Origin of the sequence: Enterobacter sp. 01-M-03-SI-ECC, assembly GCF_047530215.1 — a bacterium.
Classification (GTDB): Bacteria; Pseudomonadota; Gammaproteobacteria; order Enterobacterales; family Enterobacteriaceae; genus Enterobacter; species Enterobacter chengduensis.
Map to the genome: position 1 here is coordinate 1 of NZ_JBLKDA010000024.1, position 81,710 is coordinate 81,710.

Annotated in this window: 75 protein-coding genes, 6 tRNA genes and 1 rRNA gene; 21 read left to right on the plus strand and 61 right to left on the minus strand. The window is 57.0% G+C overall.

Going from position 1 to position 81,710, the window contains the following annotated elements; translation table 11 throughout:
- Positions 1 to 222: hypothetical protein (locus ACMWKK_RS19235; RefSeq protein WP_406542915.1), on the plus strand; the 222-nt coding region annotated here is incomplete at its 5' end.
- Between the two features lie 70 nt (positions 223 to 292).
- Here the strand turns inward: ACMWKK_RS19235 and hemG are convergent.
- Genes hemG through pepQ form a run of 4 tightly spaced genes read right to left on the minus strand, consistent with a single transcriptional unit; the run spans position 293 to position 4,286 of the window.
- Positions 293 to 838, minus strand: coding sequence for a menaquinone-dependent protoporphyrinogen IX dehydrogenase (gene hemG / locus ACMWKK_RS19240; RefSeq protein ID WP_045330210.1), 546 nt, complete (start codon positions 836 to 838; stop codon positions 293 to 295).
- A gap of 10 nt (positions 839 to 848) precedes the next feature.
- Positions 849 to 2,300, minus strand: coding sequence for a Trk system potassium transporter TrkH (trkH, locus tag ACMWKK_RS19245; RefSeq protein WP_032644767.1), 1,452 nt, complete (start codon positions 2,298 to 2,300; stop codon positions 849 to 851).
- A gap of 40 nt (positions 2,301 to 2,340) precedes the next feature.
- Positions 2,341 to 2,955 (minus strand): IMPACT family protein, encoded by a 615-nt coding sequence (locus tag ACMWKK_RS19250; RefSeq protein ID WP_112781707.1) that lies wholly within the window; start codon positions 2,953 to 2,955, stop codon positions 2,341 to 2,343.
- Positions 2,955 to 4,286, minus strand: coding sequence for a Xaa-Pro dipeptidase (pepQ, locus tag ACMWKK_RS19255; RefSeq protein ID WP_047716467.1), 1,332 nt, complete (start codon positions 4,284 to 4,286; stop codon positions 2,955 to 2,957). The genes ACMWKK_RS19250 and pepQ overlap by 1 nt, the downstream gene beginning before the upstream one ends.
- Before the next feature lie 188 nt (positions 4,287 to 4,474).
- Between pepQ and fadB the strand changes: the two genes are divergently transcribed.
- Both fadB and fadA read left to right on the plus strand, forming a co-directional pair.
- On the plus strand, positions 4,475 to 6,664 hold the full coding sequence (fadB, locus tag ACMWKK_RS19260; RefSeq protein ID WP_112781706.1) for a fatty acid oxidation complex subunit alpha FadB: 2,190 nt from the start codon (positions 4,475 to 4,477) through the stop codon (positions 6,662 to 6,664).
- 9 nt (positions 6,665 to 6,673) lie between these two features.
- Positions 6,674 to 7,837 (plus strand): acetyl-CoA C-acyltransferase FadA, encoded by a 1,164-nt coding sequence (fadA, locus tag ACMWKK_RS19265; protein ID WP_008501515.1) that lies wholly within the window; start codon positions 6,674 to 6,676, stop codon positions 7,835 to 7,837.
- Positions 7,838 to 7,998: 161 nt separating this feature from the next.
- Here the strand turns inward: fadA and fre are convergent, their stop codons facing one another.
- Entirely contained in the window at positions 7,999 to 8,700 is a 702-nt protein-coding gene (gene fre / locus ACMWKK_RS19270) for an NAD(P)H-flavin reductase (protein ID WP_008501516.1), read from the minus strand.
- A 42-nt stretch (positions 8,701 to 8,742) separates the two neighbouring features.
- Positions 8,743 to 10,233 (minus strand): 4-hydroxy-3-polyprenylbenzoate decarboxylase, encoded by a 1,491-nt coding sequence (gene ubiD / locus ACMWKK_RS19275; protein ID WP_181663682.1) that lies wholly within the window; start codon positions 10,231 to 10,233, stop codon positions 8,743 to 8,745.
- 173 nt (positions 10,234 to 10,406) lie between these two features.
- On the opposite strand from ubiD, the gene rfaH reads away from it, so the two are divergent.
- Entirely contained in the window at positions 10,407 to 10,898 is a 492-nt protein-coding gene (gene rfaH, locus ACMWKK_RS19280; RefSeq protein ID WP_032644774.1) for a transcription/translation regulatory transformer protein RfaH, read from the plus strand.
- Here rfaH and tatD read toward each other — a convergent pair.
- From tatD to udp, 9 genes are all read right to left on the minus strand, one after another.
- A complete protein-coding gene (tatD, locus tag ACMWKK_RS19285; protein WP_112781705.1) occupies positions 10,895 to 11,677 on the minus strand; it encodes a 3'-5' ssDNA/RNA exonuclease TatD in 783 nt (260 codons plus the stop codon). The genes rfaH and tatD overlap by 4 nt on opposite strands.
- Positions 11,678 to 11,718: 41 nt before the next feature.
- Positions 11,719 to 12,489, minus strand: a complete 771-nt coding sequence (tatC, locus tag ACMWKK_RS19290; protein WP_045330224.1) for a Sec-independent protein translocase subunit TatC — start codon at positions 12,487 to 12,489, stop codon at positions 11,719 to 11,721.
- A 2-nt stretch (positions 12,490 to 12,491) separates the two neighbouring features.
- On the minus strand, positions 12,492 to 13,034 hold the full coding sequence (gene tatB / locus ACMWKK_RS19295; RefSeq protein ID WP_112781704.1) for a Sec-independent protein translocase protein TatB: 543 nt from the start codon (positions 13,032 to 13,034) through the stop codon (positions 12,492 to 12,494).
- Positions 13,035 to 13,037: 3 nt separating this feature from the next.
- Positions 13,038 to 13,292: a Sec-independent protein translocase subunit TatA gene (gene tatA, locus ACMWKK_RS19300; RefSeq protein ID WP_024908000.1), complete on the minus strand. Its 255-nt coding sequence runs from the start codon at positions 13,290 to 13,292 to the stop codon at positions 13,038 to 13,040.
- Between the two features lie 76 nt (positions 13,293 to 13,368).
- Positions 13,369 to 15,009 (minus strand): ubiquinone biosynthesis regulatory protein kinase UbiB, encoded by a 1,641-nt coding sequence (ubiB, locus tag ACMWKK_RS19305; RefSeq protein WP_045330231.1) that lies wholly within the window; start codon positions 15,007 to 15,009, stop codon positions 13,369 to 13,371.
- Positions 15,006 to 15,611, minus strand: a complete 606-nt coding sequence (ubiJ, locus tag ACMWKK_RS19310) for a ubiquinone biosynthesis protein UbiJ (protein ID WP_112781703.1) — start codon at positions 15,609 to 15,611, stop codon at positions 15,006 to 15,008. Before ubiJ ends, ubiB begins: the two co-directional genes overlap by 4 nt.
- A gap of 13 nt (positions 15,612 to 15,624) precedes the next feature.
- The gene (gene ubiE, locus ACMWKK_RS19315; RefSeq protein ID WP_045330237.1) at positions 15,625 to 16,380 is read right to left on the minus strand and encodes a bifunctional demethylmenaquinone methyltransferase/2-methoxy-6-polyprenyl-1,4-benzoquinol methylase UbiE; all 756 of its coding nucleotides are present in this window, start codon (positions 16,378 to 16,380) and stop codon (positions 15,625 to 15,627) included.
- 66 nt (positions 16,381 to 16,446) lie between these two features.
- Complete coding sequence (gene rmuC, locus ACMWKK_RS19320; protein WP_112781702.1) at positions 16,447 to 17,904, minus strand: DNA recombination protein RmuC; 1,458 nt, start codon at positions 17,902 to 17,904, stop codon at positions 16,447 to 16,449.
- Positions 17,905 to 18,043: 139 nt separating this feature from the next.
- Positions 18,044 to 18,805: a uridine phosphorylase gene (udp, locus tag ACMWKK_RS19325; RefSeq protein WP_003860792.1), complete on the minus strand. Its 762-nt coding sequence runs from the start codon at positions 18,803 to 18,805 to the stop codon at positions 18,044 to 18,046.
- Between the two features lie 255 nt (positions 18,806 to 19,060).
- Here udp and ACMWKK_RS19330 point away from each other — a divergent pair, with 255 nt between their 5' ends.
- Positions 19,061 to 19,867 carry a dienelactone hydrolase family protein gene (locus ACMWKK_RS19330; RefSeq protein WP_045330242.1) on the plus strand — a complete coding sequence of 269 codons (807 nt, stop codon included), beginning with the start codon at positions 19,061 to 19,063 and terminating at the stop codon, positions 19,865 to 19,867.
- A gap of 81 nt (positions 19,868 to 19,948) precedes the next feature.
- Here ACMWKK_RS19330 and metE read toward each other — a convergent pair whose 3' ends face one another.
- Entirely contained in the window at positions 19,949 to 22,210 is a 2,262-nt protein-coding gene (gene metE, locus ACMWKK_RS19335; protein ID WP_112781701.1) for a 5-methyltetrahydropteroyltriglutamate--homocysteine S-methyltransferase, read from the minus strand.
- Between the two features lie 115 nt (positions 22,211 to 22,325).
- Between metE and metR the strand changes: the two genes are divergently transcribed.
- Positions 22,326 to 23,279 (plus strand): HTH-type transcriptional regulator MetR, encoded by a 954-nt coding sequence (metR, locus tag ACMWKK_RS19340; protein WP_112781700.1) that lies wholly within the window; start codon positions 22,326 to 22,328, stop codon positions 23,277 to 23,279.
- Here metR and ACMWKK_RS19345 read toward each other — a convergent pair.
- The 3 genes from ACMWKK_RS19345 to pldB all read right to left on the minus strand — a co-directional run bounded on the left by ACMWKK_RS19345 (position 23,167) and on the right by pldB (position 25,973).
- Positions 23,167 to 24,066, minus strand: a complete 900-nt coding sequence (locus ACMWKK_RS19345; protein WP_112781699.1) for a carboxylate/amino acid/amine transporter — start codon at positions 24,064 to 24,066, stop codon at positions 23,167 to 23,169. The genes metR and ACMWKK_RS19345 overlap by 113 nt on opposite strands.
- A gap of 82 nt (positions 24,067 to 24,148) precedes the next feature.
- On the minus strand, positions 24,149 to 24,949 hold the full coding sequence (gene yigL / locus ACMWKK_RS19350) for a sugar/pyridoxal phosphate phosphatase YigL (protein WP_021242854.1): 801 nt from the start codon (positions 24,947 to 24,949) through the stop codon (positions 24,149 to 24,151).
- A 31-nt stretch (positions 24,950 to 24,980) separates the two neighbouring features.
- On the minus strand, positions 24,981 to 25,973 hold the full coding sequence (gene pldB / locus ACMWKK_RS19355; protein ID WP_045330252.1) for a lysophospholipase L2: 993 nt from the start codon (positions 25,971 to 25,973) through the stop codon (positions 24,981 to 24,983).
- Between the two features lie 109 nt (positions 25,974 to 26,082).
- Here pldB and rhtB point away from each other — a divergent pair, with 109 nt between their 5' ends.
- Entirely contained in the window at positions 26,083 to 26,703 is a 621-nt protein-coding gene (rhtB, locus tag ACMWKK_RS19360; RefSeq protein ID WP_008501533.1) for a homoserine/homoserine lactone efflux protein, read from the plus strand.
- On the opposite strand, the gene rhtC is transcribed toward rhtB, so the two are convergent.
- From rhtC to pldA, 3 genes are all read right to left on the minus strand, one after another.
- Complete coding sequence (rhtC, locus tag ACMWKK_RS19365) at positions 26,700 to 27,320, minus strand: threonine export protein RhtC (protein WP_032644787.1); 621 nt, start codon at positions 27,318 to 27,320, stop codon at positions 26,700 to 26,702. The two genes, rhtB and rhtC, sit on opposite strands and share 4 nt — an antisense overlap.
- 61 nt (positions 27,321 to 27,381) lie before the next feature.
- A complete protein-coding gene (recQ, locus tag ACMWKK_RS19370) occupies positions 27,382 to 29,211 on the minus strand; it encodes an ATP-dependent DNA helicase RecQ (RefSeq protein ID WP_045330254.1) in 1,830 nt (609 codons plus the stop codon).
- Positions 29,212 to 29,301: 90 nt separating this feature from the next.
- Positions 29,302 to 30,171 (minus strand): phospholipase A, encoded by an 870-nt coding sequence (gene pldA / locus ACMWKK_RS19375; RefSeq protein ID WP_045330257.1) that lies wholly within the window; start codon positions 30,169 to 30,171, stop codon positions 29,302 to 29,304.
- Positions 30,172 to 30,334: 163 nt separating this feature from the next.
- On the opposite strand from pldA, the gene yigI reads away from it, so the two are divergent.
- Positions 30,335 to 30,802 (plus strand): acyl-CoA thioesterase YigI, encoded by a 468-nt coding sequence (gene yigI / locus ACMWKK_RS19380; RefSeq protein ID WP_045330259.1) that lies wholly within the window; start codon positions 30,335 to 30,337, stop codon positions 30,800 to 30,802.
- A gap of 51 nt (positions 30,803 to 30,853) precedes the next feature.
- Positions 30,854 to 31,750, plus strand: coding sequence for an EamA family transporter RarD (gene rarD / locus ACMWKK_RS19385; RefSeq protein WP_023309622.1), 897 nt, complete (start codon positions 30,854 to 30,856; stop codon positions 31,748 to 31,750).
- A gap of 84 nt (positions 31,751 to 31,834) precedes the next feature.
- On the opposite strand, the gene corA is transcribed toward rarD, so the two are convergent.
- The 8 genes from corA to lptM form a co-directional block, all read right to left on the minus strand.
- Positions 31,835 to 32,785 carry a magnesium/cobalt transporter CorA gene (corA, locus tag ACMWKK_RS19390; protein WP_008501540.1) on the minus strand — a complete coding sequence of 317 codons (951 nt, stop codon included), beginning with the start codon at positions 32,783 to 32,785 and terminating at the stop codon, positions 31,835 to 31,837.
- 150 nt (positions 32,786 to 32,935) lie between these two features.
- Positions 32,936 to 32,992, minus strand: coding sequence for a YsgD/CorL family protein (ysgD, locus tag ACMWKK_RS19395; RefSeq protein ID WP_212743980.1), 57 nt, complete (start codon positions 32,990 to 32,992; stop codon positions 32,936 to 32,938).
- Positions 32,993 to 33,141: 149 nt separating this feature from the next.
- Complete coding sequence (uvrD, locus tag ACMWKK_RS19400) at positions 33,142 to 35,304, minus strand: DNA helicase II (protein WP_028014791.1); 2,163 nt, start codon at positions 35,302 to 35,304, stop codon at positions 33,142 to 33,144.
- Between the two features lie 107 nt (positions 35,305 to 35,411).
- A complete protein-coding gene (yigB, locus tag ACMWKK_RS19405) occupies positions 35,412 to 36,128 on the minus strand; it encodes a 5-amino-6-(5-phospho-D-ribitylamino)uracil phosphatase YigB (protein ID WP_112781697.1) in 717 nt (238 codons plus the stop codon).
- On the minus strand, positions 36,128 to 37,030 hold the full coding sequence (gene xerC / locus ACMWKK_RS19410; protein WP_045330271.1) for a tyrosine recombinase XerC: 903 nt from the start codon (positions 37,028 to 37,030) through the stop codon (positions 36,128 to 36,130). The genes yigB and xerC overlap by 1 nt, the downstream gene beginning before the upstream one ends.
- Positions 37,027 to 37,734 (minus strand): DUF484 domain-containing protein, encoded by a 708-nt coding sequence (locus ACMWKK_RS19415; RefSeq protein ID WP_045330274.1) that lies wholly within the window; start codon positions 37,732 to 37,734, stop codon positions 37,027 to 37,029. The genes xerC and ACMWKK_RS19415 overlap by 4 nt, the downstream gene beginning before the upstream one ends.
- On the minus strand, positions 37,731 to 38,555 hold the full coding sequence (gene dapF, locus ACMWKK_RS19420) for a diaminopimelate epimerase (protein WP_008501545.1): 825 nt from the start codon (positions 38,553 to 38,555) through the stop codon (positions 37,731 to 37,733). The genes ACMWKK_RS19415 and dapF overlap by 4 nt, the downstream gene beginning before the upstream one ends.
- A 35-nt stretch (positions 38,556 to 38,590) precedes the next feature.
- Positions 38,591 to 38,794 (minus strand): LPS translocon maturation chaperone LptM, encoded by a 204-nt coding sequence (gene lptM / locus ACMWKK_RS19425; RefSeq protein WP_032646076.1) that lies wholly within the window; start codon positions 38,792 to 38,794, stop codon positions 38,591 to 38,593.
- Positions 38,795 to 38,929: 135 nt separating this feature from the next.
- On the opposite strand from lptM, the gene cyaY reads away from it, so the two are divergent.
- A complete protein-coding gene (gene cyaY, locus ACMWKK_RS19430; RefSeq protein ID WP_032644796.1) occupies positions 38,930 to 39,250 on the plus strand; it encodes an iron donor protein CyaY in 321 nt (106 codons plus the stop codon).
- Between the two features lie 232 nt (positions 39,251 to 39,482).
- Here cyaY and cyaA read toward each other — a convergent pair whose 3' ends face one another.
- A complete protein-coding gene (gene cyaA, locus ACMWKK_RS19435) occupies positions 39,483 to 42,023 on the minus strand; it encodes a class I adenylate cyclase (RefSeq protein ID WP_032644797.1) in 2,541 nt (846 codons plus the stop codon).
- A gap of 350 nt (positions 42,024 to 42,373) precedes the next feature.
- On the opposite strand from cyaA, the gene hemC reads away from it, so the two are divergent.
- The 5 genes from hemC to ACMWKK_RS19460 all read left to right on the plus strand — a co-directional run bounded on the left by hemC (position 42,374) and on the right by ACMWKK_RS19460 (position 47,855).
- Positions 42,374 to 43,315 carry a hydroxymethylbilane synthase gene (hemC, locus tag ACMWKK_RS19440; RefSeq protein WP_139156921.1) on the plus strand — a complete coding sequence of 314 codons (942 nt, stop codon included), beginning with the start codon at positions 42,374 to 42,376 and terminating at the stop codon, positions 43,313 to 43,315.
- Positions 43,312 to 44,052, plus strand: a complete 741-nt coding sequence (gene hemD / locus ACMWKK_RS19445) for a uroporphyrinogen-III synthase (RefSeq protein WP_112781695.1) — start codon at positions 43,312 to 43,314, stop codon at positions 44,050 to 44,052. The genes hemC and hemD overlap by 4 nt, the downstream gene beginning before the upstream one ends.
- A gap of 20 nt (positions 44,053 to 44,072) precedes the next feature.
- On the plus strand, positions 44,073 to 45,269 hold the full coding sequence (gene hemX, locus ACMWKK_RS19450; protein WP_112781694.1) for a uroporphyrinogen-III C-methyltransferase: 1,197 nt from the start codon (positions 44,073 to 44,075) through the stop codon (positions 45,267 to 45,269).
- A gap of 2 nt (positions 45,270 to 45,271) precedes the next feature.
- Entirely contained in the window at positions 45,272 to 46,471 is a 1,200-nt protein-coding gene (gene hemY, locus ACMWKK_RS19455) for a protoheme IX biogenesis protein HemY (protein ID WP_112781693.1), read from the plus strand.
- Positions 46,472 to 46,643: 172 nt separating this feature from the next.
- Positions 46,644 to 47,855, plus strand: coding sequence for an MFS transporter (locus ACMWKK_RS19460; protein WP_112781692.1), 1,212 nt, complete (start codon positions 46,644 to 46,646; stop codon positions 47,853 to 47,855).
- Positions 47,856 to 48,361: 506 nt separating this feature from the next.
- Here the strand turns inward: ACMWKK_RS19460 and ACMWKK_RS19465 are convergent.
- From ACMWKK_RS19465 to trxA, 17 genes are all read right to left on the minus strand, one after another.
- Positions 48,362 to 48,438, minus strand: a tRNA-Pro gene (locus ACMWKK_RS19465).
- Positions 48,439 to 48,484: 46 nt separating this feature from the next.
- Positions 48,485 to 48,570 (minus strand) — tRNA-Leu (locus ACMWKK_RS19470).
- Positions 48,571 to 48,592: 22 nt separating this feature from the next.
- Positions 48,593 to 48,668 (minus strand) — tRNA-His (locus ACMWKK_RS19475).
- Positions 48,669 to 48,732: 64 nt separating this feature from the next.
- Positions 48,733 to 48,809: transfer RNA gene (locus ACMWKK_RS19480), tRNA-Arg, on the minus strand.
- A gap of 102 nt (positions 48,810 to 48,911) precedes the next feature.
- Positions 48,912 to 50,297 (minus strand): bifunctional threonine/serine APC transporter ThrP, encoded by a 1,386-nt coding sequence (gene thrP, locus ACMWKK_RS19485; RefSeq protein WP_045330294.1) that lies wholly within the window; start codon positions 50,295 to 50,297, stop codon positions 48,912 to 48,914.
- Between the two features lie 197 nt (positions 50,298 to 50,494).
- Positions 50,495 to 51,235, minus strand: coding sequence for a lipopolysaccharide N-acetylmannosaminouronosyltransferase (gene wecG, locus ACMWKK_RS19490; RefSeq protein ID WP_112781691.1), 741 nt, complete (start codon positions 51,233 to 51,235; stop codon positions 50,495 to 50,497).
- Between the two features lie 12 nt (positions 51,236 to 51,247).
- On the minus strand, positions 51,248 to 52,600 hold the full coding sequence (wzyE, locus tag ACMWKK_RS19495; protein ID WP_112781690.1) for an ECA oligosaccharide polymerase: 1,353 nt from the start codon (positions 52,598 to 52,600) through the stop codon (positions 51,248 to 51,250).
- Positions 52,597 to 53,676, minus strand: a complete 1,080-nt coding sequence (locus ACMWKK_RS19500) for a TDP-N-acetylfucosamine:lipid II N-acetylfucosaminyltransferase (RefSeq protein WP_112781689.1) — start codon at positions 53,674 to 53,676, stop codon at positions 52,597 to 52,599. The genes wzyE and ACMWKK_RS19500 overlap by 4 nt, the downstream gene beginning before the upstream one ends.
- The gene (gene wzxE / locus ACMWKK_RS19505; RefSeq protein ID WP_045330304.1) at positions 53,673 to 54,923 is read right to left on the minus strand and encodes a lipid III flippase WzxE; all 1,251 of its coding nucleotides are present in this window, start codon (positions 54,921 to 54,923) and stop codon (positions 53,673 to 53,675) included. The genes ACMWKK_RS19500 and wzxE overlap by 4 nt, the downstream gene beginning before the upstream one ends.
- 1 nt (position 54,924) lies before the next feature.
- Positions 54,925 to 56,055 (minus strand): dTDP-4-amino-4,6-dideoxygalactose transaminase, encoded by a 1,131-nt coding sequence (rffA, locus tag ACMWKK_RS19510; RefSeq protein ID WP_112781688.1) that lies wholly within the window; start codon positions 56,053 to 56,055, stop codon positions 54,925 to 54,927.
- A gap of 4 nt (positions 56,056 to 56,059) precedes the next feature.
- Entirely contained in the window at positions 56,060 to 56,737 is a 678-nt protein-coding gene (gene rffC / locus ACMWKK_RS19515; protein WP_112781687.1) for a dTDP-4-amino-4,6-dideoxy-D-galactose acyltransferase, read from the minus strand.
- Positions 56,734 to 57,996 (minus strand): UDP-N-acetyl-D-mannosamine dehydrogenase, encoded by a 1,263-nt coding sequence (gene wecC, locus ACMWKK_RS19520; protein ID WP_112781686.1) that lies wholly within the window; start codon positions 57,994 to 57,996, stop codon positions 56,734 to 56,736. The genes rffC and wecC overlap by 4 nt, the downstream gene beginning before the upstream one ends.
- Entirely contained in the window at positions 57,993 to 59,123 is a 1,131-nt protein-coding gene (gene wecB / locus ACMWKK_RS19525) for a non-hydrolyzing UDP-N-acetylglucosamine 2-epimerase (RefSeq protein WP_112781685.1), read from the minus strand. The genes wecC and wecB overlap by 4 nt, the downstream gene beginning before the upstream one ends.
- A gap of 56 nt (positions 59,124 to 59,179) precedes the next feature.
- A complete protein-coding gene (gene wzzE / locus ACMWKK_RS19530) occupies positions 59,180 to 60,226 on the minus strand; it encodes an ECA polysaccharide chain length modulation protein (protein WP_112781684.1) in 1,047 nt (348 codons plus the stop codon).
- 13 nt (positions 60,227 to 60,239) lie between these two features.
- Entirely contained in the window at positions 60,240 to 61,343 is a 1,104-nt protein-coding gene (gene wecA, locus ACMWKK_RS19535) for a UDP-N-acetylglucosamine--undecaprenyl-phosphate N-acetylglucosaminephosphotransferase (protein WP_112781683.1), read from the minus strand.
- 242 nt (positions 61,344 to 61,585) lie between these two features.
- A complete protein-coding gene (rho, locus tag ACMWKK_RS19540; protein WP_008501566.1) occupies positions 61,586 to 62,845 on the minus strand; it encodes a transcription termination factor Rho in 1,260 nt (419 codons plus the stop codon).
- Positions 62,846 to 63,191: 346 nt separating this feature from the next.
- Positions 63,192 to 63,521, minus strand: a complete 330-nt coding sequence (gene trxA, locus ACMWKK_RS19545) for a thioredoxin TrxA (RefSeq protein WP_006179218.1) — start codon at positions 63,519 to 63,521, stop codon at positions 63,192 to 63,194.
- Positions 63,522 to 63,665: 144 nt separating this feature from the next.
- On the opposite strand from trxA, the gene rhlB reads away from it, so the two are divergent.
- Positions 63,666 to 64,934: an ATP-dependent RNA helicase RhlB gene (gene rhlB / locus ACMWKK_RS19550; RefSeq protein ID WP_045330327.1), complete on the plus strand. Its 1,269-nt coding sequence runs from the start codon at positions 63,666 to 63,668 to the stop codon at positions 64,932 to 64,934.
- Positions 64,935 to 64,940: 6 nt separating this feature from the next.
- Positions 64,941 to 66,425 carry a guanosine-5'-triphosphate,3'-diphosphate diphosphatase gene (gene gppA / locus ACMWKK_RS19555; RefSeq protein WP_048994057.1) on the plus strand — a complete coding sequence of 495 codons (1,485 nt, stop codon included), beginning with the start codon at positions 64,941 to 64,943 and terminating at the stop codon, positions 66,423 to 66,425.
- 56 nt (positions 66,426 to 66,481) lie between these two features.
- Here the strand turns inward: gppA and rep are convergent, their stop codons facing one another.
- Positions 66,482 to 68,506 (minus strand): DNA helicase Rep, encoded by a 2,025-nt coding sequence (rep, locus tag ACMWKK_RS19560; protein WP_028014817.1) that lies wholly within the window; start codon positions 68,504 to 68,506, stop codon positions 66,482 to 66,484.
- Positions 68,507 to 68,591: 85 nt separating this feature from the next.
- Between rep and ppiC the strand changes: the two genes are divergently transcribed.
- Positions 68,592 to 68,873, plus strand: coding sequence for a peptidylprolyl isomerase PpiC (gene ppiC, locus ACMWKK_RS19565; RefSeq protein WP_008501570.1), 282 nt, complete (start codon positions 68,592 to 68,594; stop codon positions 68,871 to 68,873).
- Between the two features lie 86 nt (positions 68,874 to 68,959).
- On the opposite strand, the gene ilvC is transcribed toward ppiC, so the two are convergent.
- A complete protein-coding gene (gene ilvC / locus ACMWKK_RS19570) occupies positions 68,960 to 70,435 on the minus strand; it encodes a ketol-acid reductoisomerase (RefSeq protein ID WP_112781682.1) in 1,476 nt (491 codons plus the stop codon).
- 150 nt (positions 70,436 to 70,585) lie between these two features.
- On the opposite strand from ilvC, the gene ilvY reads away from it, so the two are divergent.
- Positions 70,586 to 71,476, plus strand: coding sequence for an HTH-type transcriptional activator IlvY (ilvY, locus tag ACMWKK_RS19575; RefSeq protein ID WP_112781681.1), 891 nt, complete (start codon positions 70,586 to 70,588; stop codon positions 71,474 to 71,476).
- 38 nt (positions 71,477 to 71,514) lie between these two features.
- Here ilvY and ilvA read toward each other — a convergent pair whose 3' ends face one another.
- The 7 genes from ilvA to ilvL all read right to left on the minus strand — a co-directional run bounded on the left by ilvA (position 71,515) and on the right by ilvL (position 78,065).
- Positions 71,515 to 73,059, minus strand: coding sequence for a threonine ammonia-lyase, biosynthetic (gene ilvA / locus ACMWKK_RS19580; protein ID WP_088475394.1), 1,545 nt, complete (start codon positions 73,057 to 73,059; stop codon positions 71,515 to 71,517).
- A 2-nt stretch (positions 73,060 to 73,061) separates the two neighbouring features.
- Positions 73,062 to 74,912: a dihydroxy-acid dehydratase gene (gene ilvD / locus ACMWKK_RS19585; RefSeq protein ID WP_112781680.1), complete on the minus strand. Its 1,851-nt coding sequence runs from the start codon at positions 74,910 to 74,912 to the stop codon at positions 73,062 to 73,064.
- Positions 74,913 to 74,972: 60 nt separating this feature from the next.
- Entirely contained in the window at positions 74,973 to 75,902 is a 930-nt protein-coding gene (gene ilvE / locus ACMWKK_RS19590) for a branched-chain-amino-acid transaminase (RefSeq protein WP_112781679.1), read from the minus strand.
- An 18-nt stretch (positions 75,903 to 75,920) separates the two neighbouring features.
- Positions 75,921 to 76,184 (minus strand): acetolactate synthase 2 small subunit, encoded by a 264-nt coding sequence (ilvM, locus tag ACMWKK_RS19595; protein WP_003860184.1) that lies wholly within the window; start codon positions 76,182 to 76,184, stop codon positions 75,921 to 75,923.
- Entirely contained in the window at positions 76,181 to 77,827 is a 1,647-nt protein-coding gene (ilvG, locus tag ACMWKK_RS19600) for an acetolactate synthase 2 catalytic subunit (protein ID WP_112781678.1), read from the minus strand. The genes ilvM and ilvG overlap by 4 nt, the downstream gene beginning before the upstream one ends.
- A 2-nt stretch (positions 77,828 to 77,829) precedes the next feature.
- A complete protein-coding gene (gene ilvX, locus ACMWKK_RS19605) occupies positions 77,830 to 77,880 on the minus strand; it encodes a peptide IlvX (protein WP_166792073.1) in 51 nt (16 codons plus the stop codon).
- A gap of 86 nt (positions 77,881 to 77,966) precedes the next feature.
- Positions 77,967 to 78,065, minus strand: coding sequence for an ilv operon leader peptide (gene ilvL / locus ACMWKK_RS19610; RefSeq protein ID WP_001311244.1), 99 nt, complete (start codon positions 78,063 to 78,065; stop codon positions 77,967 to 77,969).
- A 341-nt stretch (positions 78,066 to 78,406) separates the two neighbouring features.
- Here ilvL and ACMWKK_RS19615 point away from each other — a divergent pair, with 341 nt between their 5' ends.
- Positions 78,407 to 79,927 (plus strand): YifB family Mg chelatase-like AAA ATPase, encoded by a 1,521-nt coding sequence (locus ACMWKK_RS19615; RefSeq protein WP_112781677.1) that lies wholly within the window; start codon positions 78,407 to 78,409, stop codon positions 79,925 to 79,927.
- 29 nt (positions 79,928 to 79,956) lie between these two features.
- On the opposite strand, the gene ACMWKK_RS19620 is transcribed toward ACMWKK_RS19615, so the two are convergent.
- Entirely contained in the window at positions 79,957 to 80,295 is a 339-nt protein-coding gene (locus ACMWKK_RS19620) for a DUF413 domain-containing protein (RefSeq protein WP_023309658.1), read from the minus strand.
- Between the two features lie 118 nt (positions 80,296 to 80,413).
- Here ACMWKK_RS19620 and hdfR point away from each other — a divergent pair, with 118 nt between their 5' ends.
- Positions 80,414 to 81,235 (plus strand): HTH-type transcriptional regulator HdfR, encoded by an 822-nt coding sequence (gene hdfR / locus ACMWKK_RS19625; RefSeq protein WP_112781676.1) that lies wholly within the window; start codon positions 80,414 to 80,416, stop codon positions 81,233 to 81,235.
- A 97-nt stretch (positions 81,236 to 81,332) separates the two neighbouring features.
- On the opposite strand, the gene ACMWKK_RS19630 is transcribed toward hdfR, so the two are convergent.
- The 3 genes from ACMWKK_RS19630 to rrf form a co-directional block, all read right to left on the minus strand.
- Positions 81,333 to 81,408: transfer RNA gene (locus ACMWKK_RS19630), tRNA-Trp, on the minus strand.
- Positions 81,409 to 81,461: 53 nt separating this feature from the next.
- Positions 81,462 to 81,538, minus strand: a tRNA-Asp gene (locus ACMWKK_RS19635).
- A gap of 56 nt (positions 81,539 to 81,594) precedes the next feature.
- Positions 81,595 to 81,710: ribosomal RNA gene (gene rrf, locus ACMWKK_RS19640) — 5S ribosomal RNA — on the minus strand.

Here is an 81,710-nt window from a genome sequence, read left to right on the forward strand (position 1 = left end):
ATTCATTTTTCGTCTTGCGACGTTAAGAATCCATGTCACTTTGAGTGCCCACACAGATTGTCTGATAAATTGTTAAAGAGCAGTGCCGCTTCGCTTTTCGCAGCGGCGCGGGGTGTGCATATTACGCTTTCCCGCTTCAGAGTCAAGCGTTTATTTTCGCTTTTCTCTGCTGACCCGGCGGCTTGCGTGCCGTTGTTCCGTGTCAGTGGAGGCGCATTATAGGGAGTTATTCTGACGTGACAAGCACAAAATACAAAAAACTTTTCGTTCGCTCACTTTTCAAACTTAACGCTTATTTATGTCGCGAATCGCCCGTTAAATGTGCGATTTCCCGCGCAAAACTGGCCACCTGCGACCAGTCGGTATAAACCACTTCTTTACGCGTGTCGGTTTCTCCCCCCGTCATCTTCATAATGAGGCGGATCATAAAGCGGTCATACCAGCGGTAACGAGGGTAACGCAGCGCGCCAGCAAAGACGGCGCACAGATCCGGCTGCCACGGCGAGCTGAGTAAAAACTTGCGCGTGTAGCTGTTGGTCTGCGGCGTGCGCTTCTCGGCTTTACGCGCGACGAGATTGACCGAGTAGAACGCGCCGGGCAATGCGTTGAGCTTCGCCGTGTGCTTTTTCACAAAGCGATCCAGCGCCGGGTGGAAATGCCCATAGCGAATAGATGCGCCAATCACCACGCGATCGTAATCCTGCCAGGCAATCTGCTCCGCACGGTTCAGGTTTACCACATCCGAATAGATCCCCAGCTCTTTAAGTTCAGATGCCAGGTAAGCGGCAATCTCGCGCGTTTGCCCGTCTCGCGTGGAGAAAAGAATCAGTGTTTTCATCAACGGCTCCTTACTCGCGCCAGAATGTAGGGGTGAACAGCACCAACAGCGTAAAGACCTCAAGGCGGCCAAACAGCATATTGGCGATGAGGATCCATTTCGCGACCGGGTTCATACTGGCAAAGTTATCCGCCACCACGCCCAGGCCAGGCCCGAGGTTATTCAATGTTGCGACCACGGACGCAAAGGCGGAGAAATCATCGACTCCCGTCGCGATAATCGCCAGCATACTGACGATAAAGACCAGCGCATAGGCTGAGAAGAAACCCCATACCGCTTCGAGGATACGTTCCGGCAGCGCGCGGTTCCCCAGCTTAATGCTGTAGACCGCGTTCGGGTGGACCAGGCGCTTCAGCTCTCGGTTTCCCTGCTTAAACAGCAGCAAAATACGAATGACCTTCAGGCCCCCGCCCGTCGACCCCGCACAGCCCCCGATAAACGCAGAGCATAAAAGCAGCACCGGCAGGAACAGCGGCCAGCGCGCGATGCTGTCCGTGGTAAACCCGGCGGTCGTCGCCATCGACACCACCTGGAAGAAGGCCTGGTTTAGCGTCGTCAGCGCAGAGTTATAGACATCATGGAACCACAGCACCAGGGTACAGATGACAACCAGCGTCAGCTGGACGCCAATGAACATGCGGAACTCTGGGTCGCGCCAGTACACCTTCAGGCTGCGCCCGCTCAGTAAAGAGAAGTGCAGGCCGTAGTTACAGCCGGAGATCAGCAGGAAAATGGCAATAATGGTGTTAATGGTTGGGCTATCGAAGTAGCCGACGCTGGCATCGTGAGTGGAGAACCCACCAATCGCAATCGTCGCGAAGCTGTGTCCGATAGCGTCGAAAGCGGGCATCCCGGCGAACCACAGCGCCAGCGCACAGGCCACCGTCAGTAAGACATAGATAAGCCACAGGGTTTTCGCAGTCTCGGCAATACGCGGCCGCATCTTGTTGTCCTTCAGCGGCCCGGGCATTTCAGCGCGATAAAGCTGCATGCCGCCCACGCCCAGAATAGGCAGGATGGCCACCGCGAGGACGATGATCCCCATCCCCCCGAACCACTGCAGCATCTGGCGATAAAAGAGAATGGCGTGCGGGAGCGAATCCAGCCCCACCAGCGTCGTCGCTCCGGTCGTCGTTAAGCCGGAGAATGATTCAAAAAAGGCATCCGTGATGCTCAGGTTAGGCTGTTCCGCGAAGATAAACGGCAGCGAACCCACGCTCCCCAGCACCGTCCAGAACAGAACCACAATCAGAAATCCTTCGCGAGATTTCAGCTCACCTTTCTGACGACGATTCGGCCACCACAGCAGGGAGCCAATCGCCAGCGCGACAAAGAAGGTCTGGGTAAATGCCCGCCCCGCGCCGTCCCGGTAGATAAGCGCCACCAGTCCAGGGAGAATCATCGTCCCGGAAAAAAGTATGACCAGCAGTCCAACGATTCGGGTTATGGCACGAAAATGCATCTCTGCCGCTTCCTTTGGTATTCAAAAAGTGAGGTGGGGATTATTCTTCAATCGGCAGCAATTGCAACGAACCACGACTAAAATCAGCCAGTTTTGCTGAAAAAGCAGCCAGTTCCGCCAGTGGAAGCGCCACGCGTAATTGCACCATCGCCTGATATTCACTGTGCGCGATGACACCGTTAAACTGCCTCAGCAGCGCCTCGATGCCGGACAGCTGGGCGTAATCGCATAATAAAGTATATTCGGTAAGCGGCGTTTTGCGGGCAGTGACCAGCATATTAAGCGCCTGCTGCACGCCCCCGCCATAGGCTCTAACCAGCCCACCGGTCCCTAACAAAATGCCGCCGTAGTAGCGCACCACCACGGCGGTAATTTCGCCCACGCCGCTGCCCATCAGCTGCGAGAGCATGGGCTTACCGGCCGTGCCCGCCGGTTCACCGTCGTCGGAAAATCCAAGCTGCTGCGAATCGTCCGGCGGCCCTGCGACCCACGCCACGCAGTGGTGACGGGCGTCAGGATGCTCAGCCCGGACGGACTCAACGAACGCCTTTGCCGCCTCTACGCCGTCGGTGTGCGCCAGCAGCGTAATAAAGCGGCTTTTCTTGATTTCCTCAACAAAGGTGACCGGTTCAGCCGGTATCAGCCAGCTTTCCATCAGGCCAGCTTCAGGTCTCGCGTCATGTTCTCGATACCGTTCTCGTGAATCACGACGTTATCTTCGATGCGAATACCGCCAAACGGCTTCAGCGCGTCAATCTTTTCCCAGTTGAAGTGCTTGCTGAACTGGCCCTCACGCCACGGCGCCAGCAGGGATTCGATGAAGTAGATCCCCGGTTCAATCGTCAGCACCATACGCGGCTCCAGAATACGGGTGCAGCGCAGGTAAGGATATTTAGACGGTGCCGCCAGGTGCGTACCGGTATCATCCTGCATAAAGCCCGCGACGTCGTGAACCTGCAGGCCCAGCGGGTGACCAATGCCGTGCGGCATGAATGGCCCGGTCAGATCGTTCTCGACCATCGCCTCTTCGCTCATGTCTTTCACAATCTGATGCTTACGCAGCAGTTTGGCGATGCGCTGATGGAACTGGATGTGGTAATCCACATAGCTGGTTCCCGCCTTCATGGTGCCAATCAGCGCCAGCTGTTCATCGTTCACGTCTTTGATCAGCTGTGCGAAATCGGTATCCGCGTTAGCTGCCCAGGTACGGGTCAGATCGGCCGCGTAGCCGTTGTACTCGGCGCCCGCGTCAAGCAGGAAGCTGCGCATCTCAGACGGCACATGGTGATCCAGTTTGGTGTAATGCAGTACGGAAGCATGCTCGTTTAACGCAACAATATTGCTGTACGGCACGTCGGTATCGCGATGGCCGGTGGCGGTCAGGTACGCCTGGTTGATATCGAACTCGCTCATACCTGACTGGAACGCTTCATGCGCCGCACGGTGACCGTTCACCGCGGTCTTTTGCGCTTCACGCATGCAGTAAAGTTCGTAGTCGGTTTTATATGCGCGGTAGTAGTGGAGGAAATCCAGCACCCCTTTCGGGTTCAGCTTGTCTGCCGCAATATCCAGGCCTAATGCACGCTCCGGCACAGGGCCAATATAGGCGATGTTGCCACGCGCAGCAGGCAACTGGCCGCCAATGCCGTCCGCTTTAGGCAGCGCAATCACCTCAATCTCTTCCGTCCAGAAAGTGGTCGGCAGCGGTTCAACGTTGTGCCAGTAATCAACCGGCAGGTAGAACCACAGTTTCGGCTTGTTCACGCCATCCACCAGCAGCCAGCAGTTAGGAACCTGCGTCACCGGCACCCAGGCCTTAAACTGCGGGTTCACCTTAAACGGATAAGCGTGGTCATCCAGAAAGGTATTCATCAGCTCGCCGGAGTGGATCAGCAGCGCATCCAGCTTAAAGCGGGCCAGTACATCGCGGGTACGTTCCTGTAGGGTAACGATATGATTTTTATAAAGCGAAGCCAGTGAGTCCATCATTATTCCTTTGTTTTTTGACCTCAAGTCATCGCATCTTAGCACACCTCACTCCACCTGCGTGATTTCCACCGACCGTGATCAATGCAGCATTTTCTTAATGAGTAATTTGCATTTTATTAACATAAATCCCACACTCCGATTCATCTGGTATGACCAGATCCAATTGCTGGATTCAGGAGACTGACATGCTCTACAAAGGCGACACCCTGTACCTCAACTGGCTGGAAGATGGCATTGCCGAACTGGTGTTCGATGCCCCCGGCTCAGTGAACAAGCTCGATACCGCGACGGTGGCCAGTCTTGGCCAGGCGCTCGACGTTCTTGAAAAACAAACTGAATTGAAAGGGCTGCTGCTGCGCTCGAACAAAGCGGCCTTTATTGTCGGTGCTGATATCACCGAGTTCCTTTCGCTTTTCCTGGTTCCGGAAGAACAGCTGAGCCAGTGGCTACACTTTGCCAACAGCGTCTTTAATCGTCTGGAAGACCTGCCTGTTCCAACAATCTCTGCCGTAAACGGCTACGCGCTGGGCGGCGGCTGCGAATGCGTGCTGGCGACCGACTACCGTCTGGCGACGCCGGACCTGCGCATCGGCCTGCCGGAAACCAAGCTGGGCATCATGCCGGGCTTTGGCGGCTCCGTACGTATGCCGCGTATGCTGGGTGCCGACAGCGCGCTGGAAATCATCGCCGCGGGTAAAGATGTCGGCGCAGAACAGGCGCTGAAAATTGGCCTGGTCGACGGCGTTGTCAAACCCGAGAAGCTTGTTGAAGGCGCGCTCGCCATTCTGCGTCAGGCTGTTAACGGCGATCTCGACTGGAAAGCCAAACGCCAGCCGAAGCTGGAGCCGTTAAAACTCAGCAAAATTGAAGCCACCATGAGCTTCACCATCGCTAAAGGCATGGTGATGCAGACGGCGGGTAAGCACTACCCGGCCCCCATCACGGCGGTGAAAACCATTGAAGCGGCGGCCCGTCTCGGTCGCGATGAGGCGCTGAAGCTGGAAAACCAGAGCTTTGTCCCGCTGGCGCACACCAACGAAGCCCGCGCGCTGGTCGGTATCTTCCTCAACGATCAGTTCGTGAAAGGGAAAGCCAAACAGCTGACCAAAAACGTTGAGACCCCAAAATATGCGGCGGTCCTCGGCGCGGGCATTATGGGTGGCGGCATCGCCTACCAGTCGGCCTGGAAAGGCGTGCCGGTGGTAATGAAAGACATCAGCGAGAAATCCCTGACGCTGGGCATGACCGAAGCGGCCAAGCTGCTGAATAAACAGCTGGAACGCGGAAAAATTGACGGGCTGAAGCTGGCAGGCGTGATCTCCACCATTCAGCCGGTGCTGGAATACAGCGGTTTCGACCGTGTCGACGTGGTGGTTGAAGCCGTCGTCGAGAACCCGAAAGTCAAAAAAGCGGTGCTGGCGGAAACGGAAGACAAGGTTCGTCCGGATACCGTACTGGCCTCTAACACCTCCACCATTCCAATCAGCGAACTGGCGAGCGTGCTTAAGCGTCCGGAAAACTTCTGCGGGATGCACTTCTTCAACCCGGTACACCGTATGCCGCTGGTCGAAGTGATCCGTGGGGAAAAAACCTCCGACGAAACCATCGCGAAAGTGGTGGCATGGGCAAGCAAGATGGGCAAAACGCCGATCGTGGTTAACGACTGCCCGGGCTTCTTCGTCAACCGCGTGCTGTTCCCTTACTTCGCCGGTTTCAGCCAGCTGCTGCGCGACGGCGCGGACTTCCGCAAAATCGACAAAGTGATGGAAAAACAGTTCGGCTGGCCGATGGGTCCGGCGTATCTGCTGGATGTGGTCGGCATTGATACCGCTCATCACGCTCAGGCGGTAATGGCGGCAGGCTTCCCGCAGCGCATGCAGAAAGACTATCGCGACGCGATTGACGCGCTGTTCGAGGCTAACCGCTTCGGTCAGAAAAACGGCCTGGGCTTCTGGCGCTATAAAGAAGACAGCAAAGGCAAACCGAAGAAAGAAGAAGATGCGGCGGTGGATGGCCTGCTGGCCGCCGTCAGCCAGCCGAAGCGCGACTTCACCGACGATGAGATCGTCGCCCGCATGATGATTCCGATGATCAACGAAGTGGTACGTTGCCTCGAAGAGGGCATCATCGCCAGCCCGGCAGAAGCGGATATGGCGCTGGTCTATGGCCTGGGCTTCCCTCCGTTCCACGGTGGCGCGTTCCGCTGGCTGGACACGCTCGGCAGCGCCCGCTATCTCGATATGGCTCAGCAGTATCAGCACCTCGGCCCGCTTTATGAGGTGCCGGAAGGGCTGCGTAACAAAGCTCGCCATAACGAACCCTACTATCCAGCAGTTGAGCCAGCCCGTCCGGTTGGCGAGCTGAAAACGGCTTAAGGAGTCACAATGGAAAAGGTTGTCATTGTTGATGCGATTCGCACCCCGATGGGCCGTTCAAAAGGCGGTGCATTCCGTAACGTGCGTGCGGAAGATCTCTCCGCGCACCTGATGCGTAGCCTGCTGGCGCGTAACCCGGCGCTGGATCCTGCTGCGCTGGACGATATCTACTGGGGCTGCGTGCAGCAGACCCTGGAGCAGGGCTTCAACATCGCCCGTAACGCGTCGCTGCTGGCGGAGATCCCGCATTCGGTTCCGGCCGTCACCGTTAACCGCCTGTGCGGTTCGTCAATGCAGGCGCTGCACGACGCGGCCCGCATGATCATGACCGGCGATGCGCAGGCCTGCCTGGTGGGTGGCGTTGAGCACATGGGCCACGTGCCGATGAGCCACGGGGTCGACTTCCACCCGGGTATGAGCCGTAACGTGGCGAAAGCCGCAGGCATGATGGGTCTGACCGCCGAGATGCTCTCCCGCCTGCACGGCATCAGCCGCGAAATGCAGGATGCCTTTGCCGCGCGCTCTCACGCTCGCGCATGGGCAGCGACGCAGTCTGGTGCCTTTAAGAATGAGATCATCCCGACCGGCGGTCACGACGCAGACGGCGTTCTGAAGCAGTTCAGCTACGACGAAGTCATCCGTCCGGAGACCACCGTCGAAGCGCTTTCTACCCTGCGCCCTGCGTTTGATCCGGTCACCGGTACGGTCACGGCAGGAACCTCGTCGGCGCTGTCCGACGGTGCCGCCGCGATGCTGGTGATGAGCGAAAGCCGCGCCCGCGAGCTGGGGTTAACCCCGCGCGCTCGGGTACGTTCCATGGCGGTCGTGGGCTGCGATCCCTCAATCATGGGTTACGGCCCGGTTCCGGCCTCGAAGCTGGCGCTGAAAAAAGCGGGGTTAACTGCCAGCGACATCGATCTCTTTGAGATGAACGAAGCGTTCGCCGCACAGATCCTGCCGTGCATTAAAGATCTGGGACTGATGGAGCAGATCGACGAGAAGATTAACCTCAACGGCGGCGCGATCGCCCTCGGTCACCCGCTGGGCTGCTCAGGGGCGCGTATCAGCACGACGCTGATTAACCTGATGGAACGCAAAGATGCCCAGTTTGGTCTGGCAACGATGTGTATCGGGCTGGGTCAGGGTATCGCGACGGTGTTTGAGAGAGTGTAAGGCTATAAAGTAGGCCCGATAAGCATCGCGCCATCGGGCTTTTGCCGGGAGGCGCTGCGCTTTCCCGGCCTACGAGAGGCATCTCACCGCCACTGGCTTCACTGGCGAAGAGAAAGAGTTTAGTTGCCGTTCTTCCCGCCTGTCAGGGGCGGGTTTTTTATTTAAATGAAGGCAAACGCATCGCCGAACAGGCGATCTTCACGCGCGTCACGTTCGTTACAGAACAGGTCGCGGGCAATTTTCGCCATCTCGAAACGGCCAGCGATATAGATATCGTGTCCTGCCAGCGTACCGTGATCCTGCAGCACCGCCGTCAGCACCGTCCCGCTACGACCGCGCCAGCCCTCTTCCGGCTGCTCAACCACCGGCTCAATGCGCAGGTTAGGATGAGTCACGCTCAGCGCTTCCAGCTCAGAGAGATCGTACAGATGTTTCTCCTCGCGGCCACCCCAGTAGATCGTGATATCACGGTCCGGGTTACGCGCCAGAGCGGTCAACAGAATGGAGCGCACGTAAGAGAAGCCCGTACCGCCCGCGATCAGGATCAGCGGACGGTCTTCGTCATCGCGCAGCCACGCGTCACCGTGTGGAATATCCACCACGATCTCACGTTCTTTCAGAATGCGGTCCATGACGGCCATCGCATACAGGTTAAGCTCTGACGCACCAATATGAAGCTCAATAAATTCCTGCTCCGCTGGCGTTGAGGCCATAGAGAAAGGACGCTTATCACGCTCATCCATCACAACCATCAGGTACTGACCCGCGCGGAAAGAGAATGGCGCTTCTGGCACTAAACGGACGCGATATACGGTGTCGGTGATGGCATCTACCGAGGTCACTTTACAGCTTAAGGTTGTCATTCGCTCTCTCTGTCGGGAAGTCTATAGGGCTTAACGGTCAGCTCAGGGTTTACCGTTATTCATTATGGCCAGCTCGTCCCAGATCGCGTCAATTCGCGCGGTCACGGCAGGATCTTTTTTGATCGGGCGACCCCATTCACGGTCGGTTTCGCCAGGCCATTTATTTGTGGCATCCAGTCCCATCTTTGAGCCAAGACCGGAAACCGGCGAGGCAAAATCCAGGTAATCTATCGGCGTGTTTTCGACTAACACCGTATCGCGCGCCGGATCCATTCGCGTGGTAATGGCCCAGATGACGTCATTCCAGTCGCGGGCGTTAACGTCATCATCGCAGACAATCACAAATTTGGTATACATAAACTGGCGCAGGAAAGACCATACGCCCATCATTACGCGTTTAGCATGACCGGGATACTGCTTCTTCATCGTGACGACCGCCATGCGATACGAGCATCCCTCAGGCGGCAGATAAAAATCAACAATTTCCGGGAACTGCTTTTGCAGGATCGGCACGAACACTTCGTTCAGCGCCACGCCCAGCACCGCGGGTTCGTCCGGTGGACGCCCGGTATAGGTGGAGTGATAAATCGCATCTTCACGCTGCGTAATGTGCGTCACGGTAAACACCGGGAAATGATCCACTTCGTTATAATAGCCGGTGTGGTCGCCATAAGGGCCTTCTGGCGCCATCTCACCCTGCTCAAGATAACCTTCCAGCACAATTTCTGCACTTGCCGGAACTTCGAGATCGTTAGAGATACACTTCACCACTTCGGTCTTCGTGCCGCGCAGCAGGCCTGCAAAGGCATATTCCGAAAGCGTATCCGGTACGGGCGTGACGGCCCCCAGAATGGTGGCCGGATCGGCGCCTAAGGCGACAGACACCGGGAAACGTTCACCCGGATGCGCAGCGCACCACTCCTGGAAATCCAGCGCGCCGCCGCGATGCGACAGCCAGCGCATGATGAGTTTATTCTTGCCAATCAGCTGCTGGCGGTAAATGCCGAGGTTTTGACGCTCTTTGTGCGGACCGCGCGTGACGGTCAGCCCCCAGGTGATCAGCGGCGCGGCATCTTCCGGCCAGCACTGCATGATAGGGATTTTGGTGAGATCGACCGCATCACCTTCCAGCACTTTCTGCTGGCACGGCGCGCCGCGCAGGCGTTTGGTGGGCATGTTCAGCACCTGCTTAAACTGCGGCAGTTTGTCGAACAGATCGCGGAAGCCTTTCGGCGGCTCCGGCTCTTTCAGAAACGCCAGCAGCTTACCGACTTCACGCAGCGCCGTGACGTCTTCCTGCCCCATCCCCAGCGCAACACGACGCGGTGTACCAAACAGGTTGCACAGCACCGGCATGGAATAACCTTTCGGGTTTTCAAACAGTAACGCGGGGCCACCGGCACGCAGGGTGCGGTCAGCAATTTCTGTCATCTCCAGATAAGGATCAACAGGAAGTGTAATACGTTTGAGTTCATCCTGCTTTTCCAGCAGCGTCAGGAAGTCGCGGAGATCGTGGTATTTCATGCAGTTAATCATGGCCTCTCTGTAAGCGCTTCATTATACGGCGTAAGCCTGCTTGATGCTGTAATTTTGTTAAATAAGCGTGAACTTATGCGTTCTGTTCCATTTTCCCCCATTATAATCAACTTAGCGATCCCGCCAGGGTTTTGATATGCTTGCGCCCCGAACAAAGGGAAAGAGTGATTATGCAGGCCTGGTATTTACTGTATTGCAAACGCGGGCAACTTCAGCGCGCGCAGGAACATCTTGAACGTCAGTCTGTCAATTGCCTGACGCCCGTGATCACGCTTGAAAAAATGCAGCGCGGGAAGCGCACAACCGTCAGCGAGCCGCTGTTCCCGAACTACCTGTTCGTCGAGTTCGACCCGGAAGTCATCCACACCACCACCATCAGCGCAACCCGTGGCGTCAGCCACTTCGTGCGTTTTGGCGCTCACCCGGCAATGGTTCCGTCGACGGTTATTCATCAGCTGTCGATTTATCAACAGCCTGAGGGGATCACCGACCCCGAAACCCCGTACACAGGTGATAGCGTCGTGATTACCGAAGGCGCGTTCGAAGGCCTGCAGGCGATTTTTGCCGAACCGGACGGGGAAGCGCGCTCTATGCTGTTGCTTAATCTGCTGAACAAGCAGGTGCTGCAGAGCGTGAAAAACACCGACTTCCGCAAGCTTTAAACGCTTATCCCGAACAGATTCCGCACGTTGTCATCCGTCTGCGCGGAAAGCCAGTGCGGATCGTCTCCGCGCCACTTCGCGACGCTCTCTACAATGTGCCCCAGATAAGCGGGTTCATTGCGTCGCGATGCCGGTTTAGGTTTCATATCGCGCGGCAGCAGATAGGGCGCATCCGTTTCAAGGAGCAACCGGTCAGCCGGGATTACCGGCAACAGCGCCCGAAGTTCAAGTCCCCGGCGTTCATCGCAAACCCAGCCGGTAATTCCCAGATAGAGCCCACGCTCCAGACATTCCAGCGCTTCCTGCCGTGAACCCGTGAAGCAGTGCAGTACCGCGCCGGGCAGTTTATCGAGCCATGGATCCAGAAGGGCCAGAAAACGCGCATGCGCGTCGCGGCAGTGCATAAACACCGGCATTCCAAGCTCTGCCGCCAGCGCAAGCTGGGCAGTGAATGCCTTCTCCTGCTCTTCAGGCGTGGAAAAGTTACGGTTGAAATCGAGACCGCATTCGCCAATCGCCAACACCTCTGCTGTTTTCGCCAGGCTGTAGAGGGTGTCGCCACTTTCCGCGGTCCACTGGCTGCTGTCGTGAGGATGGACGCCAGCGGTAGACCAACAGCGATCGTAGCGTTGCGCCAGAAGCAGCGCCTGCTCGCTCTCATGCAGGTTGGTGCCTGTCAGCAGCAGCCCTTTCACCCCGGCGGCAAATGCGCGCGCAACCACCTCATCGCGATCTTTTGCAAACTGCGAGCTGGTCAGGTTGAGTCCGATATCAAACATGCAAATCCCCATGTAACAACCGCCCTGACGGGCGGCTGGTTTTACTCTTCAGTAGTCTTGTCAGACGTATCGTCTTCGTCATCCGTCCGACGTCCCTTACCCACGTAGAAACGGGAGAAGAAGACCCCGACCTCAAACAGACAGTACATCGGTATGGCCAGCAGCGTCTGGGAGAACACATCCGGTGGTGTCAGCAGCATGCCGACGACGAACGCGCCGACCAGGATATACGGACGCTTCTTGCGCAGGTCATCCGGTGTCGTTACCCCAACCCAACAAAGCAGCACAATGGCCACCGGCACTTCGAATGCCACGCCAAAGGCCATAAACAGCGCCATCACAAAGCTGAGGTAGCTGGCGATATCCGTCGATACCTGGACCCCTTCCGGCGCGGTATGCGTCAGGAAGCCGAAGGCCAGCGGGAAGACAACGAAATAGGCAAACGCCATGCCGATGTAGAACAGCAGCGAGCTGGACACCAGCAGCGGGATCACCAGCTTGCGTTCATGCTTATACAGCGCTGGCGCGACAAACGCCCACACCTGGTAAAGAATGACCGGAGCAGAAGCAATCAGCGACACCCAGAAGGTGAGCTTGATAGGGGTAAAGAACGGAGAAGCAACGTCTGTTGCAATCATCGTTGCGCCCAGCGGCATCTGTTTGATCAGCGGCGCAGAGACCACCTGATAAATATCGTTGGCGAAGTAGACCAGGCACAGGAATATGAGTAAAACCGCAATAATGCAGTTTAACAGGCGCTTACGCAGCTCAATGAGGTGCGCAATCAGCGGTTGAGTATCATCTACTGCCATGTTTACGCTTTATCACTCGATGAGGGGGATGATTCGGATACGGGCGCAACGGGCTTCACATCCGCCGTTTTTGCCGCCGGCTCTTCCGGCTGCGCCTGTTTTTTCACGTCGGTTTCCTGCGGCGTCTGTTCTGGCGCGGCAGCCTGATGTTCAGCACTGGCTGGCGTGACGCCCTCGCGCTGCGCCTCGCTGCCCTTCACCACTGGGTTATGAATGGTGTTCGCGTCATCGCTCGCTTTTTCAGGATCGTTAACGCTATAGGAGCGCTTCATCGATTCCGCCGCTTCGCGCAGCTCGTCCATTGACGCTTTCAGTTCCGGCGTCAGGTTTTCCATGCTCGCCTTCTCAACCTTTTTCAGGCTTTCCTGAAATTCCTGCAACTTCAACTCCTGCGCCAGTTCATTCTGAACGGTCGATGCCAGCGATCTCAGCGCACGGACCCAGCCCGCAACGGTTTTCACTGCCACCGGCAGACGCTGCGGCCCCAGCACAATCAGGCCAATCACAAAGACCAGCAGAAGCTCACTAAAACCAATGTCGAACACGACTTACACCTGCTCTTTATCGTGGCGTTTAGCGTCTTCCTTTTTGGCTTCTTCCTGCTTGTCGGCGATGGATTTAGCAGTAAAATCAGCGTCCTGGCTGGTTTTATCCTGCTTGCTCTCATCATCGCTCATCGCTTTCTTGAAGCCTTTGATAGACGCGCCCAGATCGGAACCAATAGAACCGAGCTTTTTGGTGCCAAACAGCAGCACGACGATGACGGCAATGATCAACAATTGCCAGATACTGATACCACCCATACATGTTCCTCAGGGATAGATGATTAATGAGTCAGGCCGCATTATACGTTTGCGACCCGTCGATAGCGACGCACGCTCAGCGCGTTTTTCGCCAGCCGGCAAGCCAGACTACCACCCCGCCAGCCATCAGCCAGGCAGGCATCAGCTGCCAGTCCGGGCGGTTGATCAGCAGCAGCGTACCGCTCAGCAGCAGCGTTGCACCAATCCCAAAGAGATAGCGTGACTGGCCCTGACGAACACGGCTGGACTGAAGTTCGCGGGCGATTTTATCCATACTGTGCTGAAGGTTCTTGCTCTGACGCAAACTGTCATAAACCAGTTCAGGAATCTCAGGCATTTTTTCTATCCAGAACGGGCCTTTCTCTTTCAGAGAGCGCACCAGCGCCGGAATGCCAACCTGATCCTTAATCCAGGATTCAAGGAACGGTTTCGCGGTCTTCCACAAGTCTAACTGAGGATAGAGCTGTCGGCCTACACCTTCAACGTAAAGTAATGTTTTCTGAAGTAAAACTAGCTGCGGCTGAACTTCCATATTAAAGCGGCGAGCGGTATTAAACAGGTTTAACAGCACGTGCCCAAAGGAGATTTCAGCCAGCGGCTTTTCAAAAATCGGTTCACAAACGGTTCGGATGGCGAACTCGAACTCTTCGACATTGGTGTCCGGCGGCACCCAGCCGGAATCGACGTGCAGCTCGGCCACCTTACGGTAGTCGCGGTTGAAGAACGCGATGAAGTTCTCCGCCAGATAGCGTTTATCTTCTTTGTTCAGCGACCCCACAATCCCGCAGTCGATACCGATATACTTTGGGTCCTCAGGGTGTTCGTAGCTCACGAAGATATTGCCCGGATGCATGTCCGCATGGAAAAAGCTGTCGCGGAACACCTGGGTAAAGAAGACCTGTACGCCGCGCTCGGCCAACAGCTTCATGTTCGTACCCTGTTTCTCCAGGGCCGCCACATCCGAAACCGGAATACCGTAGATACGCTCCATCACCATCATGTTCTGGCTGCAGTAGTCAGAATAGACTTCAGGGACATAGAGCATCGGGCTGTTTTCAAAGTTGCGGCGCAGCTGAATAGCGTTGGCCGATTCACGCAGCAGGTTAAGCTCATCAATCAGCGTTTTTTCATATTCCCGCACGACTTCCATTGGACGCAGACGACGCCCGTCCGGCAGCAAACGCGGTACCCAGCGCGCCAGACGATAAATCAGCTTCATGTCCGCTTTGATGATCGGCAGGATGTCCGGACGAATGACCTTAATCACCACTTCTTTGCCGTTTTCTTTCAAACGCGCGGTGTGTACCTGTGCGATAGAGGCCGATGCCAGTGGCTTAATGTCGAAATCGTCAAACCAGGTCTCGACGGGGACATTTCCCATCGCCTCTTCTATTTGCTTTTTCGCGCGCGCGCCGTCAAAGGGTGCGACGCGATCCTGCAGCATCGCAAGCTCGTCGGCAATCAGCGGCGGAAAGAGATCGCGGCGGGTCGACAGCATCTGTCCAAATTTGATCCACACCGGGCCGAGCTCCTGCAGCGCCAGGCGCAGACGCTCTCCCAGCGGTTGACCTTTATGGCGATTGGGCATCCAGAACAGCATCCGCCGCCAGATACGAAGCGGCAGCGTGATACGCATTTTGGGGATAAGCTCGTCGAGCCCGTAGCTCAAAAAGGTGCGAATAATGAAATAGAGGCGCCGAATTTCACCAGGCGTCATTTGCCCTCCAGTTTTTCCAGCCGTTTGGTTAACGCATCAACCGCACGCTCAACAGCAGCGGTTTCTTCCGCAAACCATGCAACCTCCAGTGGCCCGGGCGCCATTCGCCACTCCTCAGTCAGCACTTCCGCCGCATAGCGTTGCTGACGTTGGAGGCTTTTACGCGCAAAGGACGCGCCACCATGAAGGACTTTCCCGATGCCTTCCGCGGCAATGTCGCCGATAAAAGGCGCGAGCAGCTCCGCCGGATCAAACTCCGCCAGATCGGTCAGCGCAACAAAGTTCTGCACGACCTGAATGTCGCCTTCCACTTCCAGCTCACCGCTGCGGATAAGCGCCGTTAGTTGCTGGCGATCGCGCAGTTTTGGCAGCACGCGCATATGGGTGATGACCGAGCAGTCGGCTTCGCCTTCCCACGCCCCCAGAACGTCAAGCTGACGTTCGCTGAAGACCAGCACAAGCGGCATTGAGAACTCTTTTAAAACAATGCGTAATACCTTCCCGTTGAGCCGCTGGCGTGCAGCTTTCAGCGCCGGAGCGCGATACAGAAAAGCGTTCAGTACATTCTCGATGCCTGCGGAGACTAAGGGTTTAAAGGGCACGAGACACCTCCACTCAGAATTTGTAACCGCGATGCAGCGCGACGACACCTGCCGTCAGGTTGAAATATTCAACGTTCTCAAATTCCGCATCCTGCATCATGGCTTTTAATGTGTCCTGATCCGGGTGCATACGGATGGATTCGGCCAGATAGCGGTAGCTTTCAGCGTCGTTAGCCACCAGCTCACCGATGCGCGGCAGCACGTGGAAGGAATAGGCGTCGTAGGCTTTGCTCAGCGGCTCAACGATCGGTTTAGAGAATTCGAGCACCAGCAGACGTCCACCCGGCTTCAGCACGCGGTACATTGAGCGGAGCGCTTTTTCTTTATCGGTCACGTTACGCAGGCCGAAGGAGATCGTGATGCAGTCGAAGGTATTGTCCGGGAACGGCAGCGCTTCGGCGTTTGCCTGCACATATTCCACATTCCCTACCACGCCGATGTTACGCAGCTTTTCGCGTCCCATCTTCAGCATAGAGTCATTGATATCGGCGAGAACAACACGACCGGTTTCGCCCACCAGACGGGAGAATTTCGCGGTTAAGTCGCCCGTACCGCCGGCTAAATCCAGCACCGTTTGACCACGACGTACGCCACTACAGTCAATGGTGAAGCGCTTCCACAAGCGATGAATGCCGAACGACATCAGGTCATTCATCACATCGTACTTCGCCGCCACGGAATGAAATACGTGGGCCACCATGTCAGCTTTCTGCGCTTTGGCGACAGTCTGAAAGCCAAAGTGCGTTGTGTCTTGTGAATCGTCAGCCATCTTAGAGCCTGCTTATCAGTAAAATGTTCGTGAAGTGTAACAGATTGGGCGCAATTGCCCTACGTTTCAACCACCGCGAAAGAAACGCGCCGGAGGCTCGTCCGGAGACAAATCCGCCGCTAACGCGTTGTCTTCACTGTTTGTCTTTTGTTCATCCACACCTTCTCGCAGGCGAAACTCGTCGTCCTGAGCGGTCGCCTGTTCAACCAATTCCGGATTAATCTCGCGCTTAACTTCTACCCCCAGGCTGCGGAATGATTCGGCCTGCGCCAGCAGGTTGCCGCGTCCGGAGGCGAGTTTTTTCATCGCCTGGCGGTAGTTATCCTGCGCACGATCCAGGCTCTGACCAACGGAAGACATGTCGTCCACGAAGAGGCGCATTTTGTCGTACAGCTTGCTCGCACGATCGGCAATCTGCTGCGCGTTGCGGCTCTGGTGCTCATAGCGCCACAGGTTGGCAATGGTACGTAACGCCACCAGCAGCGTGGTGGGGCTGACCAGCATGATGTTATTTTTGAGCGCTTCGGTGATGAGTTCAGGCTGCCTGTCGAGCGCCAGCAAAAACGCGGGCTCTACCGGGATAAACATCAGGACGTAGTCCAGCGAGCGCAGCCCCGGCAGCTGCTGGTAATCCTTTCTGCCGAGCAGGCGGATATGGTTACGCACGGAGGCGATATGCTCCTGCAGCGCGGATTCGCGGATATAGTCATCCTCGGCGTTGAAATAACGTTCGTACGCCACCAGCGTCATTTTGGCGTCAATGACCACATCTTTGCCCTGCGGCAGACGCACAATTACATCCGGCTGCATGCGAGAGCGGGCATCGTTCTCAATGCTGACCTGCGTTTCATATTCGTACCCTTCCCGCAGACCAGAAGCTTCCAGCACGCGGGTCAGCACGACTTCGCCCCAGTTGCCCTGGGTTTTGTTATCCCCCTTCAGCGCGCGGGTCAGGTTAACCGCTTCCTGCGCCATCTGGGCATTCAGCTGCTGAAGATTGCGGATCTCATGCGCCAGCGTGTGCCGCTCGCGGGCCTCCTGTCCAAAACTGTCCTGTACCTGACGACGAAAGCCGTCCAGCTGTTCGCGCAGCGGCGTCAGCAGGCTGTTCAGGCTCTGGCGGTTCTGTTCGTCAACGCGGCGGTTGCTGTGCTCAAAAATTCGATTGGCGAGGTTCTCAAACTGTTCGCTGAGACGCTGCTCGCTGTTGATCATCTGGCGGATTTTGTCTTCCGCATGCAGCTGGGTGGATTCAAGGCGGGTGGTCACTTCGCGAAGATCGGCCTCCAGCGAGGTGTTGATATCACGGAGATTGCGCAGCTCGTTGTTGAGCAGTTCACACTCGTCGCGCCAGTGCTCGCTCAGGGCAAGCTGCTGTTTTGTCGCGCTTAAATCGGCGACGATCTCTTCACGTTCAGCCAGCTGATCGGCCTTCTGCTGCGCGTGCTGGTAGCTGGACATCAGCCAGCCTATCGCAACGCCCGCCAGCGCAATCACCGCATAAATCAGGATTGAGATATCCACAAAGCCCCCTGCATCAACGTATTACCCGCACAATGTAAGATTGTGCTGTATAAACGTCCAGTTTGAAAGGGTTTTCCTGCGAGGTGCTACGCAAAAAATAAAGGCCGATCGCGTCGGCCTTTGATTTCAGAAGAGAGGACTAGATCAGGCGACGCGCGGCTTCTACCACGATTTTCACGGCATGACTTTCGGTCTGCTTCATGGTTTCGGCGTTCGGGATCTCCTGCTGGGTGCGGTTAACGATAACGCCCGCCACCATACCGGCACGCAGACCCTGGCTTGCGCACATGGTCAGCAGCGTGGCGGATTCCATTTCGTAGTTCATTACGCCCATGGACTGCCACTCTTCCATTGAGCCTTTGAAGCGGCTTACCACGCGGCCTGAGAAGGTGTCGTAACGCTCCTGGCCCGGATAGAAGGTGTCGGACGACGCGGTTACGCCTACGTGAGTGGTTGCGCCCACCGATTTCGCGGCTTCAACCAGCGCGGTGGTGCATTCGAAATCCGCCACTGCCGGGAATTCCATCGGTGCAAAGTGCAGGCTTGCCCCGTCCAGACGGACGGATGCGGTCGTGACCAGCACGTCGCCGACGTTGATGTGCGGCTGAATCGCGCCGGTGGTACCGATACGCAGGAAAGTACGAATGCCCAGCTGCGCCAGCTCTTCAACAGCGATAGAGGTAGACGGACCACCGATACCGGTAGAGCACACGATCACCGCTTTGCCATCCAGCTCTGCGCGCCAGGTGGTGAACTCACGATGGGCAGCCAGCTTGACCGGCTTATCCATCAGCGCGGCGATCTTTTCCACACGCTCAGGATCGCCAGGGACGATCGCGAGCGTAGCCCCTTGTAAATCGTTTTTGGTGAGGCCGAGATGAAAAACATCAGACTTAGACATAGGTGACTCCTCTGTGGGTCGGTTAGTCAGAAGAAGTAAAACGGTACTTTACAGAAGCAGTAAGCATATTTTCGTGACGCACCTCACCATGAATGAAAATGATTACATTGAATTTCCATAAAAAAGTGATTTACATCACATTAACAAGTTATATCGCCAGGTGCTGCACAAAAGATAGACCGTTTAAGGCACTGTGAGTTGTTAACCTGGTGTCTATATTTACCTTTGCGCTAACTCATTGGTACGGAGAATGCCATGACTGAAAAAACCGGTTTTGCACCTGCTGCGGCCCCGCTTGCTTCAACCATCGTTTCAACCTCAGAAGAGGCCATCACGGCGGGCGAGACCTCCATTCCCTCGCAGGGGGAGAATATGCCCGCTTATCACGCGCGGCCAAAATCGGCAGAGGGTCCGCTGCCCATCGTGATCGTGGTTCAGGAAATTTTTGGCGTTCATGAACATATTCGCGACCTCTGTCGCCGTCTGGCGCTGGAAGGCTATCTGGCCGTTGCGCCAGAGCTCTACTTCCGTCAGGGCGATCCGAACGACTACAGCGATATTCCCACATTGCTCAGCAACCTGGTCAGCAAAGTCCCGGACGCGCAGGTGCTGGCCGATCTCGACCACGTCGCCAGCTGGGCGGCGCGCAACGGGGGCGACCCGCACCGTCTGCTGGTCACCGGTTTCTGCTGGGGCGGACGCATTAGCTGGCTGTATGCTGCGCACAATCCGCAGCTCAAAGCCGCTGTCGCCTGGTACGGCAAACTGGTGGGTGAAAAAACGCTGAATTCGCCGAAACATCCCGTGGATATCGCTACCGAGTTAAATGCCCCGGTGTTAGGCCTGTACGGCGCTCAGGACACCGGGATTTCGCTTGATTCGGTAGAGACCATGCGCCATGCGCTCCGTGCGGCAAACGCAAAGGCGGAGATTGTGGTGTACCCGGATGCCGGGCATGCGTTTAACGCCGATTATCGTCCGAGCTATCACGCGGAATCAGCCCAGGATGGCTGGCAGCGGATGCTGGCGTGGTTTAGCCAGTACGGCGGGAAGAAAGCCTAAAAAAGCCCGGTGGCGGCTGCGCCTTACCGGGCCTTCAGGTAGGCCAGGTAAGCGTTAGCGCCACCCGGCAACCCAGCGCCACTACGCCTGACGCAAGTTCTGTGCCGCCTTCACCATGTTGGCGAGCGCCGCACGCGTCTCCGGCCAGCCGCGTGTTTTCAGGCCGCAGTCCGGGTTCACCCACAGGCGCTCTGCCGGAATGCGCTGGGCGGCTTTTTTCAGCAGGGCCTCAATCCACTCCACGCTCGGCACGTTCGGGGAGTGGATGTCGTACACGCCCGGCCCGATTTCATTCGGGTAGTCGAACTCTTCAAACGACTCCAGCAGCTCCATGTCTGAACGCGAGGTCTCAATGGTGATCACGTCGGCGTCCAGCGCGGCAATGGAATCCATGATGTCGTTAAATTCGCAGTAACACATGTGGGTGTGGATCTGCGTGTCGTCCTTCGCCACCGATGCGTTGATGCGGAAAGCCTCTACGCTCCACTTCAGGTAGGCATCCCAGTCGCTGCGGCGCAGCGGCAGACCTTCTCGCAGCGCCGGTTCGTCAATCTGGATAATGCCAATGCCCGCCGCCTCCAGATCCGCCACCTCATCGCGCAGCGCCAGCGCGATTTGCTTCGCGATGGTTTCACGGGTCACGTCTTCGCGCGGGAACGACCAGCAGAGAATGGTCACAGGCCCGGTGAGCATGCCCTTAACCGGCTTGTCGGTAAGAGACTGGGCATATTTGGCCCACTCCACGGTGATCGGTTCCGGGCGGCTGACGTCGCCGATCACCACCGGCGGCTTCACGCAGCGGGAGCCGTAGCTCTGCACCCAGCCGTTCTGGGTAAACACAAAGCCGTCCAGGTGCTCACCGAAGTATTCCACCATGTCGTTACGCTCGGCCTCACCGTGCACCAGCACGTCCAGACCTAAACGCTCCTGCTCGATAATCGCCTGCTTGATGTGCTCCGCAATGCCGGTACGGTAGTGATTCGCGTCCAGATTGCCCTTTTTAAAGTCCAGACGCAGGCCGCGGATCTCCGTAGTCTGCGGGAAAGAGCCGATCGTCGTGGTCGGCCATGCAGGCAGGTTGAAGCGGGCGCGCTGGGCTTCCGCGCGCACCTCATACGGACTCTGGCGCTGGCTGTCCTGGGCGGTAATAGCCGCCAGACGTTTTTCCACCGCCGGGTTATGCACGCGCGCCGAGTGACGACGTGCCTGGATCGGCGCGCTCCATTCGGTAATCGCCGCCGTGTCGCCACTGTTCAGCGCGTCGCGCAGCAGCGCCAGCTCTTCACATTTTTGCTGGGCGAAGGCAAACCAGCTTTTCACCTCGGCATCCAGGCGGGTCTCCACGCTCAGATCGATCGGGCTGTGCAGCAGGGAACAGGACGAGGCCACCCACAGCTCACGTTTGCCGACGATATCTTTGATTTGTGCATATTTCTCGGTGAGATCGGCGCGCCAGACGTTACGACCGTTAATCAGCCCGGCGGAGAGCAGCCAGTCTGCAGGCAGGCGCTTGTGCAGCTCCAGCACATCGTCTTTGCCGTGGACCAGGTCAACGTGCAGGCCCTGCACCGGCAGCGCGGTAATGGTCTTCAGGTTCGGCGTGACGCCTTCAAAATAGGTGGTCAGCAGGAGTTTTACCTGACCGGTGAGCGCGTCATACGCCGGTTTGAAGGCATCGAGCCATGCCTGCGGCAGTTCGAGCACCAGCGCGGGTTCGTCGATTTGTACCCACTGAATGCCGCGTTTGCCCAGCTCAATCAGGACCTGTTTGTAGACCGGCAGAATATCCTTCAGCAGGCTGAGTCGGTCAAACGGCTCGCCTTTCACTTTGCCCAGCCACAGGTACGTTACCGGCCCGAGCAGCACCGGTTTCACCTGGTGGCCCAGCGCCAGCGCTTCGTCCACCTCGTCCAGAAGCTGCGTCCAGGTCAGTTTAAACTGCTGGCCTTTTACGAACTCCGGCACCATATAGTGATAGTTGGTGTTGAACCACTTGGTCATTTCCGCCGCTGCCGCTGGCTCACCCGTTGGCGCACGGCCACGGCCGATGCGGAACAGGGTATCGATATCTACCGATCCATCGTTGTTCTGATGACGAGCCGGCACGTTGCCCAGCAGCAGGCTGGTCGTCAGAACATGGTCGTACCAGGCGAAATCGCCCACCGGCAGCAGGTCAATGCCCGCCTGTTTTTGCTGCTCCCAGTGACGGGCGCGCAGCTCGCGTCCCACCGCCAGCAGTTCTTCAAGGGTGGCGTTACCCGCCCAGTAGCTTTCTTGCGCTTTTTTCAGCTCGCGACGCAGGCCAACGCGAGGGAAACCGAGAGTGTGATTGCGGATTGTCATGGTGAGCCCCTTATGAAATTGGTTATTTAGACGTCCAGATGTTTACACATCTATAATTGGCAGGTACTGTATATTCCTCAAGCGCAATATGTTCATGGCGAAGTGAAGGACTTTCATGATCGAGATTAAACACCTGAAAACGCTACAAGCGTTGCGGAACTGCGGCTCGCTCGCGGCGGCGGCGGCCACGCTGCACCAGACCCAGTCCGCGCTTTCTCACCAGTTCAGCGATCTGGAACAGCGCCTCGGCTTCCGTCTTTTTGTGCGTAAGAGTCAGCCGCTACGCTTTACGCCGCAGGGTGAAATTCTGCTTCAGCTGGCGAATCAGGTGCTGCCGCAAATCGCCAGCGCGCTGCAGGCGTGTAACGAACCGCAGCAGACCAAACTGCGTATCGCCATTGAGTGCCACAGCTGTATTCAGTGGCTGACCCCCGCGCTTGAGAACTTCCGCCAGAAGTGGCCGCAGGTGGAGATGGACTTTAAATCCGGCGTCACGTTCGACCCGCAGCCCTCGCTGCAGCAGGGCGAGCTGGATCTGGTGATGACCTCTGACATCCTGCCGCGCAGCGGTCTGCACTATTCGCCGATGTTTGATTATGAAGTGCGTCTGGTGCTGGCGCCGGACCATCCGCTGGCGACAAAAACGCGCATCACGCCGGAAGATCTTGCGACCGAAACGCTGCTGATTTATCCGGTCCAGCGCAGTCGTCTGGATATCTGGCGACACTTCCTGCAGCCAGCAGGCATTAGCCCGCAGCTAAAAAGCGTGGATAACACGCTGCTGCTGATCCAGATGGTGGCGGCCAGAATGGGGATTGCGGCGCTGCCGCACTGGGTGGTGGAGAGCTTTGAACGCCAGGGCCTGGTGGTGACCAAAACCCTGGGTGAAGGACTGTGGAGCCGACTGTACGCCGCCGTGCGTGATGGCGAGCAGCGTCAGCCGATTACGGAGGCGTTTATTCGCTCAGCGCGGAACCACGCGTGCGACCATCTTCCGTTCGTGCGGAGCGCGGAGCGACCCATCGGCGATGTACCCACAGCGAAGCCAGGATCACCGCTCCCCCAATAAGGAAGCTCGGCCAGTGCGGCTGCTGCTGCCAGATGGCGAGGTTAACCAGCAGCCCTGCCGGGACATGCACATTGTTCATGATCCCGAGCGTACCGGCGTCGACCTGCGTCGCGCCGTAGTTCCACATGAAGTACCCCAGCCCGGATGCTACGACGCCCAGCCAGACCAGCACTCCCCACTGCACGCCGGTGGTCGGCAGCTTTTGCGGGTTCCCCAGCATAAACCACGCCGCCACCGCGACAATCGCGGCGCCCATGTAGAACCACGCAAACGCGTTATGCTGCGGCATCGGACGGGTTTCCATCAGGCGCTTGTAGCCCACCATGCCGATGGCAAAACTGATGTTGGCGAGCTGGACGAACATCAGCCCGGTCCAGAAGTGATCGCTGACTTTGTCATAGCGAATAATCGCCGCGCCGATCGCCGCCAGCGCCGCGCTCAGGAGGTATCCCCAGCGCAGACGGCGTCTGCTGAGCAGGTCGTAAATCAGCGTGATGTAGAGCGGCGTAAGCACGGTAAAGAGCAGAAATTCGGAGACGGACAGGTAAACGTAGGCCCGGAAGCTAAACAGATACATGATGCCAAGCTGCATCGCCCCAACCAGCATGTACAGCACAATCGTTTTCAGCGATTGCCCGCGCGCGCGCAGAAACGGCAGGAACACCAGCGCCGCCAGCCCCACGCGCATTAGCACCGAGAAGTAGCTGTCGACCGAGCCGGCAAGGTATTCGCCAATCAGGCTAAAGGAGAAGGCCCACAGGATAGTGGTGATAATGAGTAGCGCCACAATGCTTGTCTCTCTGAAAGAAGGAGAGGCATTGTAGCGAACTCTTTAGTTGACATCTGAGCAATAAACAATCAAATGAAGATTATTCAAGGAACAGTTTGCGCAGATACTTCGGCACCGCGTTGTCAGCATTGGAACCGATCACTTCCAGCTCCGGGTGCAGATCTTTCAGACGCTGATGCGCGTTCTGCATGATGCAGCCCTTGCCCGCCATAGAGAGCATTTCGGCATCGTTCATGCCGTCACCGAAGGCGATACAGTCTTTCAGCTCGAAGCCCAGACGTTTCGCTACCGCCTCCAGCGCGTGACCTTTGGAGACGCCACCGGCCATCACTTCCAGGCAGGTCAGGGTTGAGAAGCTGACGTTCACGCGATCGCCCCAGCGGGCGTTGATCGCCTGCTCCAGCGGGAGCAGTTCTTCGTGGCTGTCGCAGGTAAAGAACACCTTGCTGATCCCTTCCGGCTCCAGCAGGCCCGGCTCGTACAGGGAGTAGTTGAATACCGCTTCCTTGAAGAAACGCATTTCATCCGGGCGGTGGCGGTTCATAAACCAGTCGTCGTCGCGGTAAACGTTCGTGACGATAGCCGGGTTGTTATGCACCACGCCGAACAGATCGGCGGCAATATCGCGATCCAGGTTATGGGTAAAAATCAGGTTGCCGTCAGTATCATGCACGCGCGCACCGTTGGAGGTGATCATGTACGATTTGATCTCGAGATTATCGCGGATCTGCCCCACGTCGACGTGGTGGCGGCCGGTGGCAAACACGAAGTTTACGCCACGGGCGGTCAGAAGCTTCAGGGTCTCTTTCGCGTAAGGCGACAGGGTGTGGTCGGGGGAAAGCAGCGTGCCATCTAAATCAGATGCAACAACCTGGTACATAGGGATTTCAACCTCTGGTGGAAAACAAGAATCAATTATGCCCGTTGAAAAAATCAACAATGGCGTTGAGCGCGACCGAGCGCATAGCGTCCTTTTCAAAAAGGATCTCATGGTACGCACCGTGAATAACCAGCGGTTTCCCCCCTTCACAAGGGTGACCGGCGGCAGCGCGCAGTTCACAATAGCGGTCATGCATGCGGTTATCGACCACACGCTCTTCTTCCGCCTGAATCAGGAGCGTTGGCGTGTCGTCATCGCCGACACCCGCCAGCACCTGCTCGCCGGCAAGAATACCTTCCCGCACCCAGTGCCAGGTCGGGCCGCCCACGCGTAAACGCGGCTCATCGGCATAAAAGCGCAGGTTGCGGCGATAGCGTTGCCGACTGTGGGTTAAGACGTTGATGGCGAACGGCAGCGCGCGCCAGCGTCCTGTCCCGATGGCGTAGCCTTCCCGAATGCGCTGATGGCCCTCAGCCCAGTCGAGAAGATGGCGGACCATCCAGTCGGGAAAACGTATGACGATACCGTACATCGGCGCGGTCAGCGCAATGGCATCGCACTGGTGTTTATAACGCTGCAAAAACAGCGTCGATATCGCACCCCCCATGGAGTGCGCAAGGATGTACCGCTTACGCCAGGGGCCGGGCTGCACTTCCTGCTCCCAGAACGCGGCGAAATCGTCGACGTAATCGCTGAAGCGATCGACGTGCCCACGGTGCGTGTCAGGCAACATGCGGCCGGACAGCCCCTGTCCACGGTGGTCGATGATAAGCACATCGAACCCCATATGGACCAGATCGTAAGCCAGTTCGGCGTATTTAACGTAGCTTTCAATGCGCCCGGGGCAGACCACAATCACCCGGTCATTTTTTTCATCACGGAAACGAACGAAGCGTACCGGGATGCCCCCGACGCCCGTAAACTCATCTTCCTCACGCTGGCGCCAGAAATCGGTCAGCGGCCCCATGGAGAAAGCAGCAAATGCGTTTTCTCGTGTTTCCCAGTCCTTTTTCTGCTGAAACATCGGGTTTCTACTCACCTAAGCCAAGGAATATCGTTTTTTCGTCACCGGTCACAAAATGACTCAACAATAGCGTATTGTGGCATAAAAACAGACAATTCGGGAGTTTCAAATGACCTTTGAGTGGTGGTTCGCTTACCTGCTGACATCCATCATCCTCAGTCTTTCACCGGGCTCGGGCGCTATTAACACCATGACCACCTCCATCAACCATGGGTATCGCGGGGCGGCGGCATCCATTGCCGGTTTGCAGACCGGGCTAGGCATTCATATCGTGCTGGTCGGGATTGGTCTGGGAACCCTGTTCTCCCGCTCCGTACTGGCGTTTGAGGTGCTGAAATGGGCCGGGGCGGCGTATCTGATTTGGCTCGGCATTCAGCAGTGGCGCGCGGCAGGCTCCATCAACCTGAATACGCTCGCTCAGACGCAAAACCGCGGCCATCTGTTCAAGCGTGCGGTGTTCGTCAATCTGACCAACCCGAAAAGCATCGTGTTCCTCGCCGCGCTGTTCCCGCAGTTTATCGTGCCGCATCAGCCCCAGGTGATGCAGTACGTGGTGCTGGGCGCGACCACGATTATCGTCGATATCATCGTGATGATTGGTTACGCGACGCTCGCGCAGCGGATTGCAGCGTGGATAAAAGGGCCTAAGCAGATGAAGGCCCTGAATAAAGTCTTTGGTTCGCTGTTTATGCTGGTTGGCGCGCTGCTTGCGTCAGCGCGTCATGCTTAGCGAGAAATGATGAGATGAATGCCGAAGCCGGCGAACAGCGCGCCGGCGAAGCCGTCAATCCACTTCGCAATGCGTTGGTAGCCACGGCGCATTGCCGGTAAGGCGAACAGGCTGGCGACGACAGTGAACCAGGCAAAGGTTTCAACGACGATCAGCAGGAAGATGCCCCAGCGCGCGCCCGCGCCAACGCTATCGCCGACAAACAGCGAGAACACGGAGCCGAAATAGATGATCGCTTTCGGGTTCGCCAGGTTGGTCAGCAGCCCTTTCACAAAGCTGCGGCCGCCCGTTGCCAGCTCCACCTTTGGCTCTTCCGGCTTTTTCTCTTCTTTCTTCAGCGCCCCGCGCAGCATCTGGTAGCCCATCCAGCACAGGTACAGCCCACCGCCCACCATAATGATATTATGCAGCCAGGCCATCTTCGCCAGGATCAGGTTCAGACCGAGCAGCGCAACCGCCGCCCAGACCATAACGCCCATGGTGATACCGAGCACGCCCATCATCGCCTCTTTGCGGGAGCGGCTGACGGCCGTTTGTGATACGAAGAAAAAGTCAGGGCCCGGGCTCATCAGCGCAACGATATGCACTAGCGCCACGGTGAGAAATAGCATCAGCATAATTAACTCGCGGGGAAATAATTCAGTGAGTCATCATCCTGGCACTTTTTTGCCCGGCTGACTACTCCTCATCATCACCGTCGGCGTGAGAGCGGATGAGCGCCATAAACTCTTTCCCGAAGCGCTCCAGCTTGCGCGTTCCCACGCCGTTGACGCTGAGCATTTCGCTGGCGCTGAGCGGCATCTGCTCGGCCATCTCAATCAGCGTCGCGTCGTTGAACACCACGTAAGGCGGGATGTTCTCTTCGTCAGCAATGGCTTTACGCAGCTTGCGCAGTTTGGCGAACAGCTTGCGGTCGTAGTTTCCGCCGTAGGATTTTTGCATCACCCGAGGCTTGAGGGCGACCACGCGCGGCACGGCGAGCTTGAGCTCAACGTCACCGCGCAGTACCGGACGCGCCGCTTCCGTCAGCTGAAGCGCGGAGTGCTGAGCAATGTTCTGCGTGGCAAAGCCGAGGTGGATCAGCTGGCGAATAATGCTGACCCAGTGCTCGTGGCTCTGGTCTTTGCCAATACCGTAGACAGGCAGCTTGTCGTGACCCATGTCGCGGATGCGCTGGTTATTCGCGCCGCGCAGCACTTCCACCACGTAGCCCATCCCGAAGCGTTGATTCACGCGGTAAATGGTTGAGAGCGCCTTACGCGCGTCCATCAGGCCATCGTACTGCTTTGGCGGATCCAGGCAGATATCGCAGTTGCCGCACGGCTCCTGCCGCCCTTCGCCAAAGTAGTTGAGCAGTACCAGACGACGGCAGGTTTGCGCTTCGGCAAACGCGCCCATCGCGTTGAGCTTGTGGCGTTCGATATCCTGCAGCTGTCCCTGCGGTTTTTCCTCGAGACAGCGGCGCAGCCACGCCATATCGGCCGGATCGTAAAACAGCATCGCTTCCGCAGGCAGACCGTCGCGCCCGGCGCGGCCGGTTTCCTGATAGTAGGATTCGATATTGCGCGGGATGTCGAAGTGCACCACAAAGCGCACGTTGGGCTTGTTGATGCCCATGCCAAACGCCACCGTCGCGACCACAATCTGCAGGTCGTCACGCTGGAATTTCTCCTGCACGTCGGCGCGGATGTGGTTCTCTAATCCGGCGTGATACGCGGCGGCGCTAAAGCCGCGGTTTTGCAGGCGCGCGGCGGTGTCTTCCACCTTCGCACGGCTGTTGCAGTAGATAATGCCGGACTTGCCGCGCTGCTCCTGGACGTAGCGCAGAAGCTGATCCAGCGGCTTGAACTTTTCCATCAGCATGTAGCGGATGTTCGGGCGGTCGAAGCTGCTGACCTGAATATAGGGGTCGTTCAGCCCGAGCAGGCGAACGATATCCAGGCGGGTGGTGTCATCCGCCGTGGCGGTCAGCGCCATAAAAGGCAGCTCGGGGAAGCGCTGACGGAGCTGGCCGAGGGCGGCGTATTCCGGGCGGAAATCGTGCCCCCACTGGGAGATACAGTGCGCTTCATCCACCGCCAGCAGGACCGGGTTCCAGTGCGCAAGATGGTCGAGGAAGTTATCCAGCATCAGGCGTTCCGGGGCGATATACAGCAGGCGGATCTGCCCGGTGCGGCACCCGGCCATCACCTCTTGCTGCTGCTCCCGGGTTTGCGTGGAGTTAAGGCAGGCCGCCGCCACGCCGTTGGCGAGCAGCTGGTCAACCTGGTCCTTCATTAGCGAAATGAGCGGAGATACCACGACCGTCAGGCCGTTAAGCACCAGCGCGGGCACCTGATAGCAGAGGGATTTCCCGCCGCCGGTCGGCATCACCACCAGGCAATCACGACCTTCCAGCACCGTTTCAATGATGGTTTCCTGGCCAGGGCGGAACTGCTGGAAGCCAAAGGTTTCATGCAAAACCTGTTTAGCCAGCGACTCCTGATTCAATACTTCCGCCTGCGCCACGTTAACCCCATATGCCAGAAATGAAACAGGCGCTATTTTCAGCGCCTGAGAGAGAAACTTCAACGTTTAACGCAAAAACATTCGAGCAGCCTAGAGAATATCGTTCAGCATTACGCCCACGCCGACGCGAGTCTGGTTGAAGTTGTAATCGATAAGCGACTCGCCGTAGCCGCTGTAAACCTGCGTATAAAGGCGGACATGCTTGCTTACCGGATAGCTTAAGCCCACTTCCGCACCGCCGTAACCGGTGTTCCAGTTGTACTGCCCTTTCGCGCTCAGCACGGCATCACCTAGCTGGTAGCCGACTTTGAGCTGGTAATAGCCCATGTATTTGGTGATATCCGGGTTGTCATCCGTGCTGCCAACCACATACCACGGCTTCACTTCCACCATCCAGTTACCGTTCTGCGCCATCAGACGCGTATAGGCGCGGTTCCAGCTGCGGGAGGTTGGATCGGAGCGTCCGTTAGAATCGTGGTTAAAGCCCACTTCGACATCGCGCAGCGTCCAGCCCGCAAACTCATAATCCGTTGCGAAGCCGAGGAACAGCTGCGGCTCATAGTTCGTTTCACGGAACGGCGAGGACTCCGCGCTGTTTGAGAGCTGCCACCAGGATTTCTGCGTGTAAGAAGCCCCAAACACCGAGTTTGGCCCCAGAATACCGCGCCAGAACGGGAAGGCAAGGCTCAGCTGGAACTTCACCTCGTCTTTACGCGCATTATCAGACCAGTTATAGGAGCTTATTGCCTCCTTGTTCATATCGCTGGTCTGGGTGTAGATCACGTAGTTGGTGTCGTACGGATAGAGCGTGAACGGATTGTCATGCTCCTGAAGAAGGTTCGCGATAATACTACCGTGAACGGCAGGCTTATCATGCACCTCTTTGATTGTCGCTTCCTGCGCATAGGCTGTGAGGGGCAGCGAAACCGCCGCCAGTAACCAGGCCAGATACGTCCGCATCGGTGGTGTTCTCCTGCTAAAGAGTAAAATTGATTGAATAGTTATGTGGCGAACATTCTACAGACTTCTGCGACAACTGCTGCATCCTCGTTTCTGAAAGTGGAAATCCGTATTGTTGAGGCATAAAATCAACATTTCATTAACAATAGGGATGTGATGCCTCATGTCAGCCATGCTTACCGCCGAAGAAGTGTTAAAACTTGTGGGCGAGATTTTTGTTTACCATATGCCGTTCAACCGCGCGCTGGGACTGGAGCTGGAGCGTTACGAGAAAGACTTCGCCCAGCTGAGCTTCAACAACCAGCCGATGATGGTCGGTAACTGGGCGCAAAGTATTTTGCACGGCGGCGTGATTGCCTCCGCGCTCGACGTGGCGGCAGGTCTGGTCTGCGTTGGCAGTACGCTGACCCGCCATGAAACCATCAACGAAGACGAACTCCGCCAGCGTCTGGCGCGCATGGGCACCATTGATTTGCGCGTCGACTATCTTCGCCCGGGGCGCGGAAATCGCTTCACCTGCACCAGCAGCCTGCTGCGCGCGGGGAATAAAGTTGCCGTGGCGCGCGTTGAATTACACAACGAAGAACAGGTTTATATCGCCAGCGCAACCGCCACTTATATGGTGGGTTGAGGCGGCAAAATCGGGTAAAATTGATTCACTTTCTTGTAACGGATTTTCCCGATGGATGCTAAACAGACGCGGCAGGGCGTTTTACTCGCCCTTGCCGCTTATTTTATTTGGGGTATCGCCCCGGCGTACTTCAAGCTTATCGCCTACGTTCCGGCCGATGAGATCCTCACTCACCGCGTTATCTGGTCGTTTTTCTTCATGATTGCGCTGATGAGCCTCAGCCGTCAGTGGTCGGGCGTCAAAACGCTGCTGCAAACGCCGAAGAAGATCTTCCTGCTGGCGCTCTCTGCCGTGCTGATTGGCGGCAACTGGCTGCTGTTTATTTGGGCGGTGAATAACCATCACATGCTCGAAGCGAGCCTGGGGTACTTCATTAACCCGCTGGTGAACATTGTGCTGGGGATGATTTTCCTCGGTGAGCGCTTCCGCCGGATGCAGTGGGTGGCGGTGATCCTGGCCTTCTGCGGCGTGCTGGTGCAGCTCTGGACCTTCGGCTCGCTGCCGATAATCGCCCTCGGCCTGGCGTTCAGCTTTGCGTTTTACGGTCTGGTGCGTAAGAAGATTGCGGTGGAAGCACAGACGGGGATGCTGTTTGAAACCCTGTGGCTGCTGCCGGTGGCGGCGATCTACCTCTTCGGCATCGCCGACAGCGCCACCAGCCACATGGGCAGCAACCCGTGGTCGCTGAATCTGATGCTGATGGCGGCGGGCGTGGTGACCACCATTCCCCTGCTGTGCTTCACCGGCGCGGCAACGCGCCTGCGCCTCTCCACGCTGGGCTTCTTCCAGTACATTGGTCCGACGCTAATGTTCCTGCTGGCGGTGGTGTTCTACGGGGAAGTGCCGGGGGCGGATAAGATGGTGACGTTCGCCTTTATCTGGGTGGCGCTGGCGATCTTCGTTGCCGATGCGATTTATACCCAGCGCAGAGTGCGTAAAGGGCTGTAGGGCCTTTTTGCCGGATGGCGGCTGCGCCTTATCCGGCCTACACGTTCTGTAGGGCGGGTAAGCGCAGCGCCACCCGCCAGATTTTTACAGCCAGTTACGACGCTTAAAGTACAGATACGGCGCCAGCCCCGCGAGGATCATAAAGATAATCGCCCCCGGGTAGCCAAAGCTCCACTTCAGCTCCGGCATAAACTCAAAGTTCATCCCATAGCTCGATGCCACCAGCGTCGGCGGCAGGAACACCACGGATACCACCGAGAAGATCTTGATGATGCGGTTCTGCTCGATGTTGATAAAGCCCATCGCCGCCTGCATCAGGAAGTTCACCTTCTGGAACAGGGATTCGTTGTGCGGCAGCAGGGATTCGATATCGCGCAGGATCTCACGCGCCTGCTCCAGCTGACCGCCCGGCAGACGCGCCTTGCGCACCAGGAAGTTCAGCGCGCGCTGGGTATCCATCAGACACAAACGCACCTTCCAGCCGATATCTTCCAGCTCCGCCAGCGTGGAGAGCGCTTCATCGTACTCATCGCCCTGATGGCCTTCCATGATCACCCGGCTCAGCTTTTCCAGATCGCTGTAGATGTTTTCAATTTCGTCCGCCAGCTGTTCAATTTTGGTTTCGAACAGGTCGAGCAGCAGCTCGTAGGCGTTACCGTCCACCATCGCCTGGCTGCGAGCGCGCATGCGGTAGAGGCGGAAGGCCGGAAGTTCGCGCTCGCGCAGGGTAAACAGACGGCCGTCGCGAATGGTAAACGCCACGGTGGAGTTACCCGCGTGGTCTTCCGCATCTTCAAAGAAGAAGAAGGAGTGAATGTGCAGGCCGTCTTCGTCTTCAAAAAAACGCGCGGAGGCTTCGATGTCTTCCAGTTCCGGGCGGGTTGCCAGGCTTTGCCCCAGCTCAGATTGTACGCGAAGGCGCTCATCGTCGTCCGGCTCGACCAGATCCACCCATACGGCATCAATGAGGGGCTGTGACTCTTCGGCTTCAAGCCGAGTCAGTCGGTTATTTTCGAGTTGAAATGCGCTCAACATGACCGGGACTCCCAATGCAAAAAATATCGGACAGTTCGGTGGGCACACAGAAACAAATTGGGTTTCAGACCATTAAACAGCCTGACTCAGCGCGACGGGATTAGTGCAGTCGCTGACAACCACTAAGGCCATCAGCAAGAGGAGATAGCCTTAGGAGTTGTTCCTGGATGACAGGGAATTGAGCCAGTATCTACTGGGTGTGTCCAAGGCGAATGTCCTCTTAGCGTAATCGTGCGCGCATGTTACGCCAGCTATAACTGTGGCGTCAACACGCAACGGAACGCTGAAGGGCATTAATTGACCTTCACCGTATAAGGCTAGCAGATTATTACAAAATAATGATATTTTTCTGAAAGTTAGACTGTTTCCAGCTTCGCATAGGCCGCCACCAGCCATTTGATCCCCTGCCCCTGGAACGCCACCTGCAGGCGGCTGTGCTCGCCGCTGCCTTCCAGATTCACAATGGTCCCTTCGCCAAACTTTGAATGGCGCACGCGCTGGCCCAGCTTGTAGCCGGTGTCGGTTTCAGAGATGGGTGAGCCCATACGCGGATGGCTGACCGGACGGCTGATGCTGGCCCGCAGACGCACCTCTTCCACGCACTCCTCCGGCAGTTCGCCGATAAAGCGCGACGGACGGTGATAGACCTCTTTCCCGTACAGACGGCGGGTTTCGGCGTAGGTTAACGTCAGCTTTTGCATCGCACGGGTCACGCCCACGTAGGCCAGACGACGCTCTTCTTCCAGACGGCCGCCTTCATCCAGCGACATCTGGCTCGGGAACATCCCCTCTTCCATGCCGACGATAAACACCTGTGGGAACTCCAGGCCTTTGGCGGAGTGCAGCGTCATCAGCTGAACCGCATCCTGCCAGGTGTCCGCCTGCCCTTCCCCCGCTTCCAGCGCGGCATGCGACAGGAACGCCTGCAGCGGCATCAGGTCTTCGTCTTCTTCGTTATAGCTGAACTGGCGCGTTGCCGTGACCAGCTCCTCTAAGTTCTCGATTCGGGTCTGGCCCTTCTCGCCTTTTTCCTGCTCGTACATGGTGCGCAGGCCGGAGTCTTTAATCACCCGGTCGGTCTGCACGTGCAGCGGCATGTCGGCGGTTTCCTGCGCCAGGGCGTCAATCAGCTCAAGGAAGCGCTGCAGGGCGCTGGCGGCACGTCCGGCGAGGGCTTTTTCCTGCAGCAGCTCGCGGCATGCCTGCCACAGCGTCAGCTGGCGGTCGCGCGAGGCCTGGCGCACCACGTCCAGCGTGCGGTCGCCGATGCCGCGGGTTGGCGTATTCACCACGCGTTCAAACGCCGCGTCGTCGTTACGGTTCGCAATCAGACGCAGATACGAGAGCGCGTCTTTGATTTCCTGGCGTTCGAAGAAGCGCATGCCGCCGTAAATGCGGTACGGCATGCCCACCTGCAAGAGCGCCTCTTCCAGCACGCGCGACTGGGCGTTGCTGCGGTAGAGAATGGCGCACTGCTCCAGCGCGCCGCCGTTGTCCTGCCAGGTTTTAATGCGGTTGACCACGAAGCGCGCTTCGTCGAGCTCGTTGAAGGCGCAGTAAATCGAAATCGGTTCGCCGTCGACGCCGTCGGTCCACAGCTTTTTACCCAGACGCCCGTTGTTGTTTTCAATCAGGGCATTGGCCGCGCTCAGGATGTTGCTGGTCGAGCGGTAGTTCTGCTCCAGACGGATGGTTTGCGCGCCGGGGAAGTCGTTGAGGAAGCGCTGGATGTTCTCCACCTGCGCCCCGCGCCAGCCGTAGATTGACTGGTCGTCATCACCCACGATCATCACCTTGCCGGTATCACCGGCCAGCAGGCGGATCCACGCGTACTGGATGTTGTTGGTATCCTGGAATTCGTCCACCAGGATATTGGTAAAGCGTTCACGGTAGTGCTGCAGGATGTGCGGCTTGTTGAGCCACAGCTCGTGGGCGCGCAGCAGCAGCTCGGCGAAATCCACCAGACCGGCGCGATCGCACGCTTCCTGATAGGCTTTGTAGACGTTCTGCCAGGTCTGCTCGACCGGGTTGCCGAAGCTCTGAATATGGTGCGGGCGCAGCCCTTCGTCTTTCTGGCCGTTGATGTACCACATCGCCTGACGCGGCGGCCACTGCTTCTCGTCGAGGTTCATCGCCTTGATCAGGCGCTTCAGCAGGCGGAGCTGGTCTTCGCTGTCGAGAATTTGAAAATCCTGCGGCAGGTTGGCGTCCATGTGGTGCGCGCGCAGCAGGCGGTGCGCCAGACCGTGGAAGGTGCCGACCCACATGCCGCCCTGGCTGGTACCCATCAGCTGGGCGATACGGTGGCGCATCTCCGCCGCTGCCTTGTTGGTGAACGTCACCGCCATGATGGAATACGGGGAGCAGTTCTCCACGCTCTGCAGCCAGGCGATACGGTGAACCAGCACGCGCGTCTTACCACTGCCCGCTCCAGCCAGCACCAGCAGGTTGGTGCGCGAGGCGGCAACCGCGTCACGCTGTTTGTCATTAAGGCTGTCGAGCAGGTAAGAAACGTCCATTGGCACCGTCACATAGTATTCAGGAACAGAGCAAAACGCCCGGTGGCGCTACGCTTACCGGGCCTACAACTGCACAACCCTGGTAATTTATACAATATTACTGGTGATTATATCAGCGTCGTGAGGGATGCCAACCGCGAAATTTCCACGTGCGGCAGAAGACGGCTGTCGGAGGCAATCATCAGGTCGGCGTTTTCCGGCTTGATCCAGCAGGCCTGCATGCCGCAGCGGATGGCTCCGGCCACGTCCGTGGTCAGGTCATCCCCTACGTGCAGGATCTGGCCGAGCGGCAAATTCAGCTTTTCCGCCGCCAGATGATACATATCGCTGAACGGCTTCGCGCGCCCGTGTGGGCCTGCGCGCAGCACGAATTCAAAGTAATCGCTGAGGCCAAACAGCTCCGGCTGGGCGTTGCCGTTGGTGATGGCCACCAGCGGCCACTTTTCGGCAAGCTTCGCCAGCGTGTCGTGGGTCTCCTGCGGCACGTCGATACGGCTGCGCCATTTAGCAAAGTTTTCCATTGCCGCTTCGGCACCGATAGCAGCATCCTGGGCACTCAGACCCGCATTCAGCATCGCCTGCTCCACCGCACGGCGACGCCATTCGGTCACGTCGTGGTAAATGTCCGGCTCGGTCTCCCGCAGGGACTGACGCAGCTTCTGGAAGTCCTTGTTTTGCATCGCCTTGAGCGCGGGATGGTAGTTCTGCACAAACGCCAGCGACTCCTGCTCCGTGCGCAGGATCACCTCGCGGTTGTCATAAAGGGTGTCATCAAGGTCAAACGTCAGCGCGGAGATCTGACCCAGTGGGCGGTAAAAACGCATTATTTCCCCCGTTTGGCGCGTGGATGCGCCGCGTCATACACCGAGGCAAGGTGCTGGAAGTCTAAGTGGGTATAGATTTGAGTCGTCGACAGATTCGCGTGGCCGAGCAGTTCCTGCACGCCGCGCAGATCGCCGCTCGACTCAAGCATGTGTGTCGCAAAGGAGTGGCGCAGCTTGTGCGGGTGAACGTGGCTGTTCAGCCCCTGCTTGATGCCCCACTCCGCAAAGCGCTTCTGCACGTTCCGCGCCGATATCCGCTTGCCGAGCTTCGACAGGAACAGCGCATCTTCGTCCGCACCAAACAGCCCGCGCAGGTCAAGCCAGTGCTCAATCCACGAGACCGCGTTGCGGCCAATCGGCAGGCGGCGCTCTTTGCTGCCCTTGCCCATTACCCACACTTCGCCCGATTCCAGATCGAGATGCTTTAGGTCGAGGTTGACGAGTTCAGACAGACGCAGCCCGGCACCGTACATGACCTCCAGCATCGCGCGGTCGCGCACGGCCAGCGGATCGTTAAGGTCAATATCCAGCAGGCGATTGACGTCGTCGACGTCGATATTTTTCGGCAGATGGCGCGGGGCTTTCGGCGTGGCGATCCCTTTCGCCGGGTTGGCTTTTAAGCCACCCTGGCTGACCAGCCAGTCGAAGAAACTGCGCAGCGCGGAGAGCCTGAGCGCCAGGCTCGCCGGGCTGAGATTTTTTTTACGGCTACGCACGACGAACCCGCGCACCGTGGCGGCGTCACATTGTTGCCAGCTTTTCAGGCCGATCTCTTCGGCAATCTGCATGATGGCATCAAGCTGACGCTGATAGTTAAGCAGCGTAATGGGGCTAAGCTGACGTTCCACGCCGAGATAGCGCAGAAAGCGCGAGACGTCAGTGGCGAGCAGTCCGTCCGTCATACGCGCTCAATCCAGCGCTCCAGCAGCTCGGGCAGCATCAGGGCGATCTCCTGCAGCAGGTGGGTGGCTTGCCCCTGCTCATAGTGATGCGCGTCGCGGCTGGTAAATAAGATGACGCCCAGATCGCCATCGCGACCCATCAGCGACATCGCCACCGAGCCAATCGCCTTGGCCTCCGGCAGCACCACCAGCAGCTCGGGTCCGTTCAGCGGCCCCAGATAGTGGTGCTCATGCCCCAGACGCTGAATGCGCAGCGGTTCAAACGCCTGACGGCTGAGTGCCAGATGGGTAAACCCCGACGGCGCGCCAATGCGCCAGCGGTCAGGGAACAGACGAAGCGTTGCGCCCGCCAGCCCCAGCTCGCGCGCCCAGCGGTGGAAGCGGCTGAGGAACTCGTCAAGGCTGTGCGCCGACGCCAGACGCGCCTGCAGATGCAGCAGACGATAAAACAGGCTTTCATTGGTGCTGGCCTGCTCCATTAGCAGCGTCATGTTCTCTTCAAGCTGATTGATGTGGTTGCGCGCGCGCGCCATGTGCCATTCGACCAGCGACACGGTCCCGCGAACCGGATGCGGCACGCGCATCTCTTCGACGACGCGTGCATTGCGAATAAAAAACTCAGGATTGCGCAGCAGATAATCAACAACGGCTCTGTCGTCCAGTTCCGTCACTGTTTCCTGCAGTTCTTCCCCTGGTTGTTTCATAGATGGATAAACCCGTCATAGACATGTGCCGCCGGGCCAGTCATATACAGTGGATGACCCGGTCCTTTCCAGGCGATATCAAGCCGACCGCCCGGTAATTCCACGCGAACCTCTTCTGCCAGTAACCCCTGGGAGATGCCCACGGCCACCGCCGCACAGGCACCGCTGCCGCAGGCCTGAGTCTCACCCGCGCCGCGCTCGTAAACCCGCAGACGAATGTGCTCGCGCTTCACCACCTGCATAAAGCCGATGTTCGCACGCTCCGGGAAACGTTCGTGGCTTTCCAGCACCGGGCCGAGCGTTTCGACCGCCGCGGTTTCCACATCATCAACCTGAATCACGCAGTGTGGGTTACCCATTGAGACGACGCCGCACAATACTGTCTGCTCGGCCGCACGCATAATATAGGTCTTTTCCGCTTTGTTTGCGCGAAACGGCACGACGGAGGGCTCGAAGTTAGGCTCGCCCATGTTCACGCGCACCAGTTCATCGTCAGTGACGCTGAGCACCATGCGGCCATTGGCGGTACTGACGCGAATATCACGCTTGTTGGTCAGCCCTTTCAGGCGAACAAAGCGGGCAAAGCAGCGCGCGCCGTTGCCGCACTGGTTAACTTCGCTGCCGTCGGCGTTAAAGATACGGTAGTGAAAATCGAGGTCGGGATCGTACGGCGGCTCAACCACCAGCAGCTGATCGAACCCCACGCCCAGATGCCGATCCGCCAGGCGACGGATCAGTTCCGGGGAGAAAAACACATTCTGCGTTACCGCGTCGACGACCATAAAATCGTTGCCAAGGCCATGCATTTTAGAGAACTGCATCATTTGCTCCATTGCGCGGGTACAGAACGTTGTCGTCAGAGATTAACCTGAGTCGGGCCGCCGTTGTCGCCACGGTCGTTCGTATTTGGCGTGGAAGACTCAATGCCGCTGTTAACGGGTTTCGTCGGCGGCGGTGCGGTTTTATCCGCAGGTGGGAAGTACAGTGGTCCCTTCAGTCCGCAGCCCGTCAGGCTAAACAGCGTGATGAGAACGGCAAGCGTTCGGAAAGCGTTTTTCATTATAAAGATGCCCGTAAGTTCAAATCTGTTTCTATCATCGCAGGAGAAGACACAAAAGCAAGAGTTTGCCGCTCTCCTGCAACGGGAATTATTTAGGGTTATACTGCCGGCATCACGAAAAACAGGAACAAAACCATGAACGACAGTGAATTCCATCGCCTTGCCGACAACCTGTGGATGACCATCGAAGAGCGTATTGACGACTGGGACGGCGACAGCGATATCGATTGTGAAATCAACGGCGGCATTCTGACCCTGAGCTTCGAAAATGGCAGCAAAATTATTATTAACCGCCAGGAGCCGCTTCACCAGGTCTGGCTGGCGGCTAAGCAGGGCGGCTATCATTTCGATCTGAAAGACGGGGAATGGGTTTGCGACCGCAGCGGCGTGCCGTTCTGGGATCTGCTGGAACAGGCGGCGACCGCGCAGGCGGGTGAGGACGTGCGTTTCAGGTAGTTTTGTTGCCCGGTGGCGGCTACGCCTTACCGGGCCTACAACGGCTCCAACCGTAGGCCGGATAAGCGTCAGCGCCATCCGGCAACAGCGACTCGGACCGTAGGCCGGGTAAGCGTCAGCGCCACCCGGCAACAGCGGCTCGGACCGTAGGCCGGGTAAGCGTCAGCGCCACCCGGCAACAGCGGCTCGGACCGTAGGCCGGGTAAGCGTCAGCGCCACCCGGCGAAAAGGCTCAGGAGAAATACTGCTGCAACAGCGGGGCGGTATCCTGGTTTGCGGGAACTGGCGCTATCGTCTGGGTTCGGAACGGAATCACCTGCGCTCGCCCGTCCACGTTCACAATCTGGTAGAACTGCGGCAGGTTAAAGTTGATAAAGCTTGAGCCGTAGGTGAAGCGGTCATGCGAAGAGGAGTAGAAGCGGCTGACGTCGCGCACCAGCTCCTCTTTACTGCCTTCACAGTGGTGATACACCTCGGCGCGGTTGGTCTCATCCAGAATGTAAATGTTGAACCCGGCATCGTCGCCCGACTCTTCAAAGAAGAACTGAATGATCCCTTCACTGGCGAATCCGTCCACCACCTGCGGCAGCTTAACGTGGTTGGTTTCCACCTGCACCGACAGGCCATGCAGCTTGTTGTGCGAAATCGCGCCGTAGAACTCAATGGCGTTTTCCAGCTTCTGTACCGACACGTTCAGGCGCTCGAAGAACAGACCCCAGGTTTGGCCGGAGACGCGCAGCGCCTTAAAGCGCCCGGTTTCCTGACGGGTACTGGAGAGGCGCAGTTCGATACACTCAGAGACCAGCTGCTGCACGCGGGTACGAATTAAGCCACGCAGATGCTGGCTGTAGCAGAACACTTCGACGCTGTCCGGCGGCGCGGCATCCTGATGCATCTTGCCGAGAATGGTTTTCAGCGCTTCGATCATCGCCTGCTCGCCGTTGAAGTGCAGGGTACGCACTTCGTTCCACGAGTTGCGATACAGCAGGTCTACGCTGCCCACCAGGCAGTTTTGCTGCTCGCCAAAGCTAAAGACGTCCAGCTTGCGGAAGTCAAAATGGACCACCTGATTGCGGAAGGCCGCCGTCGGGTCGTATTCCAGGTTGACGATAATCGCCAGATGGCGAATCTCGCACGGGCTGTAGAGCGCTTTTGGCGTTGGGGCAGGCAGACGCAGCGGGAAGTGGTGCGAGACATCCGCCACCATCTCCTGCAGCTTCGCGAGATCGACCACCTCGTTGCCTTTGATAAACAGGCGCGTGCGCGAGGTCAGCAGGCCGTTAAACCAGGCCCAGGCCACCAGCTTGTTCAGATAGCGGTTATATTCCAGCGGCTGATGGCTGATGATGGAGTCCATGCTTGGCGCACGGTTGTAAAGATACCACCCGGTGCGGTTCGCGCGGCCCGGCGGAACATAGATAAAGGTCAGGTTCGGTTCTGACAGGTCTGGCGAAATCTGCGGGTTAACCAGCGTGACTTTGCCCGGCAGCGCTTCAAACGCGGCGTACAGCTTACGGGTCAATACCCCGATGTCCTGCGGACTGGCGGAAACGCTGAGGTTGTTACGGCGCGCAAAGCGGATCAGGTTACGGTAGCTTTGCATCATGGCATCAAGCAGTTCGTTGTGCGCTTCACGCACCTGATCGATTTTCCAGTTGGCCCGGTTGTCGAGCATGGACAGACGCGCTTCGTCCCATCCCCACTCTTTCACTAACTGACTGACCACTTCACGACGCCAGCCCACGCAGGCGCGCTCGCGGCTCAACTTCTCACACACTTTGAGATAGAAACATCGACGCACCAGGTCAAGACGCGTGGTGTCATCAATGGCTTTCAGGTATTCGGTCACGCGCTCCAGCATCATGCAGTAGGCGTCTAAACCGAAGGAGACGATCTCCCCGTCGTGCAGTCGCTGCTTGATATCTTTCGCCAGCAGGCGCGGCGTAGGGTATTCCCAGGAATAGGCTTCCAGCAGCAGCGTTTTGAGCACCGCTTTGTACGGCGAGTCGATACTCTTATAGAGCTGCCAGAGGCTTGCGCCAAAGTACTCTTCCGCAGACAACGAGCTGAGGCCGCCGAGGTCCAGCCATTCGTTTGGCGTCAGCACGCCCTGCGCATAAAGCGACATGACGTAATCGTCGTAATGCTCTTCCTCTTCACACGGGACCATATTCCACAGAATACGCTTCCCGGCCAGGCGTACGGCAGTACGGTAGAATTCATCCAGCAATAAGATGTGCTGGGTCGAGCCGCAGTCTTCACCACCCAGACTGCCGCTTTCGTTATGGCGGAAACGGTTTTCATCAATCAGGAAGAAGCTCACTTCCACGCCGAGCGACGCCGCCCAGCTTTCCAGCAGGCTGCATTTACGCTGCAGCAGCTGACGCTCGTCGTTATCGAGCCAGGACTGATGGCAGACCCAGATATCCAGGTCCGAAGAACAGCTTTGCCCTACCGATGAGGTACTCCCCATGGAGTAAACGCCGGTAATGGGCAGTTCACCCTTCGGGGACTCCTGAGGCGGCATGCCGCGGTAGAGCTCCAGCTCGTTCAAATAATGCTGTTGGGTTTCATCAGGCGTGAAAAGGCAAATGCCCTGGGGAACGTTACCGTCAAGGTAGCCGGGCATCAGCGGGTGGTGATAGTGCAATAATGTCGGCAGCAGACTGTATACCTGCTGGAAAGCAGGGCCCATAGCAGCTAGCGCGCGATCCACACGCAGTTGATTTATGGCATCCAGTCTCTGTTTCAGAGTCTCAATATAGAGGTACAAGACGTATCGCCTGATGTTTCCGGGTGTCGCAAGCTATTCAGAACACGAATAACAGCGGGCCCGCAGTATTTCAAAAAGATAACCGTTACCCTTTTTCGCCCTTATCATTTTTAGTGGTAGCGACGAAAAAATGGTCTAAAACGTGATCAATTTAACACCTTGCCGGTTGACCGTAAAGAAAGATGCGCTACATACAAGTGTAGCACCGTTCTGTACGTGTAAATTCCTGAATACGGCAATGGCTGACGAATCCGCCACCTTGTCCCTCTCTCGCTTCATCAACCGTAAAACTGCCATCCCAGAGTCAACAATGTTAGGATGGTTAGCGATTGATAATGACGGTAACAAGCATGTTAGACAATGTTTTGAGAATTGCCACACGCCAAAGCCCTCTTGCGCTCTGGCAGGCACATTATGTGAAGCAGCGCCTTGAAGCCTGCCACAGTGGATTGCGCGTCGAGCTGGTGCCGATGGTCACGCGCGGTGACGTGATCCTCGATACGCCGCTGGCGAAAGTGGGCGGCAAAGGCCTGTTTGTCAAAGAACTGGAACTGGCATTGCTTGAGAACCGTGCCGATATCGCCGTACATTCGATGAAAGACGTGCCCGTCGAATTCCCGGAAGGGCTGGGGCTGGTGACCATCTGCGAGCGCGAAGATCCGCGCGATGCGTTTGTCTCTAACCACTATGACTCGCTCGACGCGCTGCCAGAAGGTAGCGTGGTTGGCACGTCCAGTTTACGCCGTCAGTGTCAGCTGGCGGAGCGTCGTCCCGATCTGATCATTCGCTCGCTGCGCGGTAACGTCGGTACGCGTCTGGGCAAGCTGGATAACGGCGATTACGATGCCATTATTCTCGCCGTTGCTGGCCTGAAGCGTCTGGGTCTGGAGTCGCGCATTCGCGTGGCGTTGCCGCCAGAGCTGTCGCTGCCGGCCGTGGGCCAGGGTGCCGTCGGCATTGAGTGCCGTCTGGACGATGCGCGTACCCGGGAGCTCCTTGCCCCGCTGAACCATGACGAAACCGCGACCCGCGTAAAAGCCGAGCGGGCGATGAATACCCGCCTCGAAGGCGGGTGCCAGGTGCCGATTGGCAGCTATGCTGAATTAACGAATGGCGAGCTGTGGCTGCGCGCGCTGGTGGGCGCCCCGGACGGTTCGCAGATGGTGCGCGGCGAACGTCGCGGCAAAGCGCAAGATGCCGAGCAGCTTGGCGTGTCGCTGGCGGAAGAATTACTGGATAACGGCGCCCGCGAGATCCTGGCTGACGTTTATAATGGAGAACCCCCTGCATGAGTATTCTCGTCACCCGCCCTTCTCCCGCAGGAGAGCAGTTAGTGAGCCGTCTGCGCACACTGGGGCAGGTGGCCTGGAGTTTTCCGCTCATTGAATTCTCCCCCGGCCGCGAGCTCTCTGCGCTCGCCGACCAGATGAATACCCTTCAGGAAGGCGACCTGCTGTTTGCGCTGTCGCAGCATGCCGTGGATTTTGCCCACGGGCAGCTGCAGCAGCAGGGCCTGGCCTGGCCAACCGCCCCCCGTTATTTCGCGATTGGCCGTACAACGGCGCTGGCGCTGCATACCGTAAGCGGCGCGGACGTTCGTTACCCGTTAGATCGGGAAATCAGTGAAGTCTTGCTACAATTACCTGAATTACAAACCGTTGCCGGCAAGCGTGCGCTCATTTTACGCGGCAACGGTGGCCGCGAGCTGCTGGGTGAAACGCTGCGTGAACGGGGTGCGAACGTGACGTTCGTTGAGTGCTATCAGCGCTGCGCAAAGCACTACGATGGCGCGGAAGAGGCGATGCGCTGGCACGCGCGGGGCATCAATACGCTGGTGGTCACCAGCGGTGAAATGTTACAACAGCTTTGGGCGCTGATACCGCTTTGGTATCGCGAAAACTGGTTACTCCGCTGTCGGCTTCTTGTCGTCAGTGAGCGTCTGGCGAACCAGGCCCGGGAACTGGGCTGGCAGGATATTCGGATCGCTGATAACGCCGACAACGATGCGCTGCTGCGCGCATTACAATAACTCTCAAATGGGAAGCCATAATGACGGAACACGACAAATCCTCCGCCGTGGTTGAAGAGACCAGGGAGACTGTGGAGACGACGCCACAGCCAGAGACGACTGAGAAAACCGCTGAGAAGAAAAACGGCAGCAACAAAACCAGCCTCGCGCTGAGCGCGATTGCCATCGCCATTGCGCTGGCAGCGGGCGTTGGCCTGTACGGGCTGGTGAAGCAACAGAGCGCGAATCAGACGTCCACTAACGACGCGCTGGTCAATCAGCTCACCGCCCTGCAAAAAGCGCAGGAAACGCAGAAAACCGAGCTGGAAACAGTGATTAAGCAGCAGGCCGCCGCGCTTGCCGAAGCGAACAGCAAGCAGGAAGCGCTGACCAAACAGCTAGGCGACGTGCAGCAGAAAGTCGCAACGATTTCCGGCACCGACGCCAAAACCTGGCTGCTCTCGCAGGCTGATTTCCTGGTGAAGCTCGCCGGGCGTAAGCTGTGGAGCGATCAGGACGTCACCACTGCCGCCGCGCTGCTGAAAAGCGCCGATGCAAGCCTGGCAGACATGAACGACCCGAGCCTTATCACCGCCCGTCGCGCGATTACCGAAGATATCGCCAGCCTCTCCGCCGTCTCGCAGGTGGATTACGACGGCATTATCCTCAAAGTGAACCAGCTTTCGAACCAGATCGATAACCTGCAGCTGGCGGATAATAACGACGACGACTCCCCGATGGACTCCGACGGTACCGAGCTTTCCAGCTCCCTGAGCGAATGGCGCATCAACCTGCAGAAAAGCTGGCAGAACTTTATGGACAGCTTTATCACCATTCGTCGTCGCGATGAAACCGCCGTGCCGCTGTTAGCGCCTAATCAGGATATCTATCTGCGCGAGAACATCCGTTCCCGCCTGCTGGTGGCGGCACAGGCCGTGCCGCGTCATCAGGAAGAGACCTACAAACAGGCGCTGGATAACGTCTCAACGTGGGTGCGCGCTTACTACAACACCGATGATGCGACGACCACCGCGTTCCTCGAAGATATCGACAAGCTGAGCCAGCAGAACATCACCATGAACGTGCCGGACAAGCTGGCCAGCCAGCCGATTCTGGAGAAGCTGATGCAGACGCGCGTGCGTAACCTGCTGGCACAGCCGGGCGTACCGGCCGAGCAGACGGGCGGAGCGGCGCCCGCTCCGGCTCCCGCGCCTGAAAGCGCACCACAAGGAGAGTAATGATGCTAAAAGTCCTCTTACTCTTCATTTTGCTGATCGCCGGGATCGTGCTGGGGCCGATGCTTGCCGGTCATCAGGGCTATGTCCTGATCCAGACAGATAATTACAACATCGAAACCAGCGTAACGGGCCTGGTGATTGTTCTGATCCTCGGCGTGGTGGTGCTGTTTGCGATCGAATGGATCCTCCGCCGTATTTTCCGTACCGGTGCCCATACGCGCGGCTGGTTCGTTGGCCGTAAACGCCGCCGCGCCCGTAAACAGACCGAGCAGGCGCTGCTGAAGCTTGCAGAGGGTGACTATCAGCAGGTTGAAAAGCTGATGTCGAAAAACGCCGATCACGCCGAACAGCCGGTGGTGAACTATCTGCTGGCGGCCGAAGCGGCGCAGCAGCGCGGTGACGAAGCCCGCGCCAATCAGCACCTGGAGCGGGCGGCTGAGCTGGCTCACGGCGACCCGATTCCGGTGGAAATCACGCGCGTTCGTCTGCAGCTGGCGCGCAACGAGAATCACGCGGCTCGCCACGGCATCGACCGTCTGCTGGAAGTCGCACCGCGTCATCCGGAAGTGCTGCGTCTTGCCGAGCAGGCCTATATTCGTACCGGCGCCTGGGGCTCGCTGCTGGACATCATTCCGTCCATGGCGAAAGCCGGGGTAGGCGACGATGAACATCGTGACGAGCTTCAGCGTCTGGCGTGGATTGGCCTGATGGATCAGGCGCGCGCCGACCTGGGCAGCGATGGCCTGAAAACGTGGTGGAAGAATCAGAGCCGGAAAACGCGTCAGCAGGTTCCTCTGCAGGTGGCAATGGCGGAGCATCTTATTGAATGTGACGACCATGACACCGCCCAGGAGATCCTCCTTGACGGTCTCAAGCGCCAGTACGACGATCGTCTGGTGATGGTGATCCCGCGCCTGAAAACCAATAACCCAGAGCAAGTCGAGAAAGTGCTGCGCCAGCAGATCAAAACCGTCGGCGACCGCCCGCTGCTGTGGAGCACGCTCGGTCAGTCGCTGATGAAGCACGGCGAATGGCAGGAGGCGAGCCTCGCTTTCCGCGCGGCGCTGAAGCAGCGTCCTGATGCTTTCGACTACGCGTGGCTTGCCGATACGCTGGATAAGCAGCATAAGCCGGAGGAGGCTGCCGCCATGCGGCGTGATGGGCTGCTGCTGACGCTGCAAAATAACGGTACGCAGCAGTAATCGATCGGGAGGCCAAATGGCCTCCTTTTTTTATCGCCTTTCTCCTGCTACATTCTTTACACCCACATCCGGAAACGAACCCGCCAATGTAACGATGTCTTTTCATTAACCTTTTTTCACACACGCGCACATTTTGCAGCGTGGACTAAATCGTTTTTGAAAGGAAATCGTCATGAACTCGCTTTTGTATGCGCTTATCCAGGCGCTGCGCTGCCACCGCTGGCTGCGCCTGCTTGCCTGTGCTTTTATCTTTTCTTCGCTGGGGAATGGCTTAACCCAGGTTGTGGTCTTCGGTTTGCTGTTAGCGTGGTCAGCCCCGCCCGCCCTGCTCACCCTCGCTTTTCTTTTCGCTACGGTACCGGGGTTCATCGGCAGCACAATCGGCGAAAAGCTGTGCTCACGCTATTCTCCGATATCCCTGCTGATGCTGACCGAGGGGCTGGGTCTGATCGCCCTGCTCTTTCCCCTGCTTGGCGTGGGTTACCACAGCGTTGCCGCACTACTCGCCGTGCAGTCCGCCGAAGCGCTGCTCAGCGGGATGAGCTGGCCCGCCCTGACGTTGCTGTTTAAGCGCGGACTTAGCGAAGCCGAACTGCCTGCGGCAACCTGTCTGGAAAATGTGATTTTTGCTTCTCAGGTATTGTTAGGGACTGGCCTTGGCGTGATGCTGTTCCAGAAGACATCCGTGTTTACCCTGCTGGCCATCGACGCCGCCAGCTTTTTGGGGGGATTGTTACTGCTATGTCTGGCTGGGCGCCGGTTTTCTTCGCCATCGCTCCCTGCACCCGGTGACGAGGAGGCACCTGCGGCATTACGCTGGCGGACATTATCCGTTCGGCAAAAACGCAGCCTGCTTATTCTGCCAGCGCTGGCCGCCGTCGGCTCACCGGCCATGGCGCTGCTTCCTGCCCTGGCGCAGCAACTCCATCCTCAGGATTCGGCGGGCCTTGCTCTGCCGCTGCTGTTCGCGAGGAGCATGGGGCAGCTATGCGGCCCCCTGCTGCTAAAAAAAGAGAGCCTGACGCGCATTGCGGCTAACACGCCGCGCATCATCGTTTGTCTCGGCATCTTTCTGACCGCTTATGGAATGCTGCCGATGTTGTCCGGGTGGACGGCATGTGCACTGGGGGCGATATTTATCGCGCATCTGGCCTCGAATGTTCTCTTCGCGGCCGGGACGTTTGGCGTACTCAGTAGTTTTCATATCACGCAAACCGCTTCGGCCAGCGGTAAAGCCTGGCGCTGGCAAACGCTCAGCGCCTCTCTTTTCACCGGCATTGCAGCGGTGGTCGCTTCAGCGTTTGGCTCAGTAGAGGCGCTCTATGCTGTCTCGTCAGTGGCCCTGTTGATAGTTGCCCCGATCGTGAGCCGGTATCAGGAATAAGGCATAAAAAAACGCCTGCTATAAAAGCAGGCGTTAAAACAGGTCTGTAAGACAACATATTTGGTGCTTCACTCAACGTTATGCCCATGGTGTCTGATGAGGCCGAAGCGACATCTGTCAGTGGACGATAAGCACCGTAAATGGCTCTGCGTCATTCCTGAGTTTATGAGGCACTAAGGCGAACATAAGAGATGGAATGAGCATCTACACGCATATTATTGCACGTAACGTGCCAACATAACACCAGGAACTTTTACATAACGCAACATTTTAAGATAAAAGGAAATTATGCTGTTAAGCGGCGTCTTACGCCCCACAATGTGCCGATAAAGGCAGAAATCTGTCGCCAGGCGGAGACAGCAAAACAGATAAAAGAATAATTCTTTCATTTTCAATCGATTGGATGTCGCTGAATCGCGACAATGAAATAGGGCGCTGTCGGGGAATCACTACAGGGATAAAAAGTGGCAGAAAACAAAAAACCCCGCCGAAGCGGGGTTCAAAATTGGTCGGCGAGAGAGGATTCGAACCTCCGACCCACTGGTCCCAAACCAGTTGCGCTACCAAGCTGCGCTACTCGCCGATGTACTGCTTTTTTGAATTTTTAGTTCAATTCATTTAAAAAGTCGTGGTGCGAGGGGGGGGACTCGAACCCCCACATCCAAAGGACACTAACACCTGAAGCTAGCGCGTCTACCAATTCCGCCACCTTCGCAATTCACAACTCTTTCAAATAATGGGGTGGCTAATGGGATTCGAACCCACGACAACTGGAATCACAATCCAGGGCTCTACCAACTGAGCTATAGCCACCACTGTATTCTTTCACGCGGTACTGACTACTTCTCAGACCACCGCAGCTCCAGCACCGGGTTAATGGTGCGCCCGACAGGATTCGAACCTGAGACCTCTGCCTCCGGAGGGCAGCGCTCTATCCAGCTGAGCTACGGGCGCTTAGCGCCGTTGCGGGGCTGGATATTACGTACCTCCGTCCCCGCTGTCTAGTGCTTTTTTGAAAAAAATGCGCGTTTGGTTATGGTTTGCACATTTTGCCGCTTATTCCTCCACTTTCTGCGTGGTGGCGCGGCGACCCAGTCCAAAAAGCTTATACGCAGCCGTCACGGCCGCCAGGAAGATCACCCCGACAAACAGCGACATGCGGGTATCTTCATTAAAGTACATCCCGATTAATACGCAAATCAGGAACGCCATCGTCAAATAGTTCGCATAGGGGAACAGAATGGAGCGGAACGGATGGCTTTCAATTGCCTTTTTATGCGCATGACGGAAACGCAGCTGGCTGATGAGGATAACAAACCACGGCACCATGCCCGGCAGGACGCTGGCGCTATAGACGTAAACAAACACGCGCTGCGGGTTAGGAATGATGTAATTCAGGCAAGAGCCAATCAGCAGGATCGCAATAGAAACCGCCACGCCCGCTACCGGTACGCCGGCACGTGAGACTTTACTCATCGCTGCAGGCAGCTGGTTATTCTTCGAGAGCGCATAGAGCATGCGGCCACAGCTGTACATTCCGCTGTTACAGCCTGACAAGGCGGCCGTCAGAACCACAAAGTTGATAATACCCGCCGCTGCCGTGATACCAATTTTGGCAAAGGTTAAAACGAACGGGCTGCCCGTCGAGCCTATTTCATTCCACGGGAAGATGGTCACGATAACGAAGATTGCGCCCACGTAGAAAATCAGGATACGCCACAGCACTTTACCTACCGCGCTACGCAGTGTGACCTGAGGATTTTTCGCTTCACCGGCGGTAATCCCAATCAGCTCCACGCCCTGATACGAAGCCACAACGATACACAGCGCCGTCAGGAAGCCCTTCCAGCCGCCGGCAAAGAAGCCGCCGTTTTCGGTCAGGTTGCCAAAGCCGATAGCGTGTCCACCGTTGCCAAAGCCGAAGAAAATCACGCCCAGGCCGACGACAATCATCACGATAATGGTGGTGACCTTGATCATGGCGAACCAGAACTCAATTTCACCGTAAAGGCGCACGGCGGCCAGGTTTGCCAGCGCCACCAGCCCCACGGCAATGAGTGCAGGTATCCACTGGACCATGTCCGGGAACCAGAACTGCACGTAGACCCCTATCGCGGTGATCTCAGAGATGCCCACCGCCATCCACATAAACCAGTATGACCAGGCCGTCAGGTAGCCGAAGAAGGGGCTCATATAACGGTGCGCGTATACGGCGAAGGAGCCGGTTACCGGCTCCAGGAAGAGCATTTCGCCCATGGAACGCATGATGAAGAAAACAAACAGCCCGGCGATAATGTACGCCAGTAAAACGGAAGGGCCTGCCCACTTGAGCGTGCTTGCGGAGCCCATAAACAGGCCCACGCCGATAGTGCCGCCCAGCGCTATCAGTTCAATATGACGAGCTTCCAGCCCACGCTGTAGCTCCGGTTTTTTCTCTGCCATAGATCCTCGATTGTGTTTGCTGTTTCCCGGCTTAATACCGGGTATTGTTTTTTAGGGGGACTAAAATACGGTGCGAATGGTTTCTTAAAATCGACCAAATGGCAAACGATGCATTAAAAAAATGAATGCATTGCACAGATTATCAGCAGTTTTGCAGGCGAGTTGCAGCGCGAATAGCATATCGCGCTACATTTTGATTACATTTTGCCGGAGTAATGCCAGGCGAGATAGCGAAGCAGTCGGATCTGTCGTTTAATACGCGTCGGTTGCGATAACAGGCGGTACAGCCACTCCAGCCCCAGATTTTGCCAGACCTTTGGCGCACGCTTAACGTGGCCGGTAAAGACGTCGTAGGTGCCGCCCACGCCCATGTAGAGGGCATCCGGACAGACCAGACGGCAGTCACGCATCAGGATCTCCTGGCGCGGGGACCCCATCGCCACGGTGACAATTTTCGCCCCGCTGTCGCGAACGCGTTCAAACAGCGCCTGCCGATCTTCCGGCTTGAAGTAACCGTCCTGGCTGCCGACAATATTAACATTCCATTGTCGACGCAGTTTCTCCTCCGTCTGGGCCAGAATCTCGGGCTTCCCACCAATCAGGAACACGGGCGTACCCTGCGCGCCCGCACGGGCCATAAGTTGCTCCCAGAGGTCGGCACCCGCCACGCGGGAAACATTAGCGTCAGGATACTTTTTACGGATAGAGCGGACCACGCTAATGCCGTCCGCGTATTTAAATTCGGCCGCGTCTATCAGGCTTTTGACCTCGGCGTTGTCTTCCACCGCCAGCATCTTTTCCGCGTTGATGGCCACCAGCGTACCGGATTTCATCTGGCCGTCGGCGAACAGAAAATCCAGCGCGTGCTGCATATCGCGCCAGCCAATAAGCTGCAGACCACGAAGCGCATAGCGCGGTGCAGAAGTATTATCAGTCATTACTATCCTTACTCAGACTTGCGACAGCGTTGTGCTGCCCTGCCGCTCGCGCTTGTGCACAAGCCCAGCGCTGTCAAACAGCCAGTACAGCAGTTTAGCCAGCAACAGGCAGAGGCCGAAAACGACCATGAAAAACACCACGCGCGAAACGAATGAATCCAGTCCTTCACGCGCCAGAACGATCATATTGAAAATGGCACCAAAGCAGAAACTGTGCAAAATGGCCGCTTTGTAGCGGTTGGTATCTTCGTTACCGCGCAGGTAAAGCCAGTCGAACCACTTAATAATCAACCCCACGGCAACCGCACCGGGCAGAATGAACCACGCCCCGCCCATCACCACCAGGGAACCGATCAGCGTCGGTGAAATTGCCAGACCGGAATGGTTGTTCAGCACTTCCCAGGTAAAATAGTTCGCGGTATTGAGCACTACGCCAGGCCGGTCCGGCCATAGCCACGTCGGAATAAACACGTAGAAGTCGCGAACAATCGGCGCCAGCCCCTGGAAATCAATCTTGTCGTAATTCTGCAGCAGCAGCGCCAGGTTTTCCCACGGCGAGAACGTATCGCGCGTCAGGTAGAGGAACGTGTAAAACGCTTCATCACCCGCCACGTTCATCCCATAGCGCTTCAGCGCGAGCCAGAACATCCCCACAATGCCAAACACGCCTGCCGCAACCAGCATCCACAGCGAGATCCAGCCGCGGATGATGCCGATGAACAGGAAGATGGCGAAGGCGATGATGATGTTCGCGCGCGTACCGCCCACAATCATGTAGGTCAGGATGCCAAACGCGACGGTGCTCACCAGGAAGAAGAGCCACGCTTTGCTGTCCTGGCGCAGGAAGAAGATCACCAGCATCGCCGGGATGAAGAAGTAGAAGAAACGCTTAAGCGCCACGCCCGAGACCTCGGCCGAAAAAATCTGGCTGTAGGAGTGGAGCTTAAACAGCAGAAAGCCGTTATGCATAAAGAAGATGCCGACGCTGACCAGGGCGATGGTCATCAGCATCACCCACGTCAGGTGGGTTTCCACCCGATTCATGGTAAAAAGCGCCCGACGCGGGGCCGCGGCCTGCGCCGAACGCAGACGCGTTTTATAGGTGACGTAGTAAACCGCATAGAAGCAGGTCGCCGCCAGAAGCGCCTGGAGCAGAATTTCCGGCGGCGCGACGCTCACGTCAAAACGGAAGACCAGAATGCTGGTGAGCGGGAAGCCGAAAAAGAAGGTCAGCAGAAAAAGTAACGAGAAAAACACGTTAAAGTTGAAGCGCACCCGGCGGAATTCAAACCAGGTCAGCGTGGCGATAAACAGGGTGCTCAGAAGCCAGACAACCAGTAAGCCGCTGAATTGCAACTGACTCATGCTTTGTCTCCTGAAGCGATACGCAGCGCGCGGTGCCACGGCGTGAGGTAATTCGGGCTGAAAAAATCGATGTTATTTTTGTCCACCAGCGTAAGCTGGCGCTGGGCTTCCCGCACGACCTCAACGTTCAGCGCGTCTGAGGTAAACAGCACCGGAATATGCTGCTCGGCCATGTCCTGCCAGAACGGGTTGTCGCGGTTGAGCACGCACGGTACCCCCGCCTGAATCAGCAGACACAGCGTACCGATTCCCTGCTGTCGGGCAAAGATGAAATAGCCGAGATCGCATTTTCTCAGCAGCGCAAGATATTCCTCAAACTCCAGCTTTTCGCTGAGGATGTTGAGGTTCTCAGCGCTAAACAGCGCCAGCCCCTGCTGGCGAACCTCATTGATGTAGGCGTCGTTGTTGGCCGGATAGCCCATCGGCACCACCACGTTCACCGTGTCGCCAAACTGCTGATGCACCGCCCGCAGCGCCGCGACGTGTTCGTTACTGCGATCGCCGGAATTTCCCACAAGTATGGTCAGCTTGCCTTCACGCACCGCGTCATTCGCCAGGGCGTTCAGCGACGGATCCATGCGGGTGGGGAAATAGAGCAACTCGCCACGCACGTTCGGGTGCTGTTTAGCAAAATAGTTGAGATCGCCGCGGGTAGCAAAAACGCAGCCCACGCGCCCCTGGGCCATGCGGCGCAGAGGATAGAAAAGACGGAATTTCCAGCCGCGGGAGACTTCGTAAAGATCGGCCCCCCAGATATGCCAGCTGCACTGGGAAGGCTTGATTCCCCCGCCGAGCAGTGCCAGCCACAGGCCGGTATTGAACTGTCCGTGGAAGAAGAATCGTTGTTCGCGGTCCGCTTTCGCTTTAGCTACGACCGCCTTCGCCAGCGCGGCCTTGTCCGGCCAGAAGCGAATCGTCAGCGCCGGAAACGCCTCGCTCAGGCCCTTATCCTGACCTGCAACCATAAACTCACGCGCATCAGGATTACCCGGTGCCAGTTCGTCGTTGAAGAACCGCAAAACGGTCTGGTTATGGTGTGGGATATCCGATCCCAGGATGTGAATCAGTGCAGTCATGCGCGTTTACGCCACAATAAAAATACGCCGCAACAGGCAGCGAAATAAACAATATAGGTTGCCATATAGGCCTGAGCCGCCCCCAGCGCACCGTGCGCGGGTATCAGCCAGTGCGAGAACGACGTCAGTAATACAAACTGGCTAATTTCCGCCAGGATATACAGCCGCAGGGACGCTTTTGCTATCACCAGATAGCCGAAAACGTAAGCACCTACTTTCAACACATCACCCACCAGCTGCCAGGCAAAGAGATCGCGCATGGCGGTAAACTTCGCCGAGAACAGCAGCCAGATGGCGACATCGCGCAATAGCCAGACGGTAAAGCTGGCCGCCGCGACGGCCGGCAACACAAAGCGCAGCGAGCGAAAAATCTCACGCGTAATATCCTGTCTGGACGTCAAGCGCGATAAGGTTGGCAGCAAATAAACGCTAAAGGAAGCCGTTATAAACTGTAGGTAGGCGTCGGAAATGCTGCTCACGCCCTGCCAGATCCCCACTTCATCCCAGCTGTAGTGCGCCGCCAGCAGGTTTCGCATCATCACGTAGGCCACCGGCAGCGTGACGGACGTAATCAGCGCCATCAGGGTGAATTTCCCCAGCTGGCTGGCAAGCACCTTGTCCCACTGCGGTTTGAGGTAGCTCAGAGGAATAACGCCCCGACGCATCAGCATCAACGCCGCAGGCACAACAACCAGCGCCGGAACCAGCGCCAGGCCCAGCAGAGCGCCTTCATAGCCACCCAGGCGATAGCAGAAGTAATACGCAATAACGCCGATGATGCTGCCCAGGATTAACGCCAGCGCGTTCCCGGCGGCATCGCGAAAGCCTTTCATCAGCGCCAGCAGCAGGTTCGCCCAGGCAATCCCCATCTGAACCAGCGCAACCAGACGCACCAGCCCCTGGTAATGGGCGTGTCCGAACAATCCCTGGCTAATGGGCGCCGCCGCCAGCAGAAAGATAATCGCCATCAGGGTCGAAAAACCCGTGACCATGGCCGAAGAGGTGCCCACCACCCTGCGCAGCTGGGCCGCATCATCATGATACTGAGCAACGTATTTGGTCACGCCGTTGAAGATCCCGGCACCGGCCAGCACCCCAAGGACCGTGACAAGCTGGCGAAAATTCCCCGCCAGCCCCACGCCAGACGGGCCAAATGAGACGGCCAGCAGCTTGACGACCAGCAGCCCGGCGCCAATTTTTACAAGCGTGGACGCGGCGGTCCACACCGATGCTTTTGCCAGAGACATATCAGCCGAAATAGCTCAGAAGGGTATTAATCACCGTGCGCTGGTTAACTGGCGCGAGGTTGTAGAACAGCGGCAGGCGAAGCAAACGCTCACTTTCTTTCGTAGTGTAACGGTCTTCACCCGCAAACGTGCCAAACGCTTCCCCGGCCGGGCTGGAGTGCAGCGGGATATAGTGGAACACCGCCATAATTTCGGCCTCTTTCAGCCAGGCGATGAGCTCGCTGCGGTCGTCGTTATCGCGCAGCTTGATGTAGAACATATGCGCGTTGTGGACGCAATCTGCCGGAATGGTCGGCAGCTCGATACGCCCGGCTTTAGCCAGAGGTGCAAGCGCATCGTAATAGGTTTGCCACAGGGAGAGACGCTGCAGGTTGATTCGCTCCGCGGCTTCCAGCTGTGCCCACAGGTACGCCGCCTGCAGATCCGCCATCAGATAGCTGGAGCCAATATCGCGCCAGGTGTATTTGTCTACCTGTCCCCGGAAGAACTGGCTGCGGTTGGTGCCTTTTTCGCGGATCACTTCCGCACGCTCCACGAGCGCCCGGTCGTTAATCAGCGTCGCGCCACCTTCACCGCCCGCCGTGTAGTTTTTGGTCTCATGGAAGCTAAAGCAGCCGATATGGCCGATGGTGCCCAGCGCGCGCCCCTTGTAGGTGGACATCACGCCCTGAGCGGCATCTTCCACCACAAACAGGTTATGTTTTTTGGCGATGGCCATAATGGTGTCCATTTCACAGGCCACGCCCGCGTAGTGAACCGGCACGATTGCGCGCGTTTTGTCGGTGATTGCCGCTTCAATCAGCGTCTCATCAATGTTCATGGTATCCGGGCGGATATCCACAAAGACGATTTTCGCCCCGCGCAGGACAAAGGCATTCGCGGTGGAGACGAAGGTATAGCTCGGCACGATCACTTCATCGCCGGGCTGGATATCCAGCAGCAGCGCCGCCATCTCCAGGGATGCCGTACAGGAAGGGGTCAGCAACACTTTGGCGCTGCGAAAACGCTGTTCCATCCACTGCTGGCAGCGACGGGTAAAACCGCCGTCACCGCAGAGCTTGCCGCTGCCCATGGCAGACTGCATATAGTCGAGTTCCGTGCCGACGACGGGGGGAGCGTTAAATGGAATCATCTTGTCACCTGTATAACCAGTAGGCGGTGGCGTCGATGTTGGCACCACTCGCAATATAACGTTTAAGCGCGGCGGTGTTGCCCAGTTGGGTCGCTACCCGCAGCGTCACAAGCTGCTGCTGCTGCGCCCAGTGCAGCGCCGCCTGCATGAGTTTCTCACCCATGCCGCGCCCGGCTAATAAGCCAATACGCGCCTCGCGCGCGTTGAGCTTACGCAGAGAAACAAACCCCTGGATCTGGCCCTCTCCTGCGCGGAAAACCAGGCAGACGTGGTCAAAGGTGCCTTTAACCGCATTCTCTATCCACTGGGCATAGAAACGTCCGCTGTCGTCCGGCGCGTACCAGGGCGCGCGAAAGCGGCTCTGCGCAAAGGCCTGAGCCGCCATCTGCCGCAGCACGGGGATGTCCTGTTCCGTTGCAATTTCCGCGCCAGCCGCATCGTGCCGCGTGAGGATAATGGAAAGATCGACCTCCCCTTCAACCAGCTGAAAGCCGCGTTGCTGGAGCGCGTCAAGCAGATCGGCACGCTCCGCCGGTATCTTCGCCTGCACCCGTTGCCAGGCGGTGAAATCCGATTCAGCCAGTACCGGCGCGTCATCGCGCAGACGCACGATGGCCGACGGCAGGCCGAAAAAGGCACTCTCCCACTGCAGGGACTCGATGACCCCATTCAGGTTGTTCAACGCCAGACGCCTTTGGTGTCGACAATAAACTGCTGACGAACGGCATCCCCGGACGTCGCTTTAAACTCTTTGTGATCCACCAGCAGCACCAGAACGTCCGCCGTCGCCAGCGCGTCGTCCAGCGCCGTCAGCGTGCAGTGCCCCGCCAGTTTTGCCGGTAATTCATGGATATTCGGCTCAACCACCAGCGTTTCACCTTTGTGCCATTCGGCAATCATCTCGGCAATTTCCATCGCCGGGCTTTCACGCAGATCGTCAATATTGGGTTTAAACGCCAGACCAAAGCAGGCAATTTTGAGTTCGCTGGCGAGCTTGCCGCTCTCCGCCAGACAGTCCGCAACCGTCGCCTTAACCTGATTAAGCACCCAGTGAGGCTTGCTGTCGTTCACTTCACGCGCGGTGCGAATCAGGCGCGCCTGCGCCGGGTTCTGCGCCACGATAAACCACGGGTCGACGGCGATACAGTGCCCGCCCACGCCCGGGCCCGGCTGGAGAATGTTTACACGCGGATGGCGATTCGCCAGACTGATCAGCTCCCAGACGTTAATCCCCTGATCGGCACAGATCAGCGACAGCTCGTTCGCAAAAGCGATATTCACGTCGCGGAAGCTGTTTTCCGTAAGCTTGCACATTTCAGCGGTGCGGGAGTTGGTCACCACGCACTCGCCTTCAAGGAAAATCTTGTACAGCGCGCTGGCGCGTTCGGAACAGACGGGCGTCATACCGCCAATGACGCGGTCGTTTTTAATCAGTTCGACCATGACCTGGCCCGGCAGCACGCGCTCCGGACAGTAGGCAATGTTGATATCCGCCTGCTCCCCCGCCTGCTGCGGGAAACGTAAATCAGGGCGCGCGTCGGCCAGCCACTGCGCCATTTGCTCGGTGGCCCCCACCGGAGAGGTCGACTCCAGGATCACCAGCGCCCCTTTCTTCAGCACCGGTGCGATGGATTTTGCCGCCGCCTCGACGAACGCCATGTCGGGCTCGTGGTCGCCCTTAAAGGGCGTTGGAACGGCAATCAGGAAGGCATCCGCTTCTACTGGGGTCGTGCTGGCACGCAGGAAGCCCCCCTCCACCGCCTCTCTCACCACGCGGTCAAGATCGGGCTCCACAATATGAATTTCGCCACGGTTAATGGTTTCCACCGCGCGGGTGTTGATATCGACACCGACAACCTGTTTTTGACGAGAGGCAAACGCCGCCGCGGTGGGCAGGCCAATATAGCCAAGACCAATGACAGAGATGGTAGAAAAACTCATAGCGATACCCGATTGTGTTTAAGTGCATGCAAAATACGGCCACAGGCCTGCCCGTCTCCGTACGGATTATGGGCCCGGCTCATCGCCTGATAGGCTTCATCGTCGTGCAGCAGGTGCGTGACTTCCTGGACAATAAGCTGTGCGTTGGTGCCGACCAGACGCACCGTACCCGCTTTGACCGCTTCCGGACGTTCGGTCGTTTCACGCATCACCAGCACCGGTTTACCGAGGGAGGGCGCCTCTTCCTGAATGCCGCCGGAATCGGTGAGGATCAGCCAGGCATGGTTCATCAGCCAGACAAACGGCAGGTAATCCTGAGGCTCGATCAGCAGGACATTGTCAACATGACCCAGAATGCGGTTAACCGGCTCGCTGACGTTAGGATTGAGGTGGACCGGATAGACAATCTGCACATCGTCGTTCTGCGCGGCGATTTCCGCCAGCGCGTGACAGATTTGCTCAAAACCACGGCCAAAGCTTTCGCGCCGATGGCCAGTGACCAGAATGGTTTTTTTGCCGTTGTGCAGGAATGGATAGCGGGCAGCGAGCTCTTTTTTAAGATCGTCATTGGCGAGGACGCGGTCACGTACCCAAATTAATGCATCAATGACCGTATTGCCGGTGACAAAGATTTTGTTATCGGCGATATTTTCACGCAGCAGGTTCTGACGCGAGTTTTCCGTTGGCGCAAAGTGGTACATCGCCAGATGGCCCGTTAACGTGCGGTTGGCCTCCTCCGGCCACGGCGAATAAAGATTGCCGGTGCGCAGACCCGCCTCAACATGCCCCACAGGAATACGCTGGTAAAACGCGGCCAGGCTGGTCGCAACGGTCGTGGTGGTGTCGCCGTGTACCAGCACCACGTCTGGCTTGAATGACTCCAGGATCGGCTTAAGATCTTGCAGAATGCGACAGGTTATTTCCGTCAACCCTTGCCCCGGTTTCATAATATTAAGGTCGTAATCCGGGACGATGGAAAAGAGCGTTAAAACCTGATCGAGCATCTCACGGTGCTGGGCCGTGACGCACACTTTCGCTTCAATATCAGGATCGCAGGCCAGCGCATGTACCAGAGGTGCCATCTTAATGGCCTCAGGCCGGGTGCCAAATACGGTAAGTACTTTCACATCGATTCTCTTCGATTAGACGATGAAGGCCGCAGCCTTCATCGTAAACGGCGTTCTTAGTTTGTACGACGACGCGTTAACGCCACACCAGCACCAACGAGCGCGCCCACAATCCCCCACATGATCATCAGGAATGCGCGGCGCGGGCTGTCGCGTTTTACAGGTTCTTCAGGCGTTCGCAAATAACGATAGGTCTGAAAACGCGGGTCCAGGGATGGACCGACATTGAGCGTATTCAGCATCGCGCGATTTTGATCGTAATCGAGGTCAAAATCGGGCCCAACGGCCTTCAGGTTTTCCAAACGTGCCTGCAGCATAGGGCGGCCCAGAAGGAACATTTCAGAGTCAGGCAGTTCATCAGCCGGCACGTCCGTCTCCGTACGGGAAATATTATGCTGTTCCGCAATTTTCAGCGCCTGCTCAATGTTATGCACCCGGCGGCCAAAAATGGTATTCGCCACCTCTTCCTGACGCTTCACCTGCGCTTTCATCTGGATCGTGCGGGCTGCCCAGGCACCCTTAAGCTCTTCGTTAAGATGGCTTGCGGCACGCTGACTGGCAAACGCGACGTACTGGCGCAACAGGTTGTTGGCATCCGGGGCGGTTTCTGCAATCAGCTTGACGCTGTCATTCACGTTACGCAGCGCGTCGCCCGGCATAAACTGAATATTGTTGATTAGATCGTCCAGCAGGGCGGCATCGGCTTTGGTATTATCCACCCGGCGCTGCTTGTAGTAATCCGTCTGGGACCAGAAATCGCGGCGGGTATCCCATGAAGCCAGCTGCATCACAAACTCTTTATAGGCTTCATCCATAACGGAGGCCTGGTCCGGCGTCGCGAGGCTGGCTTTAATATCCAGGTTTCGCAGGAATTGCTGCTGGGAATAGTATCCCCCGAGCATGTTAACCGTTGGTTTATCCGTGATTGCCGTGGCGCTCCATTCTTGCTTTGCAAAGAACGTATAGGCCAGCGCCAGCAGGGCAAACCCCAGCGCGATCCCCGCAATCCAAAGTTTGCCTGCCCATAACACGCGAAACAAACCCCGAATATCCAGTTCATTCTCAGTTACCACTGATTTCGCTCCCGCCAACGGTTGAGTCATCATAGTCCCGGTTTTACTTAGTTAATGTTGTATGTTTGCCACTGTTGCGACGCATCCTGCGCTTAATACGTTTAATGAAGCGTGCTACCTTCCATGCGCGCTTGATGCAGTAGCCATAGAGAGAAAAAGCAAGCAAGAACAATACCAACATAGCCCATTCAGGTACAAAATGTGTATATTCCGCTGTCACGCCAATCCCTGCCAGAATAGCAGCCGCCAGCGTAATAAGCACAAATGCCTGTCTGGAAGTGAATCCGGCTCGCATGATCAAATGATGAATGTGCTGACGGTCAGCAGAGAAAGGACTCATCCCTTTACGAAGGCGGCGATACATAATCGCTACCATATCCATTAATGGGATAGCAATAATCCATAATGCCGTTACCGGGCTAATAGGGTGAACGTCACCCTGAGTGGTTTCCAGCAGGATCCAAATGATAGTAAAGCCGATAAGGGTGCTACCCGCATCACCCATGAATACCTTATAGCGCCGGCCCAATGCGCCGAGATTTAACAGGATATAAGGCAGGATGGCCGCAATCATGGCAAAACACCACATAGCAAGGCTATATTGCCCATCAAACCATAAAATGAAACCTATTGCGGCAAACGAGACGCAGGACAGGCCACCCAGCAAACCATCTATACCGTCCACCATATTGAACGCGTTAATCGCGACCCAAACGGCAAAAAGCGTCAGGAAATAGCCGAACGGACCGAGCTCCATCTCCCAGGAGCCAAAAATATAGCCCAGGCTACTCAAGTGCAGCTTTGCGAACACCATCATAGAGATAGCTACAGCAGCCTGAACGAAGGCGCGGATTTTGACGCTAATATCATAACGGTCGTCAAGAGCGCCAACCACCACAAGTACCGTCGCGCAAGTCAGATACAGCCTGGCATGCGGAATATAGTAATCCGCAATAGCAAACGTGAAGCAGATTCCCGCGAAAACAGAGATGCCACCGACCAGAGGGATCATGCCTTGATGACGTTTACGGAAGTTGGGTTTATCCACTAATCCCAGATATTTCGCCACCTTACGTGCCAGAAACAAAAAGCAGGTGGTAAATAAGAAAATACTGGTTAGTTCAGCAAACGTATCAAGTAGGTTCACAATGGATGTTCTCAACAAATGTTAGTCAAGTAAGTATAACCATCAAGGCGCTGAGCCTGAAGTTATAAAGCAAACCTCTTACAGTTCCATTTGTTTATTATTCAAGCTATTAATGTTTTTACTGTGCGAATTATCTTATTGTTGCACCGCCCAGTCAAAAATTGGGCGTACAGGGTACTAGCGTATAGTCCACAAAAGAAAAACGCCACGTAAAAACGTGGCGTTCACTGGCTTTATTTCCGTTACGAGCGCTTCATCATGTCGAAGAAATCGTCGTTGGTTTTGGTCATCGCCAGTTTGTTAATGAGGAACTCCATCGCGTCAATTTCACCCATTGGATGGATGATTTTGCGCAGGATCCACATTTTCTGCAGCTCTTCTTGGGTGGTGAGCAGCTCTTCTTTACGGGTACCGGAACGGTTGTAGTCGATAGCCGGGAAGACGCGTTTTTCAGCGATCTTACGAGAAAGGTGCAGTTCCATGTTACCTGTACCTTTAAATTCTTCGTAAATTACTTCGTCCATTTTTGAACCGGTATCGATCAGCGCCGTCGCGATGATGGTCAGGCTGCCGCCCTCTTCCACGTTACGTGCGGCACCGAAGAAGCGTTTCGGACGGTGCAGGGCGTTAGCATCCACACCACCGGTCAGCACTTTACCGGACGCCGGAACCACGGTGTTGTAGGCACGCGCCAGACGGGTAATGGAGTCGAGCAGAATGATCACGTCTTTCTTGTGCTCAACCAGGCGTTTCGCCTTCTCGATAACCATTTCCGCAACCTGAACGTGGCGAGAGGCTGGCTCGTCGAAGGTTGAAGCAACCACTTCACCTTTAACCAGACGCTGCATCTCGGTCACTTCTTCCGGACGTTCGTCAATCAGCAGTACCATCAGCACGCAGTCTGGGTGGTTATAGGCGATGCTCTGTGCGATGTTCTGCAGCAGCATGGTTTTACCCGCTTTTGGCGGAGCCACAATCAGACCACGCTGGCCGCGACCAATAGGTGATGCCAGATCCAGCACGCGCGCCGTTAAGTCTTCGGTAGAACCGTTACCACGCTCCATGCGCAGGCGAGAGTTCGCGTGCAGCGGCGTTAAGTTCTCAAAGAGGATCTTATTACGCGAGTTTTCAGGTTTGTCGAAGTTAACTTCGTTGACTTTCAACAGCGCAAAGTAGCGTTCACCCTCTTTCGGAGGACGAATCTTACCTGAAATGGTGTCACCAGTGCGGAGGTTGAAACGGCGGATTTGGCTGGGGGATACGTAGATGTCGTCAGGGCCGGCGAGGTAGGAGCTGTCTGCAGAGCGGAGGAAACCAAATCCGTCTTGCAATATCTCCAGCACACCGTCGCCAAAGATATCTTCGCCACTCTTAGCGTGCTGCTTCAGGATGGCGAAAATGATGTCCTGCTTGCGCATACGAGCCTGGTTTTCCAGCCCCATATTTTCGCCGAGAGTGATCAGCTCAGAAACCGGCGTATTCTTTAATTCGGTAAGATTCATAATGGTGTGGGTTCTTAAACTCGGGGTGATTCTCGAACTTAATGTTGTGAATGGTATGGCAGGGTCATCCATGCCTGTTTAGCGGCCATCAACTCATGTCTGTTCGCTGTCTGGTCACAGGGAAAGAACGCAGAACTGAAACGACAAGACGGATTTGAGTGACAAGCCCGGAATTTAGCCACTTCACGCACTGTTCATGTCAACAACGGGAAGTATCGGGTAAAACAAGATTCAAACAACAAGATATGTTTAAAACGAAGTCATAGCTAACTTAGCACGACTTCAGCCGGGCGTCCAGAGTTCCACATCATTTAGCCGGGAGCTCTGAACGCGCAGCGGAGAAACCTTACGCCAGGTTAGCGTCCAGGAACTCTTTCAGTTGACCTTTGGACAGCGCGCCCACTTTGGTCGCGGCCACTTCGCCGTTTTTGAACAGCAGCAGGGTCGGGATGCCACGGATACCGTATTTTGGTGCAGTGCCCGGGTTCTGGTCGATGTTCAGCTTGGCAACGGTCAGTTTGCCCTGATATTCGTCAGCGATCTCATCCAGAATCGGGGCGATCATTTTGCAAGGACCACACCATTCAGCCCAGAAATCGACGAGGATCAGCCCGTCAGCCTTAAGTACGTCCGTGTCAAAACTGTCGTCAGTCAGGTGAATAATTTTATCGCTCATATATAACTCCACAGGAATAAGCCTGGTACGTTGGTTTTGTCTCCACCAACGACGTGTTGATGTCGCATTAACCAACTAAAGGTTGACTTTATTTCACCGGATACGCTTTCGTAAAGCAATAGTAAGCTGATATTCTACCACACTATGAGCAAAACACATTTAACAGAACAGAAGTTTTCCGACTTCGCCCTGCACCCAAAAGTGATCGAAGCCCTTGAAACTAAAGGGTTTCATAACTGCACGCCCATTCAGGCCCTCGCGCTGCCGCTGACGCTGGCTGGTCGCGATGTTGCAGGGCAGGCGCAAACCGGTACCGGCAAAACGATGGCGTTTTTGACGTCAACGTTTCATTATTTACTTTCTCACCCAGCGATTGCAGACCGCAAAGTTAACCAGCCGCGCGCGCTCATTATGGCTCCGACGCGAGAACTGGCGGTACAGATCCATGCAGACGCTGAACCCCTGGCACAGGCTACCGGTCTTAAGCTTGGCCTGGCCTATGGCGGTGACGGCTACGATAAGCAGCTGAAAGTGCTGGAAAGCGGCGTGGATATCCTGATCGGTACCACCGGCCGTCTTATCGATTACGCCAAACAGAACCACATTAACCTCGGTGCAATCCAGGTTGTGGTGCTTGATGAAGCCGACCGCATGTACGATCTGGGCTTCATTAAAGATATCCGCTGGCTGTTCCGCCGCATGCCGCCGGCCAATCAGCGTCTGAACATGCTGTTCTCTGCCACCCTCTCTTATCGCGTGCGTGAACTGGCGTTTGAACAGATGAATAACGCCGAATACGTGGAAGTGGAGCCTGAGCAGAAAACGGGTCACCGCATTAAAGAAGAGCTCTTCTATCCTTCTAATGAAGAGAAAATGCGTCTGCTACAAACGCTGATCGAAGAAGAGTGGCCGGACCGCGCCATTATCTTCGCAAACACCAAACACCGCTGTGAAGAGATCTGGGGCCATCTGGCTGCGGACGGTCACCGTGTTGGCCTGCTGACCGGCGACGTGGCGCAGAAAAAACGCCTGCGCATCCTCGACGAATTTACCCGTGGCGATCTTGATATTCTGGTCGCAACCGACGTGGCGGCACGTGGTTTACACATTCCAGCCGTGACGCACGTCTTTAACTACGATCTGCCAGACGACTGTGAAGACTACGTACACCGTATCGGTCGTACCGGTCGTGCGGGCGCAAGCGGTCACTCAATTAGCCTTGCGTGTGAAGAGTATGCGCTGAATCTTCCGGCCATCGAGACGTATATCGGTCACTCGATTCCGCAGAGCAAATATAATCCGGAAGCGCTGTTAAGCGAACTGCCGCCGCCTAAGCGTCTTACCCGCCCACGCTCCGGCAATGGTCCGCGTCGTTCAGGCGGCGCACCGCGTAATCGTCGTCGTTCAGGTTAAAAAAATATGCTTAGCTCCACCTCGCTTTATGCGGCAATTGATCTCGGTTCGAATAGTTTTCATATGCTGGTTGTGCGCGAGGTGGCGGGAAGCATACAAACGCTGACGCGCATTAAGCGCAAGGTCCGCCTCGCGGCGGGCCTGAGCAGCGACAATCACCTCTCACCTGAAGCCATGGAACGTGGCTGGCAGTGTCTGCGACTCTTTGCCGAGCGTCTGCAGGATATCCCGCATGCCCAAATCACCGTGGTGGCTACAGCCACGCTCCGCCTGGCGGTTAACGCCGTGGATTTTATTGCCAAAGCGCAGGAAATTCTGGGTTGTCCGGTACAGGTTATCAGCGGTGAAGAAGAGGCTCGCCTGATTTATCAGGGTGTTGCACACACCACAGGGGGTGACGATCGCCGTCTGGTGGTGGACATCGGCGGTGCCAGTACCGAGCTTGTGACCGGCACCGGCGCGCAGGCAACGTCGCTGTTTAGCCTTTCAATGGGTTGCGTAACCTGGCTGGAGCGCTACTTTACCGATCGTAATCTGGGTAAAGAAAACTTCGACGAGGCGGAAAACGCCGCGCGCGACGTGTTGCGTCCGGTGATGGACGAGCTGCGCTATCACGGCTGGAAAGTCTGCGTGGGCGCCTCGGGTACCGTGCAGGCTCTGCAGGAAATCATGATGGCGCAGGGAATGGACGAGCGGATCACGCTTGCCAAACTTCAGCAGCTGAAACAGCGCGCCATCCAGTGCGGACGACTGGAAGAGCTGGAAATTGAAGGCCTGACGCTGGAACGCGCCCTGGTCTTCCCGAGCGGGCTGGCTATTCTTATCGCCATTTTCACCGAGCTGAATATCCAGTGCATGACCCTGGCCGGCGGCGCGCTGCGCGAAGGTCTGGTCTACGGGATGTTGCATCTGTCGGTCGATCAGGATATCCGCAGCCGTACCCTGCGCAACGTGCAGCGTCGTTTTCTGGTTGATATCGATCAGGCAGGACGCGTATCGCAGCTGGCATCACGCTTCGCCGATCGGGTCGCTAACGTCTGGGATCTTGATAATCTGAGCCGGGATCTGCTGCTGAGCGCCTGCGCGCTACATGAAGTGGGGCTAAGCATTGATTTTAAGCAGGCGCCGGCTCATGCAGCGTATCTGGTACGAAATCTCGATCTGCCGGGCTATACCCCCGCGCAGAAAAAATTGCTGGCAACGCTGCTGCTGAACCAGACCAATGCCGTCGATCTCTCCTCTCTGCATCAGCAAAACGCCGTACCGCCGCGCGTGGCCGAGCATCTGTGCCGCCTGCTGCGTCTGGCGATTCTGTTTGCCAGCCGTCGCCGCGACGATCTGCTGCCTGCCATTAATCTGGTGGCGAATGAAGAGACGCTTTCGCTGACGCTGCCGGAGAACTGGATCGATCGTCACCCGTTAGGGGCAGAGATGATCGAGCAGGAGTGCCAGTGGCAGAGCTATGTGCACTGGGTGCTGGAAGTGAAGTAAGATCGTGAAAAATGCCGGGTGGCGCTACGCTTACCCGGCCTACAAGCCTTTCGGACTCATCCTTTCTCTTTGGCTTTTGCCAGCATGGCGCGGATATTCGCCACGTTAGCCTGGCCCTTGTGCATCCGCTCTTCAGCGGTAATCACTTTGCGCTCCTGCTCCCAAATCAGGTCATCCTGCGGCAGTTCCAGCAGGAAACGGCTCGGCTCCGGGCGGACCAGCTCACCGTACTGGCGGCGCTCTTTGCACAGCGTGAAGGTCAACTCTTTCTGCGCACGGGTGATCCCCACGTAGGCCAGGCGGCGCTCCTCGTCGACGTTGTCTTCATCAATGCTGCTCTGGTGCGGCAATAACCCCTCTTCCATGCCGACCAGATAGACATACGGGAACTCCAGACCTTTCGACGCGTGCAGCGTCATCAGCTGCACCTGATCGGCTTCCTCTTCGCTCTCGCCGCGCTCCATCATGTCGCGCAGGGTAAAGCGGGTGACCACCTGGGTCAGGGTCATCGGCTCGTCGATTTCCGAGCCTTCCAGCATTTCGGTCATCCAGCTAAAGAGCTGGTTAACGTTTTTCATCCGCATCTCAGCCGCTTTCGGGCTGGCGGAGGTTTCGTATAGCCAGGATTCGTAATCAATACCGTGGATAAGATCGCGCACCGCCGCCACCGGCTCGCGCTCCGCGAGACGCTGCACTTCGCCAAGCCAGTGGGTGAAGCGGGTGAGATTATCGTACCCGCGCCCCGTCAGCGTCTGGCTCAGGCCCATATCAAAGCTGGCGGTAAACAGGCTTTTATTGCGGGTCATCGCCCACTCGCCCAGCTTTTGCAGCGTCGCCGGGCCAATCTCGCGTTTTGGCGTATTCACGATGCGCAGAAACGCGCTGTCGTCATCCGGGTTAGTAAGCACGCGCAGGTAGGCCAGCAGATCTTTAATTTCTGGCCGTGAGAAGAACGACGTGCCGCCCGAGATTTTGTAAGGAATGCGGTTCTGCATCAGCATTTTTTCAAAGACGCGCGACTGATGATTGCCGCGATAGAGGATCGCGTAATCCTTATATTCGGTTTTGTTGACGAAGTGATGGGCGATGAGTTCGCCCGTCACGCGCTCCGCTTCATGCTCTTCGTTGTTGGCGCTGAGCACTTTCAGCTCCGTCCCGTAGCCCAGCTCGGAGAAGAGACGCTTCTCAAACACGTGCGGGTTATTGGCAATCAGGATGTTGGCTGCCTTCAGAATACGCCCGGAAGAGCGATAGTTCTGCTCCAGCTTAATCACCTGCAGCGCCGGGAAGTCTTTGCTCAGCAGCACCAGGTTTTGCGGACGCGCGCCGCGCCAGGAGTAGATCGACTGATCGTCATCGCCTACCACAGTGAAACGCGCGCGCTGCCCCACCAGCAGCTTCACCAGCTCGTACTGGCTGGTGTTGGTGTCCTGATATTCATCCACCAGCAGGTAGCGAATTTTATTCTGCCAGCGCTCGCGCACTTCTTCATTGCGCTGTAAAAGCAGCGTGGGCAGCAGGATCAGGTCGTCGAAGTCCAGCACGTTGCACGCTTTCATGTGCGCGTCGTACAGGCCATAGCAGTGGGCGAAGATCCGATCCCGTTCGCCTTTGGCGATCGCCGCGGCCTGAGCCGGGGTCATCAGATCGTTTTTCCAGTTCGAGATCGTCGAGATCAGCTGCTGCAGCAGCACCTTGTCATCTTCGATCAGCCCCTCGGTGAGCTCTTTGAGCAACGCCACCTGATCGGTGTCGTCGAAGAGCGAGAAGTTGGACTTCATTCCCAGCGCGGCGTACTCGCGCTTAATGATATCCAGCCCCAGCGTGTGGAAGGTGGAGATCATCAGCCCGCGCGCCTCTTTGCGCCCCAGCGTCTGGCCGACGCGCTCTTTCATCTCGCGCGCCGCTTTGTTGGTAAACGTCACTGCCGCAATGTGCCTGGCCTGATAGCCGCAGCCGCGGATCAGGTGGGCAATCTTGTTGGTGATCACGCGCGTTTTACCGGATCCCGCGCCCGCCAGCACCAGACAGGGTCCAGTGACAAATTCGACGGCTTGTTGTTGTCCGGGGTTTAAACGCATAAATGATCACTCAATGAAAGTCAGGAGGGGAGAATAACAGCGTGGTAGTATAGCGAGCCTAATCCATACCACTCAAGGCACGATCATGGCAAAAACAGCAGCAGCACTGCATATTCTTGTTAAAGAAGAGAAACTGGCTCTGGATCTTCTGGAGCAGATCAAAAACGGCGCCGACTTCGGCAAGCTGGCGAAGAAACACTCTATCTGTCCGTCAGGCAAACGCGGCGGCGATCTGGGTGAGTTCCGCCAGGGTCAGATGGTCCCGGCGTTCGATAAAGTGGTCTTCTCCTGCCCGGTGCTGGAGCCAACCGGCCCGCTGCACACGCAGTTCGGCTACCACGTTATCAAGGTTCTGTACCGCAAATAAAAAAGCCGGGTGGCGGCTACGCCTTACCCGGCCTACATCTTACGGTGTTGTAGGTCGGGTAAGCGAAGCGCCACCCGACAAAGTTGTTAACCCGCTACCGCGATGCGCTTCATATCGGTCATGTAGCCACGCAGTTTGTGGCCCACTTTCTCGATCTGGTGGCTGCGAATCGCTTCGTTCACATCGCGCAGCTGCGCGTTGTCCACGGCACCTTCTGCAATCGCTTTACCCAGGTCGCCCGTCTGCAGCGTGGTCATAAACTCTTTCAGCAGCGGTACGCAGGCGTAAGAGAACAGGTAGTTACCGTATTCTGCGGTATCGGAGATCACCACGTTCATTTCGTACAGACGCTTACGGGCGATAGTGTTCGCAATCAGCGGCAGCTCGTGCAGTGATTCGTAGTATGCAGACTCTTCGATGATGCCGGAATCCACCATGGTTTCGAACGCCAGCTCAACGCCTGCCTTCACCATGGCGATCATCAGGACGCCTTTATCGAAGTACTCCTGCTCGCCGATTTTACCTTCATACTGTGGCGCGGTTTCGAACGCGGTTTTACCGGTCTCTTCACGCCAGGTCAGCAGTTTCTTATCGTCGTTCGCCCAGTCCGCCATCATCCCGGAAGAGAACTCGCCGGAGATGATGTCGTCCATGTGTTTCTGGAACAGCGGCGCCATAATGGTTTTCAGCTGTTCGGACAGCGCGTAAGCACGCAGTTTTGCCGGGTTGGACAGACGGTCCATCATCAGCGTAATACCGCCCTGCTTCAGCGCTTCGGTGATGGTTTCCCAGCCGAACTGAATCAGTTTTTCCGCGTAGGCCGGGTCGGTGCCCTCTTCCACCAGCTTGTCGAAGCACAGCAGGGAGCCCGCCTGCAGCATGCCGCACAGAATGGTTTGCTCGCCCATCAGGTCAGATTTCACTTCGGCAACGAAGGAGGATTCCAGCACGCCCGCGCGGTGGCCACCGGTCGCAGCTGCCCATGCTTTGGCGATCGCCATGCCTTCGCCTTTCGGATCGTTTTCCGGGTGAACCGCGATCAGGGTCGGCACGCCAAAACCACGCTTGTACTCTTCACGCACTTCGGTACCCGGGCACTTCGGTGCCACCATCACCACGGTGATGTCTTTACGGATCTGCTCGCCCACTTCAACGATGTTGAAGCCGTGGGAGTAACCCAGCGCCGCGCCGTCTTTCATCAGCGGCTGTACGGAACGCACGACGTCTGAGTGCTGCTTGTCCGGGGTCAGGTTAACCACCAGATCCGCCTGCGGGATCAGCTCTTCGTAGGTACCCACTTTGAAGCCGTTTTCGGTCGCTTTGCGCCAGGAAGCACGCTTCTCGGCAATCGCTTCTTTGCGCAGGGCGTAGGAGATATCCAGACCGGAGTCACGCATGTTCAGGCCCTGATTCAGACCCTGTGCGCCACAGCCGACGATGACCACTTTTTTACCCTGAAGGTAGCTTGCGCCATCGGCAAATTCATCGCGCGCCATGAAGCGGCATTTGCCCAGCTGCGCCAGCTGCTGGCGCAAGTTCAGTTTATTAAAGTAGTTAGCCATGGGTGATACCTCGTGATGTTGTGTGTCTTATTGTTCGGTTCGCATATGCGAGAATGAACTTACTATATGACAGGAAATTTATTGCGGAAATTGATATATTCACAACGTCATGTTGCAATTTTTGCAATGTAAAAAGAGGGAGTGAAATCGGTGGATTTACGCGATCTGAAAATGTTTCTTCACCTGGCGGAAAGCCGTCATTTTGGCCGCAGCGCCCGGGCGATGCACGTTAGCCCCTCCACGCTTTCACGCCAGATCCAGCGCCTTGAGGAAGATCTCGGCCAGCCGCTGTTCATCCGCGATAACCGCACCGTCACCCTCACGGAAGCGGGTGAAGAGCTGCGCATTTTTGCCCAGCAGACGCTTTTGCAGTACCAGCAGCTGCGGCACTCGATTGACCAGCAGGGGCCGTCACTTTCCGGCGAGCTGCATATTTTCTGCTCCGTGACCGCCGCCTATAGCCATTTGCCGCCCATCCTTGACCGCTTCCGCGCGGCGCATCCGTCGGTTGAGATTAAGCTCACCACCGGCGACGCCTCCGACGCAATGGAAAAAGTGGTGACGGGTGAAGCGGATCTCGCCATTGCCGGGAAGCCTGAAACGCTGCCGGGCGCGGTAGCGTTCTCGATGCTGGAGAATCTGGCGGTGGTGCTGATCGCCCCGGCGCTGCCCTGCCCGGTGCGTAACCAGGTGTCGGTGGAAAAACCGGACTGGTCCACGGTGCCGTTTATCATGGCCGACCAGGGACCGGTGCGCCGTCGTATCGAGCTGTGGTTCCGCCGCCAGAAAATCAGTAACCCGTCGATTTACGCCACGGTCAGCGGCCATGAGGCGATGGTGTCGATGGTGGCGCTCGGCTGCGGCGTGGCGCTACTGCCGGAGGTAGTGCTGGATAACAGCCCGGAGCCGGTGCGCAATCGCGTGATGATTCTGGATCGCAGCGATGAGAAAACGCCGTTCGAACTTGGCGTGTGCGCACAAAAAAAGCGGCTGCATGAGCCGCTTATCGACGCGTTCTGGAAGATATTGCCCAATCATTGAAGTCGGGTGGCGCTGCGCCTACCCGACCTACGATCCGCTTAACCTGCGAGGAAAAAACGAAACGCCGGATTGTGGGTTTCGTCGTGACACTCATAGCCAAGCTCGTTCAGCCGCGTTTCGAAATCCGGCTCGTGCTCGCCCAGCTCGAACGCCGCCAGCACGCGGCCGTAGTCGGTGCCGTGGCTGCGGTAGTGGAACAGGGAGATGTTCCAGTGCGTGCCCAGCGTGTGCAGGAACTTGAGCAGCGCGCCCGGCGATTCCGGAAACTCAAAGCTGAACAGACGTTCCCTGAGCGGCTTCGAGGGACGTCCGCCGACCATATAGCGCACGTGCAGTTTCGCCATCTCATCGTCAGAGAGATCGACCACGCTGTAGCCGCCTTCGTGCAGGAGGTTCAGGATCTCTTTACGCTCCTCTACGCCGCGGCTCAGGCGCACGCCGACAAAAATGCAGGCGTCTTTGGCATCGGCAAAACGGTAGTTAAACTCCGTCACCGAACGGCCGCCCAGCAGCTGGCAGAACTTCAGGAAGCTGCCCTTCTCTTCCGGAATCGTCACCGCCAGCAGCGCCTCACGCTGTTCCCCAAGCTCGCAGCGCTCGGACACGTAGCGCAGGCCGTGGAAGTTCACGTTGGCGCCAGACAGCACGTGCGCCAGACGCTCGCCGCGAATATTGTGCTGCGCGACGTATTTTTTCATCCCCGCCAGCGCCAGCGCGCCGGACGGTTCCGCCACCGCACGCACGTCTTCGAACAGATCTTTCATCGCCGCGCAGATAGCGTCGCTATCCACCGTGACGATATCGTCGAGATATTCCTGGCAGAGACGGAAGGTTTCATCCCCGATGCGTTTTACCGCCACGCCTTCGGCAAACAGCCCAACGCGGGGCAGATCCACCGGATGTCCGGCTTCCAGCGCCGCTTTCAGGCAGGCAGAGTCTTCCGCTTCCACCGCGATGACTTTGATCTGCGGCATCAGCTGTTTGATCAGCACCGCCACGCCCGCCGCCAGCCCGCCGCCGCCCACCGGGACGAAGACGCGGTCGAGATGGGCATCCTGCTGCAGCAGTTCCAGCGCCAGCGTGCCCTGACCGGCAATCACCATCGGGTGATCGAACGGCGGCACCCAGGTGAAGCCCTGCTGCTGCGCCAGCTCGATCGCTTTGGCTTTGGCTTCGTCAAAGTTAGCCCCGTGGAGCAGCACTTCACCGCCGAAACCGCGCACCGCGTCGACTTTGATGTCTGCGGTAGCAACCGGCATCACGATCAGCGCTTTCAGCCCCAGACGGGCCGAGGAGAACGCCACGCCCTGGGCGTGGTTACCCGCCGACGCGGTAATGACGCCGCGCGCTTTTTGTTCCTCGGTCAGCCCGGCCATCATCGCGTAGGCGCCGCGCAGCTTAAAGCTGTGCACCGGCTGGCGGTCTTCGCGCTTCACGAGAATCACGTTGTCGAGACGCGACGAGAGCTTTTCCATTTTCTGCAGCGGCGTGACCTGCGCCGCTTCATAGACCGGCGCGCGCAGCACCGCTCTCAGATATTCCGCCCCCTCGGGGGCGGCGGATAAGGGTTGTGACTCGGCCATCATTAGCCCCCAAGTTTCGATTTATCGCGCACCGCGCCTTTATCTGCACTGGTGGCAAGGCTCGCGTAGGCACGCAGGGCGAAGGAGACTTCACGCTGGCGGTCTTTCGGCGTCCAGGCTTTGTCGCCGCGCGCTTCCTGCGCCTCGCGACGGGCCGCAATTTCCTGGTCGCTCAGCTTGAGCTGAATGCCGCGGTTCGGGATATCGATTTCAATCAGGTCACCGTCTTCAATGATGGCGATGTTGCCGCCGCTTGCCGCTTCCGGCGAAACGTGACCGATGGAGAGACCTGACGTACCGCCGGAGAAACGGCCGTCGGTGATCAGCGCACAGGCTTTGCCGAGCCCCATAGACTTCAGGAAGGTGGTTGGGTAGAGCATCTCCTGCATGCCCGGGCCGCCTTTTGGACCTTCATAGCGAATGACAACCACGTCGCCTTCCACCACTTTGCCACCGAGAATCGCCTCTACCGCTTCGTCCTGGCTTTCGTACACTTTCGCCGGGCCGGTGAATTTCAGAATGCTGTCGTCCACGCCTGCGGTTTTCACGATGCAGCCGTTTTCCGCGAAGTTACCGTACAGCACGGCCAGACCGCCGTCTTTGCTGTAGGCATGTTCCAGCGAGCGGATGCAGCCCTCGGCGCGGTCATCGTCCAGCGTGTCCCAGCGACAGTCCTGCGAGAACGCCTGGGTGGTACGGATCCCGGCAGGACCCGCGCGGAACATTTTTTTCACCGCGTCGTCTTTGGTCAGCATGACGTCGTACTGGTCCAGCGACTCCGGCAGCGTCAGACCGAGCACGTTTTTCACGTCACGGTTCAGCAGCCCGGCGCGATCCAGCTCCCCCAGAATACCGATGACGCCACCGGCACGGTGCACGTCTTCCATGTGGTATTTCTGGGTGCTTGGCGCGACCTTACACAGCTGCGGGACCTTGCGGGACAGCCTGTCGATATCGCTCATGGTGAAGTCGATTTCGGCTTCCTGCGCGGCGGCCAGCAGGTGCAGAACGGTGTTAGTGGAGCCGCCCATGGCGATGTCCAGGGTCATGGCGTTTTCGAACGCGGCCTTACTGGCGATGCTGCGCGGCAGCGCGCTGGCGTCGTCCTGCTCGTAGTAGCGCTTGGTGAGCTCAACGATGCGCTTACCGGCGTTGAGGAACAGCTGCTTGCGGTCGGCGTGGGTCGCCAGCAGGGAACCGTTGCCCGGCTGCGACAGGCCCAGCGCTTCGGTCAGGCAGTTCATGGAGTTCGCCGTGAACATGCCGGAACAGGAGCCGCAGGTCGGACACGCGGAGCGTTCCACCTGGTCGCTCTGCTCGTCAGAGACTTTCGGGTCCGCGCCCTGGATCATCGCATCGACCAGGTCGAGCTTGATGATTTTGTCGGAGAGCTTGGTTTTCCCCGCTTCCATCGGCCCACCGGAGACGAAGATCACCGGAATATTCAGGCGCAGGGAGGCCATCAGCATCCCCGGGGTAATTTTGTCGCAGTTGGAGATACAGACCATCGCATCGGCGCAGTGGGCGTTGACCATGTACTCCACCGAGTCGGCGATCAGCTCGCGCGACGGCAGTGAATAGAGCATGCCCCCGTGCCCCATCGCGATACCGTCATCCACCGCAATAGTGTTGAACTCTTTCGCCACGCCGCCGGAGGCTTCGATTTGCTCGGCAACCAGTTTGCCGAGATCGCGCAGGTGTACGTGGCCCGGTACGAACTGGGTAAAGGAGTTCACCACGGCGATAATCGGTTTGCCGAAATCGGCGTCGGTCATCCCGGTGGCGCGCCACAATGCGCGGGCACCCGCCATGTTACGGCCGTGGGTAGTAGTGGCTGAACGATACTTAGGCATGCTTTATTGACTCCCGTCTGACTGTTTCATGGGACGGTGCGTGCCGTCCCAAATTTATATTTAGTGATTAACCTGATCCAACCAGCCGTATTTATCTTCTGTTTCGCCGGTGAAGAGGCCAAAGAACGCTTGCTGAATGCGTTTGGTGACCGGGCCACAGCGGCCTTCGCCCACCTGGATACCGTCTACGCTGCGCACCGGCGTAATTTCAGCCGCGGTGCCGGACATGAAGACTTCATCGGCCAGATACAGGGATTCGCGGGACAGCACCTGCTCGCGGACTTCGATACCGAGATCTCTCGCCAGCTTGATGATGGCGTCACGGGTAATGCCCGGCAGCGCGGACGAGGTGAACGGCGGCGTGAACAGGATGCCGTCTTTCACTTCAAACAGGTTTTCGCCCGCACCTTCGGAGATGTAGCCATTCACGTCCAGGGCAATACCTTCCTGGTAGCCGTGACGGCGCGCTTCGCTCCCGACCAGCAGGGAAGAAAGATAGTTACCGCCCGCTTTCGCCGCGGTCGGGATGGTGTTTGGCGCCACGCGGTTCCAGGAAGAGACCATGGCGTCGATCCCCTGCTCCAGGGCTTCAGCCCCGAGATAAGCCCCCCACGGGAACGCGGCAATGATCACATCGGTGTTGTAACCGGCTGGCGGGTTCACGCCCATACCGACATCACCTACGAACACCAGCGGACGGATGTAGGCGCTGGTCAGGTTGTTCTTGCGAATCACGTCGCGACAGGCTTCCATCAGCTCGTCGACGCTTTGGGAAACCGGGAAACGATAAATTTTGGCTGAGTCATGCAGACGCTGCATGTGTTCGCGATGGCGGAACACCACTGGCCCTTTGTGAGAATCGTAGCAGCGGATGCCTTCAAAGACGGAGGTACCGTAGTGCAGCGCGTGGGACATCACGTGGACCTTCGCGTCCTCCCAGCGAACCATCTCACCGTTGAACCAAATGTAATCAGCTTTTTTTGTCGTCATTTTTTCGTCCTGTCACGCTTAAGCGCGGATTTGTTGTGATGTGGTTGTGCTCTGGCAGATGGCAACATGGGCAACGTCTACCAGCTTTGATAACTGACTAAACAGTAAGTCGACCGGCCGCGGGCTGGCAACGGTTAATTCGATACTGATGTTCTGCGCGTCGGTGGCCGTCTCCATATTCATAGAGCAAATCTGAAAACCACGATGACGCACCACGCGCAAAACGCGTTCTAAGGTTTCCGGGTTGAAGCGAGCCTGTACGGCGACCTGATGCTGCATCATGATAATTTCTCCATCATTTGTGAGTTACTGGCACCTGGCGGCACCAGCGGCCAGACGTTCTCGAGTTCATCGATTGAGACATGAAGCAGGTAAGGCCCATCGCTGTTCAGCATGGTGTCGAGCGCCGCTTCAACCTGATCTTTACGGGTGATGTGCTGGCCAGGAATGCCAAAGGCGCTGGCCAGGGTGAGGAAATCGGGGTTATCGGTGAGCGTTGTTTCGCTGTAACGCTCCTGGAAGAACAGCTGTTGCCACTGGCGGACCATCCCTAAGCGCTGGTTGTCGAGCAAGACGATTTTCAGCGGCAACTGCTTGCGCTTAACGGTGCCGAGCTCCTGGACATTCATCATGAAGGAGCCGTCACCGGAGATACAGATAACGGTATCGTTCGGTCGGGCAACCTGCGCGCCAACGGCTGCCGGCAGACCAAAGCCCATCGTCCCTAACCCGCTGGATGTGATGAAGTTTTCCGGGCGGGTGTAGGTCATGTGCTGCGCGGACCACATCTGGTGCTGACCGACGTCGGTAGTGACGACGCTATCTGCCGGTTTACGGTCGGACAGCTGCTTCAACAGCAGCGGCGCGTAGATAGCATCCCCAGGATGATCGTAGCGCCAGGCGTGCTCGGTGCGCATCTCTGCGGTGTGCTGACGCCATGCGCTGATGTCCAGCGGCTGCTGCAATGCCGGTAACAGCGCGTTGAGATCGCCCTGCAGCGCAACGTGCGCCTGACGCAGCTTGTTCATCTCCGCCGGGTCGATATCCATATGAATAACTTTAGCGTTCGGCGCAAAGGTATTCAGCTTGCCGGTGACGCGGTCGTCAAAACGGGCGCCGACGGCGATGAGCAGATCGCATGCCTGCACCGCCAGGTTTGCCGCTTTGGTGCCGTGCATCCCCAGCATGCCCAGATAGTAGGGATAATCCGCCTCGACAGCGCCGAGACCTTTCAGCGTGCAGGTCGCTGGCATCTGGGTAGTTGCGATAAATTCGCGCAGGGCGGGAACGGCCTGCGCCATGCCTACGCCACCGCCGACGTACAGCATCGGCTGTTTCGCCTGCGCCAGCATCTGACGGGCCTCTTCAACCTCTGCGTGCGGGAACGCATTGTTGTTTTCAACGGTAGAGAAGTACGGTTCCAGATCGCCAAATGCCACCTGGATATCTTTCGGGATATCGACCAGAACCGGCCCCGGACGACCGGAGCTTGCCACGTCGAACGCTTCTGCCATCACACGCGGCAGCTCTTCCAGAGACTGGACGAGGAAGCTGTGTTTGGTGCAGGCCAGCGATAAACCGAGGACGTCCACTTCCTGGAAGGCGTCGGTACCGATGAAGGGAGATGCCACCTGCCCGGTGATGGCGACAACCGGAACAGAGTCCAGCAGCGCATCAGCCAGGCCGGTGATCAGGTTGGTTGCGCCCGGGCCTGACGTCGCCATACACACGCCGGTTTTACCGGTCGCTCGGGCATAGCCAATGGCCGCCATCGCTGCACCCTGCTCGTGTCGGCACAAGAGATGTTCCACGCCGCCGTCATACAGTGCATCGTAAATCGGCATAATTGCGCCACCCGGATAACCGAATACGGTTTCGACTCCCTGCGCGCGCAACGCATGTACTACCCACTGTGCCCCATTCATAGTTAGTTCCCCGTCATAAATCGGGAGAAACAGAATTTTGTGCTAGTCGTCATTCTCTGCTCCTCATTTACGTTTTTTAGTCATAAAAAAACCCCCGGACCTTTCGGTGCGGGGGTCTTAGTTCGTTAAGGCTTGATTGCTAAGCCTTTCCTCGTCCAAGTGCAGCCCCGCACGGTGGGATAATAATCACCACCACGCTAATCACGACCAGGCTAATCACTCGTAGAAGGGCTGTCATTTTCAGTTCTTTTTGCATCTTGTTCGAAGGAATACCTAAAGAGGTATCACAGTTTTTAAATTAAACACAAGATTTATTTATGACGGATTTGATTAGCCCGCAAATCATTTTTCTTAAAACCGTTGTTTTATATACGGAAAATAGATAATGAATTTTTTTCATTTTTTTGCTGCAGTTCTAACCGACAAAACGGCACTTTTTACAGTATGCGAGGAGGCTTCCACGGTTATGCAAGGGTTGCAGTGCACGCTTAAAATCTCTGAACAGGCAGCCTAAATCCGCTAAATGACGCTAAACAGGCAAAAAAGGCGCTGGCATAGTCACACCAGGAGGTAGTGCAAATGTCACTGTCAGTTGTTTATACGCGTGCGGCGCTCGGGGTGAAGGCACCGCTGATTTCCGTCGAGGTTCACTTAAGTAATGGCCTGCCTGGACTCACGCTCGTCGGGTTGCCTGAAACGACGGTAAAAGAGGCCAGAGATCGCGTTCGCAGCGCAATAATAAATAGCGGTTATACCTTCCCCGCGAAGAAGATCACTATCAACCTTGCCCCCGCCGATCTTCCTAAAGAGGGGGGACGATACGATTTACCTATCGCAATTGCCCTTCTCGCGGCTTCTGAGCAGCTTAATACGACACGGCTAGGCTCGTATGAGTTCGTTGGCGAACTCGCGCTTACAGGCGCGTTAAGAGGCGTTCCCGGTGCGATCTCGGGCGCGCTGGAGGCCATACGAGCAGGGCGGCAAATCATTGTGGCCAATGAAAACGCATCAGAAGTGAGTCTTATTGCCGAGAAAGGGTGTCTCGTCGCGGGGCATTTACAGGAAGTGTGTGCCTGGCTGGAGGGGCGACATGAACTGTCCGAGCCGGAAGAATGTGATGATGTTATCGCGGATGCTCCGGAGGATCTCCGCGAGATTATGGGGCAGGAGCAAGGGAAAAGGGCGCTGGAGATTACGGCTGCAGGTGGACACAATCTTCTGCTGATTGGTCCGCCGGGTACGGGTAAAACCATGCTGGCAAGCAGGTTGAGCGGGTTGCTTCCACCGCTCAATAATCGTGAAGCGCTGGAAAGCGCCGCCATATACAGCCTGATCGGTTCTACGTCGTTGCAAAAACAGTGGCGACGTCGCCCTTTTCGTTCCCCACATCACAGCGCTTCACTGACGGCGATGGTCGGCGGCGGGTCTATCCCCGGGCCGGGAGAGATCTCACTGGCACACCATGGCATTCTGTTTCTCGATGAGCTGCCAGAGTTTGAGCGCCGCGTGCTGGATGCACTGAGGGAGCCCATTGAATCCGGCGAGATACATATCTCACGCACGCGCGCCAAAATAAGCTATCCCGCGCAGTTTCAGCTGGTCGCGGCGATGAATCCCAGCCCGACGGGGCATTACCAGGGCAACCATAACCGCTGTACGCCAGAACAAACGTTGCGCTATCTGGGAAAGCTTTCCGGACCGTTCCTCGATCGCTTCGATTTATCCCTCGAAATCCCGCTTCCTCCGCCGGGCCTGCTCAGGCAAACGGGCATAACGGGGGAGAGCTCAGCAGTGGTACGCGAGCGGGTGATGGCTGCCCAGATGCGGCAATACGCTCGTCAGGACAAGCTGAATGCGCGGCTGGATAATACTGGGATCCGGCAGTTTTGTTCACTTAACAGTGAGGATGCAGTATGGCTTGAGGAGACGCTAACGCGCTTTGGGCTGTCTATACGTGCGTGGCAGCGTTTGCTAAAAGTGGCCAGAACCATTGCTGACGTGGAGGGATGTACTGACATTGAGAGGAAACACCTGCAGGAGGCGCTGAGCTACCGCGCCATCGATCGTTTGCTGCTGCATTTGCAGAAACTACTGGCATAAAAAAGGGGCCGTAGCCCCTTCTCTTCATTTTAGTCATCAGACTCGGTGTAGTCTTCTGCACCTTCCATCTGCGGCTTGCCGCCAGACAGGGTATGGAAGCGCTTTGGACGCTTAATGCGTGCCATGTACTTGATCCATACACGTTCCGCTTCAGACTCCGGCTCACGCTCACCACGGCAAACAGAAACAAACTGTTTTTCGTCTTCGGTAGCAGGTTCACGCTTACCCAGATCCAGCTCGTTAAAGGCATAACCATGGCGCTCAAGCAGTTGAGCTTCTTTGATGGTGAAATCGCCGTGACGAGAGAACCCGCGCGGATAATGTTTATTGTCGAAAAAACGATTAGTCGTCGTAAAGCTTTCCGCCATCCTACACGCTCCTAATTCTTTGGCCGAGCTATTTATGGCGCGGAGTATTAGTTACGCTTGACAGAGTGTAAAACAAAACATTTAAATCATAACGACAAATAATTTTGCGGAGAAAGATGTGGATACGGAATTGCTTAAAACTTTCCTTGAAGTGAGCAGAACGCGCCACTTTGGGCGAGCAGCCGAAGCCCTTTACCTGACGCAGTCAGCGGTCAGTTTTCGTATTCGACAGCTGGAAAATCAACTGGGTGTGAATCTTTTTACCCGCCATCGCAACAATATTCGCTTAACGCCGGCGGGTGAGAAACTGCTGCCTTACGCAGAAACGCTCATGAATACCTGGCAGGCAGCACGTAAAGAGGTAGCACATACCTCGAGGCACAATGAGTTCTCGATAGGTGCCAGCGCTTCTCTGTGGGAATGCATGCTAAGTCAGTGGCTTACCCGGCTGTATCGTTCCCATGGGCACCTGCAATTCGAAGCGAGAATTGCACAGCGGCAGTCGCTGGTTAAGCAACTTCATGAGCGCCAGCTTGATCTGCTGATCACAACTGAAGCCCCCAAGATGGACGAATTTAGCAGCCAGATTGTGGGTCAGTTTGGCCTGGCGCTTTATGCCTCTGAACCTTCGATGATGAAGGCAGACCTGACCTATTTACGGCTGGAATGGGGGCCGGATTTCCAGCAGCACGAGACGGGATTGATTGCGCCAGATGATGTTCCGCAGTTAACGACCAGCTCTGCAGAGATCGCCTGCCAGCAGCTACCCTTGCTGAAAGGTTGTACCTGGCTACCTGTTCGCTGGGCAGACACTAAAGCGGGGCTGCACACCGTGATGGATTCCACCACGCTCACCAGGCCGCTGTATGCGATTTGGCTGCAAAACAGCGATAAGCAATCGCAGATAAAAGATCTTCTAAAAATCAATGTAATGGATTGATATAACGGCCAGCAGGGATGCTGGCTGAAATTAAGAAGAACGTTTTCTGCCGTATTTCAGGCAAAAAAAATCCTTTGCCGAAGCAAAGGATTATATATGGCAGGGGCGGAGAGACTCGAACTCGCGACACCCGGTTTTGGAGACCGGTGCTCTACCAACTGAGCTACGCCCCTAAAGTTTTTTGCCATTAAGCCTGCCAGTTAGGCAGGCTTAATGTCTTAATAAGTGGCGGAACGGACGGGACTCGAACCCGCGACCCCCTGCGTGACAGGCAGGTATTCTAACCGACTGAACTACCGCTCCACCGAAGACTGCTTGTAACCACCGGATTTATGCACCGGCTTACTACTTAATTTGATGCCTGGCAGTTCCCTACTCTCACATGGGGAGACCCCACACTACCATCGGCGCTACGGCGTTTCACTTCTGAGTTCGGCATGGGGTCAGGTGGGACCACCGCGCTAAAGCCGCCAGG

What these genes read in the sequence shown, in the direction of transcription:
- hemG (WP_045330210.1), bottom strand. Translation starts at nt 838, where the DNA reads ATGAAAACACTGATTCTTTTCTCCACGCGAGACGGGCAAACGCGCGAG.
- trkH (WP_032644767.1), bottom strand. Translation starts at nt 2,300, where the DNA reads ATGCATTTTCGTGCCATAACCCGAATCGTTGGACTGCTGGTCATACTT.
- ACMWKK_RS19250 (WP_112781707.1), bottom strand. Translation starts at nt 2,955, where the DNA reads ATGGAAAGCTGGCTGATACCGGCTGAACCGGTCACCTTTGTTGAGGAA.
- pepQ (WP_047716467.1), bottom strand. Translation starts at nt 4,286, where the DNA reads ATGGACTCACTGGCTTCGCTTTATAAAAATCATATCGTTACCCTACAG.
- fadB (WP_112781706.1), top strand. Translation starts at nt 4,475, where the DNA reads ATGCTCTACAAAGGCGACACCCTGTACCTCAACTGGCTGGAAGATGGC.
- fadA (WP_008501515.1), top strand. Translation starts at nt 6,674, where the DNA reads ATGGAAAAGGTTGTCATTGTTGATGCGATTCGCACCCCGATGGGCCGT.
- fre (WP_008501516.1), bottom strand. Translation starts at nt 8,700, where the DNA reads ATGACAACCTTAAGCTGTAAAGTGACCTCGGTAGATGCCATCACCGAC.
- rfaH (WP_032644774.1), top strand. Translation starts at nt 10,407, where the DNA reads ATGCAGGCCTGGTATTTACTGTATTGCAAACGCGGGCAACTTCAGCGC.
- tatD (WP_112781705.1), bottom strand. Translation starts at nt 11,677, where the DNA reads ATGTTTGATATCGGACTCAACCTGACCAGCTCGCAGTTTGCAAAAGAT.
- tatC (WP_045330224.1), bottom strand. Translation starts at nt 12,489, where the DNA reads ATGGCAGTAGATGATACTCAACCGCTGATTGCGCACCTCATTGAGCTG.
- tatA (WP_024908000.1), bottom strand. Translation starts at nt 13,292, where the DNA reads ATGGGTGGTATCAGTATCTGGCAATTGTTGATCATTGCCGTCATCGTC.
- ubiB (WP_045330231.1), bottom strand. Translation starts at nt 15,009, where the DNA reads ATGACGCCTGGTGAAATTCGGCGCCTCTATTTCATTATTCGCACCTTT.
- ubiE (WP_045330237.1), bottom strand. Translation starts at nt 16,380, where the DNA reads ATGGCTGACGATTCACAAGACACAACGCACTTTGGCTTTCAGACTGTC.
- udp (WP_003860792.1), bottom strand. Translation starts at nt 18,805, where the DNA reads ATGTCTAAGTCTGATGTTTTTCATCTCGGCCTCACCAAAAACGATTTA.
- ACMWKK_RS19330 (WP_045330242.1), top strand. Translation starts at nt 19,061, where the DNA reads ATGACTGAAAAAACCGGTTTTGCACCTGCTGCGGCCCCGCTTGCTTCA.
- metE (WP_112781701.1), bottom strand. Translation starts at nt 22,210, where the DNA reads ATGACAATCCGCAATCACACTCTCGGTTTCCCTCGCGTTGGCCTGCGT.
- metR (WP_112781700.1), top strand. Translation starts at nt 22,326, where the DNA reads ATGATCGAGATTAAACACCTGAAAACGCTACAAGCGTTGCGGAACTGC.
- yigL (WP_021242854.1), bottom strand. Translation starts at nt 24,949, where the DNA reads ATGTACCAGGTTGTTGCATCTGATTTAGATGGCACGCTGCTTTCCCCC.
- pldB (WP_045330252.1), bottom strand. Translation starts at nt 25,973, where the DNA reads ATGTTTCAGCAGAAAAAGGACTGGGAAACACGAGAAAACGCATTTGCT.
- rhtB (WP_008501533.1), top strand. Translation starts at nt 26,083, where the DNA reads ATGACCTTTGAGTGGTGGTTCGCTTACCTGCTGACATCCATCATCCTC.
- rhtC (WP_032644787.1), bottom strand. Translation starts at nt 27,320, where the DNA reads ATGCTGATGCTATTTCTCACCGTGGCGCTAGTGCATATCGTTGCGCTG.
- pldA (WP_045330257.1), bottom strand. Translation starts at nt 30,171, where the DNA reads ATGCGGACGTATCTGGCCTGGTTACTGGCGGCGGTTTCGCTGCCCCTC.
- yigI (WP_045330259.1), top strand. Translation starts at nt 30,335, where the DNA reads ATGTCAGCCATGCTTACCGCCGAAGAAGTGTTAAAACTTGTGGGCGAG.
- rarD (WP_023309622.1), top strand. Translation starts at nt 30,854, where the DNA reads ATGGATGCTAAACAGACGCGGCAGGGCGTTTTACTCGCCCTTGCCGCT.
- corA (WP_008501540.1), bottom strand. Translation starts at nt 32,785, where the DNA reads ATGTTGAGCGCATTTCAACTCGAAAATAACCGACTGACTCGGCTTGAA.
- uvrD (WP_028014791.1), bottom strand. Translation starts at nt 35,304, where the DNA reads ATGGACGTTTCTTACCTGCTCGACAGCCTTAATGACAAACAGCGTGAC.
- yigB (WP_112781697.1), bottom strand. Translation starts at nt 36,128, where the DNA reads ATGCGTTTTTACCGCCCACTGGGTCAGATCTCCGCGCTGACGTTTGAC.
- xerC (WP_045330271.1), bottom strand. Translation starts at nt 37,030, where the DNA reads ATGACGGACGGACTGCTCGCCACTGACGTCTCGCGCTTTCTGCGCTAT.
- ACMWKK_RS19415 (WP_045330274.1), bottom strand. Translation starts at nt 37,734, where the DNA reads ATGAAACAACCAGGGGAAGAACTGCAGGAAACAGTGACGGAACTGGAC.
- dapF (WP_008501545.1), bottom strand. Translation starts at nt 38,555, where the DNA reads ATGCAGTTCTCTAAAATGCATGGCCTTGGCAACGATTTTATGGTCGTC.
- lptM (WP_032646076.1), bottom strand. Translation starts at nt 38,794, where the DNA reads ATGAAAAACGCTTTCCGAACGCTTGCCGTTCTCATCACGCTGTTTAGC.
- cyaY (WP_032644796.1), top strand. Translation starts at nt 38,930, where the DNA reads ATGAACGACAGTGAATTCCATCGCCTTGCCGACAACCTGTGGATGACC.
- hemC (WP_139156921.1), top strand. Translation starts at nt 42,374, where the DNA reads ATGTTAGACAATGTTTTGAGAATTGCCACACGCCAAAGCCCTCTTGCG.
- hemD (WP_112781695.1), top strand. Translation starts at nt 43,312, where the DNA reads ATGAGTATTCTCGTCACCCGCCCTTCTCCCGCAGGAGAGCAGTTAGTG.
- hemX (WP_112781694.1), top strand. Translation starts at nt 44,073, where the DNA reads ATGACGGAACACGACAAATCCTCCGCCGTGGTTGAAGAGACCAGGGAG.
- hemY (WP_112781693.1), top strand. Translation starts at nt 45,272, where the DNA reads ATGCTAAAAGTCCTCTTACTCTTCATTTTGCTGATCGCCGGGATCGTG.
- ACMWKK_RS19460 (WP_112781692.1), top strand. Translation starts at nt 46,644, where the DNA reads ATGAACTCGCTTTTGTATGCGCTTATCCAGGCGCTGCGCTGCCACCGC.
- thrP (WP_045330294.1), bottom strand. Translation starts at nt 50,297, where the DNA reads ATGGCAGAGAAAAAACCGGAGCTACAGCGTGGGCTGGAAGCTCGTCAT.
- wecG (WP_112781691.1), bottom strand. Translation starts at nt 51,235, where the DNA reads ATGACTGATAATACTTCTGCACCGCGCTATGCGCTTCGTGGTCTGCAG.
- wzyE (WP_112781690.1), bottom strand. Translation starts at nt 52,600, where the DNA reads ATGAGTCAGTTGCAATTCAGCGGCTTACTGGTTGTCTGGCTTCTGAGC.
- ACMWKK_RS19500 (WP_112781689.1), bottom strand. Translation starts at nt 53,676, where the DNA reads ATGACTGCACTGATTCACATCCTGGGATCGGATATCCCACACCATAAC.
- wzxE (WP_045330304.1), bottom strand. Translation starts at nt 54,923, where the DNA reads ATGTCTCTGGCAAAAGCATCGGTGTGGACCGCCGCGTCCACGCTTGTA.
- rffA (WP_112781688.1), bottom strand. Translation starts at nt 56,055, where the DNA reads ATGATTCCATTTAACGCTCCCCCCGTCGTCGGCACGGAACTCGACTAT.
- wecC (WP_112781686.1), bottom strand. Translation starts at nt 57,996, where the DNA reads ATGAGTTTTTCTACCATCTCTGTCATTGGTCTTGGCTATATTGGCCTG.
- wzzE (WP_112781684.1), bottom strand. Translation starts at nt 60,226, where the DNA reads ATGACTCAACCGTTGGCGGGAGCGAAATCAGTGGTAACTGAGAATGAA.
- rho (WP_008501566.1), bottom strand. Translation starts at nt 62,845, where the DNA reads ATGAATCTTACCGAATTAAAGAATACGCCGGTTTCTGAGCTGATCACT.
- trxA (WP_006179218.1), bottom strand. Translation starts at nt 63,521, where the DNA reads ATGAGCGATAAAATTATTCACCTGACTGACGACAGTTTTGACACGGAC.
- rhlB (WP_045330327.1), top strand. Translation starts at nt 63,666, where the DNA reads ATGAGCAAAACACATTTAACAGAACAGAAGTTTTCCGACTTCGCCCTG.
- gppA (WP_048994057.1), top strand. Translation starts at nt 64,941, where the DNA reads ATGCTTAGCTCCACCTCGCTTTATGCGGCAATTGATCTCGGTTCGAAT.
- rep (WP_028014817.1), bottom strand. Translation starts at nt 68,506, where the DNA reads ATGCGTTTAAACCCCGGACAACAACAAGCCGTCGAATTTGTCACTGGA.
- ppiC (WP_008501570.1), top strand. Translation starts at nt 68,592, where the DNA reads ATGGCAAAAACAGCAGCAGCACTGCATATTCTTGTTAAAGAAGAGAAA.
- ilvC (WP_112781682.1), bottom strand. Translation starts at nt 70,435, where the DNA reads ATGGCTAACTACTTTAATAAACTGAACTTGCGCCAGCAGCTGGCGCAG.
- ilvA (WP_088475394.1), bottom strand. Translation starts at nt 73,059, where the DNA reads ATGGCCGAGTCACAACCCTTATCCGCCGCCCCCGAGGGGGCGGAATAT.
- ilvD (WP_112781680.1), bottom strand. Translation starts at nt 74,912, where the DNA reads ATGCCTAAGTATCGTTCAGCCACTACTACCCACGGCCGTAACATGGCG.
- ilvE (WP_112781679.1), bottom strand. Translation starts at nt 75,902, where the DNA reads ATGACGACAAAAAAAGCTGATTACATTTGGTTCAACGGTGAGATGGTT.
- ilvM (WP_003860184.1), bottom strand. Translation starts at nt 76,184, where the DNA reads ATGATGCAGCATCAGGTCGCCGTACAGGCTCGCTTCAACCCGGAAACC.
- ilvG (WP_112781678.1), bottom strand. Translation starts at nt 77,827, where the DNA reads ATGAATGGGGCACAGTGGGTAGTACATGCGTTGCGCGCGCAGGGAGTC.
- ilvL (WP_001311244.1), bottom strand. Translation starts at nt 78,065, where the DNA reads ATGACAGCCCTTCTACGAGTGATTAGCCTGGTCGTGATTAGCGTGGTG.
- ACMWKK_RS19615 (WP_112781677.1), top strand. Translation starts at nt 78,407, where the DNA reads ATGTCACTGTCAGTTGTTTATACGCGTGCGGCGCTCGGGGTGAAGGCA.
- ACMWKK_RS19620 (WP_023309658.1), bottom strand. Translation starts at nt 80,295, where the DNA reads ATGGCGGAAAGCTTTACGACGACTAATCGTTTTTTCGACAATAAACAT.